At 64.1% G+C, this 111,656-nt stretch carries 108 protein-coding genes, 2 tRNA genes and 1 pseudogene; 64 read left to right on the top strand and 47 right to left on the bottom strand.

Going from position 1 to position 111,656, the window contains the following annotated elements; translation table 11 throughout:
* A pseudogene (locus AC1DXS_RS09420) lies at positions 1–205 on the bottom strand (proline--tRNA ligase); the annotation flags it as partial.
* Between the two features lie 123 nt (positions 206–328).
* Between AC1DXS_RS09420 and AC1DXS_RS09425 the strand changes: the two are divergent.
* Positions 329–1,030 carry an RNA pyrophosphohydrolase gene (locus AC1DXS_RS09425; RefSeq protein WP_477737255.1) on the top strand — a complete coding sequence of 234 codons (702 nt, stop codon included), beginning with the start codon at positions 329–331 and terminating at the stop codon, positions 1,028–1,030.
* A complete protein-coding gene (locus tag AC1DXS_RS09430) occupies positions 1,027–1,548 on the top strand; it encodes a CNP1-like family protein (protein WP_477737256.1) in 522 nt (173 codons plus the stop codon). The genes AC1DXS_RS09425 and AC1DXS_RS09430 overlap by 4 nt, the downstream gene beginning before the upstream one ends.
* A 28-nt stretch (positions 1,549–1,576) precedes the next feature.
* Here the strand turns inward: AC1DXS_RS09430 and proB are convergent, their stop codons facing one another.
* The 4 genes from proB to rplU all read right to left on the bottom strand — a co-directional run bounded on the left by proB (position 1,577) and on the right by rplU (position 4,635).
* On the bottom strand, positions 1,577–2,713 hold the full coding sequence (gene proB, locus AC1DXS_RS09435; RefSeq protein WP_477737257.1) for a glutamate 5-kinase: 1,137 nt from the start codon (positions 2,711–2,713) through the stop codon (positions 1,577–1,579).
* 116 nt (positions 2,714–2,829) lie between these two features.
* Positions 2,830–3,915 carry an Obg family GTPase CgtA gene (cgtA, locus tag AC1DXS_RS09440; protein ID WP_477737258.1) on the bottom strand — a complete coding sequence of 362 codons (1,086 nt, stop codon included), beginning with the start codon at positions 3,913–3,915 and terminating at the stop codon, positions 2,830–2,832.
* A gap of 123 nt (positions 3,916–4,038) precedes the next feature.
* Positions 4,039–4,296, bottom strand: a complete 258-nt coding sequence (rpmA, locus tag AC1DXS_RS09445; protein WP_007868030.1) for a 50S ribosomal protein L27 — start codon at positions 4,294–4,296, stop codon at positions 4,039–4,041.
* Positions 4,297–4,323: 27 nt separating this feature from the next.
* On the bottom strand, positions 4,324–4,635 hold the full coding sequence (gene rplU / locus AC1DXS_RS09450) for a 50S ribosomal protein L21 (RefSeq protein ID WP_007868028.1): 312 nt from the start codon (positions 4,633–4,635) through the stop codon (positions 4,324–4,326).
* A 187-nt stretch (positions 4,636–4,822) separates the two neighbouring features.
* Here rplU and AC1DXS_RS09455 point away from each other — a divergent pair, with 187 nt between their 5' ends.
* From AC1DXS_RS09455 to AC1DXS_RS09495, 9 genes are all read left to right on the top strand, one after another.
* Positions 4,823–5,806, top strand: coding sequence for a polyprenyl synthetase family protein (locus AC1DXS_RS09455; RefSeq protein ID WP_477737259.1), 984 nt, complete (start codon positions 4,823–4,825; stop codon positions 5,804–5,806).
* Positions 5,807–5,818: 12 nt separating this feature from the next.
* Positions 5,819–5,895 (top strand) — tRNA-Pro (locus AC1DXS_RS09460).
* Between the two features lie 128 nt (positions 5,896–6,023).
* Positions 6,024–7,757 (top strand): type IV-A pilus assembly ATPase PilB, encoded by a 1,734-nt coding sequence (pilB, locus tag AC1DXS_RS09465; protein WP_477737260.1) that lies wholly within the window; start codon positions 6,024–6,026, stop codon positions 7,755–7,757.
* Positions 7,758–7,841: 84 nt separating this feature from the next.
* Entirely contained in the window at positions 7,842–9,062 is a 1,221-nt protein-coding gene (locus AC1DXS_RS09470; protein WP_477737261.1) for a type II secretion system F family protein, read from the top strand.
* Entirely contained in the window at positions 9,062–9,913 is an 852-nt protein-coding gene (locus tag AC1DXS_RS09475) for a prepilin peptidase (protein WP_477737262.1), read from the top strand. The genes AC1DXS_RS09470 and AC1DXS_RS09475 overlap by 1 nt, the downstream gene beginning before the upstream one ends.
* A 4-nt stretch (positions 9,914–9,917) precedes the next feature.
* On the top strand, positions 9,918–10,529 hold the full coding sequence (gene coaE, locus AC1DXS_RS09480) for a dephospho-CoA kinase (RefSeq protein WP_477737263.1): 612 nt from the start codon (positions 9,918–9,920) through the stop codon (positions 10,527–10,529).
* Positions 10,530–10,574: 45 nt separating this feature from the next.
* The gene (zapD, locus tag AC1DXS_RS09485) at positions 10,575–11,330 is read left to right on the top strand and encodes a cell division protein ZapD (protein ID WP_477737264.1); all 756 of its coding nucleotides are present in this window, start codon (positions 10,575–10,577) and stop codon (positions 11,328–11,330) included.
* 104 nt (positions 11,331–11,434) lie between these two features.
* Entirely contained in the window at positions 11,435–11,641 is a 207-nt protein-coding gene (locus AC1DXS_RS09490) for a DNA gyrase inhibitor YacG (RefSeq protein ID WP_477737265.1), read from the top strand.
* A 71-nt stretch (positions 11,642–11,712) separates the two neighbouring features.
* On the top strand, positions 11,713–11,988 hold the full coding sequence (locus tag AC1DXS_RS09495) for a hypothetical protein (protein ID WP_477737266.1): 276 nt from the start codon (positions 11,713–11,715) through the stop codon (positions 11,986–11,988).
* A gap of 58 nt (positions 11,989–12,046) precedes the next feature.
* On the opposite strand, the gene grxD is transcribed toward AC1DXS_RS09495, so the two are convergent.
* From grxD to hemA, 4 genes are all read right to left on the bottom strand, one after another.
* Positions 12,047–12,376 (bottom strand): Grx4 family monothiol glutaredoxin, encoded by a 330-nt coding sequence (gene grxD, locus AC1DXS_RS09500; RefSeq protein ID WP_477737267.1) that lies wholly within the window; start codon positions 12,374–12,376, stop codon positions 12,047–12,049.
* A gap of 131 nt (positions 12,377–12,507) precedes the next feature.
* On the bottom strand, positions 12,508–13,374 hold the full coding sequence (prmC, locus tag AC1DXS_RS09505; RefSeq protein WP_477737268.1) for a peptide chain release factor N(5)-glutamine methyltransferase: 867 nt from the start codon (positions 13,372–13,374) through the stop codon (positions 12,508–12,510).
* A 9-nt stretch (positions 13,375–13,383) separates the two neighbouring features.
* Entirely contained in the window at positions 13,384–14,505 is a 1,122-nt protein-coding gene (gene prfA, locus AC1DXS_RS09510) for a peptide chain release factor 1 (protein WP_477737269.1), read from the bottom strand.
* 97 nt (positions 14,506–14,602) lie between these two features.
* A complete protein-coding gene (gene hemA, locus AC1DXS_RS09515; protein ID WP_477737270.1) occupies positions 14,603–15,892 on the bottom strand; it encodes a glutamyl-tRNA reductase in 1,290 nt (429 codons plus the stop codon).
* Positions 15,893–16,012: 120 nt separating this feature from the next.
* Between hemA and AC1DXS_RS09520 the strand changes: the two genes are divergently transcribed.
* Positions 16,013–16,303, top strand: a complete 291-nt coding sequence (locus AC1DXS_RS09520) for a hypothetical protein (RefSeq protein WP_477737271.1) — start codon at positions 16,013–16,015, stop codon at positions 16,301–16,303.
* 3 nt (positions 16,304–16,306) lie between these two features.
* On the opposite strand, the gene ugpQ is transcribed toward AC1DXS_RS09520, so the two are convergent.
* The 5 genes from ugpQ to ugpB form a co-directional block, all read right to left on the bottom strand.
* Entirely contained in the window at positions 16,307–17,059 is a 753-nt protein-coding gene (gene ugpQ, locus AC1DXS_RS09525) for a glycerophosphodiester phosphodiesterase (RefSeq protein ID WP_477737272.1), read from the bottom strand.
* 38 nt (positions 17,060–17,097) lie between these two features.
* Positions 17,098–18,117, bottom strand: coding sequence for a sn-glycerol-3-phosphate import ATP-binding protein UgpC (locus AC1DXS_RS09530; protein WP_477737273.1), 1,020 nt, complete (start codon positions 18,115–18,117; stop codon positions 17,098–17,100).
* 33 nt (positions 18,118–18,150) lie between these two features.
* Positions 18,151–19,002 (bottom strand): sn-glycerol-3-phosphate ABC transporter permease UgpE, encoded by an 852-nt coding sequence (ugpE, locus tag AC1DXS_RS09535; protein WP_477737274.1) that lies wholly within the window; start codon positions 19,000–19,002, stop codon positions 18,151–18,153.
* A 30-nt stretch (positions 19,003–19,032) separates the two neighbouring features.
* The gene (gene ugpA, locus AC1DXS_RS09540; protein WP_477737275.1) at positions 19,033–19,914 is read right to left on the bottom strand and encodes a sn-glycerol-3-phosphate ABC transporter permease UgpA; all 882 of its coding nucleotides are present in this window, start codon (positions 19,912–19,914) and stop codon (positions 19,033–19,035) included.
* A gap of 130 nt (positions 19,915–20,044) precedes the next feature.
* Positions 20,045–21,358, bottom strand: coding sequence for a sn-glycerol-3-phosphate ABC transporter substrate-binding protein UgpB (ugpB, locus tag AC1DXS_RS09545; RefSeq protein WP_477737276.1), 1,314 nt, complete (start codon positions 21,356–21,358; stop codon positions 20,045–20,047).
* A gap of 323 nt (positions 21,359–21,681) precedes the next feature.
* Between ugpB and AC1DXS_RS09550 the strand changes: the two genes are divergently transcribed.
* From AC1DXS_RS09550 to AC1DXS_RS09625, 16 genes are all read left to right on the top strand, one after another.
* Positions 21,682–25,581, top strand: a complete 3,900-nt coding sequence (locus tag AC1DXS_RS09550) for a DUF3683 domain-containing protein (RefSeq protein ID WP_477737277.1) — start codon at positions 21,682–21,684, stop codon at positions 25,579–25,581.
* Between the two features lie 90 nt (positions 25,582–25,671).
* Positions 25,672–26,097, top strand: a complete 426-nt coding sequence (locus tag AC1DXS_RS09555; RefSeq protein WP_477737278.1) for a gamma-butyrobetaine hydroxylase family protein — start codon at positions 25,672–25,674, stop codon at positions 26,095–26,097.
* A gap of 166 nt (positions 26,098–26,263) precedes the next feature.
* Positions 26,264–26,995: a bifunctional demethylmenaquinone methyltransferase/2-methoxy-6-polyprenyl-1,4-benzoquinol methylase UbiE gene (ubiE, locus tag AC1DXS_RS09560; protein ID WP_477737279.1), complete on the top strand. Its 732-nt coding sequence runs from the start codon at positions 26,264–26,266 to the stop codon at positions 26,993–26,995.
* A 27-nt stretch (positions 26,996–27,022) separates the two neighbouring features.
* Positions 27,023–28,027, top strand: a complete 1,005-nt coding sequence (locus tag AC1DXS_RS09565) for a Tim44 domain-containing protein (protein WP_477737280.1) — start codon at positions 27,023–27,025, stop codon at positions 28,025–28,027.
* A 192-nt stretch (positions 28,028–28,219) separates the two neighbouring features.
* Positions 28,220–28,825, top strand: coding sequence for a hypothetical protein (locus tag AC1DXS_RS09570; RefSeq protein WP_477737281.1), 606 nt, complete (start codon positions 28,220–28,222; stop codon positions 28,823–28,825).
* Entirely contained in the window at positions 28,822–30,381 is a 1,560-nt protein-coding gene (gene ubiB, locus AC1DXS_RS09575; protein WP_477737282.1) for a ubiquinone biosynthesis regulatory protein kinase UbiB, read from the top strand. Before AC1DXS_RS09570 ends, ubiB begins: the two co-directional genes overlap by 4 nt.
* A 112-nt stretch (positions 30,382–30,493) precedes the next feature.
* The gene (locus AC1DXS_RS09580; protein WP_477737283.1) at positions 30,494–30,862 is read left to right on the top strand and encodes an FmdB family zinc ribbon protein; all 369 of its coding nucleotides are present in this window, start codon (positions 30,494–30,496) and stop codon (positions 30,860–30,862) included.
* The gene (locus AC1DXS_RS09585; protein WP_477737284.1) at positions 30,862–31,503 is read left to right on the top strand and encodes a DUF502 domain-containing protein; all 642 of its coding nucleotides are present in this window, start codon (positions 30,862–30,864) and stop codon (positions 31,501–31,503) included. Before AC1DXS_RS09580 ends, AC1DXS_RS09585 begins: the two co-directional genes overlap by 1 nt.
* A gap of 53 nt (positions 31,504–31,556) precedes the next feature.
* Positions 31,557–33,362: an aspartate--tRNA ligase gene (gene aspS, locus AC1DXS_RS09590; protein ID WP_477737285.1), complete on the top strand. Its 1,806-nt coding sequence runs from the start codon at positions 31,557–31,559 to the stop codon at positions 33,360–33,362.
* Positions 33,363–33,398: 36 nt separating this feature from the next.
* A complete protein-coding gene (gene nudB / locus AC1DXS_RS09595; RefSeq protein ID WP_477737286.1) occupies positions 33,399–33,845 on the top strand; it encodes a dihydroneopterin triphosphate diphosphatase in 447 nt (148 codons plus the stop codon).
* A gap of 137 nt (positions 33,846–33,982) precedes the next feature.
* A complete protein-coding gene (clsB, locus tag AC1DXS_RS09600) occupies positions 33,983–35,209 on the top strand; it encodes a cardiolipin synthase ClsB (protein WP_477737287.1) in 1,227 nt (408 codons plus the stop codon).
* A 134-nt stretch (positions 35,210–35,343) separates the two neighbouring features.
* A complete protein-coding gene (gene folE / locus AC1DXS_RS09605) occupies positions 35,344–36,066 on the top strand; it encodes a GTP cyclohydrolase I (RefSeq protein ID WP_036838408.1) in 723 nt (240 codons plus the stop codon).
* 2 nt (positions 36,067–36,068) lie between these two features.
* On the top strand, positions 36,069–36,491 hold the full coding sequence (locus tag AC1DXS_RS09610) for a BLUF domain-containing protein (protein ID WP_007867959.1): 423 nt from the start codon (positions 36,069–36,071) through the stop codon (positions 36,489–36,491).
* Positions 36,492–36,524: 33 nt separating this feature from the next.
* Positions 36,525–37,349: a DUF429 domain-containing protein gene (locus tag AC1DXS_RS09615; protein WP_477737288.1), complete on the top strand. Its 825-nt coding sequence runs from the start codon at positions 36,525–36,527 to the stop codon at positions 37,347–37,349.
* Positions 37,350–37,435: 86 nt separating this feature from the next.
* Positions 37,436–37,966: a thermonuclease family protein gene (locus AC1DXS_RS09620; RefSeq protein ID WP_477737289.1), complete on the top strand. Its 531-nt coding sequence runs from the start codon at positions 37,436–37,438 to the stop codon at positions 37,964–37,966.
* Positions 37,967–38,119: 153 nt separating this feature from the next.
* On the top strand, positions 38,120–38,626 hold the full coding sequence (locus AC1DXS_RS09625; RefSeq protein ID WP_477737290.1) for a BON domain-containing protein: 507 nt from the start codon (positions 38,120–38,122) through the stop codon (positions 38,624–38,626).
* A gap of 103 nt (positions 38,627–38,729) precedes the next feature.
* On the opposite strand, the gene AC1DXS_RS09630 is transcribed toward AC1DXS_RS09625, so the two are convergent.
* The 7 genes from AC1DXS_RS09630 to AC1DXS_RS09660 form a co-directional block, all read right to left on the bottom strand.
* On the bottom strand, positions 38,730–39,044 hold the full coding sequence (locus AC1DXS_RS09630) for a BON domain-containing protein (protein WP_413327532.1): 315 nt from the start codon (positions 39,042–39,044) through the stop codon (positions 38,730–38,732).
* Positions 39,045–39,138: 94 nt separating this feature from the next.
* Entirely contained in the window at positions 39,139–39,705 is a 567-nt protein-coding gene (locus tag AC1DXS_RS09635; RefSeq protein ID WP_477737291.1) for a ferritin-like domain-containing protein, read from the bottom strand.
* Positions 39,702–40,151: a hypothetical protein gene (locus tag AC1DXS_RS09640; protein WP_477737292.1), complete on the bottom strand. Its 450-nt coding sequence runs from the start codon at positions 40,149–40,151 to the stop codon at positions 39,702–39,704. Before AC1DXS_RS09640 ends, AC1DXS_RS09635 begins: the two co-directional genes overlap by 4 nt.
* Positions 40,152–40,171: 20 nt before the next feature.
* The gene (locus AC1DXS_RS09645; RefSeq protein ID WP_477737293.1) at positions 40,172–40,537 is read right to left on the bottom strand and encodes a hypothetical protein; all 366 of its coding nucleotides are present in this window, start codon (positions 40,535–40,537) and stop codon (positions 40,172–40,174) included.
* Between the two features lie 31 nt (positions 40,538–40,568).
* Positions 40,569–40,952, bottom strand: coding sequence for a hypothetical protein (locus tag AC1DXS_RS09650; RefSeq protein WP_477737294.1), 384 nt, complete (start codon positions 40,950–40,952; stop codon positions 40,569–40,571).
* 113 nt (positions 40,953–41,065) lie between these two features.
* Positions 41,066–41,230, bottom strand: coding sequence for a DUF1328 domain-containing protein (locus tag AC1DXS_RS09655; RefSeq protein ID WP_007867921.1), 165 nt, complete (start codon positions 41,228–41,230; stop codon positions 41,066–41,068).
* Between the two features lie 274 nt (positions 41,231–41,504).
* Positions 41,505–42,845: a sensor histidine kinase gene (locus AC1DXS_RS09660; RefSeq protein ID WP_477737295.1), complete on the bottom strand. Its 1,341-nt coding sequence runs from the start codon at positions 42,843–42,845 to the stop codon at positions 41,505–41,507.
* Between the two features lie 129 nt (positions 42,846–42,974).
* On the opposite strand from AC1DXS_RS09660, the gene AC1DXS_RS09665 reads away from it, so the two are divergent.
* Positions 42,975–43,607, top strand: a complete 633-nt coding sequence (locus AC1DXS_RS09665) for a response regulator (protein ID WP_007867910.1) — start codon at positions 42,975–42,977, stop codon at positions 43,605–43,607.
* Between the two features lie 2 nt (positions 43,608–43,609).
* Here the strand turns inward: AC1DXS_RS09665 and AC1DXS_RS09670 are convergent, their stop codons facing one another.
* The gene (locus tag AC1DXS_RS09670) at positions 43,610–43,990 is read right to left on the bottom strand and encodes a response regulator (RefSeq protein ID WP_477737296.1); all 381 of its coding nucleotides are present in this window, start codon (positions 43,988–43,990) and stop codon (positions 43,610–43,612) included.
* Positions 43,991–44,402: 412 nt separating this feature from the next.
* On the opposite strand from AC1DXS_RS09670, the gene AC1DXS_RS09675 reads away from it, so the two are divergent.
* The gene (locus AC1DXS_RS09675) at positions 44,403–46,418 is read left to right on the top strand and encodes an AsmA family protein (RefSeq protein WP_477737297.1); all 2,016 of its coding nucleotides are present in this window, start codon (positions 44,403–44,405) and stop codon (positions 46,416–46,418) included.
* Between the two features lie 4 nt (positions 46,419–46,422).
* Here AC1DXS_RS09675 and AC1DXS_RS09680 read toward each other — a convergent pair whose 3' ends face one another.
* From AC1DXS_RS09680 to gpmA, 3 genes are all read right to left on the bottom strand, one after another.
* On the bottom strand, positions 46,423–47,178 hold the full coding sequence (locus AC1DXS_RS09680; RefSeq protein WP_477737298.1) for a HesA/MoeB/ThiF family protein: 756 nt from the start codon (positions 47,176–47,178) through the stop codon (positions 46,423–46,425).
* A 138-nt stretch (positions 47,179–47,316) separates the two neighbouring features.
* On the bottom strand, positions 47,317–48,756 hold the full coding sequence (locus AC1DXS_RS09685) for a S41 family peptidase (protein WP_477737299.1): 1,440 nt from the start codon (positions 48,754–48,756) through the stop codon (positions 47,317–47,319).
* A 186-nt stretch (positions 48,757–48,942) separates the two neighbouring features.
* Positions 48,943–49,686 (bottom strand): 2,3-diphosphoglycerate-dependent phosphoglycerate mutase, encoded by a 744-nt coding sequence (gene gpmA, locus AC1DXS_RS09690; protein ID WP_477737300.1) that lies wholly within the window; start codon positions 49,684–49,686, stop codon positions 48,943–48,945.
* A 132-nt stretch (positions 49,687–49,818) separates the two neighbouring features.
* On the opposite strand from gpmA, the gene AC1DXS_RS09695 reads away from it, so the two are divergent.
* The 4 genes from AC1DXS_RS09695 to AC1DXS_RS09710 all read left to right on the top strand — a co-directional run bounded on the left by AC1DXS_RS09695 (position 49,819) and on the right by AC1DXS_RS09710 (position 52,320).
* Entirely contained in the window at positions 49,819–50,229 is a 411-nt protein-coding gene (locus AC1DXS_RS09695; protein WP_477737301.1) for a rhodanese-like domain-containing protein, read from the top strand.
* Positions 50,230–50,335: 106 nt separating this feature from the next.
* Positions 50,336–50,593 (top strand): glutaredoxin 3, encoded by a 258-nt coding sequence (grxC, locus tag AC1DXS_RS09700; RefSeq protein WP_477737302.1) that lies wholly within the window; start codon positions 50,336–50,338, stop codon positions 50,591–50,593.
* Between the two features lie 198 nt (positions 50,594–50,791).
* Positions 50,792–51,253 (top strand): protein-export chaperone SecB, encoded by a 462-nt coding sequence (secB, locus tag AC1DXS_RS09705; protein ID WP_477737303.1) that lies wholly within the window; start codon positions 50,792–50,794, stop codon positions 51,251–51,253.
* 56 nt (positions 51,254–51,309) lie between these two features.
* Positions 51,310–52,320 carry an NAD(P)H-dependent glycerol-3-phosphate dehydrogenase gene (locus tag AC1DXS_RS09710; RefSeq protein ID WP_477737304.1) on the top strand — a complete coding sequence of 337 codons (1,011 nt, stop codon included), beginning with the start codon at positions 51,310–51,312 and terminating at the stop codon, positions 52,318–52,320.
* A 33-nt stretch (positions 52,321–52,353) separates the two neighbouring features.
* On the opposite strand, the gene AC1DXS_RS09715 is transcribed toward AC1DXS_RS09710, so the two are convergent.
* The 10 genes from AC1DXS_RS09715 to panD all read right to left on the bottom strand — a co-directional run bounded on the left by AC1DXS_RS09715 (position 52,354) and on the right by panD (position 60,253).
* Positions 52,354–52,683, bottom strand: a complete 330-nt coding sequence (locus AC1DXS_RS09715) for a cupin domain-containing protein (RefSeq protein ID WP_477737305.1) — start codon at positions 52,681–52,683, stop codon at positions 52,354–52,356.
* Between the two features lie 79 nt (positions 52,684–52,762).
* Positions 52,763–53,242 carry an N-acetyltransferase family protein gene (locus AC1DXS_RS09720; protein WP_477737306.1) on the bottom strand — a complete coding sequence of 160 codons (480 nt, stop codon included), beginning with the start codon at positions 53,240–53,242 and terminating at the stop codon, positions 52,763–52,765.
* A complete protein-coding gene (locus AC1DXS_RS09725) occupies positions 53,239–53,697 on the bottom strand; it encodes a GNAT family N-acetyltransferase (RefSeq protein ID WP_477737307.1) in 459 nt (152 codons plus the stop codon). Before AC1DXS_RS09725 ends, AC1DXS_RS09720 begins: the two co-directional genes overlap by 4 nt.
* 7 nt (positions 53,698–53,704) lie before the next feature.
* A complete protein-coding gene (panC, locus tag AC1DXS_RS09730; protein WP_477714376.1) occupies positions 53,705–54,553 on the bottom strand; it encodes a pantoate--beta-alanine ligase in 849 nt (282 codons plus the stop codon).
* A gap of 37 nt (positions 54,554–54,590) precedes the next feature.
* Positions 54,591–55,484 (bottom strand): 3-methyl-2-oxobutanoate hydroxymethyltransferase, encoded by an 894-nt coding sequence (gene panB / locus AC1DXS_RS09735; RefSeq protein ID WP_477737308.1) that lies wholly within the window; start codon positions 55,482–55,484, stop codon positions 54,591–54,593.
* A gap of 88 nt (positions 55,485–55,572) precedes the next feature.
* Entirely contained in the window at positions 55,573–56,592 is a 1,020-nt protein-coding gene (gene bioB, locus AC1DXS_RS09740; RefSeq protein ID WP_477737309.1) for a biotin synthase BioB, read from the bottom strand.
* Positions 56,593–56,648: 56 nt separating this feature from the next.
* Complete coding sequence (bioF, locus tag AC1DXS_RS09745; protein WP_477737310.1) at positions 56,649–57,845, bottom strand: 8-amino-7-oxononanoate synthase; 1,197 nt, start codon at positions 57,843–57,845, stop codon at positions 56,649–56,651.
* 2 nt (positions 57,846–57,847) lie between these two features.
* The gene (gene bioD, locus AC1DXS_RS09750) at positions 57,848–58,534 is read right to left on the bottom strand and encodes a dethiobiotin synthase (protein ID WP_477737311.1); all 687 of its coding nucleotides are present in this window, start codon (positions 58,532–58,534) and stop codon (positions 57,848–57,850) included.
* Entirely contained in the window at positions 58,521–59,855 is a 1,335-nt protein-coding gene (locus tag AC1DXS_RS09755) for an adenosylmethionine--8-amino-7-oxononanoate transaminase (RefSeq protein ID WP_477737312.1), read from the bottom strand. The genes bioD and AC1DXS_RS09755 overlap by 14 nt, the downstream gene beginning before the upstream one ends.
* A gap of 17 nt (positions 59,856–59,872) precedes the next feature.
* Positions 59,873–60,253, bottom strand: a complete 381-nt coding sequence (gene panD, locus AC1DXS_RS09760) for an aspartate 1-decarboxylase (protein WP_007867856.1) — start codon at positions 60,251–60,253, stop codon at positions 59,873–59,875.
* Positions 60,254–60,417: 164 nt separating this feature from the next.
* On the opposite strand from panD, the gene nadC reads away from it, so the two are divergent.
* From nadC to pabB, 3 genes are read left to right on the top strand one after another with little or no spacing between them, the layout of a single operon-like run.
* Positions 60,418–61,287: a carboxylating nicotinate-nucleotide diphosphorylase gene (gene nadC / locus AC1DXS_RS09765; protein ID WP_477737313.1), complete on the top strand. Its 870-nt coding sequence runs from the start codon at positions 60,418–60,420 to the stop codon at positions 61,285–61,287.
* Between the two features lie 2 nt (positions 61,288–61,289).
* The gene (gene nadA, locus AC1DXS_RS09770; RefSeq protein ID WP_477737314.1) at positions 61,290–62,405 is read left to right on the top strand and encodes a quinolinate synthase NadA; all 1,116 of its coding nucleotides are present in this window, start codon (positions 61,290–61,292) and stop codon (positions 62,403–62,405) included.
* Positions 62,406–62,415: 10 nt separating this feature from the next.
* Positions 62,416–64,164 (top strand): aminodeoxychorismate synthase component I, encoded by a 1,749-nt coding sequence (gene pabB, locus AC1DXS_RS09775; RefSeq protein ID WP_477737315.1) that lies wholly within the window; start codon positions 62,416–62,418, stop codon positions 64,162–64,164.
* A gap of 42 nt (positions 64,165–64,206) precedes the next feature.
* Here the strand turns inward: pabB and AC1DXS_RS09780 are convergent, their stop codons facing one another.
* From AC1DXS_RS09780 to AC1DXS_RS09810, 7 genes are all read right to left on the bottom strand, one after another.
* Positions 64,207–64,566 (bottom strand): 5-carboxymethyl-2-hydroxymuconate Delta-isomerase, encoded by a 360-nt coding sequence (locus tag AC1DXS_RS09780; RefSeq protein ID WP_477737316.1) that lies wholly within the window; start codon positions 64,564–64,566, stop codon positions 64,207–64,209.
* A 42-nt stretch (positions 64,567–64,608) separates the two neighbouring features.
* Positions 64,609–66,342 carry an L-aspartate oxidase gene (nadB, locus tag AC1DXS_RS09785; protein ID WP_477737317.1) on the bottom strand — a complete coding sequence of 578 codons (1,734 nt, stop codon included), beginning with the start codon at positions 66,340–66,342 and terminating at the stop codon, positions 64,609–64,611.
* 160 nt (positions 66,343–66,502) lie between these two features.
* Positions 66,503–67,252, bottom strand: coding sequence for a hypothetical protein (locus AC1DXS_RS09790; RefSeq protein ID WP_477737318.1), 750 nt, complete (start codon positions 67,250–67,252; stop codon positions 66,503–66,505).
* Positions 67,253–67,282: 30 nt separating this feature from the next.
* On the bottom strand, positions 67,283–69,520 hold the full coding sequence (locus tag AC1DXS_RS09795) for a two-partner secretion domain-containing protein (protein WP_477737319.1): 2,238 nt from the start codon (positions 69,518–69,520) through the stop codon (positions 67,283–67,285).
* A 49-nt stretch (positions 69,521–69,569) separates the two neighbouring features.
* Complete coding sequence (locus tag AC1DXS_RS09800) at positions 69,570–71,231, bottom strand: ShlB/FhaC/HecB family hemolysin secretion/activation protein (RefSeq protein WP_477737320.1); 1,662 nt, start codon at positions 71,229–71,231, stop codon at positions 69,570–69,572.
* Between the two features lie 249 nt (positions 71,232–71,480).
* Positions 71,481–72,362 (bottom strand): segregation and condensation protein A, encoded by an 882-nt coding sequence (locus AC1DXS_RS09805; protein ID WP_477737321.1) that lies wholly within the window; start codon positions 72,360–72,362, stop codon positions 71,481–71,483.
* A 36-nt stretch (positions 72,363–72,398) separates the two neighbouring features.
* Positions 72,399–72,626: a DUF3460 family protein gene (locus AC1DXS_RS09810; RefSeq protein WP_477737322.1), complete on the bottom strand. Its 228-nt coding sequence runs from the start codon at positions 72,624–72,626 to the stop codon at positions 72,399–72,401.
* A gap of 139 nt (positions 72,627–72,765) precedes the next feature.
* Between AC1DXS_RS09810 and bamE the strand changes: the two genes are divergently transcribed.
* Positions 72,766–73,287 (top strand): outer membrane protein assembly factor BamE domain-containing protein, encoded by a 522-nt coding sequence (bamE, locus tag AC1DXS_RS09815; RefSeq protein WP_477737323.1) that lies wholly within the window; start codon positions 72,766–72,768, stop codon positions 73,285–73,287.
* Between the two features lie 20 nt (positions 73,288–73,307).
* Here the strand turns inward: bamE and AC1DXS_RS09820 are convergent, their stop codons facing one another.
* Positions 73,308–74,981, bottom strand: coding sequence for a SulP family inorganic anion transporter (locus tag AC1DXS_RS09820; protein ID WP_477737324.1), 1,674 nt, complete (start codon positions 74,979–74,981; stop codon positions 73,308–73,310).
* A 216-nt stretch (positions 74,982–75,197) separates the two neighbouring features.
* Here AC1DXS_RS09820 and AC1DXS_RS09825 point away from each other — a divergent pair, with 216 nt between their 5' ends.
* Positions 75,198–77,003, top strand: a complete 1,806-nt coding sequence (locus AC1DXS_RS09825) for a sensor domain-containing diguanylate cyclase (protein WP_477737325.1) — start codon at positions 75,198–75,200, stop codon at positions 77,001–77,003.
* 48 nt (positions 77,004–77,051) lie between these two features.
* Here the strand turns inward: AC1DXS_RS09825 and metG are convergent, their stop codons facing one another.
* A complete protein-coding gene (gene metG / locus AC1DXS_RS09830; protein ID WP_477737326.1) occupies positions 77,052–79,157 on the bottom strand; it encodes a methionine--tRNA ligase in 2,106 nt (701 codons plus the stop codon).
* 191 nt (positions 79,158–79,348) lie between these two features.
* On the opposite strand from metG, the gene apbC reads away from it, so the two are divergent.
* The 19 genes from apbC to AC1DXS_RS09925 all read left to right on the top strand — a co-directional run bounded on the left by apbC (position 79,349) and on the right by AC1DXS_RS09925 (position 104,157).
* Positions 79,349–80,440, top strand: a complete 1,092-nt coding sequence (gene apbC / locus AC1DXS_RS09835; protein ID WP_477737327.1) for an iron-sulfur cluster carrier protein ApbC — start codon at positions 79,349–79,351, stop codon at positions 80,438–80,440.
* 19 nt (positions 80,441–80,459) lie between these two features.
* Positions 80,460–81,401 carry a LysR family transcriptional regulator gene (locus tag AC1DXS_RS09840; protein WP_477737328.1) on the top strand — a complete coding sequence of 314 codons (942 nt, stop codon included), beginning with the start codon at positions 80,460–80,462 and terminating at the stop codon, positions 81,399–81,401.
* 262 nt (positions 81,402–81,663) lie between these two features.
* Positions 81,664–83,292, top strand: coding sequence for an OFA family MFS transporter (locus AC1DXS_RS09845; RefSeq protein ID WP_477737329.1), 1,629 nt, complete (start codon positions 81,664–81,666; stop codon positions 83,290–83,292).
* An 86-nt stretch (positions 83,293–83,378) separates the two neighbouring features.
* Positions 83,379–85,193: an NADH-ubiquinone oxidoreductase-F iron-sulfur binding region domain-containing protein gene (locus AC1DXS_RS09850; protein ID WP_477737330.1), complete on the top strand. Its 1,815-nt coding sequence runs from the start codon at positions 83,379–83,381 to the stop codon at positions 85,191–85,193.
* Positions 85,190–88,165: a formate dehydrogenase subunit alpha gene (fdhF, locus tag AC1DXS_RS09855; RefSeq protein WP_477737331.1), complete on the top strand. Its 2,976-nt coding sequence runs from the start codon at positions 85,190–85,192 to the stop codon at positions 88,163–88,165. The genes AC1DXS_RS09850 and fdhF overlap by 4 nt, the downstream gene beginning before the upstream one ends.
* 42 nt (positions 88,166–88,207) lie before the next feature.
* Positions 88,208–88,795, top strand: a complete 588-nt coding sequence (locus AC1DXS_RS09860; RefSeq protein WP_477737332.1) for a DUF3305 domain-containing protein — start codon at positions 88,208–88,210, stop codon at positions 88,793–88,795.
* Positions 88,785–89,468, top strand: a complete 684-nt coding sequence (locus tag AC1DXS_RS09865; protein ID WP_477737333.1) for a DUF3306 domain-containing protein — start codon at positions 88,785–88,787, stop codon at positions 89,466–89,468. Before AC1DXS_RS09860 ends, AC1DXS_RS09865 begins: the two co-directional genes overlap by 11 nt.
* Positions 89,395–91,524, top strand: coding sequence for a 4Fe-4S binding protein (locus AC1DXS_RS09870; RefSeq protein WP_477737334.1), 2,130 nt, complete (start codon positions 89,395–89,397; stop codon positions 91,522–91,524). The genes AC1DXS_RS09865 and AC1DXS_RS09870 overlap by 74 nt, the downstream gene beginning before the upstream one ends.
* 24 nt (positions 91,525–91,548) lie before the next feature.
* Positions 91,549–92,166 carry a TorD/DmsD family molecular chaperone gene (locus tag AC1DXS_RS09875; RefSeq protein ID WP_477737335.1) on the top strand — a complete coding sequence of 206 codons (618 nt, stop codon included), beginning with the start codon at positions 91,549–91,551 and terminating at the stop codon, positions 92,164–92,166.
* Positions 92,167–92,358: 192 nt separating this feature from the next.
* Positions 92,359–92,565 carry a formate dehydrogenase gene (locus tag AC1DXS_RS09880; RefSeq protein WP_074578009.1) on the top strand — a complete coding sequence of 69 codons (207 nt, stop codon included), beginning with the start codon at positions 92,359–92,361 and terminating at the stop codon, positions 92,563–92,565.
* Between the two features lie 56 nt (positions 92,566–92,621).
* On the top strand, positions 92,622–95,594 hold the full coding sequence (locus AC1DXS_RS09885; protein ID WP_477737336.1) for a formate dehydrogenase subunit alpha: 2,973 nt from the start codon (positions 92,622–92,624) through the stop codon (positions 95,592–95,594).
* A gap of 9 nt (positions 95,595–95,603) precedes the next feature.
* Positions 95,604–96,224: a formate dehydrogenase FDH3 subunit beta gene (fdh3B, locus tag AC1DXS_RS09890; RefSeq protein WP_477737337.1), complete on the top strand. Its 621-nt coding sequence runs from the start codon at positions 95,604–95,606 to the stop codon at positions 96,222–96,224.
* Positions 96,221–96,463 carry a hypothetical protein gene (locus tag AC1DXS_RS09895; RefSeq protein WP_477737338.1) on the top strand — a complete coding sequence of 81 codons (243 nt, stop codon included), beginning with the start codon at positions 96,221–96,223 and terminating at the stop codon, positions 96,461–96,463. The genes fdh3B and AC1DXS_RS09895 overlap by 4 nt, the downstream gene beginning before the upstream one ends.
* A gap of 14 nt (positions 96,464–96,477) precedes the next feature.
* Positions 96,478–97,674, top strand: a complete 1,197-nt coding sequence (locus tag AC1DXS_RS09900; protein ID WP_477737339.1) for a formate dehydrogenase subunit gamma — start codon at positions 96,478–96,480, stop codon at positions 97,672–97,674.
* A 19-nt stretch (positions 97,675–97,693) separates the two neighbouring features.
* Positions 97,694–98,080 carry a hypothetical protein gene (locus tag AC1DXS_RS09905; RefSeq protein WP_477737340.1) on the top strand — a complete coding sequence of 129 codons (387 nt, stop codon included), beginning with the start codon at positions 97,694–97,696 and terminating at the stop codon, positions 98,078–98,080.
* A 67-nt stretch (positions 98,081–98,147) separates the two neighbouring features.
* Positions 98,148–99,035 (top strand): formate dehydrogenase accessory sulfurtransferase FdhD, encoded by an 888-nt coding sequence (locus AC1DXS_RS09910; RefSeq protein WP_477737341.1) that lies wholly within the window; start codon positions 98,148–98,150, stop codon positions 99,033–99,035.
* Entirely contained in the window at positions 99,032–100,612 is a 1,581-nt protein-coding gene (locus AC1DXS_RS09915) for a C13 family peptidase (protein ID WP_477737342.1), read from the top strand. The genes AC1DXS_RS09910 and AC1DXS_RS09915 overlap by 4 nt, the downstream gene beginning before the upstream one ends.
* Before the next feature lie 83 nt (positions 100,613–100,695).
* The gene (locus AC1DXS_RS09920; RefSeq protein ID WP_477737343.1) at positions 100,696–103,257 is read left to right on the top strand and encodes an ABC transporter permease; all 2,562 of its coding nucleotides are present in this window, start codon (positions 100,696–100,698) and stop codon (positions 103,255–103,257) included.
* A 468-nt stretch (positions 103,258–103,725) separates the two neighbouring features.
* Positions 103,726–104,157, top strand: coding sequence for a group II truncated hemoglobin (locus AC1DXS_RS09925; RefSeq protein WP_477737344.1), 432 nt, complete (start codon positions 103,726–103,728; stop codon positions 104,155–104,157).
* Positions 104,158–104,181: 24 nt separating this feature from the next.
* Here the strand turns inward: AC1DXS_RS09925 and AC1DXS_RS09930 are convergent, their stop codons facing one another.
* Both AC1DXS_RS09930 and radC read right to left on the bottom strand, forming a co-directional pair.
* Positions 104,182–104,838: a Smr/MutS family protein gene (locus AC1DXS_RS09930; protein ID WP_477737345.1), complete on the bottom strand. Its 657-nt coding sequence runs from the start codon at positions 104,836–104,838 to the stop codon at positions 104,182–104,184.
* Positions 104,839–104,847: 9 nt separating this feature from the next.
* Positions 104,848–105,525: a RadC family protein gene (gene radC, locus AC1DXS_RS09935; RefSeq protein ID WP_477737346.1), complete on the bottom strand. Its 678-nt coding sequence runs from the start codon at positions 105,523–105,525 to the stop codon at positions 104,848–104,850.
* A gap of 164 nt (positions 105,526–105,689) precedes the next feature.
* Here radC and AC1DXS_RS09940 point away from each other — a divergent pair, with 164 nt between their 5' ends.
* From AC1DXS_RS09940 to AC1DXS_RS09965, 6 genes are all read left to right on the top strand, one after another.
* A complete protein-coding gene (locus tag AC1DXS_RS09940) occupies positions 105,690–106,178 on the top strand; it encodes an FKBP-type peptidyl-prolyl cis-trans isomerase (protein WP_477737347.1) in 489 nt (162 codons plus the stop codon).
* Entirely contained in the window at positions 106,175–107,176 is a 1,002-nt protein-coding gene (gene ispH / locus AC1DXS_RS09945) for a 4-hydroxy-3-methylbut-2-enyl diphosphate reductase (protein WP_477737348.1), read from the top strand. The genes AC1DXS_RS09940 and ispH overlap by 4 nt, the downstream gene beginning before the upstream one ends.
* 12 nt (positions 107,177–107,188) lie before the next feature.
* Positions 107,189–108,130: a threonine/serine dehydratase gene (locus AC1DXS_RS09950; RefSeq protein WP_477737349.1), complete on the top strand. Its 942-nt coding sequence runs from the start codon at positions 107,189–107,191 to the stop codon at positions 108,128–108,130.
* Between the two features lie 32 nt (positions 108,131–108,162).
* On the top strand, positions 108,163–109,503 hold the full coding sequence (gene serS / locus AC1DXS_RS09955) for a serine--tRNA ligase (RefSeq protein ID WP_477737350.1): 1,341 nt from the start codon (positions 108,163–108,165) through the stop codon (positions 109,501–109,503).
* Positions 109,504–109,538: 35 nt separating this feature from the next.
* A tRNA-Ser gene (locus tag AC1DXS_RS09960) sits at positions 109,539–109,626 on the top strand.
* Between the two features lie 192 nt (positions 109,627–109,818).
* Positions 109,819–110,256, top strand: a complete 438-nt coding sequence (locus AC1DXS_RS09965; RefSeq protein ID WP_477737351.1) for a helix-turn-helix domain-containing protein — start codon at positions 109,819–109,821, stop codon at positions 110,254–110,256.
* On the opposite strand, the gene AC1DXS_RS09970 is transcribed toward AC1DXS_RS09965, so the two are convergent.
* Positions 110,253–111,530, bottom strand: coding sequence for a hypothetical protein (locus AC1DXS_RS09970; protein ID WP_477737352.1), 1,278 nt, complete (start codon positions 111,528–111,530; stop codon positions 110,253–110,255). The genes AC1DXS_RS09965 and AC1DXS_RS09970 overlap by 4 nt on opposite strands.
* Between the last annotated feature and the right edge of the window lie 126 nt (positions 111,531–111,656).

Below are 111,656 nucleotides of genomic sequence, written 5' to 3' on the forward strand. Positions count from 1 at the left end.
TCTCCACGGCGCCGGCGCGGTTCATGTCCTCGCGSACGATGGCTTCAACCTKGCGAATCACACGCTGGCCCATGGGCATGTAGTTGTAGACGCCGGCGCCCAGTTTCTTGATCATGCCGGCCCGCATCATGAGCTGGTGGCTGACGACTTCCGCGTCGGCAGGGGCTTCCTTGAGGGTGGAAATGAAGAACTGGGAGGCTTTCATGGGCGGTTTTCGGGGATTCCGGGGTTGGAAATGGGGGAAAAGGTGCTGCAGTCCGCGGTGCGCTTGGCGCTGGGGCCTTCGCTGTGCATAATGGACTCAGTTTAAAAAATTTGAGGTTTGATTATGCTTGACCGGGACGGCTTTAGGCCCAACGTCGGCATCATCTTGCTCAACCAGAGAAGTCAGGTATTTTGGGGCAAACGTATCCGTACCCACTCGTGGCAGTTTCCGCAGGGTGGCATTGATCGGGGCGAAAATCCCGAGCAGGCCATGTACCGCGAGTTGCATGAAGAAGTGGGGCTGTTGCCGCAGCATGTGAATGTGCTGGCCCGAACCCGAGACTGGTTGCGCTATGAGGTGCCTGACCGGTTCATCCGCCGCGATGCGCGCGGACATTACAAAGGCCAGAAGCAAATCTGGTTTCTCCTTCAGCTGGTCGGACACGACTGGGATTTGAACCTGCGCGCCACCGACCACCCCGAATTCGACGCCTGGCGCTGGAACGACTACTGGGTGCCGCTGGACGTGGTGGTTGAATTCAAACGTGGCGTCTATGAAATGGCGCTGACCGAACTCGCAAGGTTTGTTCCGCGTGTGGACAACCGGGCCGAGCCACGCCCCGACCATCGCAACCGCTACCTGCGTGGCGGCTTGCACCAGCGCGACCACGCAAACCCGCCGGGCGACGCTGGCTTTCATGCACCGGGTGAGTCATTTCACGCCCAGATCCGGCCGGGTGCCTCTTTTGAATTGCCGCCGGGCGCTACCTTTGAACCTGATCCGCAAACCAGCCTTGGTGTGGATCCCACCAACACAAAACCATGAAATTCAAATCGGCCGTTCTGGCCACGCTATTCCTGATGGCACTTAACGCCTCGGGTTCGGCACTGGCCCAGACTTATGCCCTGGAGGACCCCGCCGACTGGAAGGAAATCGAGACGCCGCCACCGCCGGCATTCGATGCCAAGAAGCTCATCACGTTTGAAGTCTCGCCCAATTCCCAGCTGGTGTATGGTGTGGACCCGGCGTCCATCAGCATCTCGCCCAAGGACGGGATCGTGCGCTACGTCATGGTGGCTTCGAATGCCAGCGGCGCCAGCAACGTGATGTATGAAGGCATACGCTGCACGACCGGCGAATTCAAAACCTATGCGCGCTATTCATCCGATGGGAAATGGACCAACGTGAGCAATCCTGAGTGGCGTTCGCTGTTTGAAAACATGCCGTCCAAACATGCCTTGCGCTTTGCCCGGGCCGGCGCCTGCGACAGCGCGGCGCCCGCGACTTCGGTCGATGTGCTGGTCAGGCGACTGAAGAACCAGAACTTCAGGATGATCGAATAAGGCCGATGGCCCGCGTACCCGAGGGGGTTTAGCGGGTCAATACAAGGTTGGTGCGGTGGACCATTTCCGGCTCGCCCGTATACCCCAGCAGCCTCTCGAATTCCGTGGATGCTTTGCGGCAGATAAGCCGGGCTTCGGCGCTGGAGTAATTGGCCAGTCCGCGCGCGATCTCCGTGCTTTCCGGGCTGAGTATGGCGATGACGTCACCGCGCGAAAACTCGCCGTGGACCGCCGTCATGCCGATGGGTAGCAGGCTTTTCCCTTCGCCCTGCACCTTGACCACGGCCCCCGCGTCTACGGTGACCGAACCGCGCATCTGCAGATGGTCGGCCATCCATTGTTTGCGCGCCTGCAGTTTCTGGGTCTGTGCCACCAGCAGGGTGCCAATGGGCTCGCCCTGAACCAGCCGGACCAGCGCCTGTGGCTCGCGACCCCAGGCAATCACGGTGGAGGCGCCTGACCCCGCTGCACGCTTGGCGGCCAGTATCTTGGTGATCATGCCGCCCTTGCCGATGCTGGAGCCCGCGCCCCCCGCCATGGCTTCCAGCGCCGGGTCGCCGGCTTTGGCTTCGTGCACAAACTGCGCCGCCGGGTCCTTGCGCGGATCGGCGGTGTACAGGCCCTTCTGGTCCGTGAGGATGACCAGCGCGTCAGCCTCCACCAGGTTGGCGACCAGCGCGCCCAGCGTGTCGTTGTCACCGAACTTGATTTCGTCGTTGACCACCGTGTCGTTTTCGTTGATGACGGGCACGACGCCCAGCTGCAGCAGAGCCAGCAACGTGGATCGGGCGTTGATGTAACGCTCGCGGTCGGCCAGGTCGGCATGCGTGAGCAGCACCTGTGCGCTGCCTATGCCGTTTTCGCGCAGCTTGGTCTCGTAGACCTGGACCAGGCCCATCTGGCCCACCGCGGCGGCGGCCTGCAGTTCATGGATGGCTTTGGGGCGGGTAGTCCAGTTCAGGCGCTTCATGCCCTCGGCGATGGCGCCGCTGCTCACCATGATCACCTCGCGCCCGTCCTTGACGAGCGCGGCCAGCTGTTCGCACCATTGGCCGATGGCGGTCGCATCGAGCCCGCGCCCCTCATTGGTGACCAGACTGGACCCTACCTTGACCACAATGCGTCTGGCGTTGCGCAGGACGGCGGAGCCTGGTTTGTCTTGCATGTTCTTCGGTACTTCTCAGGCTGCGGTCCCGTTACACGGTCATGGGCAGCGATTGTTGTTGAGTCGGCAAGTGCAGCCCTGCACCTGCCTGTGTTTTGGGTGCTGGAAACAAGGGGTCAGGACGATTCCGGCGGCTCGGGGGGCAGTGGGGCGAAGCGCGGGTCGACTTCTTCCACGGGTTGCTCGCTTTTCTGCACCTGCTTGACGTGCTGGTAGATCGTCTTGATCAGATGCTCGCAGCCCTCGCGCGTCAGCGCCGAGATTTCGAACACCGGGCCTTTGAATTTGAAACGCTTGACGAAGTCCTTGACGATGGCAGCGCGTTTGTCGTTGTCCACCATGTCCAGCTTGTTGAGCACCAGCCAGCGCGGCTTTTCATAGAGCGCTTCATCGTATTTCTTGAGCTCGCCCACGATGGCCTTGGCCTGCGCCACCGGGTCCACGCCCTCGTCGAAGGGGGCCAGGTCCACGATGTGCAGCAGCAGGCGGGTGCGCTGCAGGTGCCGCAGAAAGAGGTGGCCCAGGCCCGCGCCTTCGGAGGCGCCTTCGATAAGACCGGGCAGATCGGCCACGACGAAGCTTTGCTCGGGCCCAACGCGCACCACGCCCAGGTTGGGGTGAAGCGTGGTGAAAGGGTAGTCAGCGATGCGGGGACGGGCGTTGGAGACCGCAGAGATGAAGGTGGACTTGCCGGCGTTGGGCATGCCGAGCAGGCCGACGTCGGCCAGGACTTTGAGTTCCAGCTTGAGGCTTTTGCGTTCGCCGGGCCAGCCAGGCGTCTTGCTGCGGGGCGCGCGATTGGTTGAACTCTTGAAGCGCAGGTTGCCGAAACCGCCGTCCCCGCCCTTGGCGATCAGGACCTGCTCGCCGGGCACCAGCAGTTCAAAGAGAACCTCGCCGCTTTCGGCGTCGGTCAGGATGGTGCCCACCGGCATCTTGAGGATGATGTCGTCGCCCTTGGCGCCGAACATGTCCGAGCCCATGCCGTGCTGGCCGTTGCGGGCCTCGTGGCGGCGCGAGAACCGGAAGTCCACCAGGGTGTTCAGGTTGATGTCGGCCACCGCGTACACATGGCCGCCACGGCCGCCGTCGCCGCCGTTGGGGCCGCCGAATTCCTTGTACTTTTCGTGGCTGAACGAGACGCAGCCACTCCCGCCATCGCCTGCGGCAATGTCAATAAAGGCTTCGTCAACAAATTTCATGATGGAGTGCCGCGGTTAAAACGGGGGGGGGGCGGTGGGAGCCGGAGACCAAGTTTACAAACAAAAAAGCCCCGACAGGTCGGGGCTTCGTTTCAGTCGAAGTGACTTATCGAAGTGATCAGCTTACGCCGGGGTCACGTCCACGGTGTGCTTGTTCAGCGCGCCTTTGACGGAAAACGAGACCGAACCGTCGACCAGTGCAAACAGGGTGTGGTCCTTGCCGATGCCGACATTGACGCCTGGATGAAACTTGGTGCCGCGCTGGCGCACGATGATGCTGCCTGCGTTGATGACTTCGCCGCCAAATTTCTTGACGCCAAGCATTTTGGGCTGTGAATCACGCCCGTTTCGCGTAGAGCCGCCGCCTTTTTTCTGTGCCATTTTTCGTTACTCCTGGTACGTCCCTGCTCAGCCGGCGATGGCGCCGATTTGCAGTTCCGTGTAGTTTTGCCGGTGGCCCTGGCGCTTTTGGTAGTGCTTGCGACGGCGCATTTTGAAAATGCGAACCTTGTCGTGCCTACCTTGCGAAAGGACAGTGACTGTAACAGTGGCGCCGGAAACCAAGGGCGTACCAACCGTGATCGAGCTGCCCGTGCCGACAGCCAATACCTGGTCAATAACGATCTCTTGGCCTACGTCCGCAGCAATCTGTTCTACTTTAATTTTTTCTCCGGTGGCAACCTTGTATTGTTTGCCGCCGGTTTTTATGACCGCGTACATGTAAGACCTCGTAAATTGAGTTCTGCAGACGGATTTCCGCAGAGCCCGTGATTCTAGCACGGCAGGGCGAAATTGGCCAGCAGGGCGGTTTTGGCGCTTTTGGGGGGGTGGTTTGCGGGGCCAGCCGGGCCGGAGCGTGCAGGGCGGCTTCCTATAATCGGCCCAAACTTAACGTCTGGATCGCCTTTTGTCTGCCAATTCTTCAAGCACCGCCGCCGCCCTCGCCCTGATTGCCGACGACATGCGCGGGATGGACGCGGTGATCGAACGCCGCCTGAAGTCCGAGGTGCCGTTGGTCAGCCAGGTTTCCAGTTACATTGTGGCGGCCGGCGGAAAACGATTGCGTCCTGCCCTCTTGCTGCTGATGTGCGGTGCGCTGGGGTATCGCGGCGACCAGCGCTACAACCTCGCGGCCGTTGTGGAGTTCATTCACACGGCGACTCTGCTGCACGACGACGTGGTGGATGAGTCCACTTTGCGGCGCGGCCGCGCGACCGCCAACGAGGCCTTCGGCAACCCGGCGAGCGTGCTGGTCGGCGATTTTCTGTATTCCCGGGCTTTCCAAATGATGGTGGAAGCCGGCGATATGCGCGTGATGCAAACCCTGGCCGAAGCCACTAATGTGATCGCCGAGGGGGAGGTGTTGCAGCTCATGAACATGCATGACGCGGCCCTGTCCGAGGAAGGTTACCTCAGGGTGATCCGATCCAAAACGGCCAAGCTGTTCGAGGCAAGCGCCCGCCTGGCCGCCTTGCTGGCGCAGTCGTCGCCCACTATCGAGAAAAGCTGCGCCGACTATGGTCAGGCGCTTGGCACGGCATTCCAGGTGATCGACGATGTGCTCGATTACGACGGGGACGTTTCGGAGATGGGAAAAAATCTGGGGGATGACCTGCGTGAAGGCAAGGCAACGCTTCCTTTGATCATCGCGATGCAGCGCGGCAGCGAGGCGGAGCGCGCCACTATCCGGCAGGCCATTGAAACCGGCGGAACCGACCAGATGGCGCAGATCATTGCCATCGTGCAGCATACGGGCGCATTGCKGGCCACACGCGATGCTGCCGCTGTGGAGGCTCAGCGCGCGCTGAATGCCTTGCAGATGTTGCCGCAAAACACTTACAGTAATGCCTTGACGCAGCTGGCTTCCCAATTGCTGGAGAGGCGTTCCTGATAGGTTAAAAGGCGGGGTGTAGCTTAGCCTGGTAGAGCGCTACGTTCGGGACGTAGAGGCCGGAGGTTCGAATCCTCTCACCCCGACCAGGGCACTTTTTTCTTAAATACGCGTTTTCTTCGCATAGTTCCAACGCTGCCGAGGGGGTGGGGGTGTTTTCGATTTACACCCGGGAATGTATAAGCGATGATACATATTTGAGCTAAATCCAAGAACCATGGCCGCTGTCGACACCGCAATCAACCAACCGCCTTCCATGGCTTTACCCGGCCTCGGCCGGGCCTTGGTGGTGGCGGGGAAACTGGGTCAAAAAGCTGCGGAAGACATTTTTCGCAAGGCGCAAAGCGGACGCACCAGCTTTATTGCCGAGCTCACTGGATCAGGCGCTGTTTCCGCGTTCGACCTGGCCCACACCATGTCTACGGCATTTGCCGCGCCGCTGCTGGACCTGGAAGCCATCGATTCCCAGCGCTTGCCCAAGGGCCTGCTGGACTCCAAGATCTGCACCACCTACCGCATCGTTGTCCTGAGCAAGCGCAACAACCGCCTGATCGTCGCGACAGCCGACCCTTCCGACCAGGAGGCGGCGGAAAAAATCAAGTTCTCCACCCAGATGGGGGTGGACTGGGTGATTGCAGAATACGACAAGCTTTCCAAGCTGGTGGAGGTCTCCAACACCTCCGCGTCCGAGGCGATGGAGAGCATCATCGGCGACGACTTCGAGTTTGACGAAACCAGTGCCGACGCGTCGACCGAGGACAGTGAGGCCAGCGTCTCTGAAGTTGAAGATGCGCCGGTTGTCAAATTCCTGCAGAAAATGCTGCTCGATGCCTTCAGCATGCGGGCCTCCGACCTGCATTTCGAGCCGTTCGAGCATACCTATCGCGTGCGTTTCCGGGTTGACGGCGAATTGCGCGAAATCGCCTCGCCGCCGGTTGCCATCAAGGAAAAGCTGGCCGCGCGCATCAAGGTTATTTCCAAGCTCGACATCTCGGAAAAGCGTGTGCCGCAAGACGGCAAGATGAAGCTAAAAATCGGCCCTGACCGGGTGATCGATTTTCGGGTCAGCACCCTGCCGACCATGTATGGCGAAAAGATCGTCATCCGTATCCTGGATCCAAGCAGCGCGAAGCTGGGCATTGATGCCCTGGGTTACGAGCCAGCGGAAAAGGAGCGCTTGCTGCACGCGATTCAGCGGCCGTACGGCATGGTTCTCGTGACCGGGCCCACCGGTTCGGGAAAAACGGTGTCGCTTTACACCTGCCTGAACATCCTCAACAAACCCGGCGTCAACATCGCGACGGCCGAGGACCCTGCTGAAATTACCTTGCCAGGCGTCAACCAGGTCAGCATGAACGACAAAGCGGGCATGACCTTCTCGGTCGCGCTCAAGGCGTTTTTGCGCCAGGATCCCGACATCATCATGGTCGGTGAGATCCGCGACCTCGAGACTGCCGATATCGCGATCAAGGCCGCCCAGACCGGCCACATGGTGATGTCGACGCTGCATACCAACGACGCGCCGACCACATTGACGCGTATGCGCAACATGGGCATCGCCCCCTTCAATATCGCTTCCAGCGTGATTCTGATCACCGCCCAACGGCTGGCGCGGCGGCTGTGCCCCAACTGCAAAGCCCCTGCCGACATCCCGCGCGAGACCCTTCTGGACGCCGGTTTCACCGAAGACGATGTCGACGGATCCTGGACGCCTTATCGTCCGGTCGGTTGTTCCATGTGTACGAATGGTTACAAAGGGCGCGTGGGTGTTTATCAGGTTATGCCGATTTCCGAAGAGATTCAGCGTATCGTCCTTCGCGACGGCAGCGCCCTGGAAATCGCGGCCCAAGCGGAGGCGGAGGGCGTGAAGAGCTTGCGCGTGTCGGGGTTGTCCAAAGTCAAGCTCGGCATGACCTCGCTGGAAGAAATTCTGGGCTGCACCAATGTTTAAGCAACTGCATTTAGTGTCCGCCACATGGCGGTTTGACCGGGACGGCAGGGCGGTCTGAGACTGTCATTACAACGAGAAGGCATCATGGCAACTGCAGCAGTATCCAAGAGCATCAAGGAATTTGTCTTCGAGTGGGAGGGCAAGGACCGTGGCGGCAAGCAAGTCCGCGGGGAAATCCGGGCCGCCGGCGAAAACCAGGTCAAATCGTCGCTGCGCCGGCAAGGCGTGCTGCCCACCAAAATCAAGAAGCGCAAGATGCGCTCCGGCAAGGCCATCAAGCCCAAGGATATTGCCATCTTCACCCGCCAGCTGGCCACCATGATGAAGGCTGGCGTGCCGCTGCTGCAAGCGTTCGACATCGTGGGCCGCGGCAATCCCAATGCCAGCGTGACAAAGCTGCTCAATGATGTTCGCACTGATGTGGAGACCGGTACTTCGTTGAGCTCCGCGTTCCGCAAATATCCTCTGTATTTCAATGCGCTTTATTGCAACCTGGTCGAGGCTGGTGAGGCCGCCGGTATCCTGGAATCCCTATTGGACCGCCTTGCGACCTATATGGAGAAAACCGAGGCCATCAAATCCAAGATCAAGTCGGCCCTGATGTACCCGATCTCGGTGGTGGTGGTGGCCTTTGTGGTGGTGGCCGTCATCATGATCTTTGTGATCCCGGCGTTTAAGACGGTGTTCTCCTCATTCGGCGCGGACTTGCCGGCGCCCACGTTGATCGTTATCGCGATCAGTGAGTTTTTTGTGGCTTATTGGTGGCTGATTTTCGGCGGCATAGGCGGCGGGCTTTACTTCTTCTTCCAGGCCTGGAAGCGCAACGAGAAAATGCAGAAGTTCATGGACCGGGCTTTGCTCAAGGTGCCGGTGTTCGGCGCTCTGATTGAGAAATCCTGTATAGCCCGCTGGACCCGTACGCTCGCTACCATGTTCGCCGCCGGCGTGCCGCTGGTCGAGGCACTGGATTCCGTCGGCGGCGCTTCAGGTAATTCGCTGTATGCCGATGCCACGGAAAAGATTCAGCAGGAGGTTTCCACCGGCACCAGCCTGACGACGGCCATGACCAATGCCAGCCTGTTTCCTTCCATGGTGCTTCAGATGTGCGCGATCGGCGAAGAATCCGGCTCCATCGACCATATGCTGAGCAAGGCGGCCGACTTTTACGAGGCGGAAGTCGATGAGATGGTGGCCGGCCTTTCCAGCCTGATGGAGCCCATCATCATTGTGTTCCTGGGCACGCTGATCGGCGGGATCGTGGTTTCCATGTACCTGCCTATTTTCAAGCTGGGTCAAGTCGTTTGATGGGGACTGGGCTGGGGCCGGCGTTCGACGCATCGCTGGCGGGTTTTCTGGGCCTCCTGATCGGCAGCTTCCTCAACGTCGTTATTTACCGCCTGCCCAAAATCATGGAGCGGCAGTGGGCGCTGGAGTGCGCCCAACTAACCGGCGCGCCCCAGGAGCCCTCAGAGAAATTCAATCTGGTGGTGCCGCGTTCGCGCTGCTCCAGTTGCGGCCACGTCATACGCTGGTATGAAAACATTCCGGTGGCCAGCTACCTTTTTCTTCGAGGTAAATGTTCGGTCTGCGGCACGCCTTACGGCGCGCGCTATCCCATAGTGGAGGCAGTGACGGGCGCGCTATTTTTCTTTTGCGTGTCGCGCTGGGGCTGGTCGCTGACCGCGCTGGCCTGGTGCGGGTTTTCGGCCGCATTGCTGGCCCTTGCGGTGATCGACTGGGACACGACCTTGTTGCCGGACGACATCACCTTGCCCTTGCTGTGGGCCGGCCTGATCGTTGCCGCCCTCCAGTGGAATCCTCCGGTCGGCCTCACAACGGCCTTGTGGGGCGCTGTGGCCGGTTACCTTTCCTTGTGGCTGGTCTATTGGGCCTTCAAATTGGTGACTGGCAAGGAGGGCATGGGCTACGGCGATTTCAAGCTTTTCGCCGCGTTGGGCGCCTGGTTCGGCTGGCCGGCCCTGGTGCCCATGATCCTGATGGCCTCCGTGATCGGCGCCATCGTCGGCATTGCGATGAAGTTTTCCAGCGGATTGCGTGAGGGCGGTTATGTGCCCTTTGGCCCGTTCCTGGCCGGGGCTGGCTTTACGGCCATGGTCTTCGGGCCCCAATCCATCCTGCGGTTTATCGGCCTCTGATGCCATGCGCCGTGCAGCCTTGCGCATCGGACTGACTGGCGGTATAGGCAGCGGAAAAAGCACAGTTGCCCGCACCCTGGTGGCCTGCGGCGCGGTGCTGGTGGACGCCGATGCGATCTCCCGCGCGGTCACGGCGGCCGGCGGGGCGGCAATCAAAGAGATCGCCGCGCAGTTCGGCGACCAGATGGTTACAGCTGACGGCGCCATGGACCGGGACAGGATGCGCCAGCTGGCCTTTGATGACCCGCTGGTCAAGCGGCAGCTGGAATCCATTATTCACCCCCTGGTCAGCCAGGAGACCCTGCGCCAATACCAGCAGGCAGCCGCCGCCGGATGCGCTTGTGTGGTGTTCGACGTGCCCCTGCTGGTGGAGTCCGGCCGCTGGCGGCAGCAACTGGACCGGGTGCTGGTGGTGGACTGCGGTGAAGCCACCCAGGTCAGCCGGGTCATGGCCCGCAACGGCTGGCCTCGCGAGGCGGTGGAAAAAGTCATTGCCGGCCAAGCCAGCCGCGCGCAGCGCCTGTCGGCTGCCGACATCTGCCTGCACAATGATGGTTTGCCGCTGGAGGCCCTGGATGCCGAGGTGCGGCGGCTTGCCGCGCGCTTCGGGCTATGATGCGCAAACAAACCTCCTCATTGATGCCGACGAAAACATAGCGCTGTGATCCTTTACGAGTACCCTTTTCACGAACGCATACGCACGTATTTGCGACTTGAACACCTGTTCCGCCGCCTTGGCGAACTGGTGGAACGGGACAGTCCGACGGACCACCACTACGCCATCACGACCATCTTCGAAATCATGGACGTGGGCGCCCGGGCCGACCTCAAGACCGATGTCCTCAAGGACCTGGAGAAACAGAAACACGTCCTCAACGGTTATCGCGGCAATCCGGCCATTTCAGAGGCTGTGCTTGACGAAGTGACCGGGCAGCTCGAAAGCTGCTTCTCCGCCCTGAGCCACCTGCCCGGGAAAGCCGGTCAGTCCCTCACGGAAAACGACTGGTTGATGAGCATCCGCAGCCGCGTCGGGATACCGGGCGGCACGTGCGAGTTTGACCTGCCGGCCTACTACGCCTGGCAGCATCTGCAGGCAGACGTGCGCAAGCAGGACCTGCAGCGATGGATCACGCCGCTGGTGCCGCTGGCCGAATCCATACGTGTGCTCTTGACCTTGTTGCGCGATTCCGGCGCGCCGCAAAAGGTGGTGGCTCCCGGCGGCCAATACCAGCAGACGTTGCCGCAAGGGCGCAGCTTCCAGCTTTTGCGCTTGCGCATTGATCCCGCCCTCGGGCTGATCCCCGAAATCAGCGGTAATCGCCTGATCGTGTCCGTGCGCCTCATGCGCCACGGTGACGATGACCGGCTTCATGCCAGCACAGAAGATTCGGCGTTTGAGCTGACGCTCTGCTCCTGAACCGCGGGCTTGCCACCCCCAAGCCTCTGGCTCTTTCTCAGCCTCGTTTGCCGATTCCCTTCATTCTGCGCTTGCACCCAGACTTGTTGTAAAACACGCCTGTGATGAAAAAAGAATCTTTACCCGTCAAATTGGTCGTATGCCCAGGCTGCGGCGGTGAAAGCGTTTACGCGCCCAGCAATCCCTTTCGCCCGTTCTGCAGCGAGCGCTGCAAAAACATAGACCTGGGCGCCTGGGCCAGCGAAGGTTTTCGTTTGCCGGCGGACGCACCACCCGATGACGAGGCTTTTGGCGACCCGAAGCTGCAATAGAATTTGCCGAGGCGCGCGGTGTCACCCGCGTTTTCGTTGAGAGAGCAAAAAAAAAAGAGAGAGGGAGAGAAATGAGCAAGAAGTCTTTGATGGCGCCGTTCCTGGCCGCATTGCTGGGGGTCGCCCTGTCGGCAGGTCATGTCAACGCGCAGACCACGCCGGCCCAGGAGGGCGACAAGCCCGCCAAGTCCAAGTCCAAATCCAAGAAAGCCGCCAAAGCCGGCTCGGGCAGCAAGGCCAAATTCCTGCAGGGGTCCGGCGAGACGCCTGCCGAGCGCACAGCGCGCCTCAAGCGTGAATGCAAGGGCGCCGTGGACGCGGGCGCCTGCTCTGGCTATACCCGCTGACGGCCCCTGAGATGACAGTCGCGGGGCTTGTCGGCCCCGTGTTTTGGGCCTTTGGCGCTCAGGCGGCGGAAGCGCCCAGCACCTGCTGGAGCTCACCGCTTTGGTACATCTCCATCATGATGTCCGACCCGCCGATGAACTCCCCCTTCACATACAGCTGGGGAATGGTGGGCCAGTTGCTGAACTCCTTGATACCCTGGCGAATTTCCTCGTCTTCCAGCACATTCACTGTGGCGGGCTTGTTCACGCCGCAGGCCTTGAGGACCTGGATGGCGCGGCCGGAGAAGCCGCACATGGGGAACTGCGCCGTGCCCTTCATGAAGAGGACAACATCGCTGGATTTGACGATGTCGGCGATGCGTTGCTGGGTAGGGTCTGTGGTGCTCATGGGAAATCCTTTGCAAATCCGTGGGGTGGGCGAGAGGCCCTGCCTGGCCCCAAATCGGGGATGGGCGATGTCAGTTAGATGGAATCCGGGAAGCGGAATTCAACAGTCCGATTATCCCGCCGTTTGAGATTTCACATGGCTGCCTGCCCGGCCGGCCACAGCCCGCCTGAACAGCGCGCTATGCCGGCCAGGTCCAGCCGGCTCTGCACCTGCTCATAGCCGGTCTGGGCGAGCAGGGCGCACACGGCTTCGGCCTGGTCGTAACCGTGCTCCAGGAGCAGCCAGCCCCCCGCCAGCAGGTGACCGGGAGCCTGCTTGACGATCTCCCGAATGTCGTCCAGCCCGTCGGTACCGGCCGTCAGCGCAGACAGGGGTTCATACGCCAAGGCCTCCAGGTGAGGATCCCTGTTGGCGATGTACGGCGGGTTGCTGACGATCAGATGAAAGTGTCCGCTAACTTCATTCAGCCAATGGCTTTGGATGAAGTCCAGGTTCAGCCCCAGGCGGGCGGCGTTGCCGCTGGCCACCTCCAGCGCATCCGCGCTTGCATCAACGGCCACGACCTTGCCTTGGCGGCCGGTGGTTTGCAGGGTGTGCGAAACGGCCAGCGCAATCGCCCCGCTTCCCGTGCCCAGGTCAAGTACCGCGGGGGCCGGCGGCAGGCCGGGTGCCCRCAAGCGTTCGAGTGCCCACTCCACCAGGGTTTCCGTGTCAGGTCGCGGCACCAATACGCGTGCATCCACCTGCAGTGTCAGGCCGAAAAATTCCTTGCGGCCGACGATATAGGCCAGGGGCTCCCCCGCCGCCCGGCGCAGGCACATGGCGCGAAAATTCTCGGCCACGCTGCCCGGCAGAACATCGGTGTCGTGCGCCAGCAACCAGGCCCGCGCGTCGTCGGGCTTGCCCAGGGCATGCAGCATCAGGAGCTGGGCGTCCAGCCGATCCAGCCCCAGAGTCTGGGCGGTGGCCAGGGCCTGGGCGCAGTTTGGAGGGTTCACGGTGAGGCCTCAGAGCCCGCTGTTGGCGGTCTCGAGTTCAGCGAGCTGCTCGGCGCCGCGCGCCACCTGCAGCGCTGTGATGACGTCGCCCAGGTCGCCTTCCATGATGGCCAGCAGCTTGTACAGCGTCAGGTTGATGCGGTGGTCGGTCAGGCGCCCCTGCGGGAAGTTATAGGTGCGTATGCGGTCGCTGCGGTCGCCCGTGCCGACCAGGCCCTTGCGCAGTGCCGCGTCCTTGGCGGCGCGTTCGGCGCGGTCTTTTTCATGGATGCGGGCGGTCAATACCTTGAGCGCCTGGGCTTTGTTGCTGTGCTGGCTGCGCCCGTCCTGGCATTCGGCGACGATGCCGGTCGGGATGTGCGTGATGCGCACGGCCGAGTCGGTCTTGTTGATGTGCTGGCCGCCGGCGCCGCTGGCGCGGTAGGTGTCTATGCGCAGGTCGGCCGGGTTGATCTGTATGGCCACGGCCTCGTCGGGCTCGGGCATCACGGCCACGGTGCAGGCGCTGGTGTGGATGCGGCCCTGGGTTTCGGTGGCGGGAACGCGCTGCACGCGGTGGCCGCCCGACTCGAAACGCAGCTTGCCGTAGACGCCCACGCCCAGGGCGTCGGCGCCGCCCTCTATGCGCAGCACCACTTCCTTGTAGCCGCCCAGCTCGCTGGGCGACTCGCTGATGACCTCGACCTGCCAACGGTTTCGCTCGGCAAAGCGCGTGTACATGCGGCACAGGTCTCCCGCAAACAGCGCCGACTCGTCGCCGCCCGTGCCTGCGCGGATTTCCACAAAGGCCGGCCGCACGTCGTCCGGGTCCTTGGGGATCAGCATCAGCTGCAGGGCTTCGTCGATCTGCGCGATGTCGGCCTTGGCCGCGGCGATTTCTTCCTCGGCCATGGCGGCCATCTCGGGGTCGTTTTTGGCCTCTAGCAGCATGCTCTCAGCGCCGGCCAGGTCGGCCTCACGTGTGGTCAGCCGTGTGTACTGCTCGGCGATCACGCTGGCCTCGGCGTGCTCACGTGTCAGGGCGCGAAAACGGTCCAGGTCGCTGACCACGTCGCTGGCGGACAGCAACGAGTCCAGCTCGTGCAGCCGCAGGAGCTGGCGGTCCAGGGTTTGGTGGAGAAAGGGTTTCATGAATCTGATGAAGGCGGGAAAGCCGAGGAGGGGGCCACAAGGCCGTCAAAAAAGCCGCAGGCTGGCGCCGGCGCGAGGAGTCAGCGCGAGGCGGGCGCTAACGCTCTTTGTCGTCGGACTGGATTTTGGGCAGCTGGCCGCGCAAAAACAGCCTGGAGACGGCCTGCGCCGTGGCCTCGCGGCTGCTGGCATCGCCCGCATGCAGCTCGGCCAGCGTACCGTGCAGCATTTTCTGGGTCAGGCCGCGGGTCAGCGCGTCCAGCACCGTGTCTATGGGCTCGCCCTTGGCCAACAACTTCTTGGCGCGCACGATTTCGGCAGCGCGCCATTCGTCGGTCTGTGCATTGAGCTGCTGGATCAGCGGCACACTGCGGCGCTGGCCGAGCCAGTGCATGAAGTTCTGCACGCCGGCGTCGATGATGACTTCAGCCTGCGCGACGGCGGCCTTGCGGTTGTCTTTGCCGGTCTGCACAACGTGCGCCAGGTCGTCCACCGTGTAGAGATAGATGTCGGGCAGCGCCTTGACTTCGGGTTCGATGTCGCGCGGCACGGCCAGGTCCACCATGAACATGGGACGGTGCTTGCGCAGCTTGACGGCGCGCTCCACGGCACCAAGGCCAATGATAGGCAGCGTGCTGGCGGTGCAACTGATCACCGCGTCGAATTCATGGAGGCGGCTGGGCAGGTCCGCCAGGCGCATGACTTCCGCGCCGAAGCGGCCGGCAAGCTTTTCGCCGCGCTCCAGGGTCCGGTTGGCGATTGCCATGGCCTTGGGATTTTTGGCGGCGAAGTGGGTGGCCGCGAGGTCAATCATCTCGCCCGCGCCCACAAACAGCACCTTGATGTCGCTCAGGTTCTCAAACAGCTGGCCGGCCAGGCGCACGCTGGCCGCCGCCATGCTGATGCTGTGCGCGCCGATTTCAGTGCTGCTGCGCACTTCCTTGGCCACGGCGAAGGAGCGCTGGAACAGCTGGTGCAGCGTGGTACCCATGGCGCCGGCGTCTTCGGCGGCGCGCACCGCATCTTTCATCTGGCCCAGGATTTGCGGTTCGCCCAGCACCATGGAGTCCAGGCCGCTGGCCACACGGAAAGCGTGGCGGGCAACCTGGTCGCCTTGCAGCGTGTAGGCATGGGACCGCAGCAGGGCCGGCGAGACGCCACCGTTGTGGGCCAGCCATTCCAGCGTGTGGTCCAGGTCGGTCTTGTCGCCGGCGCAGTAGATTTCGGTGCGGTTGCAGGTGGAGAGAAGCGTCGCCTCGGGCTGGCGCGCCAGCGAGGCGCGCAGGCCGCGCAAGGTGGGCTCGATCTGGTCCAGGGCGTAGGCAAATCGCCCGCGCAAATCGAGCGGTGCGGTGTTATGGTTTAGCCCAAGGGCCCAGACTGACATCCTCCGATTATAAAATTGAAGCAGCCGGGCCGGTGAGAAGCCCTGGCAATCGCTCTGATAGCCCTTTTTTGGGCTTTGTCGGAGTGATTTCCCGGTAATTCTTCAACCGTCCACAAGCGCATGACCTTTTACCTGCTGGCCAACCACCTGCTCAATTTTGTCCTGCCGGCCGTTGCCGTCGCGCTGCTGCTGGTGCTGTCCAGCCGTGTCTTTGGCGGTATTTTCAGGTCAAGCCGGCCCGTCGCGGCTACCTGGTGGGCGCAGACGGCCATTGTCTTTGCCGCGAATCTGGCGGTGCTGATCGCCGGCCTGGTGTTTTTCGGCCATGACGGGAAGATGCTGACCTATGCCGCCATGGTGGGTGGTGCGGCACTTTGCCAGTGGGTCTTGCTTGGCGCCTGGAGAGCCTGAAAACTAATCGGGCTTGAAGAGGTTCACTGYGTCCGTGATGACGCCGTCAGTGCCCAAAGCCAGCAGGCGCTGCACGTTGGCCTCGTCGTTCACCGTGTAACTCAGCAACCTGAAGCCGGCTTTTTTGGCTTGAGCCACCGTATCGGCGTTCCACAGCTTGTGGTTGCAGACAATCGCCACGCAGCCCAGGCCCGTCGCTGTTTCCAGCCAGTTGGCGGGCAGCTCGTCGAGCAGCAGTCCGCGCGGCAACTGAGGCTGGGCGGCGCGGGCCGCTTCCAGCGATTGCGGCTGGAAAGACGTCAACAGCGGGGGAATGGCCGTCCCCTGCCACAGCCGGGCCGCTTCATTGGCCACGACAGTGCCGGTGCGGGCCTCTGCGCCCGGCGTGGGCTTGATTTCGATGTTGAGGAAATAGCCCTTGTCCAGGCAAAAACGGGCGATGCGCTCAAAGCTGGCCAGGCCCTCGGCGGCAAAGGCCGGCGAATGCCAGCCGCCCGCATCGAGCTTGGCCAGTGCCTCCCAGGTCAAATCACTTGCCACACCCTTGCCATTGCTGGTGCGCTCCAGCGTGGCGTCATGCAGCAAAAACGGGACGCCGTCGGCGCTGAGCTTCACATCGCACTCGAACATGCGGTAGCCATGGCTGGCACCCAGCATGAAGGACGCCAGGGTGTTTTCAGGCGCCAGTTTGCCGGCGCCGCGGTGTGCCACCCAGTGGGGATAGGGCCAATTGGCGGCCGTGACGGGGTTTGTCATGGATGTTCCTGGGGGTGCTAAGGCCTGAAGTCGAGGGGCTACAGGCGTTTTCCCGTTTCCGCGTCAAACCAGTGCAGGCGGTCCGCGCGCGGCTCCACGTGGATGGTTGCGCCGATTTTCGGCGCCGTGGACAGGCTTTCATCGGTTCGCACGATGATGGCTTCACCACCCATGCGGCAATACACCAGCCGCTCGGCGCCCAGCATCTCAATTGTGTCGACCTGCACGGCCCAGCCGGTGGCGCCCACCGTCAGATGTTCGGGCCGTATGCCCAGGATTGCGCCCGGCTTGCCGCCGAAGTCAGTATTAGGTGCCTGCTTGAGCAAATTCATGGGAGGCGAGCCCATAAAGCTCGCCACAAAGGTAGTGGCGGGCCGGTTGTAGACCTCTTCGGGCGTGCCGAACTGCTCCATGCGACCGGCGTTCATCACCATCATGCGCTGCGCCAGCGTCATGGCCTCGACCTGGTCGTGGGTGACGAAGAGCGAGGTGATGCCGAGCTCGCGGTGCAACTTCTGGATCTCCAGGCGCGTCTGCACGCGCAACTTGGCGTCCAGGTTGGACAGCGGCTCGTCGAACAGAAACACCTGCGGCTGGCGCACGATGGCACGGCCCATGGCCACGCGCTGGCGCTGGCCGCCAGAAAGCGCGCGGGGCTTGCGGTCCAGCAGGTGGCCCAGCTCCAGGATCTTGGCCGCCTTGTCGACGCGCGTCTTGATCTCGTCCTTGGGCACCTTGGCGATCTTCAGGCCGTAGGCCATGTTGTCGAAGACGCTCATGTGCGGGTAAAGCGCGTAGTTCTGGAACACCATGGCGATGTCGCGCTCGGAGGGCTCCAACTGGTTGACGACCTTGCCGCCTATGGAAATTTCCCCGCCGCTGACTTCTTCAAGCCCGGCGACCATGCGCAGCAGGGTGGATTTTCCGCAGCCCGAGGGGCCGACGATGACGATGAACTCGTGGTCCTTGATCTCGGCGTTCACGCCGTGCAATACCTGCAGCGCGTCCTTGCCGGAGCCATAGCGCTTGACGACGTTGTTGAATGAAAGGGATGCCATATTGATGTTTCCGTCTTGTCTTGTTGGTTTCTTTTATTTCTCGGTATCGACCAGGCCCTTGACGAACCATTTCTGCATCAGCACCACCACGAGGGCGGGCGGCAGCATCGCCAGGATGGCGGTCGCCATGACCACGTTCCATTCATTCTGGCCGTCGCCGCCGGCGATCATGCGTTTGATGCCGACAACCACCGGGTACATGTCTTCACTGGTCGTGGCCAGTAGCGGCCAGAGGTACTGGTTCCAGCCGTAGATGAACTGGATCACGAACAGCGCCGCGATCGAGGTCTTGGACAGCGGCAGCAGCACGTCGAAGAAAAAGCGCATGGGGCTGGCGCCGTCCATGCGCGAGGCCTCTGTCAGCTCTTCAGGCACCGTCAGGAAGAACTGGCGGAACAAAAAGGTCGCCGTCGCCGAGGCGATCAGCGGCACGGTGAGGCCCGCGTAGGTGTTGAGCATGTTCAGGTCCGACAGCACCTTGTAGGTGGGCAGTATGCGCACCTCCACCGGCAGCATCAGCGTCACGAAGATGGCCCAGAAGCAGGTCTTCTTGAAGGGGAAGCGGAAGTACACGATGGCGAAGGCCGAGAGCAGCGAGATGGCGATCTTGCCGATGGCGATCACCATTGCCGTGACGAAGCTGACCCACATCATGTGCGCCACCGGCGCGTTGGAGCCGGCCGCGGATTCACGCCCGAACAGCGCCGCCTTGTAGCTGTCGAGCATGTTCGCGCCCGGCAGCATGGGCATGGGTGCCTGCACGATTTCCTGCGCCGTGTGAGTGGAGGCCACGAAGGCCAGGTAGAGGGGAAAGGCGACGATAAAGACACCCAGCATCACCACCACGTGGGCGAGGATGCCGTGGGTCCCGCGTTTTTCAACCATGGTGGGCTCCCGTCGTATTTTTCGTTTTCATCAGTACTGAACTTTCTTCTCGACGTAACGGAACTGGATGACCGTCAAGGCCACCACGATGACCATCAGGACGACTGACTGCGCGGCCGAGCCGCCCAGGTCCATGGCCTTGAAGCCGTCGTAATACACCTTGTAAACCAGGATGGCGGTGTCCTTGCCCGGGCCGCCCTGGGTAGCGGCGTCGACGATGGCAAAGGTGTCGAAGAAGGCGTACACCACGTTGATGACCAGCAGGAAGAAGGTGGTGGGCGACAGCAGCGGGAACTGGATGGTCCAGAAACGGCGCCAGGGCCGGGCGCCGTCGATCGCGGCCGCTTCGATCAGCGACTTTGGAATCGACTGCAGGCCCGCCAGGAAGAACAGGAAGTTGTAGGAGATCTGTTTCCAGACCGAGGCCATCACGATCAGCGTCATGGCGTGGCCGGAGTCCAACAGGTGGTTCCAGTTGATGCCTATCTTGCCCAGCGCGTAAGCCACCACGCCAAGCGAGGGTGAAAACATGAATACCCAGAGCACGGCCGCCACCGCGGGCGCCACTGCGTAGGGCAACACCAGCATGGTCTTGTAGAACATGCCGCCGCGCGTGATGCGGTCGGCGAAAACAGCCAGCGCCAGCGACAGGCTGATACCTATGCCGGCCACCATCACCGAGAAAAACGCGGTCGTCTTGAAGGACTCCACGTAGCTCGGGTCGTCGAGCAACTGCCGGAAGTTGGCCAGCCCGACAAATTCGATGGAGGTGCCGAAGGGGTCTTGCTGCTGCAACGACTGCAGCAGCGCCTGTGCTGCGGGCCAGAAGAAGAACACCAGGATGACCGCCATTTGCGGCAACAGCAGCAGCCAGGGCAGCCAGCTGGATCGAAAGACAACGCGTTTTTCCATAAGGCCTTCTAGTGGGCAGAAATTTGAGAGCGCCTAAACATAAAACCCGCCTGGCCTTCCCTTGTCTGGGAGAGAGATCAGGCGGGCCGAGTGTAGCCCGCCAGGCGGGCCTGCACTGTCTCTTGCGTGATCAGTTCTTGTTGGCCTTCTGGAAGCGCTCAAGCTGCTCGTTGCCGCGCTTGACGATGGCGTCCAGCGCTTCCTTGGCCGTCTTCTTGCCATTCCAGACCTGTTCGAGCTCTTCGTCCTCGATCGCGCGTATCTGGACATAGTTACCCAGGCGGATGCCGCGGCTCTTGTCGGTCACCTTGCGAATCATCTGTGTGACCGCGACGTCGGTGCCCGGATTCTGCTTGTAGAAGCCGGATTTTTCGGTCAGCTCGTACGAAGCCATCGTCACAGGCAGGTAGCCGGTGCGCTTGTGGCTGGCCGACTGCACTTCAGGGGTCGAAATGAAGCTGAAGAACTTGGCGACACCCTTGTATTCGGCCGGTTTTTTGCCCGACATGACCCAGAGGCTTGCGCCGCCGATCACCGTGTTCTGCGGTGCGCCCGGAACATCCTGGTAGTAAGGCAGCGGTGCCAGGCCGTAGGCGAACTTGGCGTTCTTGGCCACATTGCCGTAAAAACCCGAGGAGGTATTGATCATGGCGCATTCGCCCGACACGAAGCTGGCTTCAGGCACATTGCCGCGGCCCTTGTAAACAAACAAGCCCTGCTTGGCCATATTGGCCAGGTTTTCGATGTGGCGCTGGTGCAGCGGCGAGTCCACCTTCAGACGCGCATCCAGGCCTTGCAGGCCGTTGGCTTTGGTGGCGAATTCGACGTTGTGCCAGGCCGAGAAACTCTCGACCTGCGTCCAGTTCTGCCAGGCGGTCGTGAAGGGGCACTTGTGGCCGGAGGCCTTCAATTTGGCGGCGGCATTGACGACTTCAGGCCAGGTGACGGGCGCCTTGTCGGTCGGCAGGCCGGCGGCCTTGAACGCGTCCTTGTTGAAGTAGAAGATGGTGGTGGAGCTGTTGAACGGGAAGCTCAACATCTGGCCGTTCGGCGCGGTGTAGTAGCCGGCGACAGCGGGGATGTAGGCTTTCGGATCGAATTTTTCCCCAGCGTCTTGCATGATCTTGCCGACGGGGACGATGGCGCCTTTGCTGGCCTGCATGGTGGCGGTGCCGACCTCGAACACCTGCAGGATGTGGGGCGCGTTGCCGGCGCGGAAAGCGGCAATCGACGCGGTCATCGATTCGTCATAGGTCCCCTTGTAGATGGGCACCACCTTGTATTCCTTCTGGCTCTCGTTGAATTGCTTGGCCAGGTCATTGACCCATTCACCGTTGACGGCCGTCATGGAGTGCCACCATTGGATCTCGGTCTGCGCCTGGCTGGCCAAAGGCATGCACAGGCCCAGGGCAGCAAAAGCAAAGGCGGAAAGACGGTTTTTCATTCAAACTCCTGGGATTTGGGCGCGAAAAGGCGCGCCAAGTTAAACGGGACAGTCTAGGAACTGTTTATGACACGTGGATTTAAGCGATTTGGAAGACGTCCGACAAGCGGGATTTCCATAAGGTCACGTATGACTTTGGGGGCGGCGCTCTAAATGTTGCGCTGCGGTAATATAGGGCAACAACGCTGGACACGGGTCTGATTCCATTTCCCATTCAAAGCGATAGGTCGTTGCCCCGCCTTGCCGTGCTATAGCACTGTCTACGGCGGCGCGCCTACTCTCGCATTGAATGAGAAATGGAATGCAGCCGCTGGCTTTTCACGATGAACGCCCCTACCACACTCCAAGAACTCCATGTCTTTGCCGATGACGCAAAGGCCGGCGAAGCCCGCATCCGCGAAATTCCCTACAACTACACCTCGTTCTCCGACCGCGAGGTGGTCATACGCCTGCTCGGCGAACGCGCCTGGGACCTGCTGAACCGGCTGCGCGACGAGCGCCGCACCGGCCGCTCCGCGCGCATGCTGTACGAAGTGCTGGGTGATATCTGGGTGGTGGAGCGCAACCCCTACCTGCAGGACGATCTGCTGGACAACCCCAAGCGGCGCAAGATGCTGGTCGATGCCCTGCAGCACCGGCTGACAGAGGTGGAAAAGCGCCGCACGCCGGATGCGGACCCGCAGCGCGACGCCATCGTGGGCGAGCTGCTGGACGCCGCCCGCGGAGCGGTCACCCGCTTCTACACCTCTTTCAGCGAGATGTACGACCTGCGCCGCCTGGCCGGCCGCAAACTCGGCAAGCTGACCCTCAAGGACAACATCAAGTTTGACGGCCTCTCGCGGGTCTCGCACGTCACCGACGCCACCGACTGGCGCGTCGAATACCCCTTTGTGGTTCTCACGCCCGACACCGAAGCCGAAATGGCCGGGCTGGTCAAAGCCTGCATTGAGCTGGGCCTGACCATCGTCCCGCGCGGCGGCGGAACCGGCTACACCGGCGGGGCGATTCCGCTGACCTGGAAGTCGGCCGTTATCAATACCGAAAAGCTCGAGGCGATGACCGAGGTCGAAATGATTTCGCTGCCCGGTGTCGACAAACCGGTGGCCACCATCTGGACGGAGGCCGGCGTGGTCACCCAGCGCGTGGCTGATGCGGCCGAGCGCGGCGGCTTTGTGTTCGCGGTCGACCCGACTTCCGCCGAGGCCTCTTGCATAGGCGGCAACATCGCGATGAACGCGGGCGGCAAGAAGGCTGTGCTCTGGGGCACCGCCCTGGACAACCTGGCCTCCTGGCGCATGGTCACCCCCGAGGCGACCTGGCTGGAGGTCACGCGCGTGGGCCACAACCTGGGCAAGATCCACGACGCCGACATGGCCAGCTTCGAGCTGCAGTATTTCGAGGCCGACGGCAAGACGCCGCTGCGCCGCGAGCGGCTGGACATTCCCGGCAAGTCCTTCCGCAAGGAAGGCCTGGGCAAGGACGTCACCGACAAATTCTTGAGCGGCCTGCCGGGCATCCAGAAGGAAGGCTGTGACGGCCTGATCACCAGCGCGCGCTGGATCGTGCACCGCATGCCGGCGCACACGCGCACCGTCTGCATGGAATTCTTCGGCAACGCCAAAGACGCGGTGCCCAGCATCGTCGAGATCAAGGACTTCATGTTCGCCGAGCAAAAGCGCGGCGGCGCCATCCTGGCCGGCCTGGAGCACCTGGACGACCGCTACCTGCGCGCCGTCGGCTATGCCACCAAGTCCAAACGCGGCGGTTTGCCCAAGATGGTGCTGATCGGCGACATCGCCGGCGACGGCGCCGACGCGGTGGCCCGCGCCACCAGCGAGATCGTGCGCATCGCCAACTCGCGCAACGGCGAGGGCTTTATCGCCATCAGCGCCGAAGCGCGCAAGAAATTCTGGCTGGACCGCAAGCGCACCGCGGCCATCTCCAAACACACCAACGCCTTCAAGATCAATGAAGACGTGGTGATTCCGCTGCCGCGCATGGCCGAATACACCGACGGCATCGAGCAGATCAACATCGAGCTGAGCCTGCGCAACAAGATCAAACTGTGCGACGAGCTTGAGGCTTTCTTCCTCAAAGGCAGCCTGCCCCTGGGCAAATCCGACGACGCCAATGACATCCCCTCAGCCGAACTGCTGGAGGACCGCGTCGCCGAGGCGCTGGCCCTCGTGGCCGACGTGCGCGCGCTCTGGTCCGGCTGGCTCGGGGGCGTAGCCACGCTGTTCCCGCAGTTGCAGGACCATTCGCTGCGCGCCAGCTGGAAAACCCAGCTCCGTGCTCCGCTGCAGGCGATTTTTTCGGGCGCCGCGTTTCTGCCCATCCTCGAGGAGTGCACGGCCATCCACAAACGCGTGCTCAAGGGCCGCGTCTGGGCGGCACTGCACATGCATGCCGGCGACGGCAATGTGCACACCAACCTGCCCGTCAACAGCGACGACTACGAAATGCTGCAGACCGCGCACGAAGCCGTGGCGCGCATCATGGTGCTGGCCCGTTCGCTGGACGGTGTGATTTCCGGCGAGCACGGCATTGGCATCACCAAGCTCGAGTTCCTGACCGACGAGGAGCTGCGGCCTTTCACCGAGTACAAGCAAAAGGTTGACCCCGAAGGGCGCTTCAACAAAGGCAAGCTGCTGCGCAACCAGGGGCATCTTGGGAAAGAAGGGCAGGGGCTGCATGCCGACCTGACCAATGCCTACACGCCCAGCTTCGGCCTGATGGGCCACGAGTCGCTGATCATGCAGCAGTCCGACATAGGCGCCATCGCCGAYAGTGTGAAGGACTGCCTGCGCTGCGGCAAATGCAAGCCGGTGTGCGCCACCCACGTGCCGCGCGCCAACCTGTTGTACAGCCCCCGCAACAAAATCCTGGCGACCTCGCTGCTGGTGGAGGCCTTCCTGTACGAGGAGCAGACACGGCGCGGCGTGAGCATCAAGCACTGGGAGGAGTTCGAGGACGTGGCCGACCACTGCACGGTCTGCCACAAGTGCCTGACGCCCTGCCCGGTGGACATCGACTTTGGCGAAGTGTCGATGAACATGCGTAACCTGTTGCGCAAGATGGGCCAGAAGTCCTTCCGGCCCGGCAACGCCGCCGCCATGTTCTTCCTGAACGCGACCAGCCCGCAGACCATCAAGTTCATGCGCGGCGCCATGGTGGACGTGGGTTTCAAGGCCCAGCGCCTGGCCAACGACCTGCTGCGCCGGCTCGCGCGCAAGCAGACGGCGCTGCCGCCGGCCACGGTCGGCAAGGCGCCCGTCAAAGAGCAAGTGATCCACTTCATCAACAAGAAGATGCCGGGCGGCCTGCCCAAGAAGACCGCGCGCGCGCTGCTGGATATCGAGGACAAGGACTACGTGCCCATCATTCGCAACCCGAAAAGCACCACCTCCGAAACCGAGGCCGTGTTCTATTTCCCGGGTTGCGGCTCCGAACGCCTGTTCAGCCAGGTGGGCCTGGCGACGCAGGCCATGCTCTGGCACGCGGGCGTGCAGACCGTGCTGCCGCCGGGTTATTTGTGCTGCGGTTACCCGCAGCGCGGCAGCGGCCAGTTCGACAAGGCCGAAAAAATCATCACCGACAACCGGGTGCTGTTCCACCGCGTGGCCAATACGCTGAACTACCTGGACATCAAGACCGTGGTGGTCAGCTGCGGCACCTGCTACGACCAGTTGCAGGGCTATGAGTTCGAGAAGATTTTCCCGGGCTGCCGCATCATCGACATCCACGAGTACCTGCTCGAAAAAGGCATTACCCTGCGCACCGGCCAACCCGGTGCGGGCTACCTTTACCACGACCCCTGCCACAGCCCCATGAAGCTGCAGGAGCCCATGAAAACCGTCAAGGCCCTGATGGGCGACAACGTGCTCAAGAACGAGCGCTGCTGCGGCGAGTCGGGCACGCTGGGCGTCACCCGCCCCGACATCTCGACGCAGATCCGTTTTCGCAAGGAAGAAGAGCTGCGCAAGGGCGAAGCCGCCCTGCGGGCCTCCGGCGCGGTCGCTGAAACCGCCAATGTGAAGATACTCACCAGCTGCCCGAGCTGCCTGCAAGGGCTCTCGCGCTACGGCGACGACCTGCAGAACGGCCTGCTCGAGGCGGACTACATCGTCGTCGAAATGGCCAACCAGATCCTGGGCAAGGAATGGCTGCCGGCCTATGTGGAGGCGGCCAACCACGGCGGCATTGAGCGCGTATTGGTTTAGGGCCTCCCAGGGCCGAGTGTCAACAGAGATATTGCCAAAACCAGGCCGGCGCGGTGTGTCCGGCCGTTTCATTTCAGAAAGCGACTCCCCATGGCAGGCCTTCAACCCGGCTCCCCGACGCCCACGGCGCTGACGGTTCACAGCCAGTCGCGCGTGCTGGAAATCGCTTTTTCCGATGGCGCGGAGTTCCGCATTCCGTTTGAGCTCATGCGCATCTACTCTCCCTCCGCCGAGGTGCAAGGGCACGGTCCGGGCCAGGAAATCCTGCAGACCGGCAAGCGCGAGGTGACGGTGGTCGAACTTGAGCCCATTGGCAACTACGCGGTCAAGCCGGTGTTTTCCGACGGCCACGAGAGCGGGATTTTTTCCTGGGACTACCTCTACCACCTGGGCGCCGAGCAAAACCGGCTGTGGGACGACTACCAGCGGCGCCTGGAAGCTGCCGGCGTGGACCGCGATGCGCCCATGGCCCAGGCAGGCAGCGGTGGCCACGGCCACGGTTGCGCCAGCCACTGATGACGCGAGCCGTGCGAGGCTCCTCGCCATGCCGCGCAAGGCCGTCAAGGCCACGCATCACGGCACTGTTGTTTTTCCAGCATAAAACCTGCAATAAGCCCGCAATGCCCCGTGTCAGCCCAGGGTTGTCGCGGCCATTCCCTGCTTTGCCCTCTAGCATTCACTCATGAGCAGCACCCATTTCGGTTTCGAATCCGTCGACGAACAGGACAAGGCGCGCCGCGTACGTGGCGTGTTCGACTCCGTGGCCCCCAAGTACGACGTGATGAACGACCTGATGTCCATGGGCCTGCATCGCGCCTGGAAGGCCTACACCGTGCTGGTGGCCAACGTCAAGGAAGGCTACCAGGTGCTGGACATTGCCGGCGGCACCGGCGACCTGGCGCTGGCCTTTGCCCCCAAGGTGGGCAGCACCGGGCGTGTGGTGCACACCGACATCAATGAAGCCATGCTGCGCGAAGGCCGCAATCGCCTGCTGGACGTCGGGGTGAGCCTGCCGACGCTGGTGTGCGATGCCGAGCACCTGCCTTTTCCCGATGCGAGTTTCGACGTGGTGACCGTCGCCTTCGGCCTGCGCAACATGACGCACAAGGAAGACGCGCTGCGCGAAATGAACCGCGTGCTCAAGCCCGGCGGCAAGCTGCTGGTGCTCGAATTCTCCAAAGTGGCCAAGCCGCTCGAAAAGGTTTACGACTGGTATTCCTTCAAGGTCCTGCCCCGGCTGGGCAAGCTGGTGGCCAATGACGACTCAAGCTACCAGTACCTCGCCGAGTCGATCCGCATGCATCCGGGACAGGAAGAACTGAAAGCCCTGATGCGTAAAGGTGGTTTCGGCCATGTGGACTATCACAACATGACGGGCGGCGTAGTGGCATTGCATGTTGGAATCAAGTGTTGAAGTGTTGAGTGTGATTAAGGAGACGATATGAAGATCTGGTCCGCGATTCTTTCCGCCGTGCTGGTCACGGCCATGGCCCTTGCAGGCACGTCGGCCGAGGCCAAGCGCCTGGGCGGCGGCAAATCGATCGGCAAGCAGTCGTCCAACGTCACGCAACGCGAGGCCGCCCCTGGCGGCGCCAACTCCGCGACCAATTCCGCCGCCAAGCCGGCCACCCCCGCCGCGGCACCCGCGCAAGCGCCCAAGCGCCCCTGGGGTGCGATGCTGGGCGGCTTGGCTGCCGGCCTCGGCCTGGCCTGGCTGGCTTCGTCGCTGGGCCTGGGCGGCGCCTTCGGCCAGATCATCATGTTCGCCCTGCTGGCGCTGGTGGTCATGGTGGTGATCGGCTTCGTCATGCGCAGGCTCAAAGGCGGAGCGTCCGCTGCGCCCAGCGCGGCGTCCGGCCAGGCGCCCTTCGCCTTCCAGGGCGCGGGCAATGCCACCACTCCCAAGAACTACAGCCCCGAGAACGTCGGCAACGATGCCTCCGCGCGCCCCTGGGAGCGCAGCAGCATGGCTTTCGATGCCAACAAATACGACGCGGCCGCGCCCGCCGCGGGTGGCTCCATGATCGGCTCGGCGCTGCTCGGTTCGCAGTCCTGGGGTGTCCCGGCCGGCTTTGACGCCGAAGGCTTCCTCAAGGCCAGCAAAGCCAACTTCGTGACCTTGCAGGACGCCTGGGACCGCTCCGACATCCAGAGCTTGCGCGCCATGATGACGGACGACATGCTTGAGCAGATCAAGACCCAGCTCGCCGACCGCGAATCGCACACCGGCGGCCAGGTCAACAAGACCGAGGTCGTGATGCTGGACGCCCAGCTGTTGGGTATCGAGGAACTGAGCGATGTCTACATGGCCAGCGTGGAGTTCTCCGGCATGATTCGCGAAGACGCCTCCGCAGGCGCAAGTCCCTTCCGCGAAGTCTGGAATATGACCAAGCCCCGCAACGGCGGCAGCGGCTGGTTAGTGGCCGGGGTACAGGCTCTCCAATAATCGTTAGCGGAAGGCACGCCTCTCAGCCCCATTAGGAGCTGCAGCCAAGGGCTCTTCAACCAAGCAGGGGCCGCGGAACCGGCTTTGCCGGGCCGCAGGCGCAGCGGCCCCTTTTGTGGTGAAAGGGGCAGGGAGAGGCCGCAGGCCACACGAAGTGCGCGACCGTGGGGGCCATGTCAGAATCGGGGACGTATGAATACATCGTCCCCTTTTTCATTTCTGGAATCCATCGCCACCCGCTTTCAGCCTCCCGCCTGGGTGGTGGATGAGGGGCAGCAGCGGCTGGTGCTGTTCCTGAACCATGTCCTGATGCAGGAAAAGCAGGCGCAGGACCGCCTGCTGCGGCAAAAGGGGCGGGTGGTGCACCTGCGCTGGGGACTTTTTTCGATCGACCTGGTGGTCACGCCTGCGGGCCTGGTGGACCGGGCGGAGTCCGGCGCCAAGCCTGACCTCACGCTGGCCGTCGCCACCGAATCGCCCCTCACCGTCGTGCAATCGGTCCTGGCCGGCAAGCCGCCGCCGGTGAAGATTGAAGGCGACGTGCAGCTCGCCGCCGAGCTGGGCTGGCTGGCGGAAAACCTGCGCTGGGATGCCGAGGAAGACCTGTCGCGCCTGATCGGCGATGCACCGGCCCACGCCGTGGCCGACGCCGGGCGCAGGCTGTTTGAGGGGCTCAAGCAATTCCTGGCCAAGACGCCGCTGTCCACAACATCTGCCTCATCCGGGGTTGCCACGCAAGCAGCTCATACGGACCCTGCGGCGGGCGAGGGTGCTCCCACAGCGAAGGCCTCTGCATGACCCGGCTTTTCCGGGGCGTCTTCATCGTCTGGACCGTGCTGCGGTTCGGCCTGGATGAGTTGGTGCTTTCCAGCTTCGAGCGTCCGTGGATACGGATGCTGACGCGCATTGTCTCGGTGGGCCGCAACCTGAAGGCGCCGCGTGGCGAGCGGCTGCGAGAAGCCCTCGAAAGCCTGGGGCCCATCTTCGTCAAGTTCGGCCAGGTGATGTCCACCCGCCGCGACCTGCTCCCGCCCGACATCGCCGACGAACTGGCACGTCTGCAGGACCGCGTGCCGCCGTTCGATTCCGCCATAGCCRTCGCCATCATCGAAAAGGCCTTCGGCCGGCCGCTGGACCGGATTTTTGCGAGCTTCGACCAGGTGCCGGTGGCCAGCGCCTCGATTGCCCAGGTGCATTTCGCCACCTTGCCGAACGGACGCGAAGTGGCCGTCAAGGTGCTGCGGCCCAACATGCTGCCCGCCATCGAAAAAGACCTGGCACTCATGCACATGATGGCCGGCTGGGTGGAGGGCGCCTCGGCCGACGGCAAGCGCCTCAAGCCCCGTGAAGTGGTGGCCGAGTTCGACAAATACCTGCACGACGAACTGGACCTGTTGCGCGAGGCGGCCAATGCGGCCCAACTGCGCCGCAACATGCAGGATCTCGACCTGGTCATGATTCCGGAGATGGTCTGGGACTTCTGCATGCCCGACGTGATGGTGATGGAGCGCATGAAAGGCGTTCCCATCAGCCAGGTGCAGCGCCTGCTGGACGCCGGCGTGGACATGAAAAAACTGGCGCGCGACGGCGTTACCATTTTCTTCACCCAGGTCTTTCGCGACGGTTTTTTCCATGCCGACATGCACCCGGGCAATATCCAGGTGAGCCTGGCGCCGGAAACTTTCGGCCGTTACATCTCGCTGGACTTCGGCATCGTGGGCACGCTCACCGAGGTCGACAAGGAATACCTGGCGCAGAACTTCAGCGCCTTCTTCCAGCGCGACTACAAGCGCGTGGCCGAGCTGCACCTCGAATCGGGCTGGGTGCCCCCTGAAACCCGGGTCGACGAGCTGGAAGCCGCGATCCGCGCCTGCTGCGAACCCTATTTCGACCGGCCGCTGCGGGAAATCTCGCTGGGACTGGTGCTGATGCGGCTGTTCCAGACCTCGCGGCGCTTTCACGTCGAAATCCAGCCCCAGCTGGTGCTGCTGCAAAAAACCCTGCTCAACATCGAAGGCCTGGGGCGGGAACTGGACCCCGACCTGGACCTCTGGAGCACCGCCAAGCCCTTTCTTGAAAAGTGGATGCTGGAGCAGGTGGGCCCCGAGAAGCTGCTGGCCCAGCTCAAGGCCGAGGCGCCGGCCTATGCCAAGCTGCTGCCGGGCCTGCCGCGCCTGCTGTCGCAGTACCTCAAATCGACGCCCGGCCTGCAGCGCCGGGAGATCGAGGAACTCCTGCAAGAGCAAAAGCGCACCAACAAGCTGTTGCAGAGCGTGATTTACGGCGGTTTGGGCTTTGTTTTGGCGCTGGTCACCATGCAGCTGGTGCAGGTGCTGCGCTACCGCCTGTTCTGAGCCGGTTCGGGTCTCAACGGCCTATAATTGAGGGCTTTGCACCCGGGATGCCTTTCCCTGGCAAATTCCCGGGCCGATTGCCTGGGAATACTCCCTCAAACCCTTAAGCACTATGCCAATCTACGCCTACAAATGCGAGTCCTGCGGGCATGCCAAGGACGTTCTGCAAAAAATCTCCGATGCGCCGCTCACGGTGTGCCCGCAATGCGGCGCGCCTGCGTTCAAAAAGCAGGTGACGGCCGCGGGTTTCCAGCTCAAGGGCTCGGGCTGGTATGTGACGGATTTTCGCGGCGGCAACAGCACGGGCACGCCCGCGCCCAAGGCCGACGGCGGCGAAGCCGGTGCCGGCAAAGCCGCTGATGCGGGTGCGGCCCCGCCGGCCAGCACGGCCGCAGCGCCTGCCCCTGCTGCAGCTCCTGCGCCCGCTCCCGCGCCGGTCAAAGCTTCGGGCGGCGATAGCGCCACCAAGACCTCTTCGTGATGGCTTCCATTCGCCGTTGGCTTCTGTCCGGACTGCTGGTGCTGGTGCCCCTGGCGATCACGCTGTGGGTGCTCGACTGGATCGTCGGCACGCTGGACCAGACGCTTCTGATCCTGCCCGGCTCCTGGCACCCGGACAAGCTCCTGGGTTTTCACATTCCCGGCTTCGGCGTGTTGCTCACGTTGCTGATCGTGCTGCTGATGGGCGCTTTCGCCAGCAATTTCTTCGGCAAGAAGCTGGTGCGCTGGGGCAACTCCTTCCTGAGCCGMATCCCTATCGTGCGCTCCATCTATTCCAGCGTAAAGCAGGTCTCCGACACGGTGTTCTCGGAAAACGGCAATGCTTTTCGCAAGGCGCTGCTGGTGCAGTGGCCGCGTGAAGGCGTCTGGACCATAGGCTTTCTCACCGGCACGCCCGGCGGCGACGTGGTCAACCACCTGCAAGGCGATTACCTCAGCGTCTACGTCCCGACCACGCCCAACCCCACCGGCGGCTACTTCGTCATGCTGAAAAAAAGCGACTGCATCGAGCTCAAGATGAGCGTCGATGAAGCCCTGACCTACGTGATTTCCATGGGTGTCGTGGTGCCCTCAAAGCCCGCACCGGCGCCCGCGACCCTTCCCCTGACCCCTCCCCTTTAAACGGCGAAAACTGCAAACCCCGCGCGTGAGGCGCTGAAAGTTCGAGAATTTTTATGGCCATCGTTTCCCAAATGCGTTCCCACTATTGCGGTCTGGTGACCGAGAGCCTCATGGGCCAGACCGTGAGCCTGTGCGGCTGGGTCAACCGCCGGCGCGACCACGGTGGCGTGATTTTCATCGACCTGCGCGACCGCGAAGGTTATGTGCAGGTGGTCTGCGACCCGGATCGCGCCGACATGTTCAAGACCGCCGAAGGCGTGCGCAACGAGTTCTGCGTTCAGGTCAAGGGCGTGGTGCGGGCTCGCCCCGAGGGCACGACCAACGACAACCTCAAGAGCGGCAAGATCGAGGTGCTGTGCCACGAGCTGATCGTGCTGAACCCCAGCGTCACGCCGCCCTTTCAGCTCGACGACGACAACCTGTCGGAGACGACCCGCCTCACGCACCGCGTGCTGGATCTGCGCCGCCCCTACATGCAGAACAACCTGATGCTGCGCTACCGCGTGGCCATGGAAACGCGCAAGTTCCTCGATGCCAACGGCTTCATCGATATCGAAACGCCCATGCTGACCAAGAGCACGCCCGAGGGCGCGCGCGACTACCTGGTGCCCAGCCGCGTCAACGAAGGCATGTTCTTCGCGCTGCCGCAGAGCCCGCAGCTGTTCAAGCAGCTGCTCATGGTGTCCGGTTTCGACCGCTACTACCAGATCACCAAGTGCTTTCGCGACGAAGACCTGCGCGCTGACCGCCAGCCCGAATTCACGCAGATCGATATTGAAACCTCCTTCATGGGCGAGCAGGATATCCGCGACCTGTTCCAGGGCATGATCAGCAACATCTTCAAGACCGTGCTGAACACCGATCTGGGCGAATTCCCCGTCATGGCCTATGCCGACGCGATGCACCGCTTCGGCTCCGACAAGCCCGACCTGCGCGTGAACCTCGAATTCACCGAACTGACCGACGTCATGGCCGACGTGGACTTCAAGGTCTTCAGCGCGCCGGCCACGACGGCGGGCGGCCGCGTGGTGGCCCTGCGCGTGCCCGGCGGCTCCGAGATGAGCCGCGGCGAGATCGACGGCTACACCGAGTTCGTCAAGATCTACGGTGCCAAGGGCCTGGCCTGGATCAAGGTCAACGACGCCGGCAAGGGCCGCGAGGGCCTGCAAAGCCCCATCGTCAAGAATATCCACGATGCCGCCATCGCCGAGATCCTCAAGCGCACGGGCGCGCAGAACGGCGACATCATTTTCTTCGGCGCCGACAAGGCCAAGATCGTCAACGACAGCATAGGCGCGCTGCGCCTGAAGGTCGGACATAGCGACTTCGGCAAGAAAACCGGCCTGTTCACCAAGGGCTGGAAGCCGCTGTGGGTGGTGGACTTCCCGATGTTCGAATTCGACGAGGACGGCCAGCGCTGGAGCGCCGTGCACCATCCTTTCACCGCACCCAAGGATGGGCACGAAGACTGGATGGACACCGACCCGGGCCGCTGCATCGCCAAGGCCTACGACATGGTGCTCAACGGCTGGGAACTGGGCGGCGGCTCGGTCCGTATCCACCGCGCCGAGGTGCAGAGCAAGGTGTTCAGCGCGCTGAAAATCGGCCCTGAGGAAGCCCAGCAGAAGTTCGGCTTCCTGCTGGACGCGCTGCAGTACGGCGCGCCGCCGCACGGCGGCCTGGCTTTCGGCCTGGATCGCATCGTCACCATGATGACGGGGGCAGAGTCGATTCGCGACGTGATCGCTTTTCCGAAAACCCAGCGCGCACAGGACTTGCTCACGCACGCGCCCAGCCCGGTGGACGAAAAGCAATTGCGCGAACTGCACATCCGTCTGCGCAATCCGCAGCCCGTCTAAAACGGCGCGCCGCACGGCCAGTACGAAAGGGATGTCTTGAAGCCGTTCAAGATCCCCGAGTCGGTGCTGGTCGTCATCCACACACCTGAGCGCGAGGTGCTGCTGATAGAGCGCGCCGACAATCCCGGTTTCTGGCAGAGCGTCACAGGGTCCAAAGACGCTGTGGATGAACCCCTGCTGGAGACTGCCGTGCGCGAGGTGCTTGAGGAAACCGGCATTGCGGCCGCGCCGGCGCAGTTCCGTGACTGGGGTTTGTCCAATGTCTACGAGATCTACCCCGTCTGGCGTAGCCGGTATGCGCCCGGTGTCACCCACAACACCGAACACGTCTTCAGCCTGTGCCTGCCTAGGGCCTGCGAGGTGACGCTCAACCCTGAAGAGCACACCGCCTGGCGATGGCTGCCGCTCCACGCGGCCGCCGACCTGTGCTTTTCGCCCTCGAATGCCGAGGCGGTGCTGCTCCTGCCGCAATTCATGGGTTGAACTGCGCACAGGGCAGGGCGCAACACTTTGTGAGTTGGCGTTTCACGGGATTGGCAAACCCCGATCGCTCGGTTTAAATGGGACGGACCACGCCCATCTCCTCCTCTTCATTCGCACAGGGACGAACGCCAGCGGCCATGTTGTACCCCCTCCACAAGACCGGCGCGCTGCAACTGCTCCAGGGCGGGCGGGATTTTTTCCCCGCCTTGGTCCAGGCGCTGGACGCGGCGCGAAGCTGGGTGCAGCTGGAAACCTATATTTTTGATTTTCACGGCGCCGGGGCCGAGGTGGCCGAAGCTTTGGCGCGTGCCGCCGGGCGCGGTGTGACGGTGCAAGTGCTGGTGGACGGCATAGGCACCAGCCCGCTACCGCCGCAGTGGGCTGAAAAATTCGCGCAGGCCAAAGTCGACTGGTGTGTGTATTCACCCCTGGGCACAGGCCTGAGCGGCCTGGGCCTGCTGGTGCCGGAGCGCTGGCGCCGGCTGCATCGCAAGCTTTGTGTGGTCGACCAGCACACGGTGTTCTGCGGCGGCATCAATGTGCTCGACGATTTCTACGATCCCAACCATGGCGAACTCCAGGCGCCGCGCGTCGATTTCGCCGTGGCCGCCACCGGGCCGCTGGCGCTGGAGGCCGCCGACGCCATGGCGCTGCTGTGGTGGCGCGTGCAGGCGGGGTACAGCGCGCGGCAGCGGCACATGAACGCGGCGTGGGAGAAATTCAAGGCCGCGGGGTACGGTGGGCGCACGGGTGCCACACCGCTTGCGACGGGCAATGGCGCAGCCGCCGGACCCAGGGCGGCACTGATACTGCGCGACAACCTGCGCAACCGCAGCAGCATAGAGCGCGCCTACCGCAAGGCCATCGGCAAGGCGCACCATGAAATCATCATCGCCAACGCCTACTTCCTGCCGGGGCGCAAGCTGCGGCGGGCCCTGATCGGAGCCGCGCGCCGCGGTGTGCGTGTGACGCTGCTGCTGCAGGGGCGCTATGAGTACTTCATGCAGTACCACGCGGCCCGGCCCGTCTACGGCGTCCTGCTGGCGGCGGGTGTGGAGATCCATGAATACGAGGCCGGCTTTCTGCACGCCAAGGTGGCCGTGGTGGACGGGCACTGGGCCACCGTGGGCTCGTCCAACCTCGATCCCTTGAGTCTGCTGCTGGCCCGTGAAGCCAATGTGGTGGTCGAGGACAAGGCCTTTGCCGAAGGCCTGGCCGGCATTCTGCGCGATACCATGGTCAAGCAGGGGCGGCGCATGGACCCGGCCGCCCACAGCCACCGCCCCCTGGGCCAGCGGCTGCGGGGCTGGGTGGCCTATGCCCTGGTGCGGCTGGCGCTGCTGGTGGCGGGTCAGCGTTACTGACGTCCCGAGGCCATTTCCCCGTTAAGTAGCTACTAAATTGATAGCGACTTATGCCCGCACGAAAAGGGCGAAAGGCCAAAGACCCTGTCAGATTCCGGACAAGACGCCGAAAGAGCAGGCTGGTAATATCTGGCATGCTTATGAAATCCGACACGCCCCCCCAGGACGCGACCGGCGAGGGTACGCCTGTTTCCGTCAAGATCCGCGAACGCCTGGCCCTGGCGCGCAAGCGCTTTCACGCCAATGACAACATCGCCCAGTTCATCCAGCCCGGTGAACTCGAAAAACTGCTGGACGAAGTCGAAGGCAAGATGCAGGGCGTGCTCGACAGCCTGGTGATAGACACCGCCGGCGACCACAACACCAACAACACGGCGCGCCGCGTGGCCAAGATGTACCTCAACGAGGTCTTCAAGGGCCGCTATGTAGCGTCACCCACCATCACCGAATTCCCCAACGCCGAGCACCTCAACGAGCTCATGATCGTCGGGCCCATCACGGTGCGCAGCGCCTGTTCGCATCACTTCTGCCCGGTCATCGGCAAGATATGGATTGGTGTGCTGCCCAACGAACACACCAATGTGATCGGCCTGTCCAAATACGCGCGCCTGGCTGAATGGGTCATGGGCCGCCCGCAAATCCAGGAAGAGGCCGTGGTGCAGCTGGCCGACCTGATCATGGAGAAAACCCAGCCCGACGGCCTGGCCATCGTGATGGAGGCCAGCCACTACTGCATGGCCTGGCGCGGTGTGAAAGACATGGACAGCAAGATGATCAACTCGGTGATGCGCGGCGTGTTCCTGAAGGACTCGACCCTGCGCCGCGAATTCCTCGCACTGATTCCGCAGAAGGGCTAAAGATGTTGGTTCGTTTACTTTATGCAAGCCGCGCGGTCGACACCAGCCCTGAAGCCATCGAGGGCATCCTGTCGCAGTCGCGCCAGCACAACCCGGCCACCGGCATCACCGGCATTCTCTGCTACGGCGGTGGCATCTTCCTGCAGGCCATCGAAGGCGGACGCATGGCGGTCAGCGACCTGTTCGGCCATATCCAGCAGGATGCCCGCCACAAGGACGTGGTGCTGCTGCACTTCGAGGAAATCTCCGAGCGGCGCTTCGGCGGCTGGACCATGGGGCAGGTCAACCTCTCCAAGCTCAACCACTCCATCCTCCTGAAATATTCCGAGAAAGCCGAGCTCGACCCCTATTCCGTCTCCGGCAAGGTGTCGTACGCGCTGCTCGAAGACCTGATGGCCACCGCCTCCATCTGCGGGCGCGTTTGAGCCGGGCAATCGAGCCGGCGTGAAGACGCGCGCATGATGCCAGCGCCCGAATTGCTTTTGGGCTGCGATTTTTCGAGCAGCCCCAGCCGCCGTAAACCCATTGTGATGGCCACCGGCTCCGCAGCCGGCGGCCGTGTGCTGCTCGCCGGTCTGGAGCGTATCGAGTCGCTTGATGGCTTCGAGCAATGGCTGCACCGCAATACCGCATGGCTGGGCGCTTTTGATTTTCCTTTCGGCCTTCCGCGCGAACTCGTCGAGCAACTCGGCTGGCCCGTCCGCTGGCCGGACCTGATGCTGCACTACGCGGCTTTGAGCCGGCCCGACATCCGCAGCGCCTTCGCCGCCTTCTGCGATGCCCGCCCCGCCGGGCAGAAGTTCGCCCACCGTGCGGCCGACAGGCCAGCCGGGTCCAGCCCCTCGATGAAATGGGTCAACCCACCTGTGGCCTACATGCTGCACGCCGGTGTGCCACGCCTGCTGGCGGCAGGGGTCCACCTTCCGGGCCTGCACGACGGCGACATGCACCGTGTTGCGCTCGAGGGTTACCCCGGCCTCCTCGCGCGCGAGGTGCTCGGCAACCGCTCGTATAAAAGCGACGACAAGGCCAAACAGACGCCCGAGCGGCTGATCGCGCGCAAGGACCTGATCACCGCACTCGAAAACGGGCAAACCCGGCTGGGTCTGCGGCTGAAGGTCAGTCATGCCCAGCGCGACACGCTGGTTGACGACGCCAGCGGCGACACCCTGGACGCCGTGCTGTGCCTGATGCAGGCAGCCTGGGCGTTGCAGCAGGGCGCGCCGCGCTACGGCTTGCCGATGGAGATGGACTCGCTGGAAGGCTGGATCGTCACGGCCTGAGATTCGCGGACTTGGGTATGGCGATACTGTTTATTTGTCCAGTATATTCGGAGTCTTCTTTCCACGCTTCAGGGCCTCTTCGGACAATGTCTTCTTTTTTCCGTGCACTCACGATAGCCGCACTGCTGGGCGCCTGGTTCCCGGTTCAGGCGTCTTCGCGGGCAAAGTCTTCAGCACCTGCCTGGTCCGGCGCGGTCACCTATGTGGTCGACGGCGATACCGTGAAGGTGCGGCCGCCCGGGGGCGGCAAGCCCCTCAGCATTCGCATCAGCGGCATAGACGCGCCGGAAATCTGCCAGGCCGGCGGCGCGGCGTCTCGGGATGCGCTCATGCGCAAGGTGCTGGGCCAGCATGTCGCCGTGCAGGGCCGTCACCATGATGACTACGGCCGCCTGCTGGCGAAGATCACTTTCAAAGGTGAAGACACGGGGCGGTGGATGGTGGCGCAGGGTCTGGCCTGGTCTTACCGCAATCGCGGCAAGGCCGGTCCCTATGCCGCAGAACAGCGGCATGCCAGGGCCGCAGGGCTGGGGATTTTTTCGCCGTCGCAGGGGGCGCCGGCGGTGTATCCCGCGCAATTCCGCAAGCGGCACGGCAGCTGTCATTCACAGCGCTGACGCCGCTGCCCCTTGTCCTACGGCTGTTTCAGCCGGGGCCGATGTGCGGCAACGGGTCATCTGGCTAGAGTGAATGTGCGCGAACGCCGCTTCGCCGCTGCCTTGCGCCCAGCCGTCCAGGCCGGGCCCCTCACATCCCGATAAGGAGCCACCATGATTCCCATTCTTTTGAACCCCTCGCATACGGGCCATGCCCTCCGTCCGCTGACCGTCCTGGTCGCGGCATCGCTGGCACTGGCCCTGTCGGCCTGCAACAAGCAGGATGAAGGCAAAACCGCCGGCCAGCAACTTGACTCGGCCATTGCGAAAACCGAAGACGCCGCCGCCAGGGCCAAAGCCAAGGCTGAGAGCGAAATGGCCAGTGCCGGCGCCGCGGTGAAAAATGCGACCCAAAGCGCTGAGTCTTCCAGCAAGGACATGGCCGCCAAGGCCGGTGAAAAAATCGACGACCTCACCATCACTACGACCGTCACCGCGGGCTTCGCGAAAGACCCCGACTTGAGCGTGCTCAAGATCAATGTGGATACCCGCGACGGCGCCGTGACCCTCAAGGGTTCCGCGCCCACGGCGGCTGCCCGCGACAAGGCCGCCGACCAGGCCAAGGCGGTCAAAGGCGTCAAATCGGTGGACAACAAACTTGAGGTGAAAGCCGCAGGCTGATCCTTGGGCTGCGGGCCCGGCCCGGAACGCGAAAAAGGCAGGCCACGGAAAATTCCATGCCTGCCTTTTCCAGCCACTTTCCGGTGGCATGGGGTCTAACCGTTTACGGGCGAATGACGATGTCGTTGCGAACGGCTTTGACGTTCTTCACGTTCCGGGCGATGTTTTCAGCCTGGGCCTTTTCCGCGGCGGATTTGGCGAAGCCGGACAGCTGGACGGTGCCGTTGAGCGTTTCCACCTTGATGGAGGAGGCCGCCACGGTTTTGTCCTCGACGAATTTGGCCTTCACGGAGGTCGTGATGGCGGCGTCGTCGACGTAGGCGCCGGCAGTTTCCTGGCCACGCCCGACAGCGCAGCCGCTGCCAATGATGGTGATGCCTGCCAGAGCGGCGAATGCAATTGCGCGAGCGTATTTCATATGGTTTCCTCTTGTGTTGATGTCATGGTTTTGGTGCAAGGTTGAAAAAGCCTGCCTGTGGACGGCACCACGCCCACAGGCCTGCGGTCATCTTTTATTTTTCGAGCCAGTCCTTGAGCTCGTCGGCGTGTTCTTCCTCGTCGGCCAGCACGTCTTCGAGCATTCGCCGCGTCGTCGGGTCCTTGTCGCCGATCAGCGCGATCATCTGGCGATAGGCCTCGACCGCGACGCGTTCCGCGACCAGGTTGACGCGCACCATGGTTTTCAGGTCGTTGGATTCGTCGTATTGCGCGTGGCTGCGCTGCAGCAGCGTGCTGGGTGAAAAGTCGGGCTCACCGCCCAGTTGGACAATGCGCCGCGCGATGCGGTCGGCGTGCGCCGACTCTTCATTGGCATGCACGAGGAATTCATCGGCAATGGCCGGAGAGGACAGGCCGCTGGCCATGAAATAGTGGCGCTTGTAGCGCAGCACGCATACCAGTTCGGTGGCCAGCGCGTCGTTGAGGAGCTTCACGATGGCCTCACGATGCGGCCCGTAGGCCGGCGTGATGGCGCCGTCGGCCAGGCTCTTGCGGGCCGCATCCAGGCCGGATTCGTCCAGCATCAATTCGCTGGAGGCAGCCGTGGCTACGGAGGGTTTGGAGGTCACGGGGAAGTTCATGATGTTCTTTGTCTTTGTGTCTGTTCGGAGTCGTGGGGACGGGAGACCAGGGAGAGCAGGGTTGCGGAAATCTCCGACGACTTGAGGGCGGCCAGTAAAAGGCTGCCCATCGACACCAGGCGCCAGGGCTTGAGCGCCACAGCGGCGGCGCCCGCCACGGCGGCGATGCCCAGCAGCTGTAGCGGTTTTTCTTTTGCATACTGGTCGAGGACTGGTCGCGCCAGGCTGAAGGTGGCGTTCACGGGATGGTGCTGCCACCAGGCCCCCAGGGCGTGTTTTACAAAGCTCCAGGTTCCGCCTTCAGATGACGAAAAATCTTCTTCGCCGTAATGTCCAGGTTGCTCCGGTTCATCATCGGAAGAGTTATCGCGGCTCATGTGCCTGACGATGGCCCTGCGGCTGCTGGCCAGTCTTTCCTGCGGCGTGGGCTGGGTGGAAGAGGTCATGGCGCGTCTCTGTACCTGGCTCAAGCCGCCATGCGCAAGGCGCGGGCGTCGCTGTCGATCTGGGCCTTCAACTCGGGAAAACGTTCCGAGGTCAAAGGTTTTCGCGCCCGCAGGGCGGCGCCCACCAGGATTGCCAGTGCAACCCCCGGCACCACCACGAGGGCCCAGTGAAACTGGTTGTGCAGCATGCCCAGCATCACGGCCGTTCCCGCCAGGCACAGGAAGACCGCTGCCGCCACGACCGCCACGGCCCAGGCCACAACACGCGTCAGCACCTCGGAGCCTGCTTCGGAAGCTTCTTCCTGAAACAGTGCCGCATAAGCCGACAGGTGGTCGGCGACCAGGTCCGGCCGCTGAACGATGGTGGAGAAAAGGGGATGAAGCATGGCGATATGGTTCGGTCGACGCAGCGGCGAATCAGTAGCGGTTCTGCTGGCGCTGGCGTGCCGACGAAATCAGCAGCGCCACACCTGCGCCCACCGCCGCGGCGATCAGCACGGAACGCAGGGGCTGGTCCGCGACGTAGCGCGAGGTGGCGCCCGCCGCGTTGGACAGTGAGCGCTGTGCACGGTCTTTGGCTTCAGCGGCGAGATCCAGGCTCTGGCGCGCCAGGTGCTGGGCCTTGGAGGCAAGCATGTCGACCACCGGGTCGACGCTGCCACGCAGGTCACGCACCTTGCTTTCGGCCTTGTCGAAGGCTTCGTTGGCGTAGCTGCGTGTGCTGGCCACGGTTTTTTCGGCGGTCTGCAGCAGCTCGTCGGAAGTTTGGCGGGCGGTATTGGCGACGGTCTGGGTGTTCATGGCGGTCCTAGGTGGTTAAAGAAATAAGAAATGGCGGGGAAAACAAAAGCCGTGTCAGCAAGTGACGCGGCTCATGTGGAAGGCCTCGTGCGAAATAAAGCGCGTGAAAGCCGTCAGTTCTTGCGCAGCAGGCTGATGACAAAACTCACAACGGCCATCACGGCAAAGATGAAGAACAGGATCTTGGCGATCTCAACGGCGCCGGCCGCAATGCCGCCGAAGCCGAACACAGCGGCGATCAGCGCGATGACGAGAAAAACGACGGAATAGTGCAGCATCTGGGGCTCCTTTGGCTTCAGTGATGGCCTTTGCTTCGGTTGAAGCGGCCTTTGACCCAAGCTTAGTGAAGCCCCTGAAGCTGCCTCATCGGCAGCAGGCGTGTGCCTCTGTCAGTTCGAATGGCCATGCCCTGTAGGAGGGGGCCGACATTTTGTTACGCCGCTCGCGTGGAAGGGCGAGAGAGTGCGCGCGCGTTCGCCGCTGCCTGCGCGCACCCGACGTGTTTCTGCGGCGATGTGTCTGTGCGTCGCTGTGCGGTCATGCCGGCACGCTTCAGCGCGTCTTCGGCAGCACCGCGGAAATCCGTGTGCCTTCGCCTTCAGCGCTGGTGACGGTGAGGCGGCCGCCGGCGGCTTCGACGCGGTGCCGCATGCCGGCCAGCCCGTGGCTGCCCGCGCCCACGCTGCCGACCTTGAATCCCTTGCCGTTGTCCTTGACCTCCACGGTGATGTAGCTGTCGAAGTTATGCAGGCTGATCTCGGCCTGCCTGGCTTCCGCGTATTTGCCGATGTTCGTCAGCGACTCCTGGACGAGGCGGTAGACGGTCAGTTGCGCGGAGCCGCCGAGTTCGACGGGCTCCAGGTCGGTGGTGATGGTCAGGCCCGAGCGTTCCTCGAACTCGCGCCCCAGGATTTCCAGCGAGGCCACCAGGCCCAGGTGCGACAGCGAGGACGGCCGCAAGTCTTCCACGATGCGTCGCTTGAGCGCGATGCCGCTGTTGAGCGTGTTGGTCAGGTGGGTGAGCCTCTCCACCGCTTCCGGCATGTTGCCCGCCAGGCGCGACTTCAAACGCGCCACGTCGAGCTTGGCCGCGGTCAGCAGCGCGCCCAGCTCGTCATGCAGTTCGCGCGCCAGGTGGCCGCGCTCGTCCTCGCGCACATTCTGCAGGTGGGTGGCCAGCTCGGCCAGGTTGGCGGTGCGCTCACGCACCTGCACCTCGAGGAAGTCGCGCTCGCGCTGCAGCGACTCCTGCTCGCGCCGGCCGGAAGCCAGCAAGGCCTTGGTCTGCAGCAGGTACATGTAGAAGGCCAGCAAACCCGCCAGCGCCACGGTGGCCACCCCGATGCGCGACAGCTGCAGCGAGCGCCGGATCTGCTCCTGGCCCTGTTCCATCTTGCTGACGCTGCCGGCAGCCAGCTTCGCGGACTGCTCGCGGATGGCCTCCATGTGTTCCTTGCCGACGTCCGTGGTCAGCACGAATTTCCAGGCGTCCTCATTGCCCTCCTTGCGCATGCGCACGCTCAGGTCCATTTCGGCCAGCTTGCGGGAAACGTGCCGCGACATCTGGCCGAACTCCGCGAGTTGTTCGCGGTACGGCGTGAACAGCTGGCGCAGCGTGTCCAGGTTGTGGTCGATGTCAGCCAGCGCGGCGTTGTAGGGCTCCAGGTAGCGCGCGTCGCCCGTCAGCAGGTAGCCCCGCTGGCCGGTTTCCGCGTCCAGCATGTGCTGCAGCAGTTTGTTGATGGCGCCGCGGGTCTGCTGCGCCTCTTCAATGCTGGCCGCCGCTTCGGTAGACTTGCGGAAACTCGCCTCATTGATGAAGATGAGGAAGGCGGCGGCCAGCACCGCCAAAGGCAGGCTGATGGCCATTCTGGGTATCGCAAATGCTTTCACGGCAAACTCCGTTTGGTACTTCGGTGAAGAATTCGTCAATAATGGGTGCTGAAAATTAAAGCAGGCGCCAGTTCAAGGCTTCTCTTTTCACGGCGTTGCCGGCTTGCAGCTTTATAGGAAGACAGCGACATGATCAAAATCGGAATTGTGGACGACCACGCCATTGTGCGTTCGGGGCTCAAGCAGTTTTTCTCGGACCAGGTCGACTTGCGCGTCGTCGGCGAGGCCGGCAGCGGCCGCGAGGCCATTGACCTGGTTCGCAACGTCGAACTCGACATCCTCGTCATGGATTTGTCCATGCCGGGCCAAAGCGGCATTGACGCGCTGGCCATGATCCGCGCGAAGGCGCCCGATGTCGGTATTCTCATCCTCAGCGGCTACCCCGAGGAGCACTATGCGGTCAACCTGATCCGCCAGGGCGCCAGCGGCTACCTCAACAAGGAGTGCGACCCGTCCGAGATTGTCGACGCGATCCGCGTCATCTCGCTGGGCAAGCGCTACATCACCCCGGCGGTGGCGGAGCTGCTGGCGCAGCAGCTGAACCGGCCCAACGACGTCGCCTCGCACGAGCAGCTGTCCGAGCGGGAGTTCCAGGTGTTCCTGAAACTGGCCAAGGGCGAAACGGCGGGTGACATCGCCAAGGCGCTGTCGCTGAGCGTGAAAACGGTGAGCACCTACCGCACCCGCGTGATGGAGAAGATGAGCCTTTCCTCGAACAGCGACCTGACTTACTACGCGCTCAAGAACAAGCTGATCGACTGAAATCAATCGGCGGCGGCGCTCTGCTGGATGCAATAGTCCACCAGGGCGTCGATCTCGTTGGATTTGTCGAATACCGCGTCGACACCGAGCTGCGTGCAGCGCTGGCGGATGTCGGCGGTGGCATAGTTGCTCAGCACCACGACTTTCTGCCGCGATGGGCGGTCCCTGCAGGCGGCCAGCACGCCTAGCCCGCTTCCCTGTTTGAGAAACAGGTCAACAATCGCCAGGTCCCAGTTCTCGCTGTTTTTCGCCAGCCAGGCCTTGCCTTCGTTTTCGGTGTCTGCGGTTCCCACGGCATCAATGCGTGCCAACTCCTCCAGCGTCCCGATCAGATTTTCACGAATGGTCGGATTGTCTTCTACGATGTACGTTTTCAGTCTCACTGCTCAGGTCCAGGTAGGAGGCCGCGTGGCTTTCGAAGTATTACGAAAGGCCCAAAAATGCGAAAGTCTCTTGTTTCCTAATGTATCTTTAACCCAGGCCCATTCTGCCAGCGGCCAAGGCCAGCACTTGTAGGAGGTCGCCTACGGCTGCATTGCGTGTGCGCCGCAGCCACACTACGCGGGCTGTAGGCACATGCTCACAGTGTGTCATCGTGACTGCCGACTGCCCTCTGCGGCGATCCGGCCGATAGTGGAATGCAGGGCTAGACGGAGCCCCGCGCCCTTGCAGGCGCAGGCATGACACCACAATGCAGGGAGACAAACGCATGCCAGCCAGTGCTTCCAGCGCCTTCCCGGCCACTGCGCTGCAAACCGGTGTCTTGCGCTTTTTTTGATGCAGGCCTGATCCTCTATGCCACTCATGAACACCCCCCAGTCCACGCCGATCCTCTGGCGGAGGTGGCTCGCCGGTATCAGCGCGGTGCTGCTTGCCTTGGTGCTGGTACTGGTGTTTTTCCCCTGGGACGTGCTGCGCGGCCCCATCAACCGCCATGTTTCCGACCAACTGGGACGGCGCTTCGAAATTACGCGGCACCTGTCGGTGCACCTGGGGCGCACCGTCACGGTCAGGGCCGAAGGTGTGGAGTTTGCCAACCCCGAGTGGGCCAGCAAGCCTTACCTGGTCAAGGCGGAGGCGGCCGAATTCGACATCAGATTGTTCCCGCTGCTGCTGGGCAAGGTCGTGTTGCCGCGCATCGCGCTGACGGCACCGGAAATAGGGCTGCAGATGGAGCCCGATGGGCGCCGGACCTGGGCGCTTGCGCGCGACACCTCCGATGAGGGGGCCATTCCGCGCATCGATGCCTTGCTGATCGACGGCGGCAGCGTGGACTACCAGGCGGCGGCGCAGGGTGCCAACATCCACGTGGATTTTTCGCTCGCCCAGGAGGCCGCGGGCCAGCTGCCCCTCACCTACAAGGCGACCGGCAAATGGCAAAACGAAGCCTTCAGCGCCAATGGGCGCACCGGCGGCGTGTTGCAGTTGAGCAAGGACCTTGAGGCGCCTTTTCCCATCGAGGTGAATGCGATGGCCGGCAAGACCAGCCTGAAGGCCAAGGGCAGCATCGCCAACCTCGCAGACCTTGCCGGGGTGGATGCCAGCTTTGACCTGCAGGGCCGTAACCTCGAGGAACTCTACAAGCTGCTGGGCGTGGTACTGCCGTCCACGCCGCCTTACAAACTGCGCGGCAAACTCGCCAGGCACGGCAAGGTTTGGGCTGCCAGCCAGATCCAGGGCCGCTTGGGCAGCTCGGACCTCAGCGGCGCGCTGAACTTTGACCAGTCCGCGCCGGTGCCCTTGCTGACCGGCAAAGTGCAGTCAAAACTGCTGGATTTCGCCGACCTGGCGCCGGTGATCGGATTGCCTGCGCCGGCCGGGCCCACCCCGGTGAAGGCGGCGGCCGCAGAGGCAGGGAATGAACCCGCGCCGGCGAAAAGCAGCAAACCGGATCGCGCATCGCGCAAGGTCCTGCCTGTTGCAACGCTGGATGTCACCCGGCTCAAGGCCATGAACGCCGACGTGGTGTACTCCGCCGCCGACATCCGGCACGTGGAAGTGCTGCCGCTGGACAAGGGCAGCGTCCACGTCAAGCTGAACGGCGGCGTGCTGCAGCTCGATCCGATATCGCTGGGCATCGCTGGCGGCACGGTGGCCGGCAGCATACGCATCGATGCCAATCTTGTGCCGGCCGGCTTCAGCACGCGGCTGGACCTGCGCGCCGTGCAGTTGAACCAACTCTTTCCGAAGGTGGAGACCACCAAAAGCAGCCTGGGCAAGATCAGCGGCCAGTTTGACCTCAAGGGGCGCGGCAATTCGCTGGCGCAGATGCTGGGCACGTCTTCCGGCGACGTGGCCGTCCTGATGGGCAAGGGCCAGATCAGCAACATCCTGCTCGAATTCATGGGCCTGGACGGCGGCGAGATCATCAAGTTCCTGGTGCGCGGCGACCGCAATGTGCAGCTGCGCTGCGCGGCTGCCGCCTTTGAGGTCAAGCAGGGGCTGATGAGCAGCAAGACCATCGTGCTCGACACCTCGGACACAGTGATCAACGGACGCGGAAACATCAGCCTGGCCGATGAAACCCTGGACCTGGTCCTGGAGCCGGCACCCAAGGACCGCAGCATCCTGAGCTTGCGCTCGCCCCTGAAAATCAGCGGCACTTTCGCGGCCCCGTCGGCAGGGCCCGACAAGGGCGCGCTGGCCGGGCGGGCCGGCATTGCGATCGCGCTGGGTGTGATCAATCCTTTGCTGGCACTGGCCGCCACGATAGAAACCGGGCCGGGCCAGGACGAAAACTGCGCGGCGATCCTGAAACAGGCCGCCGCCTCCAGCGCCGGCTCGCGCATTCCGGCGGCCGCCGTCAAATAAAAGGTCAGTGGTGAATGCCGCCGCAGACCGCGCAAGCGGTATTGCGCGCCAGTTTCATCTCGCTCCACTCCATGCGCCTGCCGTCCAGCATCAACAGGCGCCCGGTAAGTGCCTCGCCCACACCGCACACCAGCTTCAGGGCTTCAGCCGCCTGTGTGCTGCCGATGATGCCCACCAGCGGCGCGAACACGCCCATGGTGGCGCACAGGGTCTCTTCCATCAGCTCAGATTCGGGGAACACACAGGCATAGCACGGCGACTGCGCATTGCCCGCGTCAAACACCGCGACCTGGCCGTCGAAGCGGATCGCCGCGCCCGAGACCAGCGGCTTGCGGTGTTTCACGCAGGCGCGGTTGATCGCGTGGCGGGTCGCGAAGTTGTCGGTGCAGTCGAGCACCAGGTCGGCCTTGGCCACCAGTTCGTCCAGCAGCGCGCCCTCGGCCCGCTGCGTGATGGGCGTGACCGTGACGTCGGGGTTGATCGCCGCGATGGCCTGCCGGGCGGATTCGGCCTTGAATTCGCCAATGCGGTCCAGCGTGTGGGCGACCTGCCGCTGCAGGTTGGTGGCCTCGACGCGGTCATGGTCGGCGATGGTGATGTGGCCGACGCCGGCGCTGCCCAGGTAAAGCGCGACCGGCGAGCCCAGGCCGCCGGCTCCGATGATGAGCACATGCGCCTTCAGGAGCTTGTCCTGGCCTTCGATGCCGATGTCGTCGAGCAGGATGTGCCGGGAATAACGAAGCAGCTGGTCGTCGTTCATATGAAAGAAAAAAAGGCCGCCAAACAGGGCGGCCTCGATGGAAAGAAAAAGAACGGGTGCGAGCCACGGCCTGGTGAACCGGAAGGCTGCGGGAAGGCCGGTATCGCCGGCGCTATCCCGTCACCTCCCGTCAAAGCCTCAGTTTTCTTTTTTCTCGTTCTTGGGCTCCACCACGGCGGTCTTGCTGACCAGCACAGGGCGGCCCTTGAGTTGGTTGATCGCCTGGGCCAGCTGGAAGTCCTTGTCGCTGCCCAGTTCGGGCGGGCGGCGCTGTTCCGGCGTCTTCTTGGCTTCTTCCTCGAGGCGTTTGAGTGCGATCTCGCGGGCTTTTTCGCGGTTGGCATCCTTGACCTCGGCGCCCTGGCCGCTGTTGAGGTGTTTTTCCAGGTCGGCTTCGCGGGTGCGCAGGGCGGCAAACGGGCTGCCTTCGGCGGTTTCGTCCACCATCACGTCGGGCACGATGCCGCGCGCCTGGATGGATTTGCCGCTAGGCGTGTAGTAGCGCGCGGTGGTGAGCTTCAGGCCGGTGTCGGGGCCCAAGGGCCGCACGGTCTGCACCGAGCCCTTGCCGAAGGTCTGCGTGCCCATGATGGTGGCACGTTTGTGGTCCTGCAACGCGCCGGCCACGATTTCGCTGGCCGAGGCCGAACCTTCGTTGACCAGCACCACCAACGGTACATTTTTGAGGCCCGCCGGCAGGCGCTTGAGCGGATCACCGCCGCTGCGGCGTTGGTAGAACTCGGGGGCGGCCTTGTAAGTGAACTTGCTTTCGGCCAGTTGGCCGTTGGTGGACACCACCGTGACGTTTTCAGGCAGGAACACGGCCGATACCGCGACAGCGGCATCCAGCAGGCCGCCCGGGTCGTTGCGCAAGTCGAGCACCAGGCCCTTGAGATTGGGTTCCTGCTTGTAGATCTGCTCGAGCTTGGTCACAAAATCCTCGACCGTGCGCTCCTGGAACTGGCTCAGGCGCACCCAGGCGTAGCCGGGCTCCACCACCTTGCTGCGAACCGACTGCGTGCGGATTTCCTCGCGCGTGATGGTGACCGGGAAGGTGCGGTTTTCGTCCTTGCGGAAGATCGTCAGCAGCACCTTGGTCTTGGGCTCGCCGCGCATCTTCTTGACGGCTTCATTGAGTGTCAGCCCCTTGACGGCGGTGTCGTCGATGCGGGTGATGAGGTCGTTGGGCTTGAGGCCCGCGCGATCGGCGGGTGAGCCTTCGATCGGCGAAACCACCTTGACCAGGCCGTCTTCCTGGCTGATCTCGATGCCGACGCCGACAAAGCGGCCCGTCGTGCCTTCGCGGAATTCCTTGTAGGACTTCTTGTCGAAGTAAACCGAATGCGGATCCAGGCTGGCCACCATGCCGGAAATGGCGTCGGTGATGAGCTTTTTCTCGTCCACCGGTTCGACGTAATCGGTCTTGACCATGCCGAAAACCGCGGCGAGTTGCTGCAGCTCTTCAAGTGGCAGGGGGGCGATACCTGCCCGGGCCACAGCCTGCAACTGCACCGTGGTGAGCGCGCCCGCCACGGCGCCGATTGAAATCCACCCTGCTATCTTGAGCTTTTGACCCATAAAAATACCTTCGTAAGCCGTTGGGAAACTCTTGTTCCCCCTATGGGAAGCAATATACACCTTGGAGAAAGGCCGGGGCCCCCAGTTCCGCCCCAGGCGCGGCACGGTGCGAAAAAAGAAGCGAAACAGGTGGCTATTTACAGGATTTTTACCAAAAACCAGGGCGAGCGGGCCCTGAGGGTGACATCAGGCCTTGCCTTGCGCGCCCACGGCGGCGGCCGCCTTGGCCGCAGCCTCGGAATCACCCAGGTAGTAATGGCGCAGGGGCTTGAGGCTGGCGTCCAGTTCATAGACCAGCGGGATGCCGTTGGGGATGTTGAGGCCCACGATGTCGCTGTCGGAGATGTTGTCCAGGTATTTCACCAGCGCGCGTATGGAGTTGCCGTGGGCCGCGACCACGATGCGCTTGCCGGCCTTGATGGCGGGCGCCATCGATTCGTTCCAGAAAGGCAGCACGCGGTCCACGGTGTCTTTCAGGCATTCGGTCAGCGGCACCTGGCCGGGCTGGAGTTTGGCGTAGCGCGGGTCATCGCGTTCGCCGCGCGGGTCGTTCGCTTCCAGCGGCGGCGGCGGGGTGTCGTAGCTGCGGCGCCAGACCAGCACCTGTTCGTCGCCGAATTTTTTGGCGGTTTCGGCCTTGTTCAGGCCCTGCAGCGCGCCGTAATGCCGCTCGTTGAGGCGCCAGCTGTGCACCACCGGCAGCCAGGTGCGGTCCATTTCGTCCAGCGTGTGCCAGAGCGTGCGGGTCGCGCGCTTGAGCACGCTGGTGTAGGCCAGGTCGAACTCGTAGCCTTCGCTTTTGAGCAGCTTGCCGGCATTTTTGGCCTGTTCGACGCCGGTTTCCGTGAGGTCCACGTCGGTCCAGCCGGTAAAGCGGTTTTCAAGATTCCAGGTCGATTCGCCGTGGCGGATGAGCACGAGTTTGTACATGGTGGGAAGGATGGAGAGTGAAAAAAAGGGGAAAAGCGCGAAAAACAGGGATTAGGGAGGGCGGCCTGCATGGCGCTTGTTCCCTCCATTCTAAAATCACGGGTTAGCTGAAAAATACACAAAGGGTATACCGTGAAATTTCTGATCGATAACTGGATGCTGATTTCGATAGCGCTCGCCTCGGGCGGCATGCTGGTTTGGCCCATGATCGCCAGCGGCATGAACGCCGGCGCGCTGACGGCCAGCGGCGCGGTTCAACTCATCAACCGCGAAAAAGCCGTGGTCGTCGACGTCAGCGAGGCCGATGAATTCGCCGCCGGCCACGTCACGGGCGCCAAAAACGTGCCTTTCAGCGAGCTCGAAGACAAATTGCCCACCACGGTCAAGAACAAGGCCCTTCCGCTGATTCTTGTCTGCGCCACCGGTGCGCGCGCCGGCCGTGCTGTCGCCGTGGCCAAAAAGCTCGGTTACGAGCAGGCCCAATCGCTGGGCGGCGGGCTCAAAGCCTGGAAAGAGGCTAATCTTCCCCTTGAGAAAGCCTGAACAGGCTTGATCGGGGCAAAGCAGGCACGAAACCTGCCTTACCCGGCAAGTCCTGATCCATGGACTTTCCGCACCGGCCCCCTGCCGGCGCGACCCCGGAGACATCATGCAAACCGTCAAGATCTACACCACCGGCACCTGCCCTTATTGCATCCAGGCCAAACAGCTGCTCAAGCAGCGCGGCGTCACCGAACTCGATGAAATCCGCGTCGACATGGTGCCCGGCGAGCGCCAGAAGATGATGGACATCACCGGCCGGCGCACGGTGCCGCAGATCTTTATCGGCGAGACCCATGTGGGCGGCTGTGACGATTTGATGGCCCTGGACGGCCGTGGCGGCTTGATGCCGTTGCTGGAACGCTAACCCCCGTCCAAGCTCACTGCGTGTAGCTTGTTCCCCCCTCGAGGGGGCGRCGCCTGCGGCCCGGCAAAGCCGGTTCCGCGGCCCCTGCTGGTTGCGCCTCTAGGGGCCACAGTGGCTCCCTATAATCATTCGTTGGTCACCGGCTAGCCGGCGCATCTAATTCTCCATCCAATTTTTCCCAGCACCCGAAAGAGCACCATGGCTGAAGCCAATCTTGACCCCGTATTCCAGATCCAGCGCGTTTACCTCAAGGACGTGTCGCTGGAGCAGCCCAATTCGCCTGAAATCCTGTTGAACCAGGAACAACCCAGCGTGGACATCCAGCTGGGTGTGGGCGCTACCCCCATCGCTGAAGGCCTGTTCGAAGTCGCCGTGACGGCTACCGTGCAGACCAAGATCGCCGACAAGACGGTGTTTCTCGTCGAAGCCAAACAGGCCGGCATCTTTGAAATCCGCAACGTACCGCCCGAGCAGCTCGGCGCCATCCTGGGCATCGCCTGCCCACAAATCGTCTATCCCTACCTGCGCGGCAATGTGGCCGACGTGATCCAGCGCGGCGGTTTCCCGCCTGTGCACATGGCTGAAATCAACTTCCAGGCCATGTACGAGCAGCAGCAGGCCGAAGCCGCCGCAGCCGAGCCGTCGCAAATCATCGTCTGATGGCCGGCCGGTACTCCCGGCCGATTCATCGTCCATGATGTCCGTGTGACGCTCTCATGAAAATACTGGTCATTGGCGCGGGTGCCTGGGGCACGGCCCTGGCCGTCAGCAGCGCCTCGCGCCACCAGGTCACTCTCTGGGCGCGTGATGCCGCGCAGCTCGCCGGGCTGCAGGCCGCGCGCACCAACGCCCGCTACCTGCCCGGCATCGCTTTGCCTCCGTCGCTGGTGCTGCAGGGCGGCGATGTCCCGCTGGCCCAGGCCCTGGCCGGGCAAGACCTGATCATCCTCGCGACGCCGGTTTCTGCGGCCCGCGGCATGCTGCAAAGCCTGAAGGACGCAAGCGCGCCCCTGGCCTGGCTCAGCAAGGGCTTTGAAGCCCCGGTGGACGCCGCGGCCTCGCCTCTCGGCTTGATGGTCCATGAAATTCGCGCCCAAGCCGCTCCCGGTTTAAGGGCCGGCGTGCTCAGCGGCCCGAGCTTTGCGCTCGAAGTTGCGCGCGGCCAGCCGACGGCGCTGGTTGCGGCCAGCGAACATGCCGAGGTGCGCGACGCGCTGGTCGCGGCCTTCCACGGTGCCACGCTGCGTGTTTACGCCAATGACGACGTCGTGGGCGTGGAGGTGGGCGGCGCCGTCAAGAACGTGCTGGCCATCGCCACCGGGCTGTGCGACGGCCTGCAACTGGGGCTGAACGCCCGCGCTGCCCTCATCACGCGCGGCCTGGCCGAAATGACGCGACTGGGCGTGGCGCTGGGAGCCCGTGCTGAAACCTTTACCGGCCTCTCGGGTCTGGGCGACCTGGTGCTCACAGCCACCGGCGACCTGAGCCGCAACCGCAAGGTGGGCCTGTTGCTGGCCCAGGGCCAGACCCTGGCGCAGGCAGTCGATTCGCTGGGCCACGTGGCCGAGGGCGTGTATTGCGCCCGTACCGTGGTGCAGCGCGCAGCGGGCCTGGGCATCGAGATGCCGATAGCGCAAAGTGTCGTGGCCCTGCTGGACGGCAAGCTCAAACCCGCCGAGGCGGTGGCGATGTTGATGGGCCGCGGGCCTACCGCCGAACTGGCCTGAATCCCCGCGCCGCACCGGCGTGGCGCACCAGGGCTATTTGCGCAAATGCAGCGTCACCAGCAGCGATGCGTCCCGCACCGCCGTGAGCCCGTGCGGCACGCCACCGGCAAGCCAGAGCAACTGGCCGGCTTTCATGGGCTGGGTCTGGCCGTTCGAGGTGAAGGCTACCTCGCCCTCCAGGCACTGCACGGTGATTTCACCCTTGACCTGGTGCGAGGGCACGGTCTTGCCGGCCGGCACGATGAGTCGCATGACCTCAAGCTCCTCGCTTTTGAACAGCGCGACGGTGCGGCCCTCGGAAAGCTTGCCCGCCAGCGGCTGGACGTCAACGAGCTGCCCGGATGCGGCGTGGGGAATGGCCATGGCGGAACTCCTGCGAATGTGGGGGCTATGGAACTTTATACCCCAAGGCGGGTTTTGCCCGTCCGCGCGTTTGACCTGATCAGGCCTGCCCCATCACCCCGGGAACTGTCTTGTTGTAGTACAGGAAAATCTCATCGCGCACCCAGCCCAGTGATTCATACAAGGCCTGCGCCTTGTGGTTGGTTCTGGCGGTGCTGAGGTCCATCCGCGCAACGCCTTGCTGCCGGGCATGCTCGTGCGCCGCCTGCATCAGCGCGCGGCCGGCGCCGGTCTTGCGAGCCTCGGGCGCCACAAAAAGATCGTAGAGCGTGTAAATCGGCTGGGCGATCACCGAGCAGAAACTGGGGTAGAGCTGGCAGAAACCCACAATAGACCCCTCCGCATCCGCAGATTGCGCGACCAGGATCACCGATTCCTGCCTGCGCATGCGCTCGCCGATGAACTGCAGCGCCAGCGCGGCATCGGCGGGTTGCTCGTAAAACTGCCGGTAGGCGTCGAACAGCGCTGCCACCGCCGCCAGGTCAGCCGGGGCGGCGAGGCGTATGGACACCGCGCTCATGCGAGCTGCTTTTCCATGAAGACGCTCAAGGGATCGGGCGCGTACGCGCCAAACGGCTCCCGCGCCACATAACCGAGCTTCTCGTAGAGCCCCAGAGCCTCGGGCTGGTGGATGCCGGTCTCCAGCCGGGCCCGGCTCACGCCGTTGGCGGTGAGGTGAGCTTCAAGCGTTTGCATGATGGCTTTGGACAGTCCCTTGCCGCGATGCGCGTCCAGCACAAACACGCGCTTGATTTCGCCATAGGTGCCGTCGTCGTCCAGTGTCTTGACCGCGCCGCAGCCCACCAGTTCGCCGTCGACGTGGGCGCCCAGGAACAGCACATGGGCTTGCCGCAGGGCTTCTCCGCTTTCGAGGTGGTTGCTCTCGGCCGGATACAGCGCCGCCATGTAGGCGTCGGATTGGGCGAGCAGTGATTGTGCTTCGGGCGACAGCGGGTCTATGGGTTTGATGTGCATCGCCGGCCTAGATTTCCAGGTTGTCGATCAGCCGCGTGCTGCCCAGCTTGGCCGCACCCAGCACCACCAGCGGCTCGCCGGCCAGCGGGCCTTGCGGCGCCAGCAGGTCGGCGCGGCGGCGCACGGTGAGGTAGTCGGGTTTCCAGCCGCGGCGCGCCAGCGCCTGCATGGCCTGGGCTTCCAGCGCGGGCAGATCAGGGGTGCCGGCGGCGCGGGCGGCTTCACCCAGCGCACGTATGGCTTTGGACAACTCCACGGCTTCGGCGCGCTCAGCGGCGCTCAGGTAGCCGTTGCGCGACGACAGCGCCAGGCCGTCCTCGGCGCGCTGGGTCTCGCCGGCCAGGATTTCGATGGGCAGCGCGAACTGCTGCACCATGCGACGCACCACCATGACCTGCTGGTAGTCCTTCTTGCCGAAAGCCGCCACGCCCGTGGGCATGCCGGCGAACACGCAGGAAAACAGTTTGAGCACCACGGTGCTCACGCCGATGAAAAAGCCGGGCCGGAAGTGGCCTTCCAGGATGTCGCTCAAGTCCGTGGCCGGGTGCACCTTGTAGGTCTGCGGCTCGGGGTACAGATGTTTTTCGAGCGGCGCGAACAGCACGTTGCAGCCGGCGGCCTTCAGGCGTTCGGCGTCGGCGTCCAGGGTGCGCGGGTAGCTGTCGAAGTCCTCATGCGGGGCGAACTGCAGGCGGTTCACGAAGATGCTGGAGACGCTCACGTCGCCCAGAGGCTTGGCCTGTTTGACGAGCGCGATGTGGCCGTCGTGCAGATTGCCCATGGTGGGCACAAAGGCCGGGCGCTTGTAGGGGCTGAGGGCCTCGCGCAGTTCGGGGATGGTGTGGACGATCTGCATCATGTCTCCAGAAAGGGGGGGCGAAAGGGACAGGGGCTCACCAGGCGTGGGTGGCGTTCACCGGAAAGCTGCCGTCCTTGACGGCGCGCACATAGGCTTCCATCGCGCCGCGCACGCTGGCCGTCTTGTTGTCCGCCCCCTCCATGAAGTTGCGCACAAACTTCGGCATCTTGCCCAGGTTCATGCCCAGCATGTCGTGCAGCACCAGCACCTGGCCGGCCGTGCCGCTGCCCGCGCCTATGCCTATGGTGGCGCAATGCGCGAGTTCTTTCGTCAGGTCGGCCGACAGGGCCGCGGGCACCATCTCCAGCACCATCATCGCGGCGCCGGCGTCCTGCAGCTCGTGGGCATGGCGCTTGAGCGTGGCGGCGGCCTCCTCGCCCTTGCCCTGCACGCGGTAGCCGCCCAGCGCATGCACGGTCTGCGGCGTCAGGCCCAGGTGGGCGCAGACGGGAATGCCGCGCTCGACCAGGAAGCGCACGGTCTCGGCCGTCCAGCCGCCGCCTTCAAGCTTGACCATGTGGGCGCCGGCCTGCATCAGCACCACGGCGCTGCGCAATGCCTGTTCTTTCGATTCGTGGTAACTGCCGAAGGGCAGGTCGCCTATCAGCCAGGCCGTGGCCTGCGAGCGGCGCAGACCGTTGGCCACGCATTCGGTGTGGTGGCGCATGGTCTCCAGCGTCACGCCGACGGTGCTGGTCAGGCCCTGGCAGACCATGCCCAGCGAATCGCCGACCAGTATGCATTCCACGCCCGCCGCGTCGGCCACGGCCGCGAAGGTGGCGTCGTAGGCCGTCAGCATGGTGATTTTTTCGCCGTGCGCCTGCATCTCGCGCAGGCGCGGCAGGCTGATCGGCTTGCGCGCCGAGGGCGTGGAGGAGGGCGGCAAGGTGCCGTAGGGCGTGACCGAGGTGTTGGCAGGAGAGGTCATGGCAGCGTTCCGGAATTTAGCGAGAGTCTAACCAGCTTGAACTTGCTTTTTTGCCAGCGGTTTAGAGAGCCCAGACGAGCTGTGCGTGTTACCGAACTTCAGGCGCGGATCGGCTCATGCCCAGGCGTTCGAGCAGCTTCACGTCGGCTTCGGTATCGGGGTTGCCGGTGGTCAGCAGCTTGTCGCCGTAAAAAATCGAATTGGCGCCGGCCAGGAAGCACAGGGCCTGCACGCCGTCGCCCATTTGCTGGCGGCCGGCCGACAGGCGCACGCGCGCGGTCGGCATGGTGATGCGCGCCACGGCAATCGTGCGCACAAATTCAAACGGGTCCAGGTCGGCCTGGTTCGCCAGCGGCGTGCCTTCGACCTTCACCAGGTTGTTGATGGGCACCGACTCGGGGTAGGGCGTGAGGTTGGCGAGCTCGGCCACCAGGCCGGCGCGCTGGCGGCGCGTCTCGCCCATGCCGACGATGCCGCCGCTGCACACCTTGACGCCCGCGCTGCGCACGCGCGCCAGCGTGTCCAGGCGGTCCTGGTAGTCGCGTGTGGTGATGATGTCGCCGTAAAAATCCGGGGCGCTGTCGAGGTTGTGGTTGTAGTAGTCCAGGCCCGCGCTTTGCAGGGTCTGCGCATGGCCGTCTTCCAGCATGCCCAGTGTGGCGCAGGCTTCAAGGCCCAGGCCCTTGACGGTACGGATCAGCTCGGCGACTTTTTCAATGTCGCGGTCCTTGGGCGCGCGCCAGGCGGCGCCCATGCAAAAACGCGTGGCGCCCGCGTCCTTGGCACGCTGGGCCGCAGCCAATACCTCTGCCGGCTCCATCAGTTTGCTGGCTTCCACGCCAGTGTCGTAGCGCGCGGCCTGCGGACAGTAGCCGCAGTCTTCGGCGCAGCCGCCGGTCTTGACCGACAGCAGGGTGGCGAACTCGACGCGCGTGGGATCAAAGTTTTCGCGGTGCACCGTTTGCGCGCGATGCATCAGCTCCGGAAAGGGCAGGTTGAACAGCGCCTCGATGTCGTCCACGCTCCAGCGCTGGTCGCCGGTGGGGGCTGGGTCAGCCTTGGGCCGGGGGCGGTGCAAGGTGACGGCTTGTTCTGCAACGTGGGACATGGTTCTTCCTTCCAGGGGATGGGTTTTGGAGTCTAGCTGAAGAGATTTGGAGATGGCTAAAGGGCCTGCTTCGCCAGCGCGGTCAAGGCCTCAACCAGCTGGCCGACATCGGCTTCGCTGTGCGCGGCCGACAGCGCGATGCGCAGACGCGCCGTGCCTTCGGGCACTGTGGGCGGGCGTATCGCCGGCACCCAGATGCCGCGCGCGCGCAGGTCTTCCATCACGGCCAGGGCCTGGTCGTTGGCGCCTATCAGCAGCGGCTGGATGGCGGTCTGTGACATCGAAAGCTGCCATCCGCTGTCTTGCAGGCTCGCCGCCAAACCGTTTCGCAGGCGCGCGATAAGGCGCTGCAAATGCGCGCGCCGCCATTCGTCCTGCTCAATGACCTTCAGGCTGGCGCTTAGCGCACTGGCCAGCAGCGCGGGCGCGGCGGTGGCAAAAATATAGCTGCGGGTTTTCTGCAGCAACCATTCGATCAGCGCCTCGTCGCCCGCCACAAAGGCGCCGGCCACACCGGCGGCCTTGCCCAGCGTGGCCATGTACAGCACGCGGCGCGAGGCTTGCGCGCCAAACAGGCCGGCGGCGGCCAGGCTGCCGCGGCCCTGCGGGCCCAGCACGCCGAAGCCGTGGGCGTCGTCCAGCAACAGCAGGGCATCGTGGCGTTCGCACAGCGCCAGCAGCGCGGGGATGTCGGCGCTGTCGCCGTCCATGCTGAAGACGGCGTCGCTGATCACCAGCTTGCGCGGTGCCTCGCTTTGTGCGAGTTCGCGGTCCAATGCATCCAGGTCGGCATGGGCATACCGATGAATCTTTGCGCGCGACAGTCTTGCACCGTCAATCAGGCAGGCGTGGTTGAGTGCATCCGAAAAAATCGCGTCGCCGGTGCCCACCAGCGCCGGCACGATGCCGATGTTGGTGGCATAGCCCGCATAAAAATACAGCGCGCGCGGCAAGCCCACAAAGGTGGCAAGCTCGCGCTCCAGTGCCGCATTGGCCTCGCTGTGGCCGCTGACCAGCGGCGAGGCGCCGGCCCCCACGCCGTAAGCTTGCGCGCCTTCGCAGGCGGCCTGCACCAGGGCCGGGTGCGTGGCCAGGCCCAGGTAGTCGTTGCTGCAAAAAGCCAGCATGCTCCGACCGTCCACYGTCAGGCGCGCGCTGCTTTCGGGCCGCACCGCGCGGCGTTGGCGGCGCAAATGCGCATCGTCCAGTTCGGCCAGGCGGGCTGGGAATTCGTCAAGCCAGGAGGCGGTCATTGTCATTGCCATGTGAGGGGAAGCTCAAAGTGGATGGCGCGCGGGTCGGGCGCGGCCTGGTGTTGGATGGTGGCCAGCAGCGGCGCCTGCAGTTTTTTCCGCAGGAAGGCGATGTTGTCCTCTTGCGCCAGCATGGCGGCATCGACGTGGTTGGCCACCCAGCCGGCCAGCGTGAGGCCGCGCGCGCGTATCGCCTCGGCGCTGAGCAGCGCGTGGTTCAGGCAGCCCAGGCGCAGGCCCACCACCAGCAGCACCGGCAGGCCCAGCGCCTGGGCCAGGTCGGCACCGGTTTCGCTGTCCGACAGCGGCACCAGGAAACCGCCCGCGCCTTCCACCACCACGGCGTCGGCCAGCTGCGCGAGGCGGCGCTGGCAGTCCACCAAGTGGGCGATGTCAATCTGTGTACCGGCGCGGGTCGCGGCGATGTGCGGCGATACCGGATCGGGCAGCAGCACGGGGTTGTCGAGTTCAGGCGGCACGCGGCAAGTCGAGGCGGCGCGCAGCGCGAGCACGTCTTCATTGACATCTTCGCCATTGACCTGGACCGTGCCCGCCGCCACCGGCTTCATGCCGACGACGCGCACATGGTGGCGGGCCAGCGCGTGCAGCAGACCAGCGCTGGCCAGGGTTTTGCCCACGCCGGTGTCGGTGCCGGTGACGAACAGCGAGAGCGGTTTAGCCACGCGCACCGCCTTCTTCGGACAGCGTGGCGTCCAGCGCCGCGAATGCGCCGCGCGCCAGGTGCCGGGCGGATTCCGCATCCATCACGTAGGGCGGCATGGCGTAAATCGTCTGGCCTATGGGGCGCAGCAGCACGCCGTTCGCCATGGCGTGTTGTGTGTAGCGGCGCGCGAAGTGGGGCATGCTGCCGGGCGCCACGTCCCAGGCCCAGATCATGCCCAGCCGGCGCGCGTTCTGCACGGCGCGGTGCTGCGTGAGGGGCGCGAAAGCCGCGTCCAGCAGCCGGGCGGTTTCAACATTGCGAGCAAGGGCATCGGTCTGCTCGAACAACTCCAGTGTGGCCAGCGCGGCGCGGCAGGCCAACGGGTTGCCGGTATACGAATGCGAATGCAGGAATCCGCGCGCCACCTCGTCGTCATAGAAGGCTTCATAGACTTCGTCGGTGGTCAGCACGGCCGACAGCGGCAGCGTGCCGCCGGTCAGCCCTTTCGAGAGGCAGATGAAGTCCGGCCGTATGCCGGCTTGCTGGTGCGCGAACATCGTGCCGGTGCGGCCGAAGCCGGTGGCAATCTCGTCGGCGATCAGGTGCACCTCGTAGCGGTCGCACAGCGCGCGTGCTTCCTGCAGGTAGGCCGCGTCGTGCATGGCCATGCCGGCGGCGCACTGCACCAGGGGCTCGACGATGAGCGCAGCGGTTTGCGCATGGTGCTGCTCCAGCCAGGCCCGCAGGCCGGCGGCGGCGCGGCGTGCCGTGTCCGCCGGGCTTTCGCCGGCCTGGGCGCCGCGTGCGTCGGGGCTGGGCACGGTGGCGGCCAGCCGCACCAGCGGCGCATAGGCTTCGCGGAAGAGCGCGATGTCGGTCACCGCCAGCGCGCCCACGGTTTCGCCGTGGTAGCCGCCGGCCAGGCCTATGAATCGGCTTTTTTCGGGCCGGCCGCTGTTGCGCCAGTAATGCGCGCTCATCTTGAGCGCGATCTCGGTGGCGCTGGCGCCGTCGCTGCCGTAAAAGGCGTGGCCCAGGCCGGTCAGCGCACCCAGGCGTTCGGAGAGTTCCACGACGGGCGCGTGCGTGAAGCCGGCCAGCATGACATGGTCCAGTGTGTCGAGCTGATCGCGCAGCGCCGCCTTGATGTGCGGGTGGCCGTGGCCGAAGAGATTGACCCACCAGGAGCTCACGCCGTCCAGGTAGCGCCTGCCTTCAAAGTCGTAAAGCCAGACGCCTTCGGCGCGCGCGATGGGCACGGGCGGCTGGGCCTCATGCAGCTTCATCTGCGTGCAGGGGTGCCACACGTGGCGCAGGCTGCGCCGGATCATCGAGGCGTTGTCCATGAGGAAGGCCGGAAAGTTCAGGGCTGCTGCACCGGGATGGTGGAGCGCTCTTCCTTGATGCGGTTGTCGGGGTTCACAAACACCAGCTTGGGGCTGAAGCCCGCGACGTGTTCTTCGTGCACCTGCGCGAAGGCGGCGATGATGACCAGGTCACCCACGGCGGCGCGGCGAGCGGCCGAACCGTTGACCGAGATGATGCGGCTGCCGCGTTCTGCGCGGATGGCGTAGGTGATGAAGCGCTCGCCGTTGTTGATGTTCCAGATATGCACCTGCTCGTTCTCGGCCAGGTTGGCGGCGTCCAGCAGGTCTTCGTCGATGGCGCAGGAGCCCTCGTAGTTGAGTTCGCAATGCGTCACCGCGGCGCGGTGGATTTTCGATTTAAGCAGGGTTCTGAACATGGTGATGGGCGTGGATGAAAATGGGGGCAAGGGAAAGCGCCGGTGTGAGTGGGCGCTTCGCGGCGTTCAGGCATCTGGCCGGTCGCTGTAACATTCGCGACAGTTTTACGCTCTATTTAATAGTTTAGTGCACGGTATGGTGCGGTTTCTTTCTTAGATTGCTCATGAAAAAGTCATTTGATTTCTCCAGCCAGGCATTGGCCGACTTGGCCCAAGCCGACGCGGCACGCGCGCTGGCCGAAGACATAGGCGCCGGCGACCTCACGGCCGGCCTTATTGACCCARCCCGCCAGGCGCGGGCGCAGGTGCTGGCGCGCGAAAGCGCCGTGGTCTGCGGCAGCGCCTGGGTGGAGGCCACGGTGCGGCAGCTCGATCCGCATGCCCAGTTGCTCTGGCATGTGAAAGACGGCGAGCGCTGCGAAGCCGGCCAGGTGGTGTTCGAGGTGCGCGGATTGGCCCGTGCCCTGCTGTCGGCCGAACGCACGGCGCTCAATTTTCTGCAGCTGCTCAGCGCCGTGGCGACCAAGACGGCGGTCTATGTCGACATCGTGAAGGGCACACGCGCGCAGATCGTCGACACGCGCAAGACCCTGCCCGGCCTGCGGCTGGCGCAGAAATACGCCGTGGTGGCGGGCGGCGGCACCAACCACCGGGTCGGTTTGTACGACGCGGTGCTGATCAAGGAAAACCACATCGCGGCGGCCGGCGGCATCGCGCAGGTGCTGGCGCGCGCGGCCGAAGTCGCGGCGCAGGCCGATTTTGTGCAGATCGAGGTCGAGAACCTGGGCGAGCTGGCCCAGGCCCTGGATGCCGGCGCGCGCATGATCCTGCTGGACAACATGAGCCTGCCGGACCTGAAAGAGGCCGTGCGCATCAATGCCGGGCGCGCCGTGCTGGAGATTTCCGGCGGCGTCACCCTGGACGGCCTGCGCACCCTGGCCGAAACCGGTGTGGACCGCATCTCCATCGGCACGCTGACCAAGGACGTGCGGGCGATTGATTTTTCCATGCGCTTTGACGCGCAGGCGGTGTGACCATGCAGGCCGTCCTGCCGATTCGCGTCGATTACGAGCAACCCGAAGCGGCTGGCGTTTGCAGCACGCACCAGGCCTGGGCCCGCGTGCCGGCCGAGCCCACGCAGGCCGAGCGCGCGGCGCTCAAGACCCGCATCCGCGAGCTACTCAAGGCGCGCAACGCCGTCATGGTGTCGCACTATTACGTGCATCCCGATTTGCAGGACCTGGCCGAAGAAACCGGCGGCTTGGTCTCGGACTCGCTGGAAATGGCGCGCTTCGGCCGCGACCATGCGGCGCAGACCCTGGTGGTGTCCGGCGTGCGTTTCATGGGCGAGACGGCGAAAATCCTGTCACCCGAAAAGCGCGTGCTCATGCCCGACCTGGACGCGACCTGCTCGCTGGACCTGGGCTGCCCGGTCGCTGAATTCAGCGCTTTCTGCGATGCCCACCCGGACCGCACGGTCGTGGTCTACGCCAACACCAGCGCGGCCGTGAAGGCCCGTGCCGACTGGCTGGTGACCTCCAGCTGCGCGCTCGACATCGTGCGCGCGCTGAAAGACCAGGGCCAGAAAATCCTCTGGGCGCCGGACCGGCACCTGGGCGGCTACATCCAGCGCGAGACCGGCGCTGACATGGTCTTCTGGAACGGTGCCTGCATCGTGCACGACGAGTTCAAGGCCTTTGAGCTGCAGGCCCTGAAAGCGGAGCACCCCGGCGCGCGCGTGCTGGTGCACCCCGAATCGCCCGCCGACGTGGTGGCGCTGGCCGACGCCGTGGGCTCCACGTCGGGCATTTTGAAAGCGGCGCGCGAGATGGACGCGAAAGAATTTATCGTCGCCACCGACAACGGCATGATGCACAAGCTGCGCACGCTGAACCCCGGCAAAGTCTTTATCGAGGCGCCTACCGCCGGCAACAGCGCCACTTGCAAGAGCTGCGCGCACTGCCCCTGGATGGCCATGAACGGCCTGGCCGGGCTGGCGCAGGTGCTGGAGACCGGCGCCAACGAGATCACGGTCGATGCGGCGCTGGGCCTGCGCGCCCGTTTGCCGATAGACCGCATGCTGGCGTTTACCGAGGCTCTCAAGGCCGGGCGGCCGGTGGCGGGCCTGGTGCCGCATATTGGCGCGGCGTGAGGGCCCGGGCTTGAAGGGCGCGCTCTCCGCCCTGATCGATTTCACCAACCCTCACCAGCCCGAGGGACCGCGTTTGCGCCAGGCCTTTGGCGTGCCTCGCGATGTACTGGTCGCACATCGTCCCGAAGACGTGCGCACGGTGCTGGATGCTGCGCAGGCCGCGGCACGGCAAGGCGCCTGGTGCGTGGGCTATTTGCGTTATGAGGCCGCCCCCGCTTTTGATGCCGCGCTGGCCGTGCATCCGGCCCAGGGGCCTCTGGCCTGGTTTGCCGTGCATGACGCGGCGCTACCCTGGCCTGATCCCACAACAGAGACGTCGCCACAGCTTCAGTGGCAGGAAGCGATAACACCTGCCGCTTTTGAGGCCGCGCTGGTCGAACTGCAGCGCGCCATTGCCGAGGGCGAGTATTACCAGGTCAATTTCACGGCGCAGATGCGCGGCGTGTTGGGCGGCAATGCGCACAGCGCCCTGGCCTTGTTCCAGGCCCTGCAACGCGCCCAGCCGGGCGGCTATGCGGCTTTTCTGGACACGGGCGAGGAGCAACTGCTGTCGGTCTCGCCCGAGCTGTTTTTCGACTGGCGTGAAGAAAACCTGCTGACGCGGCCCATGAAAGGCACGGCGCCTCGCGGTGTCAATCCCGAAGACGACGCTGCGCAAGCCCAGGCCCTGCGCGACTCGCCCAAGGAACGTGCCGAGAATGTGATGATCGTGGACCTGCTGCGCAACGACCTGTCGCGCATCGCCGAACCTTTCAGCGTGCGTGTGCCGCGCCTGTTCCACACCGAGGCCCTGCCCGCGGTCTGGCAGATGACCTCGGACGTGGAGGCGCGCACGCGGCCCGGCTGCACCCTGGCCGATGTGTTTGCGGCGCTCTTTCCCTGCGGCTCGGTTACCGGTGCGCCCAAGGTGCGCGCCATGCGGGCGATTCATGCACTGGAGCCGGAGCCGCGCGGTGTGTATTGCGGTGCCATGGGCGTGCTGCGGCCCGGTGGTGCGGCGACTTTTAACGTGCCGATACGCACCGTGAGCCTGCGCGGTCGGGACGCCCGCTGCGGCATAGGCAGCGGCATCACCTCGGGCTCCGTGGCGCAGGCGGAGTGGCAGGAGTGGCGCCACAAGCGGGCTTTTCTGGAGCGCGCCAGCGCACCCTTCGACATTCTCGAAACCCTGGCGCTGGAAGCCGGGGAGCTGCGCCATCTTGATGAGCACCTTGCACGCATGGCGGATAGCGGTGCTCACTTTGGCCATCCATGGGATGCGGCGCAAGTCCATGCCTGCCTGCAGGATCTGGTGGCCGCTCATTCGCAAGGCCTCTGGCGCGTTCGCTTGTTGCTGGCTGCGAATGGGAAATTGAGCGCCCAGGCCTATGCCATGGAGCCCTCACCGCCGCAGGTGCGCCTGCAATTGGCCGAGCGCCCGCTCGACGCAGCGCACAGCGAGTTTGTGCGCTTCAAGACGACGCGCCGCGCCCACTACGACGCTTTCACGCCCAGCGAGCCGGGCGTGTTTGACAGCGTGCTGTGGAATGTGCAAGGCGAGATCACCGAATGCACACGCGGCAACATCGCGATGCGGGTGGACGGCCGCTGGGTGACGCCGCCGCTGGCTTGCGGGCTGTTGCCGGGTGTGGGCCGGGCAGTGGCCTTGCGGGAAGGCCGGTTGGCCGAACAAGTCGTGCGGGTCGACGAATTGGCAAGCGTGCAGGCCTGGGCCTTTGTGAACAGCCTCAGGGGCTGGATAGACGCGACCCTTGCCTGAATCGCGTTATTGAGCCGCGTTGCTGAATCGGCTTAGAGCTCTTTAAAGCTTTTCCTTGACGTAGGACGCGCGGTCCATGTCCACCATCTCCACGCTCAACTGCACCATCAGGCCCGCAGGCCGCGGCGTCAGGCGGCGCAGCACTGCGGCGATGCGTTCGCCCAGGTCCTTCTTGGCTTCCGGCGTGCGGCCCGACAGCAGGCGCAACTGGGCATGCACAAAGGCGCGTGAGGCTGGTGCGGTGCCGATTTCAAAATCGCCCAGCGCGACCAGCCGGGTTTTCAGGTCGGATTCATTCTGGATTTCAGGGCTGGCGGTGAGGGCCTGGTTCAACGCTTGCAGCACTTCGGCCTTGGGGAAGCCGGTGAGGTTGCTCGAATACTCAACGATTAAATGGGGCATAGGATTTCCAGATAAAAAAATGGCAAGAAACGAACAGGGAGATCAACTTTCGGGCGGCACCAGCACGGTGGGAACGGCCTGTTCAGCGGTGAAGGGGTAATCACGGCTGAAGTGCAGGCCGCGGCTTTCGCGGCGGGATTGAGCGGAGCGCACGATAAGGTCGGCCACCTGCACCAGGTTGCGCAGTTCCAGCAGGTCGCGTGTGACGCGGAAGTTCGCATAGAACTCGTCAATTTCCGACTGCAGCAGCGCGATGCGATGCGCGGCGCGCTCCAGGCGCTTGTTGGTTCGCACAATGCCCACGTAGTTCCACATCAGCCGGCGCAGTTCGTCCCAGTTGTGGGCGATCACCACCTGCTCGTCGGCATCGGTCACCTGGCTCTCGTCCCAGGCGGGCAGTGAAACCTGTGAATCATTTTGGCCTTCAGCCCTTATGTGGTGGTCCTGAGCGACTTCCGATTTGATAGCGCTTGCCACTTCGTGAGCAAACACCACACACTCGACCAGCGAATTGCTGGCCAGCCGATTGGCGCCGTGCAGGCCGGTGCAGGCGGTTTCGCCCGCCGCGTAAAGGTTTGCGATATCGGTGCGGCCGGCCAGATCGGTGAGTACTCCGCCGCAGGTGTAGTGGGCGGCCGGTACGACGGGAGTCGGTTGGCGTGCGATGTCAATACCGAGTGACAGGCAGCGTGCGTGGATGGTCGGAAAATGCTCCCGCACAAACGCTTCGCCCTTGTGCGAGATGTCCAGGTAGACACAGTCCACACCGTGTTTTTTCATCTCGAAATCAATCGCGCGGGCGACTACATCACGCGGCGCCAGCTCGGCGCGTTCATCGTGCGACGGCATGAAGCGCGCGCCGCCTGCCGATTCCGGCAGGCGCAATATACCGCCTTCGCCGCGCACCGCTTCGCTGATCAAAAAGGACTTGGCCTCGGGGTGGTACAGGCAAGTGGGGTGGAACTGGATGAACTCCATGTTGCCGACGCGGCACCCGGCGCGCCAGGCCGCGGCGATGCCGTCGCCGGTGGCGGTATCGGGGTTGCTGGTGTAGAGGTAGACCTTGCCGGCACCGCCGGTGGCCAGCAGGGTGTGGCGTGCCGCAAAGGTGCGGACGATGCCGCCTCCCGCGTTGGCCGTGCCGTCGTCGCGGCTGTCCAGCGCATACAGGCCGACACAGCGCGGCCGGCCGGTAGCGGTGTCGTTCCGCACGATCAGGTCCACCAGCGTGGTCTGCTCAAACACCTCGATGAAGGATTGTGCCCGGACGGCGGCGATCAGGCTTTCCTGAACGACGGCACCGGTGGCATCGGTCGCGTGCACGATACGCCTGTGGCTGTGCCCGCCTTCACGGGTGAGGTGCAGCGCCGCTGCGGGACCGGGCTCCTGCGTAAAGACCACGCCCTGGGCCTGCAGCCAGGCGATGGCTGCCGGTGCGCCCTTGACGACTTGAGCCGTCGCCGCCTCGTCGGACAGCCAGGCGCCCGCTACCTGCGTGTCGGCGATATGGGCAGCAAAGCTGTCGCCTTCCTCGCCTTGCGCCAGCACCGCTGCAATGCCGCCCTGTGCCCAGCCGCTGGCGCCGTCCGCCAGCTTGCCCTTGGTCAGCACTGCGATGCGAAGCGGGGTGCCGTCCATACCGCTGCCTTCCACCAGTTTGAGCGCGGTGCTGAGCCCGGCCAGGCCGCTGCCGACGATGACCACATCAAAGGTGTGCTGCACGGGGGCATCGGCCTTGGCGGGCTGCAGGAGGCCTGAGGCGGGAAGGGTGTTCATGGAGGCGGTATGACCTTGCTGCATCAGGCAATGGTACGGGCGAACGCCCGGATGTCCTGTTAGCCCGTAAACCGCAAATTATCAGCCAGCCCAGGTGCCCGGCCTTGGATGCGGCCTGATGGAGCCGCCCGTGAGCCGCTGGGGTGGGGTGGCGGGAAGGTCAGCGCGGCGCGAGGGGAGCCGGCGGCTGCGCGCTTTCGTCAACCTCATAGGATCCGAAAACATCGCGAGCGGTCCGGGTCTCGGGCAGGATGTACACGACGCCGTCGGTGCCGGTGAAGGCTGGGTTGACCACCCTGTCGTAAAAACTGACAGGGACATTGATGCAGCCAAAGGTGACACGGTTGTCTGCAGGGGTGGCGCTGGCCAGGCGCTGGGCGCGCTGTTCGGCGGGCGTTCCCTTTACCACTCTGTGCAGGGAGATGGAGGTGGCGTAGTCAATCCAGAGTATTTCCACGCCGTGAAGATTGCGGGCCAGCGAAGCGACAAACCGGCCGGCCGGTGTGGTGCGTTCGTGCGCCAGGATGGTGGAAAGCTTGCGCTCGCCAATGCCCGGCGTGGAGTCGTCGCCGCGTGCCAGGCCCAGCAGGGCCGGCGCTGCGCCTGTGAGTTGTCCACTCTTGTCAAGGACAAAGACCTGCGCGTTGACCTTGTCGACAATCATGAAGGGCATGCCCCGGTTGTCGGCCGAGTCCACAATCCATGCAGCCAGCCCGGCCACTTCCCTGGACACTTGTTGTTGCCCGAAGCTGGCATGTTTGCGTGCGGAGGGGGAAGCCTCACCGGCGGCCCATGCGCCCTGGAAGGCCGACACGCTCAGCAGTGCGGCGACGCACATTCCCTGTGCAGTGAGTGTCCTGGCGGCGCTGGCCAGGGATACGCGAGGACTTGCAAGCGATGGAAGTGACATGGGGTGTGTGCCGGGGTCCGGGCTTGATGGCTAGTTGCGTTCCGGTTTGGGGGCGTAGCGCCGGGCGACGTAAGGTTGGGGCTGGATGAGCGGAATGGCCGCCGGCACCACCTCTTTTTCTTCCGCCAGTGCCAGGAACACATCGTCGTTGGTGGCGTAGGGTGTGGGCATCAGGTCCAGAGGGAAAGCGCCCGCCATTGCCACCACGGTCATGCCCCGGAAGGGAGAGGTGGCCCCAAGAGCTGCCAGAGCCCCAGGAGGTACAAGAGCCGAAGGACTGATGGTCCCTGTGGTTTTGCTGACAATCGGTCCGCAGCAGGTTGTAGCCAGCGCATATTGGGCAGCGTTGGGACCGACCAGCCGGTAGCCGGTAAAGGTCACGGTTTTCCCGGTTCCCGGGTCTGCGCTGTTGAACGTGGCGGTGCTGCCCGGATCGGCCACCAGGCTGACCCCTGCCGGATTCCCTTTCAGGGACACGAGGGTGGCGGCGGTGGTTCCGTCGTAGGTTTTGGTGACTTCAGGGAACACTAGCATGCGCTGGGTCAGCGTGCTGTCGACCAGTATGAACTTCGGCAAGTAATCCGTGGGCGCCGCGTACGAGACCGGGTTGTAGTGGATGGTGACCGGTGCAGCGGTCCCCGCTGTGCCCGTGATACTCGGGCGACTGGCGCCAGTGACGTTCATGTTCACAGTGCCTCCCGCAGCACCCGGCCCCGTTCCGTCCGTATCGGCGATCAGGGTCAGGCCGAGGGGCAGGCCCAAGCTTCGGGTGATGTCGGCATTGCCATTGGTCATCGCGATTTTGGCGTTGACGTTGACATCATTGGCCGCGCACATCTCCAGGTTGCCCCTGACCATGGTGATAGCCGCGTTCTGGTTCACGTTGCGGCCTGCGGACAGCAAGACGCTTGCATCGGTCACTGAAATGGCCGCATTCACGTTGACGTCGCGTCCGCAGCACACGGCCAGATTGCCGTTGGTGGCCGTTATCGTCGAATTGATATTGACGTCACGGTCAGCGTTGAGTGTCAAGGTGGTCGGGGCGCCGGCGGCGGTCCAGGTCACTGGGCCGTTGACAAAAATATCTCCCTCACCGGCCCCAGGTGGCGTGACGATGGTGATGTTGCTGTTGACCAGGTCAAAGCCAAGCTGAATATTGGAATAATTTCCACCCAGGCCGATGATGAAGTTTTGAGGGTCGATGAGCCAGGTGCCAGTCAGGCCGAAAGGAGCGGCTGTCGTGCGCACCCCGCTCCCAATGTTTACTGTGCCGGCCGAGGTTTCTATGAAGCCGCCGTCACCTCCGTTCGGTGCGCTGGCGTCCAGCGTGCCGGCCACATTCATCGTGCCGGAATCCATATCGCCGAGGAGCAAAATGGTGCCGTTGCGGCTTCCGATGGTTTGCGCCTGGATGACGCCGGTGTTGTTTACCGCGGTATGAAGAAGGCCGCCCGCCGCCTGCGTGGTCATCAGTACCTTGCCGCCGTCGGCGCGGATCATGCCGCCGTTTTCCACCAGCGCGTTGACAGCGCCTTGCGCCACGGACACGCGCAGCATACCGTCACCGGCCAGGTCGAGCGTGGCTGCCTGGCCGCCGGCCAGAGCCACGCTTCCCAGGCGCGCGGTGATGACGCCCTGGTTGATGACTGTTTTGCCCATCAGGGCCACGTACCCTCCATCGGCTGCATTGATCGTGCCCTGGTTGACCACCGATCCATTGCCCGCATTGGTGAAGCTGTGGTCACCCGCCATGAATTTGGCGTCGCTCAGGCTCATGGTCGTGGCGACAAGGCCGCCAACGTTGACCTGTGAACCGGCGCCGAACAGGATCCCGTTGGGATTGAGCAGAAAGACCTTGCCGTTGGCCGACAGGTTGCCCAGAATGCTGGATGCGTCCGCCCCCAGCACGCGGTTGAGTGCGACGGAGTTGGCCCCAGGCTGCACAAACTGCACGGTTTGACCGGCTGCAATGCCAAAGCTTTGCCAGTTGATCACCGTGTTAGCGGTGGCCTGGTTGATGGTGGTGGTAGAGCCTGTGCTGGAAATGATGGCCGAGCCGGCCGCAACCACGCCGTCGGTGGGCAGGGCAAGGGCCGCGCCGCCGAACCCGAGCATCAGGCACGCTGACAGCAGATTGACCGCAAAAGAAGGGCGTGCGCTGCCCGCCGCAGTGCACGCGTTTTGTTTCCCCTGACCGCTGGCGTTTTCGGCGACGGCGACAAAGGCGCGGGAACTGGCGTTCCAGATGGTTCTGTAGATGTGGTTCATGGTGCGTCCTTCAAAAGCTTGCTGGGTGTGGGGTGCTCGGTCGCCGCACTTAAAAATACTTGATGGCCTGGATCCAGAATCGCCCCGATTTATCTGGTGCCGAGGTGGCGGCCGAGTCACCGAGCTTGCGTGCGTAGTAGGTCCGGATCGCAAAATTGCCAGGCTCGCCCCAGGTCAGCCCCACGCCATAAGCGCCCAGGCTGCGGTGGTTGTCGCCTGCCGCCCACGGTTTTTTGTTGATGGTGGCGCTGCCTCCGTCAACGAAGCCGATCAGGTGAAACTGGCCGGGCAAACTTTCTGGTTTGGGTAGCAGCAGGCGGGCTTCCAGGGTGACGATGTATCCCTGGTCGCCAAAGGCTTCGCCCTGCGGATAGGCCCTGACGCCATCCATGCCGCCCAGTACCATCTTCTCGGAAGAGTCCAGATTTTTGGAGGCCAGTTGTCCGTTGACGCCCGCGTAAAAGGAAAGGGTGTCGGTGACGCGCTGCAGCCGGCTCGCACCGAAAGCAAGCTTGCCGTAGGAGCCGTTGGTGCGCGCACTGGTTGCATCGGCCGCCAGAGCAGCAGGCGTTTCAATATCCAGGTTGCCGGCAGACAGTCCCAGAGAAAAAGCGTTCATTCCGCCACCGCCCAGGTTGTCAAGGTGGCTCCCGTAGAGACTTGCCGTGACGACGTTCGCCTTCTTGTCGACGACCGAGGGGACCACATCCACCCGGTCCTGAAAGATCCGGTGGTCGTAGTTGAGGCCGGCGTTCAGATTGGTGTTGCGTGAGCGAATCAATGGATAGCTTGCGTAGATGCTCGCAATTTCCGCCGTGCCGTTGGCCTGCAGGGGGGTAAATTCCTTGCCCAGTTCATAGGCGAGGCGGCTGTAGGCCACGCCAACCGTGGCTTTGCCCAGCTGAAGCTGGTAGGACGCGCGCCCGTAGTTCAGCCCTGAACCGGACGTTACCCCCCGAAAACTGGCGACGTCGCCCTGGCCCAGCAGGTTGTTGATGTTGACCGTGGCGCCCAGGCGGTATTCGCCGGTGTAGCGGTTTCCGGCGTTGTCCACGTCCACGCTGCCGCTGATGCGCTGGCCTGGCGTGATGTCGACCAGCAGGTCGGAACTGCCGGGCGTTTCCCCGGGCACCAGTGTTGACTTGATCTTGACCCCGGGAATGTCCGAAAGCAGCAGCAGCCGCTTCTCGAGCGTGTCGTTGGTGATGGGATCGCCGCTGTTGACGCCACTCAGGATGTTTCGGACCAGGTCATCCGACAGGTGGGTCTGGTTGTTCAGGACGATCTTGCCGTATTGGCCTTCGCTGACTGCGATGGTGACGGTGTTGTCCTTGACGCTTTGCGCAGGCAGATAAGCCCGGGCGACAAAATAACCGTTTTTCCGGTAGTGGTCGGTGATGCGGGCGGCCATGGCCTGCAACTCGGCCAATGTCAGCTCGGTATTGGGAGCAAAGCCGGTGAGGCCCACAAGCTCGGCTTCGGAAAATACACGTGAACCCGTGACTTGCAGGCTTCTGACCAGAATTTTGGCGGTGCCGGGTTCGGCCTTTCCAGGTGCTGTGCCTTCCTGAATCCTGATTTCCGGCGCCGCTTTCTGCGGAACGGGAACGGGAGGAAGCTGCTGAATCTGGCTGCCGGCACCGGGGAGTTGCTGGGCCAGAAGGGCTTGGCTCAGAGCCAGCATTGTCAAGGGAAGCAAGGCTTTTTTCAAACCCCGGGGTGTAGGGGCGCATCCTCGCGCAGTTTTCATGGGGTCCTAAGTTGTGCCCCATCCTGCGCGGATGCCTTCTCGAAAAGAGTAGGACGCAACGCTGCCAGTTAGCAAGTTAATCGCTAGAACCTATAAATCTGAAAGTATTTCAATAAAACCCTATTGACCACATCAGTCTGCTGTGGGTTTCTTTGGTTTCTTTGAATCCGCCTGGCTCCGTAGCGTCGGCTACATGGCAGTCAGGGGTGTTCAGGCCGGCGTGTAAGCCAGGCGCACGTAAATCGGCGCGAAGGCCTCGGCCTGCGTGACTTCCAGCAGGCCTTCCTTGGAAAGCTCGAGCAGCGCGATAAAGGTCACGACCAGCACCGGCATGCCGCGCGCGGCGTCGAACAGTTCCTCGAACTCCAGGAACTTGCGACCCTGCAGCTTGCGCAGCACGATGCTCATGTGCTCGCGCACCGAGAGTTCCTCGCGGCTGATGACGTGGTGCTGCACCAGGCGTGCGCGTTTGACGATGTCGCGCCAGGCTTCCTGCAGGTCCACCACATTCACATCGGGAAAGCGCGGCTGCAGCGACTGCTCGACATAGACCTGGGCGCGCAGGAAGTCGCGGCCGAACTGCGGCACCTCGTTGAGCTTGTGGGCGGCCAGCTTGATCTGCTCGTACTCGAGCAGGCGGCGCACCAGTTCGGCGCGCGGGTCCTCGGGCTCCTGGCCCTCGGCCACCTTTTTGGGCGGCAGCAGCATGCGTGACTTGATCTCGATCAGCATGGCCGCCATCAGCAGGTATTCGGCCGCCAGTTCCAGGTTGGTGGCGCGAATCTCATCGACGTAGGTGAGGTACTGGCGCGTGACCGCCGCCATCGGGATGTCGAGGATGTTGAAGTTCTGCTTGCGGATCAGGTAGAGCAGCAAGTCCAGCGGGCCTTCGAAGGCCTCGAGGAAAACCTGCAGCGCATCGGGCGGGATGTACAGGTCGTGCGGCATCGCGAACAGCGGCTCGCCGTAAAGGCGTGCCAGCGCGACCTGGTCTATGACTTCGGGCATGTCCGTGCCCGCCGCTTCAGGCTGCGCCTGGGTGGCGGGCGGCGGCAGTTCCTGGGGGGAGGGCGGGAAATGGGGCTGGGACATGAAAGCAGCGAATGCAACCGTGGGGGCTGTAGGCCCTTATTTGCCGTTGGGATGGTTGCTGGTACCGTAGACGTAGGCTTGCTGCGGCACCCGGGCTTCGCTGTACTCGGCTTGCTCGCTGCGGTTCAGGTTCTTGTCCCACAGCAGGGCACGTCCGGCGCGCTGCTCGGCCTCCAGCGTGGGCTTTTTCGCCTTGAGCTGGTCGATGAACTGCGTCGTGTCGGAGGTGTAGTCGGAGCGGCGGAAGATATTGAGGAGGGCCATGGGGTCTAAACTGCCTGAAACGTATAGTGGGCTGATTTTACCGGGGTCCGCCATGCCTTCCTTGATTTCGCCCTTTTCGCCCTTGTTACCGGCCCAAACGGGGTTTCCCTTCCCTTTTTCCAGAAAGATGCTCGCCTGTATGGGTCTGCTGTCATTGGTCCTCGGCCTGGTGGGTTGCGATCCGCAGCGCATCGCCGAACTTGAAGAAGGGGTGGCGACCGAAGCCGACGTGCGTGCCCGTTTCGGCGAGCCCGAAAAAATCTGGGAGGCGGCCGACATGGCCGAGACGCCCCAACCCGGCGCGGCCGCGGCGCCCGGCGCCCGCACCTTTGAATACAACCGCCAGCCGCAGGGCCAGGTCAACTACATGATCACCATAGGCGCTGACGGCAAGATGAGCGCGCTCAGGCAGGTGCTTACACCGCGCAACTTCGAAAAAGTGCTGCCCGGCATGCGCATGGAGCAGGTGCGCAAAATGCTCGGCAAGCCCATGAAGGTCACGCCTTATGCGCTCAAACAGGAGACGCATTACGACTGGCGTTACCTGAACCCGCCCGGCACCTCGCGTATTTTCACGGTGGTGTTTGATGCCGACCTCAAGGTCAAGAGCACGGCATCGGCCGACGAAGAAAGCGTCAGCCCCAGCGGCGGCACGCGTTAAGGCACGCTCCATACGGCCGGCTAGACCGACTCGACTTTTCCCAGAAAGCCTGTGCGCTCCATCACGGCGCGCGGCTGGGCATTGACCCCCGCGATCACCAGCCGGCCGCCGCGGAGCACGATGGCCTTGTGCAATTGCTCCAGCACGTCCAGCCCCGAGGTGTCCAGCGACTGCAGTGACTGCACGTCCAGCCGCACCACCAGCCCCTTGGGCGCGCTCTCCACCACGGTGAGGATGGGATCGAGCTTGGCCACCGCGCCGAAGAACAGCGAACCGTAGAGCTGGAAGCTCGCGGTGTCGGCATCACGCGAGACTTCCACCACCTGGAACAGGCTGCTCATGCGTCTGACAAACAGCACGCAGGCCAGGATCAACCCGACCTGCAGGGCCACCGTCAGGTCGAACACCACCGTCAGGAAAAACGTGCCCAGCATGATGAGCCGGTAGTGGCTGCTGGCCTTGGGAAGGCGGGCAAATTCGCGCCACTCGCCCATGTTCCACGCTACGTAGAGCAGGATGCCCGAGAGCACCGCCAACGGCACATGCACCGCCAGCGGCGCGGCCGCCAGCACGACGACGGCCAGCGTGAGCGCATGCACCAGGCCCGAAACCGGCGAACTGGCGCCGGACCGCACGTTGGTCACGGTGCGGGCGATGGTGCCGGTGGCCGGCATGCCGCCGAAAAAGGGCACGACGAAGTTGGCCACGCCCTGGGCCATCAGTTCCTGGTTGGGGTCGTGGCGCGGCAGGCCCGAAACCTGGTCGGCCACGCGCGCGCACAGCAGCGATTCCACCGCGCCCAGCATGGCGATGGTGATGGTAGGCGCCACGAGCAAGCGCACCGTCTCCCACGAAAAGTCGGGCAGGGCGAAAGACGGCAGGGCGCGCGGGATGCCGTGAAAGCGCGTGCCTATGGTTTCCACCGGCAGGGACAGGAAGTAGGCAAAGGCCGTCAGCGTGACCAGCGCCACGATGGGGCCGGGCATGCGCGAGGCCATGCGCGTGGCGCGTTTGAGCTGCACGCCCTCCACCGCCTGCATCAGGCGGATCAGCCGCATGGTGAAGAAGCCGCCCGCGGCGCGCGCCTTCGTGTCAAACAGCCGCGGCCAGATGAACAGGCCCAGCAGGCAGGCCAGGCCCAGGCCCAGCGCATACGGATTGAAGCTGTCCAGGTGGCTGCCCAGGACCTTGATCTGCGAGAAGAAATCAGCCGGCATCTTGGGCACGACCAGGCCCAGCAAATCCCTGGCTTGCGACAGCACGATCAACACCGCGATGCCGTTGGTAAAACCCACCACGATGCTGACCGGCACATAGCGCACCAGCGTGCCCAGCTTGAACAGGCCCAGCAGAAACAGCAGCACGCCCGCGCAGGCGGTCGCGATCAGCAGGTTGGCCAGGCCGTAGCGCTCCAGGATGCCGTAGACGATCACGATGAAGGCGCCGGCGGGGCCGCCTATCTGCACCGCCGAGCCGCCCAGCGCGGAAATCAGCGCGCCGGCGATGATGGCGGTCCAGATGCCGGCCTCGGGCTTGAGGCCGGAGGCGATCGCAAAAGCCATGGCCAGCGGCAAGGCCACGATGCCGACCGTGAGGCCCGCTCCCGCATCCTTGAAAAATCGCTCCCTCGTATAGCCCGCCAAAGCTGAAAAAAGACGGGGGCGAAACGGCGCAAGGTAGGCGGGCAAATGCATGGTTTTTTGATTGTGGTGCCAGCCCTATGCCGCTGAGAAGTCCTGGGCGTGACATTTTTCCATTGCCGACAATGTAAAGGCTGGTTACAGTAATAATGGTTTATTAGGTCGAATTACTTACTTTTAACTTTTTTCGATCTTTCGCGGACTGGATAAGCTTTGGGGCTTCACGGCGCCTGGGTCCGGTGTCCCAGCGTGCTTTTCCTGGAGAAGTGATTGCCCGGTTTTTTCGGTTTTTCGTGGGTGTGCGGATGGCGATTGCCGCGGCTGACGGCCGCCCTGGCGGCGTTGTTGCTCGCGCACGCCATGGTTGCCGCGCAAGAAGCTTCCGTTTCCCCGTCCGTGGAGGCTGCTCCCACCGAGATTTCCGCCGCTAACCCCGCGGCCGTGGTGCCGGGCCCTTTCAAGACCGGGCGCGACGTCATGGGCGAGGGGCAGGTGCTGGTCGACAGCTCGGGCACCCTCACTTTCGACCAGGTGCAACGCAAGTTTGATGCCGGTGAAGGGCGTGCCGTGCAGCCGCACGACATCATGCCCACCGGAGGCGGGGCGGCGCTGTGGTATCGCCTGGCCTTGCCGGCGGTCGGTGCGCCCACGCCGATAATGCTCACCATTCCCCATCCCAACATGGACAGCGTGGACCTGTACCGTCCGGCGTCCGGCCCCGGTTTGTGGCAACTGGAGCGTTCGGGTGACGACATTCCTGTTGCGGCCTGGCCGGTTCGCCATTTGACCCCGGCGTTCGAGCTCGTGCTGCAGCCCGGCGAAACACGCCCCAGCTACCTGCGGGTGGCGCACAACTATCCCATCAGCGTGCCTTGGGAGCTGTCGGACCCCGCCAGTTTTCACGAGCAGTCCAAGGAATCGCATCTCCTGCTCGGGGTGTACATCGGGCTGGTCCTGCTGATCGCGATGATGAGCGCGGTCCACGCCATTTCCTGGCGCGACAGCATCCATCTTTTTTTCGCCGGCTACGTGCTGGTGGTGGCCACGGGCCAACTGGCGCTGACGGGGCTGGCCGGCGAGTTTCTGTGGACCGGCAGCGCCTGGTGGAATGACAGCGCGCCGGTCGCCATGACGCTGGCCACCGCCGCGCTGCTGCATCTCTTTTTGCGCCAGATGGTGGTCGACCGCGACGCGCCCTGGCTGTCGCGCGGCCTGCTGCTGATGACGCTGATAGGCGCGGGCATCCTGGCGGCTTTCCTGGTAATGGGCAACAAGTCTTCCTTCAACCTGGCCACCCCTTATTACCTGGGCAGCATGGCCGTCTACCTCAGCGTGGCCGGCTGGTATGTATGGCGCCGGCCCATGGTGGGGGTCTGGGTGCTGGCCGCCATGGTCTGCCTGACGGTGGGTTCGATTTTCCCCATCCTGCGCACCCAGGGCATGCTGCCGCTGGGCACGGCCACGCAGTACGGGGCGCAGATAGGCGCGGCCTTCGAAATTCTCCTGCTGGTGGTGGCCTTGTACCTGCGCAGCCGCGAAAAGCGCGACAACCGGGCCCGCGTCGGCGCGCTCACGCGCGTGGATCCCTTGACCGGGCTGGGCAACCACCGTGTGCTGCTGCAGCGGCTGGATGCCCTGCTGGCACGGCAGCGGCGCGACCCGGGCGTGGGGGCGGTATTGCGCGTGCGCCTGGGCAACGCCATCGACATCCGGCAGGATTCCGGCATGGAAGCGGCGCAAAGCGCGGTGGTGCAAGCCGGGGCCTGCGTGGCGGGCGTGACCAGCGATGGCGACACCGTGGCGCGCCACCGGGACGGCGATTTTGTGCTGATCCTTCAGGGACACCTCACGCGCGACGAACTCACGCAGATGGCGCAGCGCCTGATCGCCCGGGGCCTGGCCGAGAGCCCGAGCCTGCCGCCCAACACCATGCTGCAGTTCAGGATTGCTGTGGCCGAGGCGCCTTTTGGCCAGCCTGATGCCGAGCAGTTGCTGCACGCCATGGGCAATGTGCTCAGGGAGCTTTCGGGTCGTTCAGGCACCGGCTTGCGGTTTATCAATACAGCGGCCCATTAACGGCGGCCGGCGAGAAGCGCCGCCGTCAAAGCCCGGTGTGTCAGTGCGTCAGTGGATGCGCATGCCCGGCGTTGCGCCCGGCAGGGGTTCCAGCACGTAGATGCCGGGCTGGGCTTTTTCATCGGCGTGGCTGGCAGCCAGCACCATGCCTTCGCTGATGCCGAACTTCATTTTTCGCGGCGCCAGGTTGGCCACCAGCACCGTGAGCTTGCCCACCAGGTCTTCGGGTTTGTAGGCCGAGGCGATGCCGCTGAACACATTGCGCATGCGGCCTTCACCGGCATCCAGCGTCAGGCGCAGCAGCTTGGTCGAGCCTTCCACCGCTTCGCAGTTGACGATTTTTGCGATGCGCAGGTCGACCTTGGCGAAGTCGTCGATGGTGATGACGGGGGCCAGCGCCTCGCCGCCGGGCAAATCGGTGGGCGCAGCGGGTGCGGCTTCGGCCTGGGGCGGCGGCTCGAACAGGGCCTCGAGTTGCTTGGGGTCGACGCGCTGCATCAGGTGTTTGTAGTCGCCGATCACATGGCCCTTGCCCAGCATGGCGCTGGCGTCGGCAAAGCCCAGCGGGCTTACCTTCAAAAAGGCTTCGACCTGCGCCGCCAGCGCGGGCAGCACGGGTTTGAGGTAAATCGTCAGCAGGCGGAAGGCTTCGATGCACACCGTGCAGACGTCCTGCAGGCGCGCGTCCATGCCGTCCTGTTTGGCCAGTTCCCAGGGCTTGTTCTGGTCCACATAGGCGTTGACGCGGTCCGTCAGCAGCATGGTTTCGCGCAAGGCCTTGGCGAATTCGCGGCTTTCATACAGCGGCGCGATAGTGTCCTTCGCCGCGCGCAGCGCGTCCAGCAGCGTCACGCCGTCGGCCGACACCTCGCCAAGCTGGCCGGCAAAGCGCTTGCTGATAAAACCCGCGGCCCGGCTCGCGATGTTGATGTACTTACCCACCAGGTCGCTGTTTACGCGCGCCATGAAGTCATCGGCATTGAAGTCGATGTCCTCGTTGCGCGCATTGAGCTTGGCCGCCAGGTAGTAGCGCAGCCATTCGGGGTTCATGCCCAGGCTCAGGTACTTGAGCGGGTCCAGGCCGGTGCCGCGGCTCTTGCTCATCTTCTCGCCGTTGTTCACGGTGAGGAAGCCGTGCACAAACACGTTGTCGGGCGTCTTGCGGCCGCTGAAGTGCAGCATGGCCGGCCAGAACAGGGTGTGGAAGGTGACGATGTCTTTGCCGATGAAGTGGATCTGCTCAAGCTTCGGGTCTGCCATGTAGGCGGCGTAGTCTTCGCCGCGTTTGTCCAGCAGGTTCTTGAGCGAGGCCAGGTAGCCGACAGGGGCGTCCAGCCACACGTAAAAGTATTTACCCGGCGCATCAGGGATCTCGATGCCGAAATAGGGGGCGTCGCGGCTGATGTCCCAGTCGCCCAGGCCTTCGCTCTGGGTGCCATCGGCATTGGTCCGGACGGAAAACCACTCTTTTACTTTGTTCGCCACTTCGGGCTGCAGGCGGGGCTTGCCTTTGGTGTTGTTGCCGTCAATCCAGTCTTCCAGAAACTTGACGCTGCGCTCGTCCGACAGTTTGAAGAAAAAATGCTCCGAGCTTTTCAGCACGGGTTTGGCGCCCGACAGGGCCGAGTAGGGGTTGATGAGGTCTGTGGGCGCATACACCGCGCCGCAGACTTCGCAGTTGTCGCCGTACTGGTCTTTCGAATGGCAATTGGGGCACTCGCCTTTGATGAAGCGATCCGGCAGGAACATGTTCTTCTCAGGGTCGAAGAACTGGTCGATGGTTTTGGTTTCAATCAACGAACCTTGGGCGTTGTCGCGCAGGTCACGGTAAATCTGTTTCGCCAGTTCATGATTTTCCGGCGCGTCGGTCGAGTGCCAGTTGTCAAAGCTGATGTGAAAGCCGTCCAGGTAGGGCTTGCGGCCCGCGGCGATGTCGGCCACGAACTGCTGCGGTGTCTTGCCGGCCTTTTCGGCGGCGATCATGATGGGTGCGCCATGGGTGTCGTCGGCACCCACGAAGTTCACCGCATGGCCCTGCATGCGCTGGAAACGCACCCAGATGTCGGCCTGGATGTATTCCATGATGTGGCCGATATGGAAATTGCCATTGGCGTAGGGCAGGGCGGTGGTGACGAACAGTTGGCGCTGGGACATAAGGAGGGTGCTTTGTGGCTTGAAAGCCTTGAGAATCGGGCTAACCCGCGATTTTAAGTCGCCCCGGTCGGAAGTCGCCTTGGCAAGCCCCCAAGACCCCAGGGCCGGCGCCACGGCGTTAGACTTCAGCCCAACCCCCGCCGCCGCCAGAGCGCCGCTCCCATTTGTCAGATTCACCGGAGTATTCCCCCATGTCCCTGGACCAACAGGCCGTCCTGAACGCCGTGCAAGCCGTGCTGGATCCCAATACCGGCAAAGACTTTGTCAGCACCAAGGCCCTGAAAAACCTGCAGATCAGCGGCAACGACGTGTCTTTTGACATCGAACTCGGCTACCCCGCCAAGAGCCAGGTCGCCGGCCTGCGCAAAAGCCTGATCGCCGCCGTCAAGGCCGTGCCGGGCGCGGGCAACGTCTCTGTCAACGTCGCGGTCAAGATGGCCAGCCACGCCGTGCAGCGCGGCGTGCAGCTGCTGCCCAACGTCAAGAACATCATCGCGGTCGCCTCCGGCAAGGGCGGTGTGGGCAAAAGCACCACCGCCGTCAACCTGGCCCTGGCCCTGGCGGCCGAGGGCGCCAGCGTGGGCCTGCTCGACGCCGACATCTACGGCCCCAGCCAGCCCATGATGATGGGCATAGAAGGCCGGCCCGAGAGCGTGGACGGCAAGAACATGGAGCCCATGGAGAACTATGGCATCCAGGTGATGTCCATCGGTTTCCTGGTCGCCCAGGACGAAGCCATGATCTGGCGCGGCCCCATGGCCACCCAGGCGCTGGAGCAACTGCTGCGCCAGACCAACTGGAAAGACCTGGATTACCTGATCGTCGACATGCCCCCCGGCACCGGTGACATCCAGCTCACGCTGTCGCAGCGCGTGCCCATGACGGGCGCCGTCATCGTCACCACGCCGCAGGACATTGCGCTGCTGGACGCCAAAAAGGGCATCAAGATGTTCGAGAAAGTCGGCGTTCCTATCCTGGGCATTGTTGAAAACATGGCGGTGCACATCTGCAGCAATTGCGGCCATGCCGAGCACATCTTCGGCGAGGGCGGCGGCAAAAAAATGGCGGCCGACTACAAGATGGACTACCTGGGCGCGCTGCCGCTGGACATGCAGATACGCCTGCAGGCCGACAACGGCCGGCCCACCGTGGTGGCCGACCCGGACGGCGAAGTCGCCGGCATCTACAAGGCCGTGGCGCGCAAGATGGCCGTCACCGTGGCGGCCAAGTCCAAGGACTTCTCCGCCAAGTTCCCCACCATCACCATCAGCAAGAACACCTGAGGCACCAGGCCTTTCGCCCATGAACCTGCTGGCCTCCCTGCGTTACCTGGCCGCGCTCGACGAGCACAAACATTTCGGCCGCGCTGCGCAGGCCTGCCACATCACGCAGCCGGCGCTGTCGAATGCGCTGCGCGCGCTGGAGCGGGAGTTCGGCACCGTCATCGTGCGGCGCGGGCGCAACTTTGAAGGCTTCACGCCCGAAGGCGAGCGCGTGCTGCTCAGCGCCCAGCGCATGCTGCATGAGCGCGAGCTGCTGCAGCAGGAACTCGACAGCGGCATCGGCAAGCCGCAGGGGAGCCTGGCCATAGGGGCCGTGCCCACCGCCATGCCGGTGGCCGCGCGCTTTTGCGCCCTGCTGCAGGCGCGCTACCCGGGTATCTCGCCGACGGTGCGCTCCATGAGCTCCAACGAACTGGAGGCCGGCCTGGAAAGCCTGGCCCTGGACATGGGCCTGGGCTACACCGACCGCTTGCGCGCCAACGGACCCAGCCTGCGCCAGATCAAGCAGTACACCGAGCACTATTTCTTCGTGCGCCGTGCCGCCAAGGCCAGCAAGGATGTCATGCAAATCGGCCCCAAGATCAGCTGGGCCGAAGCCGCCAAACACCCGCTGTGCCTGCTCACGCGTGACATGCACAACCGCACCCTCGTTGACAAGGCCTTCCAGGAAGCCGGCGAGGCCTGCGAGCCCGTGATCCAGACCAACTCCATCCTGACGCTGGCGCTGTCGGTGGCCGAGGGCAATGTCTGCACCGTCATGCCCGGCGCGCTGGTGGGTGCGGTGCGCGGCTACCGCGAACTCGAAGCCCTGCCCCTGGTCAGCCCCGAGGTGCGCACCACCATAGGCTTTATGGCTCAGGGCGGCGATCCATCCCGCACCCTGGAAGCCGCACTGGCCCTGGCCCAGGACGCCGGCTGGCTGCGTCATGCCGCTGCGCATAGCGGCCTATTGAGCGTCTAACGCTCCGCTTCATACGCCTCCACACGTCGAAGAGGGCTCCCTAAACCAGCAGGGGCCGCGGAACCGGCTTTGCCGGGCCGCAGGCGCAGCGCCCCCTCGGGGGGCAGCGGCTACACGAAGTGAGCAAGCGTGGGGGCTCTATTTAGTTTTTGAATGGACATATGTCTCGATTCAATTTGACCGTGTTGCCGTGCGGCCGCGACACTTCGCGCACTCGTTCAGGGCGGAAGTACTCATAAGCAATAACACGGAGATAAAAGACATGTCAGGACTCCTCGACAAAGAGCGCATCATTGCCGGCCCCGGCTTCAACCGCTGGCTGGTGCCTCCCGCCGCCCTCGCCATCCACCTGTGTATCGGCATGGCCTATGGTTTTTCGGTGTTCTGGCTGCCGCTGTCCAAGGCGCTGGGCATCAAGGAGTCCATCAAGTGCGGCCCTGAAGTCGGCTTTATCGCCGAGCTCTTCACCACCAGCTGCGACTGGAAGATCTCCACCCTGGGCTGGATGTACACCTTGTTCTTTGTGCTGCTGGGCATTTCCGCGGCCACCTGGGGCGGCTGGCTGGAGCGCGCCGGCCCGCGCAAGGCCGGCGTGGTGTCGGCCGTCTGCTGGTGCGGCGGCATGCTGATCTCGGCGCTGGGCATTTATTTGCACCAGTTCTGGCTGATGATCCTGGGCTCCGGCGTGATTGGCGGCATAGGCCTGGGCCTGGGCTATATCTCGCCGGTCTCCACGCTGATCAAATGGTTCCCGGACCGCCGCGGCATGGCCACCGGCATGGCCATCATGGGCTTCGGCGGCGGCGCGATGATTGGTTCGCCCCTCGCCGCCGACCTGATGAAATATTTCGCCTCGCCGACCAGCGTGGGTGTGATGCAGACCTTTGTGGTCATGGCCGTCGTGTACTTCGTCTTCATGATGGCCGGCGCCTTCGGCTACCGCGTGCCTGAAACCGGCTGGAAACCCGAAGGCTGGACGCCGCCGCCCGCCGCCACCAACACCATGATCACGCAGCGCCATGTGCACGTGAAAAAAGTCTGGGGCATTCCCCAGTTCTGGCTGATCTGGATGGTGCTGTGCATGAACGTGAGCGCCGGCATCGGCGTGATCGGCATGGCCTCGCCCATGCTGCAGGAAGTCTTTGGCGGCCACCTGATCGGCCTGAACCAGAAATTCGGCGAGCTCGACAAGGCCCAACTGGCAGCCATCGCCACCGTGGCGGCCGGCTTTACCGCGCTGCTGAGCCTCTTTAACATCGGCGGCCGCTTCTTCTGGGCCAGCCTTTCCGACAAGCTGGGCCGCAAGCTGACTTATGTGGTTTTCTTCGTGCTGGGCGGCATTCTGTACGCCAGCATTCCGGGCAGCGCGGCGGCCGGCAGCATCGTGCTGTTTGTGGGAGCCGTCTGCGTCATCCTGAGCATGTACGGCGGCGGCTTTGCCACCGTGCCGGCTTACCTGGCCGACATCTTCGGCACGCAGATGGTGGGCGCCATCCACGGCCGCCTGCTGACGGCCTGGGCCACGGCGGGCATCCTGGGCCCGGTGGTGGTGAACTACATGCGCGAATACCAGCTCGGCCTTGGCATCCCCCGTGAACAGGTCTATAACCAGACCATGTACATCCTGGTGGGCATGCTGGTGGTGGGCCTGATCTGCAACCTGCTGGTGCGCCCGCTGAACCCCAAGTGGTTCATGACCGACAGCGAACTCGCGGAGGAAAAACGCCTGGCGCACGAAAAAGCCGCGGCCTCGGAGTTGCATCGCACCAATGGCGGCAACGGCGGCACGGTCAGCCCTGCGGTGGTGGTGCTGGCCTGGCTTGCGGTGGGCATCCCCCTGGCCTGGGGCATTTACCGCACGCTGCAAAGCGTGGCCAAGTTTTTCGCCTGATTCATTGTTGTTATTGATTCACTGACCTTTCCGTTTCAAGCCAAGCCGTTCCCGCGCCGTGCGCGGGGACGCCGGCCCAGCCACTCATGAACCATCCTGGTCGCAGTCCCGAAGTCAAGGCCGTTGCCGTCGCCACGGTTGACGAAATGCGCGAGCGCATACGCCGCAAGAGCAAACTCAAGGGGCGCCAGGCCGACGATGCATCGCTGGACGAGGTGCGCGCGCTGATAGGCGTGAGGCCCGAGGCGGGCCACAGGCGCGACCTGCTGATCGAGCACCTGCACGCGCTCAACGACGCTTACCGCTGCCTGCACGACAGGCACCTGGTGGCGCTGGCCAAGGAGATGAACATCCCCATGGCCGAGGTCTATGAGGTCGCGACTTTTTATCACCACTTTGAAGTGATTCGCGGTGACGGCAAAGCCCCCGGCCTCACGGTGCGGGTCTGCGACGGGCTGGCCTGCGAGCTGGCCGGCGCACAGGATTTGCTGGCGCGCTTGCCGGCGCTGCTGGGCGCGCAGGATGTGCGTGTGGTCGCCGCGCCCTGCATAGGCCGCTGCGAACAGGCGCCCGCCGTCGCGGTGCACCAGCAGGCTGTGCCTTTTGCGACGGTGGAGGCCGTGGTCTCGGCGGTTGGCCAGGCATCGGCCTCGGCAAGTACGGCGCAGGCCGTAGCTCCTTTTGTCGCCGCCGATTTCGCGGAGCACAGCGTGACCGGTGCCGGTACGGATGCCGCGCCCGCTTACACCGGCTATGCGCTGTACCGCGAACACGGCGGTTATGCGCTGGCTGCCGCGGTGGTCAACGGCGAGGAAGACGCCGAACGCATCATCAAGGCCATGGAAGACTCCGGCCTGCGCGGCCTGGGCGGCGCGGGCTTCCCGGCCGGGCGCAAATGGCGCATCGTGCGCGAACAGCCGGCGCCGCGCCTGATGGCCGTCAACATCGACGAAGGCGAGCCCGGCACCTTCAAGGACCGCACTTATCTTGAGCGCGACCCGCATCGCTTCCTCGAAGGCCTGCTCATCGCGGCCCAGGTGGTGGGCGTGGAAGCCTGCTACATCTACCTGCGCGACGAATACCACGACTGCCGCGCCATCCTGCAGACCGAACTCGACAAGCTGCGCGCCGATCCGCCCTGCGAGCTGCCGCTGATTGAGCTGCGGCGCGGTGCGGGCGCCTACATCTGCGGCGAAGAGTCGGCCATGATCGAAAGCATAGAAGGCAAACGCGGCGAGCCCCGCATGCGCCCGCCCTACATCGCGCAGGTGGGCCTCTTTGGCCGGCCCACGCTGGAGCACAACTTCGAGACGCTGTACTGGGTGCGCGACATCGTCGAAAAAGGCCCGCAGTGGTTCAGCGGCTTTGGCCGCAACGGCCGCAAGGGCCTGCGCAGCTTCAGCGTGAGCGGGCGTGTGAAGCATCCCGGCGTCAAGCTGGCGCCGGCCGGCATCACGGTGCGCGAACTGATAGCCGAATACTGCGGCGGCATGGCTGAGGGCCATGAGTTCTATGCCTACCTGCCGGGCGGCGCCTCGGGCGGGATTTTGCCGGCCGCTATGGGTGACATTCCGCTGGACTTCGACACCCTGCAGCCTTATGGCTGTTTCATCGGCTCGGCCGCCGTCATGGTGCTGGGCCACCAGGATCGCGCGCGCGACGCCGCCCTCAACATGATGAAATTCTTCGAACACGAAAGCTGCGGCCAGTGCACGCCCTGCCGCGTCGGCACGGCCAAGGCCGCGCAGCTGATGCAGGCCGAGCACTGGGACGGCGACACGCTGGAAGACCTCAACATCGTGATGACCGACGCCTCCATCTGCGGCCTGGGCCAGGCTGCGCCCAACCCGGTGCGCAGTATCCAGAAATATTTCCCGCATGAGATCGGAGCCACGGCATGAACGCCCCCGCCAAACTCGCCGAGGTCATGCCGCAAACCGTCGAGTTCAAGCTCGACGGCAAGACCGTCCACGCCTACGAAGGCGAAACCATCTTCAAGGCCGCCGCGCGCCACGGTGTGGAGATTCCCCACCTTTGCTACAAGGACGGCCTGCGGCCCGACGGCAACTGCCGCGCCTGCGTGGTCGAAGTCAAGGGCGAGCGCACGCTGGCCCCCAGTTGCTGCCGCAGCGCCACGGCCGGCATGGAGGTGCAGGCGCACAGCGAACGCGCGCTCAAGAGCCAGAAGATGGTGCTGGAAATGCTGCTGTCGGACATGCCTGACGCCGGCTACAAGTGGAATGATGCGGATTCGGGGAGCCCTCACCCTAACCCTCTCCCAAAGGGAGAGGGGACTGGGATATTGGATTCCTCTTCACTCCCTCTCCCTCTGGGAGAGGGCAGGGGTGAGGGCCAGCCCGGCCAGCACGGTGAACTGAGCGACTGGGCCTCGCGCATGAACGTGAGCGTGCGCCCGGCACTCAAGGCCCTGCGCCGCGACCAGCCTGCGGCCGACGTCTCGCACCCCGCCATGGCGGTCAACCTCGATGCCTGCATCCAGTGCAACCGCTGTGTGCGCGCCTGCCGCGAAGAGCAGGTCAACGACGTGATCGGCTACGCCATGCGCGGCTCGCACAGCGAAATCGTGTTCGACCTGGACGACCCCATGGGCGACAGCACCTGCGTGGCCTGCGGCGAATGTGTGCAGGCCTGCCCCACGGGCGCGCTCATGCCCAAATCGCAGGTCGGCTCGCAAGTGGTCGACAAAAAGGTCGACTCGGTCTGCCCCTTCTGCGGCGTCGGCTGCCTGCTGACCTACAACGTCAAGGACAACAAGATCGTCAGCGTGGACGGGCGCGACGGCCCGGCCAACCATTCGCGGCTGTGCGTCAAGGGCCGCTTCGGTTTTGACTATGCGCACAGCCCGCAGCGCCTCACGGTGCCGCTGATACGCAAGGCCGGCGTGGGCAAGGACCCCGAGGCGCTGCAAAACCTGAACCGCGACAGCGCCGACTGGTCCGAGGTGTTCCGCGAGGCGACATGGGAAGAGGCGCTGGCGCTCTCGGCCGGCAGCCTCAAGGGCCTGCGCGACACGCACGGCAAAAAAGCCCTGGCCGGTTTCGGCTCGGCCAAGGGCAGCAATGAAGAGGCCTATTTGTTCCAGAAGCTGGTGCGCACCGGCTTTGGTTCCAACAATGTGGACCACTGCACACGCCTGTGCCATGCCTCCAGCGTCGCGGCCCTGCTCGAAGGCGTGGGCTCGGGCGCGGTCAGCAACCAGGTCAATGACGTGGAGCATTCGGACCTGATCTTTGTGATCGGCTCCAACCCCACGGCCAACCACCCGGTGGCCGCCACCTGGATGAAGAACGCCGCCAAGAACGGCGCAAAAATCGTGCTGGCCGACCCGCGCGTCACCGACATCGGCAAGCACGCCTGGCGCACGCTGCAGTTCAAGGCCGACACCGACGTGGCCATGCTCAATGCGCTGATCCACACCGTGATCGACGAAGGCCTGGCCGACCAGGACTTCATCAGCAAACGCGCCAGCAACTACGAAGCGCTCAAGGAAAACGTCAAGGGCTACAGCCCCGAGGCCATGGAGCCCATCTGCGGCATCCCGGCGCAAACCCTGCGCGAGGTGGCGCGCGAATTCGCCAAGGCCAAGGGCGCGATGATTTTGTGGGGCATGGGCATCAGCCAGCACGTGCACGGCACCGACAACGCGCGCTGCCTGATCGCGCTGGTCACGGTGACCGGCCAGATCGGCAAGCCCGGCTCAGGCCTGCACCCGCTGCGCGGCCAGAACAATGTGCAGGGCGCCAGCGACGCGGGCCTGATCCCCATGATGTTCCCCAACTACCAGCGCGTGGACAACGCCGGCGCGCATGCGTGGTTCGAGAAATTCTGGGACACCCCGCTGGACGAAAAGCCCGGCTACACCGTGGTCGAGATCATGCACAAGGCGCTCGCGCCCGACAGCGACCCGCACAAGATACGCGGCATGTACATCATGGGCGAGAACCCGGCCATGAGCGACCCCGACCTCAACCACGCGCGCCATGCGCTGGCCAGCCTGGAACACCTGGTGGTGCAGGACATCTTCATGACCGAAACCGCCTGGCTGGCCGACGTGGTGCTACCGGCCACCGCCTGGCCCGAAAAAACCGGCACCGTCAGCAACACCGACCGCATGGTGCAACTGGGCAAGCAGGCGATCACGCCGCCCGGCGAGGCCAAACCCGACCTCTGGATCATCCAGCAGATCGCGCAGCGCATGGGGCTCAACTGGAACTATGCCGGCGAGCATTCGGGCGTGGCGGCCGTCTATGAGGAAATGCGCCAGGCCATGCACGCGGCGATTTCGGGCATCAGCTGGGAGCGCCTGCAGCGCGAGTCCAGCGTGACCTATCCCTGCCTGAGCGAAGACGACCCCGGCGCGCCCACCGTCTTCATAGACCGCTTCGCCACCCACGACGGGCGTGTCCACCTGGTGCCCGCCGACATCATCCCGGCCAACGAGCGGCCCGACGCGGACTTCCCCTTTGTGCTGATCACCGGGCGGCAGCTCGAGCACTGGCACACCGGCAGCATGACGCGGCGCGCCACGGTGCTCGATGCGATCGAGCCCATGGCGACGGCTTCGCTGTGCGGCGACGACCTGGCGAAACTGGGGCTGGAGGCCGGTGACGTGATCACCGTGCAGTCGCGCCGCGGCGAGGTCGCCATCCACGTGCGGCGCGACGACGGCACGCCCCACGGCGCGGTCTTCATTCCCTTCGCCTATTACGAGGCGGCTGCGAATTTGATGACCAACGCCGCGCTGGACCCCTTCGGCAAGATCCCTGAGTTCAAGTACTGCGCGGTGGCGATACGCCGCGGCGGGCAGGCCTCGCCCGTCCAGGGGTATGGCGAAGGGATAGCAGCCCGGTAGGGTCTTTGCACGACAGGCAAGAGCCCGCCGTACACTGCGGGCATGCCTGATTTCCAGCTGCGCTCCCCCGACACAGACGCCGTAACCCGGCACTGCACTTCGGTGGCCGTGGTCATGCGCCGCGAGCGAATCGACAACCGCTGGCAGCCCTGGCGCTGGGTGCTGGCCGATGTCGTTCCCCATGAAGAGGGCTTTGGCGCCGCGCCGCGGCTGCTGCTGAAAGACGAGCGCGAAGAGCGATGGCTGCACCCGGGCTTTGGGGTCGAACTGTTTACCGACGATGCCGAAGGCTATTACCTCAATGCCAGCATTGAGCAGCCCTGCTTCTGGGTGGTGTGGCGCATGGAAGAACAAGCGCTGCTGGCCGATGAGCCCGTCGCCGTGCCGCAGATCGTCACCCTGAGCTACCACGATGCCGGCCGCTGGCTGGACGCGCAGGAAACCGTGGAGCAGGTGCCCGCGCCGCCAGAGGTTGTGGCCTGGCTGCGCGAGTTTGTGGAGAAGCACCATGTGCTGGAGCCCAAGCGCAGGCAGCGCCCGCAAAGCTTCAAGTCGCTGGCCGACCGTTTTGGCAACCCCGCCAGCGTGAGCACCGGCAAAAATTCAGGCGGAGGCAGCCATGGCGGATGAGCCCGCCGGCTTCCTGGGCCGATGGGCGCGCCGCAAGGAAGAGGCGCGCCAGGGCAAGACCCTGGATGAACCGGCGGCCGCGCCTGCCCCGGCTGAGCCTGCCCCGGTTCCTTCGCCTGCCCAGGTGCAGCCGGCCGCCGAAGCGGCGCCGGCCGATGCCGCGCCGCCCAAAGTGCTGACGCTGGAGGACGCCAGGCTGCTGACCCGCGACTCTGACTTCAAGCCCTTTATGGCCGGCAATGTGAGCCCCGAAGTGCGCAACGCGGCCATGAAAAAGCTGTTTGCCGACCCCCACTTCAATGTGATGGACGGGCTGGACACTTACATCGACGACTACTCCAAATCCGATCCCATCCCCGAGTCCATGCTGCGGCAGATGGCCAGCGCGAAGTTCCTCAAGCTGTTTGGCGACGAGGAAGACGAGGATGAAAAGACGAAGAAAGCCGCCGCAGCCGCTTCACGGGAAAGCGCCAATAACCCCACGGATGAAACCGTGGCACAGTCCGCTTATGAACCGCCGGACATAGCTCCCTCCGAGCTCGCCGGCCCGCCAGAGACCAGCCAACCCGCGCCTCCCGTGGCCGGTAGCCAACCAGACCATGCCCACACTGATTTGCGACTGCAACCAGACCATGCCGCTCCAGCCCCAGGTGCTGGGCGCGGCACTCAATGAGAGCCTGACGCTGCATTCGGCGCTGTGCCGGCGCGAAGCGGGCGCCTTCCAGAAGGCCGTGCAGTCGGGCGACGACGTGGTGGTCGCCTGCACCCAGGAAAAACGCCTGTTCGCCGAGGTCGGTTCGCAGACGCAGGGCGCCACCTCCGTCGTCAAGTTCGTCAATATCCGCGAGACCGGCGGTTGGAGCAAGGATGCTTCCAGCGCCGGACCCAAGATCGCGGCGCTGCTGGCCGCGGCCCAGTTGCCCGATGCCGAGCCCGTGGCCACCGTGACTTACAAGAGTGCCGGCCGTTTGCTGATCGTCGGCCCGCTGGACCAGGCCGAGCAGGTGGCGGCCCTTGTCGCCGACACGCTGGAGGTGACGATCTTCGCGCAGGGCGTTTCTGCGTCGGCACAGGCGGGCCTTCCCGCGCAGGAGCGCAAATACCCGGTGATCAGCGGTGAGCGCCTCGCGCTCACCGGCTGGCTGGGGGCTTTCGAGGCGCGCTGGGACAAGACCAACGCCATAGACCTGGACCTGTGCACACGCTGCAATGCCTGCGTGGCCGCCTGCCCCGAGGGCGCCATCGACCTGAGCTATCAGGTGGACAGCGCGAAATGCACATCGCACCGCGACTGCACAGCCGTCTGCAAGGTGGCCGGTGCGATCGATTTCAACCGTGCGCCGCAAAGTCTCACCGAGGCCTTTGACCTTGTGCTGGACCTGGGCGCCAGGCCGCTGTTCACGCTGCATGCACCGCCGCAAGGCTATTTCGTGCAGGACGCTTCTGCCGGCCTGGCCTCGCCCGGCCTGCTGGCCACCGTGGTCAAGCTGCGCGACATGGTGGGTGAATTTGAGAAGCCCAAGTTTTTTGCCTACAAACAAAAACTTTGTGCCCACAGCCGCAATGACACCGTGGGCTGCAATGCCTGCGTGGACATCTGCTCGGCTGGCGCCGTCAGCAGTGAGAAAAAGCGCCAGCAGATTGTCGTCAACCCCAACCTCTGCGTCGGCTGCGGCGCCTGCACCACGGTGTGCCCGACGGGGGCGCTCACTTACGCCTACCCCCGCGCAAGCGAGCAGGGCGTGCGCATGAAGACCTTGCTGTCGGCTTATGCCAAGGCCGGCGGTGCGCAACCCGTGCTGTTGTTTCACAGCCAGGGCAGCGGCCAGCAGGCCGTCGAAACTTTGGGCCGCGCCGCGCGCCTGCAAAAAGCTGTGCGCGGTGTTCCTGCCAATGTGATTCCGCAGGCGCTCTGGCACACGGCCAGTGTTGGCCTGGACCTGTGGCTCAGCGCCATCGCCTTCGGCGCTTCGCAGGTCGCTGTGCTGGTAACGGACGAAGAAGCGCCGGCCTATCTGGAGGGCTTGGCGGAGCAGATGCGTGTGGCGCAAGCACTCATGAATGGCCTGGGCTATGCGGGCGTTCACTTTCAGTTGCTGCGCGCGCAAACCGGCGATGTCGCCGGCCTGGATGCCGGCCTGCAGGCCCTGGCGCGCAACCGGCCCGGCGTGCCCGCCAGCCCGGCGCGCTTTGCCGTCGCGCAGGAAAAACGCAGCACACTGGACATGGCGTTGGACCACCTGGTGCAGCAGGCGCCCGCCGCGCTGCCCGAAGCGATTGCGCTGCCCGCCAAAGGCTCGCCCTTTGGCAGCCTGGCGGTCAATGTGGACAGTTGCACGCTGTGCCTGAGCTGCGTGAGCGCCTGCCCGGCCAGTGCGCTGCAGGACAATCCTGAGCGCCCGCAGCTCAAGTTCATCGAGAAGAACTGCGTGCAGTGCGGCCTGTGCGCCACCACCTGCCCCGAAGACGCCATCACCCTGCAGCCGCGCCTGCTGCTCACGCCGCTGCGCAAAGAGGCAAGGGTGCTCAATGAAAGCGCGCCCTACCACTGCATACGCTGCGCCAAGCCTTTCGGCACGCTCAAGGCCATCGAGTCCATGCTGGGCAAGCTGGCGGGCCACGCGATGTTCCAGGGCGCCGCGGCCGACCGCCTCAAGATGTGCGGCGACTGCCGCGTCATCGACCTGTATTCCGCCGAGAACGAAGTCAAGATCACCGACATCCGTTAAGCCTCCCACCACCAGACGCCACGCATGACGCCAGCCTCCCTCACCGCCACCACCCTGGACGAAGAAACCGCGCGCGCCGAGGTCTACGGCCTGCTGGCCGCGTTGTATTACGCCGCGCCGCCGGCCGAACTTTATGAAAACCTGCGCGTTGCCGTGACGGCCGCACCCGCCGAGGGCGCGTTGCTCGAAAACCCCTGGGGCGAGCTGGTGGCTGCGGCGCGAGCGCAAAGCCGGGAGGCGGTGGCCCAGGAGCACGACGCACTGTTCGGCGGCGTGGGCAAGCCCGAGGTGTACCTCTTTGGTTCTCATTACCTCAGCGGCTTCCTCAACGAAAAGCCTCTGGCCGTGCTGCGCACCGACATCGCGGCACTGGGGCTGGCGCGCGACGAAACCATGCCCGAGACCGAGGACCACGTGGCCTACCTGTGCGAGGTCATGCGCTACCTGATCGCCGGCGACGACGTGGCCGTGGCCAACCTCACGCGGCAGCGCGAGTTCTTCGCGCGCCATCTGCAGCCCTGGCTGCCTTTGATGTGCGAGGCCATCACGCAACACCCCAAGGCACGTTTTTACGCGGCGCTTGCGGCCTTCACGCAGGCCTTCGTCAGCGTCGAGGCACAGGGCTTCGACATGCTGGCCTAGCCCCCGGAGGTGGGCAGGGCCCGAATGTTTTCTCAATATGCGACAGCACGTGGCCGCGCGATCATATGATGGCCTATCGTTTTCCCTAGCCCTGCCGATTGAGAGGGGCAAGCCATTGTGGCGAGGGGACCTCTGACGTACAGTACTATGCAAACGGTTGCATACCGAGCAAGCCTTCCCTTGGAGAACACCATGCAGGACAGCCAGCCAAAACCCTCGCGACGGGGATTCTTTTTCGGTGCCGCCGCCACGGGCGCGGCCGCAGCGGCCGTCGTGGCCCTGCCGGGCGCACCGGCACTCCAGGCCGAACTCCCCGCCCCCAAGCCGGCCCCTGAAAAAGGCGGCGGCTACAGCCTCTCGGAACACGTCCAGCGCTACTACAAGACCACGCGCGTCTAGCGCGAAGGCTCCCTGATTCGCGCCCAGTCCCGGTTTCACTTCCCACGGAGAGCTTCATGCTGCTCACGAAAAAAACGTCCCAAGTTCATCCCGCGCACCGCGCCGGCTCCGCGCGTTTTGTGCAGAGCCTGTCGCGAGGCCTCTCCAATGCCCTGCCCACCATGGATCGCCGCGCCTTTTTGCGCCGCTCCGGCATGGGCGTCGGCGTGGGCCTGGCCGCGACGCAACTGAGCCTGGTCAAAAAAGCCGGGGCGGCCACGCCCGGCGCAACTTCCGATGGCACGGGCAAGATCGAAGTCAAGCGCACGGTGTGCGGCCATTGCTCGGTAGGCTGCGCGGTCGACGCCGTGGTCGAAAACGGCGTCTGGGTGCGCCAGGAGCCGGTGTTCGACTCGCCCATCAACCTGGGCGCGCACTGCGCCAAGGGCGCCGCGCTGCGCGAACACGGCCACGGCGAATACCGCCTGCGTTACCCCATGAAGCTGGTGAACGGCAAGTACGAGCGCATCAGCTGGGACACGGCGCTCAATGAAATCAGCGCCAGGCTGCTCGAGCTGCGCAAGGAAAGCGGCCCCGACTCGGTCTACTGGGTGGGATCGTCGAAGCACAACAACGAGCAGGCCTATTTGATGCGCAAGTTCGTGAGCTTCTGGGGCAGCAACAACTGCGACCACCAGGCCCGCATCTGCCACTCGACCACGGTGGCCGGCGTCGCCAACACCTGGGGCTACGGCGCCATGACCAACTCCTACAACGACATGCAGAACAGCAAGTGCGCGTTGTACATAGGCTCGAATGCGGCCGAGGCCCATCCGGTCAGCATGCTGCACATGCTGCACGCCAAGGAAACCGGCTGCAAGCTGATCGTGGTGGACCCGCGCTTCACGCGCACGGCGGCCAAGGCCGACGACTACGTGCGCATTCGCTCGGGCTCGGACATTCCTTTCCTCTTCGGTGTGCTGTACCACATCTTCAAGAACGGCTGGGAAGACAAAAAATACATCAACGACCGCGTCTACGGCATGGACAAGGTCAAGGCCGACGTGATGGCCAAGTGGACGCCCGACAAGGTACTGGAAGCCTGCGGCGTGGACGAGGCCACCACGCTCAAGGTGGCCACCATGATGAGCCAGAACCGCCCCAGCACCATCGTCTGGTGCATGGGCCAGACCCAGCACACCATAGGCAACGCCATCGTGCGCGCCTCCTGCATCCTGCAGCTGGCGCTGGGCAACGTCGGCAAGTCCGGCGGCGGCACGAATATTTTCCGCGGCCACGACAACGTGCAGGGCGCGACCGACGTCGGCCCCAACCCCGATTCGCTGCCCGGCTACTACGGCCTGGCCGAAGGCTCGTGGAAACATTTCGCCAAGATCTGGGGCGTGGACTTCGACTGGATCAAGGGCCGCTACGCCTCGGCCGCCATGATGGGCAAGCCCGGCATCACGGTATCGCGCTGGATAGACGGCGTGCTCGAGAAAAACGAACTCATAGACCAGGAGTCCAACCTGCGCGGCGTGTTCTTCTGGGGCCATGCGCCCAATTCGCAGACGCGCGGGCTCGAGATGAAACGGGCCATGGACAAGCTGGACCTGCTGGTGGTGGTCGATCCCTATCCCTCGGCCACCGCGGCCATGGCCGCCATGCCCGGCAAGGCCGAAGACCAGAACCCCAAGCGCGCGGTCTATCTGCTGCCGGCCGCCACGCAGTTCGAGACCAGCGGCTCGGTGACCGCCTCCAACCGTTCGCTGCAATGGCGCGAGAAAGTCATAGAGCCGCTGTGGGAAAGCCGCAGCGACCACATGATCATGCACCAGTTCGCTGAAAAACTCGGCTTCGCCAAGGAGCTGTCCAAGAACTACAAGATGCAAAAGGTCAAGGGCATGGATGAGCCCGTGCCCGAGGACATCCTGCGCGAGATCAACAAGACCTGCTGGACCATAGGCTATACCGGCCAGAGCCCGGAGCGCCTGAAGGCGCACATGCGCAATATGCACCTGTTCGACGTCAAGACCCTCAAGTCCAAAGGCGGCAAGGACAAGGAAACCGGCTACGACACGACGGGCGACTATTTCGGCCTGCCCTGGCCATGCTACGGCACCCCGGAGCTCAAGCACCCCGGCTCGCCCAATCTTTATGACACCTCCAAACACGTCATGGACGGCGGCGGCAACTTCCGCGCCAACTTCGGCGTTGAGAAAGACGGCGTCAACCTGCTGGCCGAAGACGGCTCGTGTTCGCTGGGCGCCGAGATCAACACAGGCTACCCCGAGTTCGACCACCTGCTGCTCAAGAAACTGGGCTGGTGGGACGACCTGACCGACGCCGAAAAAACCGCGGCCGAGGGCAAGAACTGGAAGACCGACTCTTCCGGCGGCATCATCCGCGTCACCATGAAGCTGCACGGCTGCCATGTGTTCGGCAACGCCAAGGCGCGCGCCGTGGTCTGGAACTTCCCCGACGCGATCCCGCAGCACCGCGAGCCGCTGTATGGCAACCGCGCCGACCTGCAGGCCAAGTACCCCACGCATGACGACAAGAAAGCCTTCTGGCGCATGCCCACGCTGTACAAGACCATCCAGCAGAAAAACATCGCCGACAAGGTGCACGAGAAATTCCCGCTGGTCATGACCTCGGGCCGGCTCGTCGAGTACGAAGGCGGCGGCGAGGAAACCCGCTCCAACCCCTGGCTGGCCGAGCTGCAGCAGGAAATGTTCATCGAGATCAACCCCAAGGTGGCCGCCGAAAAAGGCATACGCAACGGCGAACGCGCCTGGGTCAGCACTCCCACGGGCGCGCGCCTGAACGTGCAGGCCATGGTGACCGAGCGCGTAGGCCCCGACACGGTGTTCATGCCCTTCCACTTCTCGGGCCGCTGGCAGGGCGCCGACATGCTGGCCTACTACCCCAACGGCGCGGCGCCCGTGGTGCGCGGCGAGGCCATCAACACGGCCACCACCTATGGCTACGACAGCGTCACGATGATGCAGGAAACAAAAACAACCGTCTGCAACGTCGAGAAAGCATAAGGAATCACCATGGCACGCATGAAATTTGTCTGTGACGCCGAGCGCTGCATCGAATGCAACGGCTGCGTCACCGCCTGCAAAAACGAGAACGAGGTCCCCTGGGGTGTGAACCGCCGCCGCGTGGTGACGCTTAACGACGGTGTTCCCGGCGAAAAATCCATCTCGGTGGCTTGCATGCATTGCAGCGACGCGCCCTGCATGGCCGTCTGCCCGGTCAACTGCTTTTACCGCACCGACGAGGGCGTGGTGCTGCACGACAAGGACATTTGCATAGGCTGCGGCTACTGCTCTTATGCCTGCCCCTTCGGCGCGCCGCAGTTCCCGGCATCCGGTACTTTCGGCGTGCGCGGCAAGATGGACAAGTGCACCTTCTGCGCCGGCGGCCCCGAAGTCAACGGCAGCCAGGCCGAGTTTGAAAAATACGGACGCAACCGCCTGGCCGAAGGCAAGCTGCCGGCCTGCGCCGAAATGTGCTCGACCAAGGCCTTGCTGGCCGGCGATGGCGATGTGGTCGCCGACATCTTCCGCAACCGCGTGGTGCAGCGCGGCAAGGGGGCAGAAGTCTGGGGCTGGGGCACGGCCTATGGGTCCAAACAAGCGGGCCAGCCGCCCGCGGGAGCCAAATCATGAAGCGCCTCGCGATACTGGTTTGCCTCACGGCGGCCCTCACCGTCTTGGCCGCTTGCGGCGAAAAACCGCAAACCCTGGGTGGCGGCGCAAGAAGCGACACCGCGGCCTTCCAGGGCACCGACAACGCCTTCGCGGCGCCGGGCTGGACCAAGGGCGACAAGGCCAGCTGGGAGCAGGGCCTCAAGGCCCGGGCCCAGAACAGCCAGAACGAATACACCAAGACGGGCACGTCGAAATAGCGAGCGGAGGCCTTATGTTTCTTGCGCGACCCGTTCTCTTTCTGCTGGCAGCCGGCCTGGCCGGGCTGGCGGCCGCGCAGGCCCCTGCGCCGGCAGCCGCACCGCAGGCCCAGGGCGTTGTCGCTCCTGCCGCCGCGCCGGCGGCCACCAGCGGCATCCAGGGCCAGAACATTTTTGAAGTCAAGCCCGACGCCAGCGCCGATCCCAATTACGCCAAACAAAACAACGGCGAACGCGCCAAGGTCCAGCCCGGCAACAACGCGCCCATGTGGCGCCAGGTGGGCGAGGGCGTCACCGGCTACAGCAGCCTGCCCAAAAGCGAAGCGCCCGAAGCCGGCAACCTGATTCAGCCTTTTGTGCAGTACCCCGGCTCGCGCCTGACCAACGCCGGCGAAGCCTGGCGCCAGGTGCGCAACCACTGGATCATTCCCTACGGCGGCTCGCTGTTCCTGATCGTGTTGCTGGCGATCGCGATCTTTTACTTCAGCAAAGGCTCCATCAAAACCCACGGCGCAGACACCGGCCGCAAGATAGAACGCTTCACGCCTTTTGAGCGCGCCGCGCACTGGTCCAACGCGATCGCGTTTTCCATCCTGGCGATCTCCGGCCTGGTGATGGCCTTCGGCAAGTTCTTCCTGCAGCCCATTATTGGCGGCCTGCTGTTCGGCTGGCTCACCTGGGTGCTCAAGACCCTGCACAACTTCGCCGGCCCGCTGTTCGCGGTGTCGCTGGTGATCGTGTTCTTCACTTTCCTGCGCGACAACTGGCCGCAAAAAGGCGACCTGCACTGGCTGGCCAAGGGCGGCGGCCTGATTACGGGCGGCGAGGAACCGCCATCCAACCGTTTCAACGCGGGCGAAAAACTCATCTTCTGGGGCGGTGTGTTCTTGCTCGGCATCGTGGTCGTGTCCTCGGGCTTTGTGCTCGACAAGCTGCTGCCCGGCCTGGTTTACGAACGCGCCACCATGCAGGTCGCGCACATGGTGCATGCCGTGGCCACCGTGCTCATGATGTGCATGTTCCTCGGCCACATTTATCTGGGCACCATCGGCATGCAGGGCGCCTACAAGGCCATGCGCACCGGTTATGTCGACGAGACCTGGGCGAAGGAACACCACGAATACTGGTACGACGACATCAAGGCGGGCAACATTCCGGCGCAGCGCAGCACCACGCCTGTTGATCCACCCGGCCAGATCGCGCAAGCTTGAAGAGCGAAATGAGGACGCCATGAAAAAACTCCTGACCCTGGGCCTGCTGGCCGCCGCGTCGGCCGCGGTGCTGGCCAAACTGCCGCCGCTGAGCGACGAAGCCAAGGCCAAGGCCGCCGAAGCCGCCGCCAAGACGGCCTGGACCGGCAAGCTCGAGGCCTACCAGCTCTGCAAAACGCAGGACAAGGTGGCCGCCGCTTATTACAAATCGGCAAAAGCCGCCGGCAAGGAGACCAAGCCACCGACCCCAGCGCCTGCCTGCGCCGACCCCGGCCCCTTTGCTTACACCCCGCCTGAAGCCAAGCCGCTGGAAGCCGCCGGCGCGCATTCGCCGGCCGGCAATGCCACCAGCCCGCCCAGCACCAAACAACCGGACGCGGTCGGCAACCCCGCCAAGAAATCCTGAAGTTCTCTCACCTCCCCCGAGAAGCCGGCGCTGCAAAGGGCCGGCTTTTTTGTTGTAGTCTTGCCGCATGCCTTCGCCATCACCTTTGCCCCGCCTGACAAACGCCAGGGCGCCCCTGACCTGCGAGGTCCAGACCGTCAACGAATACGGCGAAACGCAGCAGGTCTCCATCCCGGCAGAGCGCGCACTCACGGTGTATGTCGACAAGCGTGAACTCGTGACCTTGATGACGCTGGGCGCGCATCCCGAGTTGCTGGTGCTCGGCTATTTGCGCAACCAGCGCCTGGTCAAGGATGTGGCCGACATCGACTCCATCACCGTGGACTGGGAGGTGGGCGCTGCCGCCGTCAAGACCCGCCACGGCATTGAGGACATCGAGGAAAAAACCGCGCGCCGCGTGGTCACCACCGGCTGCGGGCAGGGCAGCGTGTTTGGCGGCCTGATGGACGAGGTGGACGGCATCGTGCTGCCTGCCGACGCCCGCATCAGCCAGGGCCAGCTCTACGCCCTGGTCAACACCATACGGCTCAAGGAAACGACTTACAAATCCGCCGGCTCGGTACACGCCTGCGCGCTGTTTGCGATGACGGACGGCGACCCCGAAATGCTGCTGTTTGTCGAAGACGTGGGCCGCCACAACGCCATAGACACCATCGCCGGCTGGATCTGGATGCAGGACAGCCCTGTCGTGAGCAAATCGGACAAGGTGTTTTACACGACGGGCCGCCTCACCAGCGAAATGGTCATCAAGTCCGCGCAGATGGGCGTGCCCATCGTGGTCTCGCGCAGCGGCATCACGCAGATGGGCCATCAGGTCGCGCAGGCCGTGGGCCTGTGCGCGATTGGCCGCGCCACCAACAAGCGTTTTGTTTGTTATGCCAACCCGCAGCGGCTTGTGCTGCAGCCCGAACTCGCGGGCGCCAGGCCCGCATCTTTTTCCGCCACGCCAACATGACAGACGCCGACGTCCAGCCTACGATTCCCGCCGTTCCCGAAATCCCCTCCTCCCACGATGAAGGGCGGGGAGGGCAAGAAGGACAAGAAGGGCGTACCAGCCTGTCGCTGCTGCGCTGGGTGATCGAGGGCCTGCGGGCCGGCGTCTTTTTAAGGCCTCGCGTAGCCGGGGGCGTACCCTCGCCGCTGCAGCTGCTGCTCATTGCGGCCGGGGTGCTGGCCCTGGAACTGGCCCTGGCCCGGCTGGAAGTGGCCGGCCCCGCGCGCATGGATGTGCAGGCCTGGCTGTCGGGCTGGTGGACCATCGCCTTGTTCATCGGCCTGGCCTGGTGGGCCCTTCCCGCAGGGGTTTCGGCAACGCCTGCCGCGCCGGTCGAGGAAGCGGACGAGGCCGTTGAAGCCGGTTCCGGGCGCCCGAGCGGCATTGCCGCCTGCCTCGTCCTGTGGCTGCTCGCATCGCTGCCCAGCGCCGTGCTGTACCAGGGCCTGATCGCATCCGTCGCCCAGGGCTGGGTCCGGGCTGCGTTGTTTTCATCGGCCTGGCTGTACTGGGGGTTTTATGCGGTGTTCTCGGCCTGGGCGCTGGGCGCCGCCATCGTCCTGGTCGCGCGCTTTACCGGCTGGGCATGGCGCATGGCCTTGTTCGCGGCGGCCCTGGTGGCTTCCAGCGGCCTGACCGCCTGGCAGTTTGAAGCGCGCACCTGGCAGCCAGACTATGCCGCGCGCGGCGACGCCGAAGACCGGCCCCGGCTGCACCTGAGCCAGCAGACTTTTGAGGAACAGCAGGCGCTGTGGGAAAAAACCATGGCCGCCGTTGCGCGCGAACGGCCTGGTGTGACCGACGTGTACGCGTTGGTGTTCGCGCCCTATGCGGCGGAAGACGTGTTCCTGCGCGAAAGCACCATGGTCAGCCGCGTGCTGGCAGAGCGCTTTGACGCCGAGGGCCGCGTGGTGCAGCTGGTCAACCACGTCACCACCACGCAAACCCATCCCTGGGCCACCGCGCTCAACATGGAGCGCGCCATCGATGCGATCGCCCAGCGCATGGACCGCAACAACGACGTGCTGGTGGTTTACATGACTTCGCACGGCGCCAGTGACTTCAAGCTCTCCGCCTCTCACTGGCCGCTGGAAGTACCGCCCGTGAGCCCTGATGAACTCCGCGAGGCGCTCGACAGGTCCGGCATACGCCACCGCGTGATCGCGATTTCGGCCTGCTTCTCGGGCGGCTGGGCCGATGCCCTGGCCGGAGACACCACGCTGGTCATGACGGCGGCCGACGCCACCCACACGTCTTACGGTTGCGGCCGGCGCTCCGAGCTGACCTTCTTTGGCCGCGCCGTGTTTGACGAGCAACTGCGCAAGACGCATTCCTTCGAACAGGCTTTCGCGCGGGCCGTTCCGCTGATCAAGCAGCGCGAGATCGACGCCGGCAAGGAAGACGGCTTTTCCAACCCGCAGATCCGGGTGGGCGCGGGCATCGCGCCGGTGTTGCGCGCGCTGGAAAAGCGCCTGGATGCGCTGCCGCCGGCTGCCGCTGCGGCGCCGGCAACCGTGGCCAGTGCCGCGCGGCCCTGAGCGATCCCTCATAGCGGTTTGCATAACCCGGCTCTAAACCCGGCCATCGCCCAGTGACGCGGACTTTGCGTTATGGTCTGCGCATGAACACCCTTTTTCTCAAGCTGGGCTGGAAAACCATGCTGCGCGACCTGCACGCGGGCGAGTTGCGCCTGTTGATCGTGGCCGTCACCCTGGCCGTCGCGGCGCTCACGGCCGTCGGCTTTTTTGCCGACCGCCTCAAGGGCGGTTTGCAGCGCGATGCGCGCCAACTGCTGGGCGGCGACGCCGTGATCCGCAGCGACGGCCTGACGCCGGCCGCTTTTATCGCCAAAGCGCGCGAACTGGGCCTTCAAGGCATTTCCACCGTCACCTTTCCCACCATGGGCCGCGCCCCTGACGCCGACGGCGGTGCCAGCAAACTGGTGGCCTTCAAGGCCGTGCCCGAAGGCTATCCCCTGCGCGGCAGCATGAAGGTGGCCGGCAACGCCGAAGAGCCCGGCGCCGACACGCGCGAGGTGCCGGCACCCGGCACGGCCTGGGCCGATGCCTCGCTGCTCGACGCGCTGGGCCTCAAGCTGGGCCAGACGCTGCTCCTGGGTGATTCGAGCTTCAAGCTCACACGCATCATCGTGCAGGAGCCCGATCGCGGCGCGGGTTTCATCAGCTTTTCACCGCGCGTGATGGTCAACCAGGCCGACGTGAAGGCCACCAACCTGATACAGCCCGCCAGCCGCACCAACTACCGCTTTGCCGTCGCGGGCGATGACAAGGCGGTGAAGGCCTATGTGAAATGGGCCGACGCGGAAATCAAAAAACCTTTTGAACAATCAGGCGTGCGTGGCGTGCGCCTGGAGTCGCTCGAGTCGGGCAGTCCCGAGATGCGCCAGACGCTGGACCGGGCCGAGAAATTTCTGAACCTTGTGGCGCTGCTTGCGGCCTTGCTGAGCGCGGTCGCTGTGGCGATTGTGGCGCGCGGCTTCGCGGCCAAGCATCTTGACGATTGCGCCATGCTGCGCGTGCTGGGCCAGCCTCAGCGCACCATTGCGCTGGCCTACGCGTTTGAGTTTGTGCTGGCAGGCCTCTTTGCCAGCGCGTTGGGCGTGGCCCTGGGTTTTGCCGTGCACTACGGCTTTGTGCTGCTGCTGGCCGGCCTGGTCGAAACCGTCTTGCCGGCGGCCACGTTCTGGCCGGTGCTGTTCGGCATGGGCATGGGCCTCACGCTGCTGCTGGCCTTCGGCCTGCCGCCCGTGCTGCAGCTGGCCCAGGTGCCGCCATTGCGCGTCATCCGCCGCGACGTCGGCAACCTCAAACCCGCCTCGCTCGCGGTGCTCGGTGTGGGCATGGCGGGCTTTGCGGCCCTGCTGGTGGCCGCCAGCAGCGACCTGAAGCTGGGCCTGATCGCCGTGGGCGGCTTTGCCGGCGCGGTGCTGGTATTTGCCGTCGCGAGTTTCGCCGCAGTCAAGCTGCTGCGCGCCAGCGTGCATGAGGCCACCGCGCCGCGCTGGCTGGTACTGGCCACGCGACAGCTGTCGGCGCGGCCGGTGTACGCCGTGGTGCAGACCAGTGCGCTGGCCGTGGGCCTGCTGGCGCTGATGCTGCTGGTGCTGCTGCGCACCGACCTCATCAGCAGTTGGCGCAGGGCCACGCCGCCCGATGCGCCCAACCGCTTTGTCATCAACGTGCAACCTGAGCAGGGCGAAGCCTTCCAGCAGGCCTTGCGCGACGGCGGCGTGAAAAAATTCGACTGGTACCCCATGATCCGGGGTCGCCTGGTGGCGGTCAACGGCAAGCCCGTCACGCCCGACGATTACGAGGACGACCGCGCCAAGCGCCTGGTGGACCGCGAGTTCAATCTCTCCAACAGCGCGGACATGCCCTCGCACAACCAGACCAGCGGCGGGCGCTGGACGCCCGGCGAAAAAGACGCCATCAGCGTCGAGGACGGCCTGGCCAAAACCCTGGGCCTCAAGCTGGGAGACACGCTGCGCTTTGACATAGGCGGCCAGGCCAGCGAAGCCAAAATCACCAGCCTGCGCAAGGTTGATTGGGGTTCGATGCGCGTCAATTTTTTTGTGATGTACACGGTCGCCAAGCTGCCGGCCGACGTGCCGGTCTCTTTCATCAGCGCCTTCCGTGCGCCCGAGCCGGCTGCTGTTGCCGCCGGCCTGCCGCGCCCGCAAAGTTTTGACAACACCCTGGTCAAGGCCTTTCCCAACATCACCAATGTCGACATGAGCAGTACGCTGGCCCAGGTGCAGCGCGTGCTCGACCAGGTGATACGCGCGGTGGAATTTTTGTTCGGCTTCACGCTCGCCGCCGGCCTGGTCGTTCTGTTCGCCGCCATCACCGCCACCCGCGAAGAACGCGCCCGCGAATTCGCCATCATGCGGGCGGTCGGGGCGCGATCCTCCTTGCTGCGGCAGGTGCAGCGGGCCGAGCTGGCGGGTGTTGGCCTGCTGGCCGGCTTCCTGGCCTCTGTCGTTGCGCTGGCTGTGGGATGGGGCTTGGCGCGGTTTGTGTTTGAGTTCAGCTGGACGGGGTCGTGGACTGTGCCTTTGATGGGCAGCCTGGCGGGGGCTGTGTTGGCTTTGGCGGCGGGGTGGTGGGGGTTGAGGTCGGTTTTGAATACGCCAGTGGTGGAGACACTTAGGAAGGCGCAGTGATGGGCGCCTTCCGAACTCCGTTTGGGATGGACCTCGCCCCGTTCGGGCTGGGCTCTACCCCGTTCGGGCTGAGCTTGTCGAAGCCTGCTTCCCTGTCTCCCGTTCGTGCTGAGGTATCGAAGCATTTGGTCGTTTTGAAGCTGTTGTTGTTTTAAGTTCCGGAGCCGGGTCTCGCCCCGGCGGGCGACTTACTTTCTTTTGCTTCGCCAAAAGAACGTAAGCAAAGAAAAGGCGACCCTGGTTCCTGCGTCCCTGCGCTTCGCTTCGGGCAACCTGCGGTGCTCGGTCCAGACGGGGTCAAAAACAACTCGCTTCGCTCAAACACGTTTTTGCCCTGATCCGTCTGGCCCTGCGCTCCTCGGCGCATCCACAAGGGGTGGGGACAGTAATACAGAACAACCGAAGACAGGATGCTGTTGGATTAGCCCTAGGCCTGAATCGGGCCGCTGCTCCTTCGATAATCTCTCCATGCAGATAGAAGAACGTCCTCCCGGAAATCCCCCTTTCGAAACTCCTTTTGCCTGGATAGGCGGTGAGGAGCGCGTCAAGGCGCTGGTTGAGCGCTTTTATGACCTGATGGACCTGGAGCCGGGCTACAAAGCCCTGCGCGCTGCGCATGGCAGCACGCTGGACAATGCTCGCCAGCGGCTGTTCTGGTTTTTGTGTGGCTGGCTGGGCGGGCCGCAGTACTACACCGACCGCTTCGGCCATCCGCGCCTGCGCATGCGCCACATGCCGCAGCAGACCGGCGGCGGCTCTATCGGGATTGCCGAGCGGGATCAGTGGCTGGCCTGCATGGACCAGGCCATGCGTGAGACCGGGGTGGACGAGGGCCTGCGTGTGCGGCTCAATGCGTCTTTTTTCCAGACGGCCGACTGGATGCGTAACAGGGGCGAGTAGGTAATCGGCAGCGGGGCGACAGCTTCAACTCTGCGCCAATAGCACCACCAGCGCCCCAGCGCCGCCTTCGGCAGGCCTGGCCTGTACAAAGGCCAGCACTTCCTGTTTCTGGATCAGCCAGCTCTGCACCTTGCCCTTGAGCACCGGCGTCTTGCCGGGTGAGCCCAAACCTTTGCCGTGCACCACGCGCACGCAGCGCCAGCCCACCTTGTGGGCATCCTTGATGAAGTCGGCCAACGCCTCGCGCGCGTCCTCGCGGCGCAGGCCGTGCAGGTCGAGCTGGCCCTGTATGCTCCAGCCGCCGCGGCGCAGTTTGCGCACCACGTCAGGCCCCATGCCGGGCCGCCTGAAGCTCAGCGCCTCGTCGGTGTCCAGCAGGGTCTCCACATCGAACTCGTCGGAAATCGCCTCGCGCATCACCGCGAGTTCGTCGCGCTGCTGTTGCACCGGGATGGGCGCGGCTTGCGTTGCCGGCAATGACGCCTTGTGGCCGGGCAGGTGTTTGGCGGGCAAGGCCTTCACGGGGCCAACGGCGCGCGAGAAAAGTTCTTTCTCGGCTTTGGCTTTGGCGGCAGCGGCGGCCTTTGCGGCAGCGGCTTCTTTCTCAAGCCGGGCCCGGGTTTCGATTTCCCGCTTGACGGCCTTGAGGTCCTGCAGGCTTTTGAGGGCGGGGGATTTCATGAGCCAACCTTACAACAATCCCAGTTCAGCCATGGAAACCGCCTGCGTGCTTGTCACCACAAAGTGGTCAAGCACGCGCACATCCACCAGTGCGAGTGCGGACTTGAGGTTGTGCGTGAGTGCTTCGTCGGCGCGAGAAGGTTGGGCTGACCCGCTGGGGTGGTTGTGGGCCAGCACCACGCTGGCGGCGTTCAGGGCCAGGGCCCGGATGACGACCTCGCGCGGGTAGACGGAGGTTTGCGTCAGCGTGCCGCGAAACAGTTCTTCCAGTGCGATCAGGCGGTTCTGGCTGTCCAGGAACAGGATGGCGAACACCTCGTGCGGCCGGTTGCCCAGCTGCAGCTGGAGGTAGTCGCGCACCGCCTGGGGTGTTTCGAACACGGTTTTCTGCCGGAGGTTTTCGGCCAGTGCACGCCGGGCGAGTTCCAGCACGGCGACCAGCTGCGAGCGCTTGGCTGCGCCGCCCAGTCCCTTGACACGCTGCAGGTCCGCGGCCGTGGTGTGCAGCAGGCCGGCCACGCCGCCGAAGGTGCCCAGCAGCTCCTGGCTCATTTGCAGCACGTTTTTGCCGGGGATGCCGGTGCGCAGCAGCAGGGCCAGCAATTCGGCGTCGCTGAGCGCGCCGGGGCCGCGGGCCAGCAGTTTTTCACGGGGGCGGCTGTCTTGGGGCAGGTCTTTCAGGATCATTGGGTCGATCTCTTCTTGTTGTGGGTTGGCGCGGCGGCCAGGGAATCCGTCGCGCAAAAAGGCCAAAAAACCGGGTTTGGCCCGGCCAGGCCGTCCTTTCTACAATAGAGGCAGTTTACAAACATTGGCCCGCCGTTGCGGCCGGCCCCGAAAGCCCCAGCCCTATGTCCACTGTGGAACTCTCCGCCGCCCCCCTGATCGAGCAGGGCTCTTTCCTGACCCTGCACTACCGCATGGCCGGGCCTTCGGTGGACGGCAAACCAGGCGCCGACATCATCAACACCTTTGACGGAAAGCCCGCCACGCTGAGCCTTGGCACCGGTGAGCTCTCGCCCGCTATCGAGCAACGCCTGCTGGGCCTGCCCGAAGGCACGCGCACCACGTTTGAGCTGCCGGCCGGCGAGGCTTTCGGCGAGCGCAACCCGGAGCTGGTGCAATGGGTGGCGCGCAAGCTGCTCAATGAACTGGGCGACCCGGACGAGCAGTACAAGGTCGGCGACGTGGTGCAGTTCCCCACGCCCGACGGCATGGGCCAGTACGCCGGCGCGGTGCAGCAGGTCAAGCCGGATGGCGATGCGGTGCAATTCGATTTCAATCACCCGCTGGCCGGCCAGCCTGTGGTGTTTGAAGTGCAAGTGATAGGCGTGTTATGACTGAACAGAAGAAACTCCCGCAGGAAATCCTGCTGGCCGAGCCTCGCGGTTTCTGCGCCGGCGTGGACCGTGCCATTGAAATCGTCGAACGCGCGCTGACGAAATTCGGCAGGCCGATTTATGTGCGCCACGAGATCGTGCACAACACCTACGTCGTCAACGACCTCAAGGAAAAAGGCGCGATCTTCATCGAGGAACTGGACGACGTGCCGCCCGGCGCCACGCTGGTGTTCAGCGCTCACGGCGTGAGCCAGGCCATCCAGAAAGAGGCCGAGCGCCGCGGCTTCCAGATTTTCGACGCCACCTGCCCGCTGGTGACCAAGGTGCATGTGGAAGTCGCCAAGCTGCACAAGGAAGGTTACGAGTTCATCATGATCGGCCACAAGGGCCACCCCGAGGTCGAAGGCACCATGGGCCAGCTCGACAGCGGCATCCACCTGGTGGAAGACGCAGCCGACGTGTGGCGCATCGCCCCGGCCCAGACCGAGCGCCTGGCTGTGGTCACGCAGACCACGCTGAGCGTGGACGACGCGGCGGAGATCAGCGCCGCCGTGAAGCAGCGCTTTCCGCAGGTGCGCGAGCCCAAGCAGCAGGACATCTGCTACGCCACGCAGAACCGGCAGGACGCCGTCAAGGTGCTGAGCCCGCAGGTCGACATCCTCATTGTGGTCGGCAGCCCGACCAGCTCCAACAGCAACCGCCTGCGCGAACTCGCCGCCAAGCTGGGCACCGAGGCCTATATGGTCGACGATGCCAGCGAACTCAAGGAAGCATGGTTTGAGGGCAAGGGCCGGGTCGGCCTCACCGCCGGCGCCTCGGCGCCCGAGATCCTCGTCAAGCAGGTAATAGACCGCATCAAGGCGCTGGGCGCGGTGTCGGTGCGCAAGATGGACGGCATCGAGGAGACCATCAAGTTCCCGCTGCCCAAGGGCCTGAAGCTGGACGCGCAAGGCCATATGCTGGAAGTCAACGACAGCCAGCTCCACCAACTCACCTGATTCCTCTCACCCATGACCGATCGCGACCACATCGAGCGCTGCCTGCGCACGTTCAAGGCCGGCTACAGCCATTTCATCCGCCAGACCCCCCTGTGGCAACTGCCCGGCAAGGCGCTGGGCGTGGAATGCGGCGAGGTCTGGCTCAAGCTCGAGCACCTGCAGACCGGCGGCAGCTTCAAGGCGCGCGGCATGCTCAACCGCCTGCTGTCCAATCCCATCCCGGCCAGCGGCGTGATCGTGGCCTCAGGCGGCAATGCCGGCATCGCCACCGCGGCCGCGGCCCGTGAGCTGGGTGTGCGTTGCGAAGTGTTTGTGCCCGAAGTCTCTCCCCCCGCCAAGCGCGCCAAGCTGGCCGCGCTGGGTGCCGAGGTGGTGGTGACGGGCGCCGCGTATGCCGACGCGCTCAAGGCCTGCCTGTTGCGCCAGCAGGAGACCGGCGCGCTGCTGACCCATGCCTACGACCAGCCCGAAGTGCTGGCCGGCGCCGGCACCATGGCCGCGGAAATCGAACAGCAGGGCGGTGTGCCCGACTCGGTGCTGGTCAGCGTGGGCGGCGGCGGCCTGATAGGCGGCGTGGCCGCTTGGTTCGAGCAGCGCAGCCGCGTCGTCGCGCTGGAGCCTGAATTGGCGCCCACGCTCTACAAGGCCCGCGAGGCCGGCGAGCCGGTGGACGTCGCCGTCAGCGGCATCGCCGCCGATTCGCTGGGCGCCAGGCGCATAGGCAGCCTGTCGTGGGAGGTCACCCAGGCCCATGTGCGCGACGCGCTGCTGCTGACGGACGAATCCATACGCGCGGCGCAGCTCTGGCTCTGGAAAGAACTCAAGCTGGCCGTCGAGCCCGCCGCGGCCCTGCCGCTGGCCGCGCTGCAAAGCGGCCGCTACCGGCCGCGCGCGGATGAAAAAGTCTGCCTCATCATCTGCGGCGCCAACCTGGACCCGGCCAGCCTGAACTGAGCCCGCAAAGGCGCCACAAATACAATCAAGCCATGCTAGACATCAACCTGCTCCGCAAAGACCTGCCCTCGGCTATTCGCCGCCTGGAAACCCGCAAGACGCCGCAGACCTTCCTCAATGTAGAGGCCTTCCAGGCCCTGGAGGCCGAACGCAAGGCCCTGCAGATCCGCACCGAAGAGCTGCAGAACCAGCGCAACACCCTGTCCAAGCAGATCGGCCAGCTCAAGTCCAAGGGGGAAGACGCCAGTGCCGTCATGGCGCAAGTGAGCGCTTCCAAAGCTGAACTCGAATCCTCCGCCGCCCGGCTCGACCAGATCCAGGCCGACATGCAAGGCCTGCTGCTGGCTGTGCCCAACCTGCCGCACGAAAGCGTGCCCCAGGGCGCGGGCGAAGCCGGCAATGTCGAAGTGCGCAAGTGGAGCCCCGTCGAAGGCCCGGGCGGCGAGCCTGCCGCCTTCGCCTTTGAAGTCAAAGACCACGTCGACGTGGGCCAGCCCCTGGGCCTGGACTTTGAGCTCGGCACCAAATTGACGGGCGCGCGTTTCACCGTCATGAAGGGCCCGCTGGCGCGCCTGCATCGCGCGCTCGCGCAGTTCATGCTCGACGTGCAGACCCAGGAACACGGCTACACCGAGTGCTACACGCCCTACATCGTCAACGGGGACTCGTTGCGCGGCACCGGCCAGCTGCCCAAGTTTGAAGAAGACCTGTTCGCCGTCAAGAAGGGCGGGCAAGAGGGCGCGGCCGAAGCCGAAAGCGTCTCGCTGTACCTGATCCCCACCTCCGAGGTGTCGCTGACCAACTTCGTGCGCGATGAAATCGTCGCCGAGGCGGACCTGCCGCTGCAGTTCACCGCGCACACGCCGTGCTTCCGCTCCGAAGCCGGCAGCTACGGCCGCGACACGCGCGGCATGATCCGCCAGCACCAGTTCGACAAGGTCGAGATGGTGCAGGTCACCCACCCCGACAAAAGCTACGAGGCGCTCGAAGCCATGACCGGCCACGCCGAAGCCATCCTGCAAAAGCTGGGCCTGCCTTACCGCGTCATGCTGCTGTGCACCGGCGACATGGGTTTTGGCGCCACCAAGACCTACGACCTGGAAGTCTGGCTGCCCGCGCAGAACACCTACCGCGAAATCAGCTCGGTCTCCAACTGCGAAGCCTTCCAGGCGCGCCGCCTGCAGGCCCGCTTCAAGAACGCCCAGGGCAAGAACGAATTCGTCCACACCCTCAACGGCTCCGGCCTGGCCGTGGGCCGCACCCTGGTGGCCGTGCTGGAGAACTACCAGCTGGCCGACGGCTCCGTTGCCGTGCCGGAGGTGCTGCAGCCCTATATGGGCGGCATCAAGGTGCTGGCTCCCGCTGGAAAGTAGGGTCCAGGGCCTGCTAGAATTGCAGGTTCACTCTTGGAGAGGTGGCAGAGTGGCCGAATGTACCTGACTCGAAATCAGGCGTACCGCAAGGTACCGTGGGTTCGAATCCCACCCTCTCCGCCAACATTGCATCCAGAACAATCCAGGTTGATCTGTGAAATGCCTTAAAAGCCCCGTTGATCGGGGCTTTTTCGTTTCTGGCAGTCAAAGCGTCTATCGGATCGGCACCCGTTGCATCCGGCACGGCTGCAGTCCCTGGCGGCTTGTCCCGGCCATTTATGATGGCCCTTTCATTCGTTGGAAGAAAAAAAGACCATGCCCAATATCGCCACAGTACTGAAAGAAGAGATCGCCCGTGTTGCGCGCAAGGAAACGCGAGCGGATACCCAGCAGCTGAAGAAGGCCTCAGCGCACTACCGTTCCGACATCGCCGCCCTGAAGCGCCGCATTGCAGCCCTCGAGCAAATGGTCAGCCGCCTGGGCAAGGCTGTTGGCAAAACGGCACCGAGTGCTGCGGCTGAACAGCCCGCCGGCGGCTTTCGTTTCAGCGCCGGCGGCCTGGCGGCGCAAAGAAAGCGCCTGGGTTTGTCGGCAGCCGAGGTGGGGCTGCTGCTTGGCGTGACCGGCCAGTCCATTTACAAATGGGAGAGCGGAAAAGCGCGGCCGCGAGCCAGCCAGTTTGCTTCCATTGCTGCATTGCGAAAAATGAGCAAGAAGGACGCCGCTGGTCGCCTTGAGGCCTTGGCGCGCTAACTGTCGGCGGGGCGAGGAGCACCGATCCGCGTCGAGCCTGGAGTGCCCTGCAGGTGCGCGAGCAGCAGGCCCCACAGGAAATAGGTGAATATGCCGGGGTAGGGTTGCCTGAGCGTCACTTTGAAGTTGCTGTCGACCAGGATCATGAAGGCCGTCAGGCCCGCCAGGCACCAGATGGCAGCCGGGAGCGAGTTCCGAAGTTGCCATCCCTTCCATGCGGTGGTGCCGATCAGCCCCGCTATGGGCAGCAGCCCCAGCAGCCCAAAGTTATAGACAAGGTCGAGGTACCAGTTGTGCGCACTGGTGATGACTTCCCGTGAAGGCGGCTTCGTGTGGCCAAAGAGCAGGGTGCGCGGGCTCTGTGCCACCCAGCCGCCGTACATCTTCCAGTCGTTGACGCGCTGGGCCATGTTGCCCGGTAATTTCCCTTCGGCCACGTCCCGGAACTTTTGCACGTAGGCATTGGCGTTGCCGAATCTGTCCGTGTCTCCTTTGACCTGGCCGTAATACAGGCTGCCGGCGAAGACGGCCGCTGCGATGCCCGCTCCGATGGCCAGGAGGCCCTGCGCATGGCCGTTCGAGCGCTTCAATATCGCCTCCCCGAAAAACACCAGCACGAATCCCCCATAAAGGCCGATGGCCAGAAAGGCGCCGCTGGCAAGCACGTAGATCCCTGTGATCGCCGTCAGCAGGCATATCGAGGCCTTTTGGCTGTCCCACAGGTGCACCGTGACGAAGGCGAATGCCGCCGCAAACACAATGGGCACAAACTGGATATGTTGGTAGATGCTGAACACATACAAGTAGTTCGTCAGCATCAAGCCGCCCTGGAACCAACCGGCCAGAAGTTGCAAGGGCAAAACCAGCGCCAACACCCAGAAGAAGGCCCGGGCAATCGTTTCACGTGCAGCGCCAAGCAAGAGGCCCAGAACCAGGCCCGTGGTCGGCAACAAGGTTTGCGCGGCGTACAACAGCTTTGCCGCTCTGCCATTCGGCGCTTCGCCCGCGAAGGCGAATGACACCCCGATCAATCCAATGAAGAAGGCGATGTAGATCGCCGCCGGCCGGGCCGGCCCGAAACGACGCGCATGCGCGGCGATGCCCAGGATGCAGGCCGCAATGGAGATGGGCAGGGGCAGCGACCACAGGATGCCGCGTGAGTCGTAAATCGGATCCAGATCGCGGTAAATGCCGCCTGAGAGCTGGAAAAACAGGGGAAACAAGATCGCTGCGGATACCAGCCAGACCAGGACGGGATGAGTTTTTGTGCCCATTGCTTATTGTGCGGGACATCGGGGGAGTGTCCGCTGGAGCTGGGTGCCGCTGCCGCCCGGCACCACGGGCAAAAAAAAGCCCGGACAAACCGGGCGTGGAAGCTGGCAGGGCCAGCGAGGGAGGGA

The sequence above is a fragment of the Polaromonas sp. P3_B1 genome (assembly GCF_056402935.1).

Excerpts from the sequence above, each read along its gene's own strand:
- AC1DXS_RS09425 (WP_477737255.1), top strand. The coding sequence starts at position 329 with ATGCTTGACCGGGACGGCTTTAGGCCCAACGTCGGCATCATCTTGCTC.
- AC1DXS_RS09430 (WP_477737256.1), top strand. The coding sequence starts at position 1,027 with ATGAAATTCAAATCGGCCGTTCTGGCCACGCTATTCCTGATGGCACTT.
- proB (WP_477737257.1), bottom strand. The coding sequence starts at position 2,713 with ATGCAAGACAAACCAGGCTCCGCCGTCCTGCGCAACGCCAGACGCATT.
- cgtA (WP_477737258.1), bottom strand. The coding sequence starts at position 3,915 with ATGAAATTTGTTGACGAAGCCTTTATTGACATTGCCGCAGGCGATGGC.
- rpmA (WP_007868030.1), bottom strand. The coding sequence starts at position 4,296 with ATGGCACAGAAAAAAGGCGGCGGCTCTACGCGAAACGGGCGTGATTCA.
- rplU (WP_007868028.1), bottom strand. The coding sequence starts at position 4,635 with ATGTACGCGGTCATAAAAACCGGCGGCAAACAATACAAGGTTGCCACC.
- pilB (WP_477737260.1), top strand. The coding sequence starts at position 6,024 with ATGGCCGCTGTCGACACCGCAATCAACCAACCGCCTTCCATGGCTTTA.
- AC1DXS_RS09470 (WP_477737261.1), top strand. The coding sequence starts at position 7,842 with ATGGCAACTGCAGCAGTATCCAAGAGCATCAAGGAATTTGTCTTCGAG.
- AC1DXS_RS09475 (WP_477737262.1), top strand. The coding sequence starts at position 9,062 with ATGGGGACTGGGCTGGGGCCGGCGTTCGACGCATCGCTGGCGGGTTTT.
- coaE (WP_477737263.1), top strand. The coding sequence starts at position 9,918 with ATGCGCCGTGCAGCCTTGCGCATCGGACTGACTGGCGGTATAGGCAGC.
- AC1DXS_RS09490 (WP_477737265.1), top strand. The coding sequence starts at position 11,435 with ATGAAAAAAGAATCTTTACCCGTCAAATTGGTCGTATGCCCAGGCTGC.
- AC1DXS_RS09495 (WP_477737266.1), top strand. The coding sequence starts at position 11,713 with ATGAGCAAGAAGTCTTTGATGGCGCCGTTCCTGGCCGCATTGCTGGGG.
- grxD (WP_477737267.1), bottom strand. The coding sequence starts at position 12,376 with ATGAGCACCACAGACCCTACCCAGCAACGCATCGCCGACATCGTCAAA.
- prfA (WP_477737269.1), bottom strand. The coding sequence starts at position 14,505 with ATGAAACCCTTTCTCCACCAAACCCTGGACCGCCAGCTCCTGCGGCTG.
- hemA (WP_477737270.1), bottom strand. The coding sequence starts at position 15,892 with ATGTCAGTCTGGGCCCTTGGGCTAAACCATAACACCGCACCGCTCGAT.
- AC1DXS_RS09520 (WP_477737271.1), top strand. The coding sequence starts at position 16,013 with ATGACCTTTTACCTGCTGGCCAACCACCTGCTCAATTTTGTCCTGCCG.
- AC1DXS_RS09530 (WP_477737273.1), bottom strand. The coding sequence starts at position 18,117 with ATGGCATCCCTTTCATTCAACAACGTCGTCAAGCGCTATGGCTCCGGC.
- ugpE (WP_477737274.1), bottom strand. The coding sequence starts at position 19,002 with ATGGTTGAAAAACGCGGGACCCACGGCATCCTCGCCCACGTGGTGGTG.
- ugpA (WP_477737275.1), bottom strand. The coding sequence starts at position 19,914 with ATGGAAAAACGCGTTGTCTTTCGATCCAGCTGGCTGCCCTGGCTGCTG.
- ugpB (WP_477737276.1), bottom strand. The coding sequence starts at position 21,358 with ATGAAAAACCGTCTTTCCGCCTTTGCTTTTGCTGCCCTGGGCCTGTGC.
- AC1DXS_RS09555 (WP_477737278.1), top strand. The coding sequence starts at position 25,672 with ATGGCAGGCCTTCAACCCGGCTCCCCGACGCCCACGGCGCTGACGGTT.
- ubiE (WP_477737279.1), top strand. The coding sequence starts at position 26,264 with ATGAGCAGCACCCATTTCGGTTTCGAATCCGTCGACGAACAGGACAAG.
- AC1DXS_RS09565 (WP_477737280.1), top strand. The coding sequence starts at position 27,023 with ATGAAGATCTGGTCCGCGATTCTTTCCGCCGTGCTGGTCACGGCCATG.
- AC1DXS_RS09570 (WP_477737281.1), top strand. The coding sequence starts at position 28,220 with ATGAATACATCGTCCCCTTTTTCATTTCTGGAATCCATCGCCACCCGC.
- AC1DXS_RS09580 (WP_477737283.1), top strand. The coding sequence starts at position 30,494 with ATGCCAATCTACGCCTACAAATGCGAGTCCTGCGGGCATGCCAAGGAC.
- aspS (WP_477737285.1), top strand. The coding sequence starts at position 31,557 with ATGGCCATCGTTTCCCAAATGCGTTCCCACTATTGCGGTCTGGTGACC.
- clsB (WP_477737287.1), top strand. The coding sequence starts at position 33,983 with ATGTTGTACCCCCTCCACAAGACCGGCGCGCTGCAACTGCTCCAGGGC.
- folE (WP_036838408.1), top strand. The coding sequence starts at position 35,344 with ATGCTTATGAAATCCGACACGCCCCCCCAGGACGCGACCGGCGAGGGT.
- AC1DXS_RS09610 (WP_007867959.1), top strand. The coding sequence starts at position 36,069 with ATGTTGGTTCGTTTACTTTATGCAAGCCGCGCGGTCGACACCAGCCCT.
- AC1DXS_RS09615 (WP_477737288.1), top strand. The coding sequence starts at position 36,525 with ATGATGCCAGCGCCCGAATTGCTTTTGGGCTGCGATTTTTCGAGCAGC.
- AC1DXS_RS09620 (WP_477737289.1), top strand. The coding sequence starts at position 37,436 with ATGTCTTCTTTTTTCCGTGCACTCACGATAGCCGCACTGCTGGGCGCC.
- AC1DXS_RS09625 (WP_477737290.1), top strand. The coding sequence starts at position 38,120 with ATGATTCCCATTCTTTTGAACCCCTCGCATACGGGCCATGCCCTCCGT.
- AC1DXS_RS09630 (WP_413327532.1), bottom strand. The coding sequence starts at position 39,044 with ATGAAATACGCTCGCGCAATTGCATTCGCCGCTCTGGCAGGCATCACC.
- AC1DXS_RS09635 (WP_477737291.1), bottom strand. The coding sequence starts at position 39,705 with ATGAACTTCCCCGTGACCTCCAAACCCTCCGTAGCCACGGCTGCCTCC.
- AC1DXS_RS09640 (WP_477737292.1), bottom strand. The coding sequence starts at position 40,151 with ATGACCTCTTCCACCCAGCCCACGCCGCAGGAAAGACTGGCCAGCAGC.
- AC1DXS_RS09645 (WP_477737293.1), bottom strand. The coding sequence starts at position 40,537 with ATGCTTCATCCCCTTTTCTCCACCATCGTTCAGCGGCCGGACCTGGTC.
- AC1DXS_RS09650 (WP_477737294.1), bottom strand. The coding sequence starts at position 40,952 with ATGAACACCCAGACCGTCGCCAATACCGCCCGCCAAACTTCCGACGAG.
- AC1DXS_RS09655 (WP_007867921.1), bottom strand. The coding sequence starts at position 41,230 with ATGCTGCACTATTCCGTCGTTTTTCTCGTCATCGCGCTGATCGCCGCT.
- AC1DXS_RS09665 (WP_007867910.1), top strand. The coding sequence starts at position 42,975 with ATGATCAAAATCGGAATTGTGGACGACCACGCCATTGTGCGTTCGGGG.
- AC1DXS_RS09675 (WP_477737297.1), top strand. The coding sequence starts at position 44,403 with ATGCCACTCATGAACACCCCCCAGTCCACGCCGATCCTCTGGCGGAGG.
- AC1DXS_RS09680 (WP_477737298.1), bottom strand. The coding sequence starts at position 47,178 with ATGAACGACGACCAGCTGCTTCGTTATTCCCGGCACATCCTGCTCGAC.
- AC1DXS_RS09685 (WP_477737299.1), bottom strand. The coding sequence starts at position 48,756 with ATGGGTCAAAAGCTCAAGATAGCAGGGTGGATTTCAATCGGCGCCGTG.
- gpmA (WP_477737300.1), bottom strand. The coding sequence starts at position 49,686 with ATGTACAAACTCGTGCTCATCCGCCACGGCGAATCGACCTGGAATCTT.
- grxC (WP_477737302.1), top strand. The coding sequence starts at position 50,336 with ATGCAAACCGTCAAGATCTACACCACCGGCACCTGCCCTTATTGCATC.
- secB (WP_477737303.1), top strand. The coding sequence starts at position 50,792 with ATGGCTGAAGCCAATCTTGACCCCGTATTCCAGATCCAGCGCGTTTAC.
- AC1DXS_RS09710 (WP_477737304.1), top strand. The coding sequence starts at position 51,310 with ATGAAAATACTGGTCATTGGCGCGGGTGCCTGGGGCACGGCCCTGGCC.
- AC1DXS_RS09715 (WP_477737305.1), bottom strand. The coding sequence starts at position 52,683 with ATGGCCATTCCCCACGCCGCATCCGGGCAGCTCGTTGACGTCCAGCCG.
- AC1DXS_RS09720 (WP_477737306.1), bottom strand. The coding sequence starts at position 53,242 with ATGAGCGCGGTGTCCATACGCCTCGCCGCCCCGGCTGACCTGGCGGCG.
- AC1DXS_RS09725 (WP_477737307.1), bottom strand. The coding sequence starts at position 53,697 with ATGCACATCAAACCCATAGACCCGCTGTCGCCCGAAGCACAATCACTG.
- panC (WP_477714376.1), bottom strand. The coding sequence starts at position 54,553 with ATGCAGATCGTCCACACCATCCCCGAACTGCGCGAGGCCCTCAGCCCC.
- panB (WP_477737308.1), bottom strand. The coding sequence starts at position 55,484 with ATGACCTCTCCTGCCAACACCTCGGTCACGCCCTACGGCACCTTGCCG.
- bioB (WP_477737309.1), bottom strand. The coding sequence starts at position 56,592 with ATGTCCCACGTTGCAGAACAAGCCGTCACCTTGCACCGCCCCCGGCCC.
- AC1DXS_RS09755 (WP_477737312.1), bottom strand. The coding sequence starts at position 59,855 with ATGGACAACGCCTCGATGATCCGGCGCAGCCTGCGCCACGTGTGGCAC.
- panD (WP_007867856.1), bottom strand. The coding sequence starts at position 60,253 with ATGTTCAGAACCCTGCTTAAATCGAAAATCCACCGCGCCGCGGTGACG.
- nadA (WP_477737314.1), top strand. The coding sequence starts at position 61,290 with ATGCAGGCCGTCCTGCCGATTCGCGTCGATTACGAGCAACCCGAAGCG.
- AC1DXS_RS09780 (WP_477737316.1), bottom strand. The coding sequence starts at position 64,566 with ATGCCCCATTTAATCGTTGAGTATTCGAGCAACCTCACCGGCTTCCCC.
- nadB (WP_477737317.1), bottom strand. The coding sequence starts at position 66,342 with ATGAACACCCTTCCCGCCTCAGGCCTCCTGCAGCCCGCCAAGGCCGAT.
- AC1DXS_RS09790 (WP_477737318.1), bottom strand. The coding sequence starts at position 67,252 with ATGTCACTTCCATCGCTTGCAAGTCCTCGCGTATCCCTGGCCAGCGCC.
- AC1DXS_RS09795 (WP_477737319.1), bottom strand. The coding sequence starts at position 69,520 with ATGAACCACATCTACAGAACCATCTGGAACGCCAGTTCCCGCGCCTTT.
- AC1DXS_RS09805 (WP_477737321.1), bottom strand. The coding sequence starts at position 72,362 with ATGTCCCAGCCCCATTTCCCGCCCTCCCCCCAGGAACTGCCGCCGCCC.
- AC1DXS_RS09810 (WP_477737322.1), bottom strand. The coding sequence starts at position 72,626 with ATGGCCCTCCTCAATATCTTCCGCCGCTCCGACTACACCTCCGACACG.
- bamE (WP_477737323.1), top strand. The coding sequence starts at position 72,766 with ATGGGTCTGCTGTCATTGGTCCTCGGCCTGGTGGGTTGCGATCCGCAG.
- AC1DXS_RS09820 (WP_477737324.1), bottom strand. The coding sequence starts at position 74,981 with ATGCATTTGCCCGCCTACCTTGCGCCGTTTCGCCCCCGTCTTTTTTCA.
- metG (WP_477737326.1), bottom strand. The coding sequence starts at position 79,157 with ATGTCCCAGCGCCAACTGTTCGTCACCACCGCCCTGCCCTACGCCAAT.
- apbC (WP_477737327.1), top strand. The coding sequence starts at position 79,349 with ATGTCCCTGGACCAACAGGCCGTCCTGAACGCCGTGCAAGCCGTGCTG.
- AC1DXS_RS09840 (WP_477737328.1), top strand. The coding sequence starts at position 80,460 with ATGAACCTGCTGGCCTCCCTGCGTTACCTGGCCGCGCTCGACGAGCAC.
- AC1DXS_RS09845 (WP_477737329.1), top strand. The coding sequence starts at position 81,664 with ATGTCAGGACTCCTCGACAAAGAGCGCATCATTGCCGGCCCCGGCTTC.
- AC1DXS_RS09850 (WP_477737330.1), top strand. The coding sequence starts at position 83,379 with ATGAACCATCCTGGTCGCAGTCCCGAAGTCAAGGCCGTTGCCGTCGCC.
- fdhF (WP_477737331.1), top strand. The coding sequence starts at position 85,190 with ATGAACGCCCCCGCCAAACTCGCCGAGGTCATGCCGCAAACCGTCGAG.
- AC1DXS_RS09860 (WP_477737332.1), top strand. The coding sequence starts at position 88,208 with ATGCCTGATTTCCAGCTGCGCTCCCCCGACACAGACGCCGTAACCCGG.
- AC1DXS_RS09865 (WP_477737333.1), top strand. The coding sequence starts at position 88,785 with ATGGCGGATGAGCCCGCCGGCTTCCTGGGCCGATGGGCGCGCCGCAAG.
- AC1DXS_RS09870 (WP_477737334.1), top strand. The coding sequence starts at position 89,395 with ATGCCCACACTGATTTGCGACTGCAACCAGACCATGCCGCTCCAGCCC.
- AC1DXS_RS09875 (WP_477737335.1), top strand. The coding sequence starts at position 91,549 with ATGACGCCAGCCTCCCTCACCGCCACCACCCTGGACGAAGAAACCGCG.
- AC1DXS_RS09880 (WP_074578009.1), top strand. The coding sequence starts at position 92,359 with ATGCAGGACAGCCAGCCAAAACCCTCGCGACGGGGATTCTTTTTCGGT.
- AC1DXS_RS09885 (WP_477737336.1), top strand. The coding sequence starts at position 92,622 with ATGCTGCTCACGAAAAAAACGTCCCAAGTTCATCCCGCGCACCGCGCC.
- fdh3B (WP_477737337.1), top strand. The coding sequence starts at position 95,604 with ATGGCACGCATGAAATTTGTCTGTGACGCCGAGCGCTGCATCGAATGC.
- AC1DXS_RS09895 (WP_477737338.1), top strand. The coding sequence starts at position 96,221 with ATGAAGCGCCTCGCGATACTGGTTTGCCTCACGGCGGCCCTCACCGTC.
- AC1DXS_RS09900 (WP_477737339.1), top strand. The coding sequence starts at position 96,478 with ATGTTTCTTGCGCGACCCGTTCTCTTTCTGCTGGCAGCCGGCCTGGCC.
- AC1DXS_RS09905 (WP_477737340.1), top strand. The coding sequence starts at position 97,694 with ATGAAAAAACTCCTGACCCTGGGCCTGCTGGCCGCCGCGTCGGCCGCG.
- AC1DXS_RS09910 (WP_477737341.1), top strand. The coding sequence starts at position 98,148 with ATGCCTTCGCCATCACCTTTGCCCCGCCTGACAAACGCCAGGGCGCCC.
- AC1DXS_RS09915 (WP_477737342.1), top strand. The coding sequence starts at position 99,032 with ATGACAGACGCCGACGTCCAGCCTACGATTCCCGCCGTTCCCGAAATC.
- AC1DXS_RS09920 (WP_477737343.1), top strand. The coding sequence starts at position 100,696 with ATGAACACCCTTTTTCTCAAGCTGGGCTGGAAAACCATGCTGCGCGAC.
- AC1DXS_RS09925 (WP_477737344.1), top strand. The coding sequence starts at position 103,726 with ATGCAGATAGAAGAACGTCCTCCCGGAAATCCCCCTTTCGAAACTCCT.
- AC1DXS_RS09930 (WP_477737345.1), bottom strand. The coding sequence starts at position 104,838 with ATGAAATCCCCCGCCCTCAAAAGCCTGCAGGACCTCAAGGCCGTCAAG.
- radC (WP_477737346.1), bottom strand. The coding sequence starts at position 105,525 with ATGATCCTGAAAGACCTGCCCCAAGACAGCCGCCCCCGTGAAAAACTG.
- AC1DXS_RS09940 (WP_477737347.1), top strand. The coding sequence starts at position 105,690 with ATGTCCACTGTGGAACTCTCCGCCGCCCCCCTGATCGAGCAGGGCTCT.
- ispH (WP_477737348.1), top strand. The coding sequence starts at position 106,175 with ATGACTGAACAGAAGAAACTCCCGCAGGAAATCCTGCTGGCCGAGCCT.
- AC1DXS_RS09950 (WP_477737349.1), top strand. The coding sequence starts at position 107,189 with ATGACCGATCGCGACCACATCGAGCGCTGCCTGCGCACGTTCAAGGCC.
- serS (WP_477737350.1), top strand. The coding sequence starts at position 108,163 with ATGCTAGACATCAACCTGCTCCGCAAAGACCTGCCCTCGGCTATTCGC.
- AC1DXS_RS09965 (WP_477737351.1), top strand. The coding sequence starts at position 109,819 with ATGCCCAATATCGCCACAGTACTGAAAGAAGAGATCGCCCGTGTTGCG.
- AC1DXS_RS09970 (WP_477737352.1), bottom strand. The coding sequence starts at position 111,530 with ATGGGCACAAAAACTCATCCCGTCCTGGTCTGGCTGGTATCCGCAGCG.